We start from the raw sequence: 112371 nt of genomic DNA on the forward strand, positions 1-112371 counted from the left end.
CCTGTTGATCATTCCCGCTGTGACAGCCCGTTTCTGGACCGAACGAAGTGATCATGTGGTGCTGTTGGCGGGTCTGACGGGTGGCATATCCGCCTATCTGGGGGCGGCGATTTCCGCGTCGGCCCCGAACCTGCCAACAGGTCCGATCATCGTGTTGATGAGCTTTGCGCTGTTTGCCTTGTCGATGCTGCTTGCCCCCAATCGCGGTGTTTTGGCCGCGATCTTGCGCTATGTTCGCTTTCAGCGCCGGGTGCACGTTCGTCAAGGCTTGTTGGCGTTGTCCCAAGGGCAGCCAATCTATGAAAAATTGACTCTGAGATTGCTCAACCGTGCCGGATTGGTGCGCCTGGACGGGGTCGCTACGGACACAGGTCGCGCGCGCGCCGCCAAGGCGCTACGCGACGAGAAACGTTGGGAAGTGGTGCGTTCAGACCAGGCGCATGAAGCCGCTGCCGCGCTGTATGACGGGTTGCGTGAAATCGAAACCGTGCTGACCCGTGATCAAATTGATGAAATCGACCGCCGAATCGGCGGGCCAAAAGAGGTGCCGGCATGAGTGGTGAAGAATTTGTCCCCCTGTCGCTGACACCGTTGCTGATCGGCACATTTGCCGCTGTGGCCTGTGCGTTACCTGGCAATTTTCTGTTGTTGCGGCGTCAGGCGCTGATCGGTGATGCGATCAGCCATGTGGTGTTGCCCGGGATCGTGGTGGCCTTTTTGATCACCGGGGCCATTTCGGCCTGGCCGATGATGCTGGGGGCCGCCGGGGCGGCGGTGGTTGCCGTGGTGATGATCGAAGCAATTCGCCGGTTGGGTCGGATCGAACCGGGGGCAGCCATGGGGGTGGTGTTCACCACAATGTTTGCCGGGGGTGTTCTGCTGCTCGAACAGACCGACACTTCGACCGTGCATCTTGATGTGGAACACGCGCTATACGGCAACCTTGAAAGCCTGATCTGGCTGGATGCTGTGGGCTGGGCATCGTTGCTGGATACCCAGGCACTGGCGCATCTGCCGGTCGAACTGCCCCGCATGGCTTTGACTCTCGTCGGAGTACTGGTGTTTACCGCACTCTTCTGGCGCGCGCTCAAGATCTCGACCTTTGACGAAGGATTTGCCCGGACCATGGGGATCCGGGTCAATATGTTGGGCATGGCGCTGGTCATCACTGCTGCGATTGCTGCTGTGGCCGCCTTTGATGCAGTGGGGTCGATTATCGTGATAGCGATGTTTATCTGTCCGCCCGCTGCGGCGCGTATGATGACAAACCGGCTCGAGGGGCAAGTGGGATGGAGTGTTGTCTTTGCCGTGATTTCGGCGGTTCTGGGGTATGTTCTGGCGGGGTATGGCCCGATGTGGATTGGCGGCAGTGACGCGGTTTCGGCAGCAGGTATGATTGCTACTGTTTCGGGCGTCATCCTCGCTCTGGCAGCAAAATTTGGCCCGTGTCGCAACCGCACAGGTGCCCCTGTTTCGGCATGACCCCCGGGTCCAGACACAGGCCCTGGAAGGGTCGAATTATTCTGCTGGATCGCGTGTGTTTTCTGCCTTAACCACCCTGTGACGCATCTGGCAGAATCGCAGGTGCATATGCTAAGTGTTGTTGTATGGCACATGCGAACCCCAATATCAGCGAAAACCGCCCCGTCATCCGTCAACTTGATGACAGCGCAATCAACCGTATTGCGGCGGGCGAAGTCGTCGAACGCCCGGCTTCCGCGGTCAAGGAAATGGTGGAAAACGCCATTGATGCGGGGGCAACCCGGATCACCATCGACATTGCCGATGGCGGCAAGACCCTGATCCGTGTCACCGACGACGGATGTGGTATGCCTCCGGACGAACTGCCTCTGGCCCTGTCGCGTCATGCAACATCCAAGATTGACGGCTCGGACCTGCTCAACATTCACACCTTTGGGTTTCGCGGTGAAGCGCTGCCTTCTCTGGGTGCGGTGGGCCGCCTGACGATCATCAGCCGGGCCGAAGGGTACGACGCCGCTCAGATCCGGGTGTCTGGCGGGCAGATGGATCCGGTCAAACCAGCGGCGCTGCGATCAGGTACAATTGTAGAACTACGTGACCTGTTTTTTGCCACCCCAGCACGATTAAAATTCATGCGATCAGACCGGGCGGAATCCCAGGCAATTGGCGATGTGGTCAAACGTCTGGCCATGGCTGAACCGTCAGTGGGGTTCACGTTGCGTGATGTGTCGGGTGGTGGCGAAGGGCGCGTGACCTTTCGGGCTGATCCGCTGTCTGGCGATCTATTCGACGCCTTGCATGGACGACTGGCGCAGGTTCTCGGGCGTGAATTCGCTGAAAACGCACTGCGCATTGATGCGACCCGCGACGGAATTCGGTTGTATGGTTATGCCGCCTTGCCCACCTATTCGCGGGGGGCTTCGGTGGCGCAGTTCCTGTTCGTGAACACACGTCCGGTCAAGGACAAGACCCTGCAAGGCGCATTGCGCGCTGCCTATTTTGATTTCCTTAGCCGTGACCGCCATCCGGCGGCGGCACTATTCATTGATTGCGATCCAACCCTGGTCGATGTGAACGTGCACCCGGCCAAATCCGAAGTTCGTTTCCGAGATCCCGGGATTGCGCGCGGCCTGATCGTTTCGGCCCTACGTCATGCGCTTGCCGAAGCCGGGCACCGGGCCTCGACCACGGTTGCAGACGCGACGTTGGGTGCCATGCGACCCGAGCAGCCGAGCCAGCCCCGCGTGTATCAGATGGACCGGCCTTCTCTGGGCGCACGGGTTGCCAATTATGCGGCGCAGCGCCCGGCCAATCCCGAACCTTTTGGGTTTGAGGATCTTAAACAGGACTACAGCGGTCGTGTTGTCGAAACCCCGCTGGAGCCAACTCAAAGCGAAGATCCCGCAAGTACCGAGGAACAGCACCCGCTGGGCGCCGCCCGGGGGCAGGTGCATGAAAACTATATCATCGCACAGACGGCTGATGGCATGGTTATCGTCGATCAGCACGCGGCCCATGAACGGCTGGTCTATGAAAAGCTGAAAAATCAAATGGCCGAAAACGGCGTCGCAGCCCAGGCTTTGTTGATTCCTGAAATCGTCGAACTGTCCGACAATGACTGTGCCCGGCTGGTCGACGTTGCCGACGAGTTGTCAAAATTCGGATTGACCATCGAACCTTTCGGCGGAAATGCCGTCGCGGTGCGTGAAACCCCTGCCATCTTGGGAGAGGTCAATGCCACTGCGATGATCAGGGATATTCTGGATGAACTGGACGATCAGGGCACCAGCCAATTGGTTCAGGCCAAGGTCGAAGCGATTCTGTCCCGTGTTGCCTGCCATGGCTCGATCCGCTCGGGCCGTCGCATGCGCGGCGAAGAAATGAACGCCCTGCTGCGCGAGATGGAAGCCACGCCCCATTCGGGCCAGTGCAACCATGGCCGCCCAACCTATGTAGAACTGAAGCTGGCCGATATTGAACGGCTGTTCGGACGCAGTTGATCCCAATCATCAGGCACGCTAGAGATTGGGGAAACAAAACAGGAACGGGCGGGCGATATGACTGAAATTGCGGGATTGGGATTTGCCCTGAATGATCCGCTGGCGATTGCAGCGCTGGCCGGCGTTGCAACATCTCTGTTGATTGTCATTCTGCTGTTCCTGGCGCTGCGCGCGGCCAATCGGTCTGCCCGAATGACCGAACCGCTTGCACAGCAGATGTATCACCTCGGCCAGCATGTTCAGCAATTGGGCCAAGGACAGGAACAGCTGCGCGGCGGGCTGCAGCATGTGTCGGAAACCCAGGCCAACGCTCAGGTACAGATGATCCAGACGGTCGAAGCGCGGCTCGCCGCAGTTCAGCAGAACATGAGCGATCGTCTTGCCGACAACGCCCTGCGCGGCCAGCGTGCAATGGCTGACATGCAAGAGCGGATGAAAGAAAGCCTGCACGGCTCCTCCAAGCAGACCACGGCGTCGCTGACTCAGTTGCAGGAGCGGCTCAAGATGATCGACAAGGCGCAGGACAACATCACCAAGCTCTCTGGTGATGTCCTGAGCTTGCAGGACATTCTGTCCAACAAACAGACACGGGGCGCATTCGGAGAGATTCAGCTGAATGATATAGTGTCCAAGGCCCTGCCAGCCGACAGCTATTCGCTGCAACACACCCTGTCCAACGGAAAACGCGCCGATTGCCTGATCCATCTGCCAAACCCACCCGGCCCCATCGTGATCGACAGCAAATTTCCTCTGGAACCTTATGAAGCCCTGCGCAAGGCCGAGACCCAAGTCCAGCTTCAAGAGGCGGCGCGCATGATGAAAACCGCAATTCGTGCTCATATCAAAGCCATCTCAGAAAAATATATCATTGATGGGGAAACCGCCGAAGGCGCGCTGATGTTCCTGCCCTCCGAAGCGGTATATGCCGAGCTGCACGCCAATTTTCCCGACATCGTGCGTGAAGGTTTCACCGCCAAGGTCTGGATCGTCTCGCCCACAACCTGCATGGCCACATTGAATACCATGCGTGCCATTCTGAAAGATGCCAGGATGCGGGAACAGGCCGGGGCAATTCGAACCGAGCTGGGCCTGTTGCACAAGGATGTAGAGCGGCTGGGAGACCGGGTTGGAAATCTGGACAGACACTTTGGCCAGGCGACCAAGGACCTCTCGGAAATCAAGATCAGCGCGGAAAAGGCAGGGCGTCGTGCCCAGAGACTGGACAATTTTGACTTTGAGGAATTGGCTCAGAAACCGTCCGAGAATGTTGTGCCGCTGAGCAAAAGCGAAGGATGAGCGACGTGAATCCGGATATCGCCCTGTTGCGCGCCGCTGAAATCGAATCCGAACGGTTGGTATCCCTGTTGCGCATCGGGGTTGGATTGGCCCTGCTGGTTTCGTTCTTCCTGATTGTGTCACCGGTGGACCCGCTCGCAAAATTCCTGCTGAAACGTCAGTGGTTTTTTGCCGTTCTGACCATGACGGCCTATTTGCTGCTGGGGGTCGTGTTCTACCTGATGGCCCGTAAGGGACAGTTGCGCCACTGGATGATCTGGCCTGCGGTCGCAGCGGATAGCCTCTTTCTGCTTGGGAATGCGTGGCTGGGGTTGATGAATACCGGGCTTGCCGGGCAACTTGTATTTGTTCTGCCCCCGGCGTGGCTTGTCCCTTTGGTCTTTGCTTTTGGGGTGTTGCGGTTCGATCCGTACAAGCAGGCGTTTGGGGTGGGTGTGGTGGTGCTCGGACTCGCGGTCCTGTTTCTGATACCGGGAGAGGGCAGGGAGGGGCTGGACGTAAACAGGGTCACCATTTTTCTGTCCCTCGCGCCGAATCTGATGCGGTTGGCGATGATTGCTCTGGCTGGTGCGGTTTTGGTGGTGGCCGCGCAACGGATGCGGCGTCTGTTGTTCCGCTCCCTGACGGAGGCCCGACAAAGGGCAAATCTGACTCGATACCTGCCTGCGCAACTGGCAAGCCGTTTGGCGGATGATGGGTTGAACGTGCTGCGACAAGGGGCGCGGCAGACAATGTCCATCATGTTCATCGACATTCGCGGTTTCACCAGTTGGTCGCAGAACCAGGATCCGGGTGATGTCAGCCGATTTATTTCGGAATATCGCAGTCGTGTGTCTGAGGTCGTGCGTGCGCAGGGCGGTATCATCGACAAATTCATGGGGGATGCTGTGATGATCCTGTTTGACGGTAAAGATGACGCTGCCTGTGCATTACGGTGTGCCACAGGTTTGGCCGAGGAAATCGCCCGGTGGTCTGATACACGGGCGGATCCTATCAAGGTTGGGATCGGGATCCACCGCGGAGACGTGTTTTGCGGTGTCGTCGGTGGAGCGGATCGGCTGGAGTATTCGGTGTTTGGGGACGTGGTGAACAGCGCTGCGCGTCTGGAGCAATTGACCAAAGACGTTGGGTTCACGGTCATTGCATCGCATGATGTTCTGGGCGCGGCAGATGCCGATAAGGTGGGGTGGTGCGCCTTGCCGGCTGTTGAATTGCGTGGCCGCACCGGTCGCGTTCAGATCAGTGGCTGGTCGCCGACAACCCAGTAGACGTGCACAAAGCCCGCGCCAAACCGGGCGCGTGTGGCAACGGTTTTCTTGCGCGGGCCTGAAATGTCGGTTGCCTGTGTCACCGGTGGCGGTCTCACGTATTGCGCCAGATCAAGGACGTCGTGCGCAACTGCGCTATCTGATCAGGTAGCAAACGTGAACGGATGGAAGGAAGCGACATGGAAATCTCTGCCCGGAAAGTGGCTCAGGTTGCGTTGATGGCGCGGGAACTGGACCGGGCCGAAGGTGAATTGCGCGCCTTTATCGACCGGTTGAACGAAGACGAACAGGCCGAGCTGGTTGCGGTGATGTGGGTTGGACGCGAGAGCTTTTTCGCCGAAGATCTGGCCGAAGCCATTGCCACTGCAAAATCCGAGGCTTCGACCCCCTGTGCCGATTACCTGTTGGGAACACCGCATTTGTCGGATCACCTGGAAAACGGGCTGGAGGCGTTGGGTATTTCGGTCGAAGATGTGGAAAACGACCTGATGTAGGCGGGGTTACCGCCAGCGGCAGGTGCGAGGGGCCAACCCCTCGCGCTCCCCGGAGTTTTCTGGGCAAGATGAATGAAGGAGCACCGTGTTTCGGGCGCTCCCTTTTTTGTATCAGGCCGTTTGGTCGACCACTTGAAGATGCTGAGCGAGCTTGGCGATTTCTCCCATCCATTTTGCGACCAGGGCTGGATCTGAGGGGGCGGCGCTGACACCGGGGGCGATTTTGCCGTTGATCACAGCCTCGATCGCAAAGGAGACAGGGAACGAAACCAGCCGCGCCATGGCCGTGCCGCGTTCGTCGCCCCAGGCATCCATCACATAGGTTTTGTGCCAGACCGTCGCGCCATCCTTTTCCGCCTTGAGATCGACGCAGAGCACAACGCGGTCGGCTTCGCCTTCGTCATATGCATTTTCGGTCCAGAATTGGTCCGACATTTCCTTGAGCCTTGTGTCACCTTCGGGGCCGCTCAGGGTTTCAACCTCTTTGAAAACGCCATCCCAAGCCTGGGCCCAGCCATTCAGGCGTAGAGTGCCACGCACGAATTGCTTGACCGACCAATCTGTTCCGAACTCGTACTGCTGCATAAAGGGCAATGAGTCCCGATTGGGATAGACCTCGAAGCTCTCTGGTGTGGGCAGTGGCGCTGTATAGGAGCTGATCGCATCCCAAGGGCGTGCGACATCCAGCGGCGCGTGGTCCCGGATTGATTTTGAAGGGGAGCGCAACGCCTTGAGCACGCCCAACGGTGACCAACTGAATTTGTAGCGGAAGGGGTTTGGCGTTTTGGGAATTCCCCCGCAATATGACAGAAAGCTGATGTCGTTGGCTGTGTCACAGGCCACTGATCCCTTGTAGTCGTCCACCAGCGCATGCGCCATCAAATGGTCGATGCCCGGGTCCAGGCCAACTTCGTTCACCAGACAGACACCGGCGTCGCGGGCCTTGTCATTCAGGGCGCGCATTTCGGGGGCAATATAAGACGAGGATACAAAATGGGCACCGCGTTCGATGGCGAGCTCTGCCAGTGGCACATGCCAGTCGCCGGGCAGCATCGACACGATCACATCCTGTGGGCTGAGCATCTGACCCAGGTTGGCGATACTGAAACTGTGAATATTGGTGGTCAGGTCGCCCACTGCTTCGCGGGCCTTGTCAGCTGTTCGATTCCAGACGGCCACATCATGGCCCATTTCCAGCAGCCGACGCAGGCCGGGGATGGCTGATAGCCCTGTTCCGCACCAGTGAATTGTCATTGGGTTTCCTTCCTCATCCGAATTTCAGTTTGGCGGTGACGATGGTGAGTACAGCCATGACCGCACAGGTATTGGCCAGGATCAGCGGCCAGTCTGTGACCATGATCCCATAAACAAGCCACAGCGAGACAGTCGCCAGAAACATCAGGTTTGAAGCCAACGACAGGCTCGACGTATCCCGAGTTGCCCAGACTTTCCATGCCTGTGGGATCCAACAGATGGTGCCCAGGATCGCGGCTACAAATCCAATGTACATCGGGCTCACTGCGGCAGATGCTCCAGAAATGTTGCTTTGGCTCGGCCCCAGACAACGGAGTCGATATCAGTCAGGGTCGTCAGAGACGGCAACAATTGTGCGGCGTAGTCTTGTGAGCTTTCGACCGGCAGCATTGAGGGCAGATTGTCGATTGCCATGACGTCCAGCACCGGATCTGTGGCAACGCGCAGCGCCGGTTTTTCCCAACTGGTGGCACGGTCGTAGACGGGGACCGGGTTATAGTCGCTGTCCGGGTCACAGGCGACATCGCCGATGGCGCTCAATGTGCGATTTGCGTTCAGGGCGGTTTGCGGGACGAATACCGGAGTGCCCGGGCGTGCAAAAATGCAGTTCAGGAACAGGTCGTGATCCAGGATTTCGGGGAATGACCCGCCACTGGCTGTCTCTTCCATATCCCATTTGGTGACCGAAATGCCCATCGCCTCGAATAGGTCCGCCGCGCCGGTGCCGACGCGGCCCAACGCGCCGATGACGATCGCCCGCGGGCGCGGTTTGCCGGTGGCTTCGACTTCGGTCAAAAGTTCTGCAACAAGAGTGTCCTTGCCGGGGTAAACACCAACGGGGCCGCAGATCTTGCCATGCTGTTGGGCCGCCCATGCCTTGAGCGTGACAGCGGCACCGGCATATCCGGCCCAATACCCAAAGGCCGCGACACGGCGACCGGATTCGTCCACCAGATATTCCAGATCATAGAGCGTGCCGCCCCCGGCCTTGAACCGCTCCAACAGGGCCTTGCCGGAATGCTGCCCTTTGAAGGCGTGGCCAAACATGATGTGTTTGTGGGTCAGGGGGGTGCCGGTTTCGGGCAATTCCTTGAGACCAAAGATGATTGCGTCCAACGGGGCCTCGGGCCAGCTGTTTTCGGGCGCGATTTCACATCCGGCATCCACATAACCCTGTAGTGGAATTGCCCGGACCGAGCTTTCTTCGACGGTGACCCGGATACCGGCGTCCATCAGGGATTTGGCACCCTCGGGGGTCAGGCCAACACGTTCTTCATTTGGGCGTTGTTCCGCCCGGACCCAGAGATGTGTCATCTGTCTTCCTTTACAACATGCCTTTGGCGTAAACTGCGCGCACCGACGCACGGTTCTCCATCGCCGTCATGAATTCCCTGATCTTGGGGAAGTTGTCCAGCTTTACTCCGTCGCCTTCTAGCCAGCTGGTAATGACATACAGGTAGCAATCCGCCAGGCTGACCGTGTCGCCCAGCACATATGGGCCACGCAATCCGAATTGCGTGATGTATTGGCAGGAGTCCGTCATGGTCTGGGGGACCTTGGCCTTCATGTCCTTGTAAGAGGAGGGTTGGCTGGCCCAACGGCTGCCGCGCATCTTGTGCGCGTGATTCACATGCATGGTCGAGGCGAGATAGAACATCACCTCGCGCATGCGGGCCGCTTTGATGGGATCACTGGGACGCAGACCGGCGTCGGGATTCAGGTCTGCTATGAATTCCAGCAGTGCGCCGGTTTCGGTCAGGATCCCCCCATCGGCGACCAGGGCAGGGACGCGGCCTTTGGGGTTGATTTGCTGGTAGCCCGAAGTGGTTTGCTCCTTGGCGGCGAAATCCACCTGGATCGGATCATAGGTCACCCCGGCTTCTTCCAGGGCGATGGCAACGGCGACCGAGATCGTGCCTGGTGCATAGTAAAGCTGCATGTTCATTTCTATCCCTCCCAAAGGGTGGTCAAAGATGGGTTTGCGCGTGATGGCGCGCTGGGTGTTCCAGATGCGGAATGGCGTTGAACAGAACCGGGCTCAGGTGGTGATCAATCGGATGCAGGCGGTGCATGGAGGTGTTCATGATTGCAAGCGCTATCCGGGCCATATTCAGTGTGTCCAACCCCAATGCGCGTGCCATTACCATGGAAATCAACGCACCCGACGTGACAACCAATGCCGGACCGTCCCCAGCGGAAATTTCTGTCAGAACCGATCCAACGCGGGTTTCGAAGGCGTCCCAGGTTTCTGGCGGTGACTCGATTTCATTCTGCTGCCAGGCGTGAAACACCCGGGGCAGATGCCGGACGAACCCTTCGCGTTCGGTGGGGATGGCAACCCCTTGTTGCTCTTCGAGCAATTGGGCGAGTGTAAAATATTCTATTTCGTTCAGCCGGGCATCCCGCACGATACCGTCGGCGACATTCATGCTGGATGCTGTTTCGATATGCCGGGTCAGGGTGCCGGAAAACACCCGGGGGTGATAGGCCCGGCTATCGCGCAAATAGGTGCCCAACCACTCCGCTTGCTGGTGACCCAATGCGCTTAGCTTGTCATAGCTGGCTTCATCGCGGGCCTGGGTATTGGCCTGACCATGGCGGACAAGGGTGATATGGGACATGAACCGGATTCCAAAAGACTGACGGGCAAGTTCTAGGGGAGGATGGGAGCCGGGACCAGAGGCGTTTTTGGCCGTCGTTGCGTCGAAAACACCAGTGGTGGTGTGTTTTGAGATTGCGGGAGCCACCGACGGGGATATTTTTGACCACAATACGATTGAATTCATGGCGAGGTGCGGGTGATGCAGGTTGATGAGCAGCGGTTTCTGGCGGATTTGCACAGGTTGCGATCCTTTGGGGCATCAGGTGTCGGCAAGGGTGTGGTTCGGCCTGCGTATAGCGCCGCGGATGTGGCGGCGCGCACATGGTTGGCACAGCGTATTTCGGCAGCCGGGTTGGTGCCGCATTTTGACCCCCTGGGCAATCTGTTTGGATTGGCTGAGGGGCGGTCTTTGCTGGTTGGATCGCATAGCGACAGCCAACCCGAAGGCGGTTGGCTGGATGGGGCGCTGGGCGTAATTGCCGGATTGGAGATCGCCCGCGCCGCGCGTGCGGCTGGCGGACCTGCAGTGTCGGTGGTGAGTTTCCAGGATGAAGAGGGCCGGTTCGGGGTGACCACCGGATCAGAAGTCTGGAGCGGCAAGACCTCTTTGAAGGAGGCGGATCAGTTTATCGACAATACCGGAACGACGATGGCACAGGCGCGCGGCGTTCTGGCCGATGTGGCACAGGACTTTTTGCCCCATGACAGGTTTAGCGGTTTTGTCGAGATGCACATCGAACAAGGCCCTGCGTTAGATCAGAGCGGCGAAAAGATCGGGGTCGTGACCGATATTGTTGGCATTCGCGATATGAGGATCACCTTGGACGGGCAGCAGAACCACGCAGGCACGACTCCGATGGCGGTGCGCCAGGACGCGTTTCAGGCGCTTGCGACCTTTAACATGGAGCTGGCGCGGAGGTTTGCCAACGTCGTGACCCCTGCAACAGTCTGGACCATCGGACATGTGTCGCTGCATCCCAATGCAGCCTCGATCGTGCCCGGGCGGGTGCGGTTTTCCATGCAGTGGCGAGATGGGGATCTGGATCGACTGACCCGGATGGAACAGATCATACTGGAGCTGGCTAAAGAAATTGGCCAGCGCCACAGCGTAACAGTTTCCTTGGGGCCGGTGATGGGGATTGATCCCAAGCCGATGGATGTCAACATTCAGGCGGCCCTGGCGGTGGCAGCAACGGATCTGGCACCGGGTGTTTGGCGTAACATGACGTCAGGTGCCTTGCATGACGCAGCAAATATGGCGTCCGTTATGCCGGTGGGCATGCTGTTTGTTCCATCGATCAACGGGATCAGCCACGCCTTTGACGAGGACACGGACGAAGCGGATCTGGTCCTGGGTCTGCGTGTACTCGCCCGCGCGGTTCAGGCTCTGGCGTAGCCGCGCCGGATCATACGATTGCGATGTTGGTCTGCGGCGACCGAGGCGTCACGCAGGTTTCCATAGATACTGATGACACTTTGCCCGCCCCGTCCGGCAACCCCCCATTCGCGCAGAACCGAAACTTCGGAGAACAGGTTCATCGCCAGTTCGATCCGGTAAAACCGGGGTGCGCGGGTCGGGGTGCGATTGTAAAGCAGACAGGTGGCCATACACAGAATCTATCGCTCCCGATTCGGTGCCGCAAGAGGGTGCGTTCAGATGATGCCCAGAACCCTCAAGCCCAATCCAAGAGCCGAGAGGGATGCCAGCGCAAAGGCCAAGGTGCGCAGAACCGGAATTCCCAGAGCATAAATTACATAATGGGCGATCAGGCCGATGGTAAACGTCATGGCCAATGTTCCGGGATAGCTGTCGTCGGGTCGGGTCAACATCGCGATGATCGCCAATGGGGCAAAGGCGACATAGGCTTCGACAGCGACGATGTGGGCCCGCATGGCGCGTTGTGCCCATGCGGACTGAGGAATGTCGTCCGGGCTGGGATTCGCCAGGCCGCCCATCAGCCCCCGCACCATGATTCGATCCAGGATATAGGGAACCCAGGCGATAGCGACCCAAAGACCGCTGAGGGCTGTGAAATACTGTAACTGCGTCATGACCGTCTCCTTGCGAAAATATTCGCAAGTGTACGGGAAGAGGCGGCGTTCTCAAAATATGGCGTCGATGTCGCGCGTTGTAATGGCGTGGTATCCGGCAAGAACAAAAATGGCCTGCCCGAGGGGCAGGCCGAGATTTTTGCCAGATGGTCTAATGTGACCGGATCAGGCGGCCTTGCGCCCGCCTGCGGGCCGGCGCGACCGACGACGGTTGTTTTGTTGTGGCTTTGGTGCGGCTTTGGTTTGCTCAACAGCCCAGGGACGGCCGCTGGCCACGGGAATATCCTTGCCCATGGTTTTCTGAATCGCCTTGAGTTCGCCCATTTCACCGGGTGCGCAGAATGCGATCGCGGCCCCGTCGCGCCCGGCACGGGCCGTCCGGCCGATGCGGTGCACATAATTGTCAGGCACATTGGGAAGGTCAAAGTTGTAGACGTGGCGTACATCCGGAATATCCAGGCCGCGGGCCGCCACATCAGTGGCGACCAGAACCCGGGTTTCGCCACATTTAAAACTGCGCAGGGCGCGTTCGCGTTGGCCTTGGGATTTGTTGCCATGCACCGACCCGGCGGCAAAACCGGCCTTTTCCAGCGCTTTCATCAGGCGTTCGGCACCGTGTTTGGTGCGCGAAAACACCAGCGCCAGCTCATCGCGGTGCGCATCCAGCAGCTCGATCAGCAGTTTGGTCTTTTCGGCCTGCGCGATAAAATGCACGGCCTGGGTCACCTTGTCGGCGGGTTTGCCCGGAGGTGCAGTTTCCACGCGCACCGGGTTGGTCAGATACGCAGCAGCGATTTCCGACATCTGTTTCGGCATGGTGGCCGAAAACAGCATGGTCTGGCGTTCTTTTGGCAGCAGTGGTGCGATTCGGCGCAGCGCATGGATGAATCCGAGATCCAGCATCTGATCGGCTTCGTCCAGGATCAGAAACTGTGTCTGGTCCAGGCGCACGGCTTTGCGGTCCAACAGGTCAATCAGGCGGCCGGGGGTCGCGACCAGCAGATCCACGCCCTTTTGCAGGCGGTTGATCTGGGGATTGATCGACACGCCACCCACAACCAGGCTGACCCGGGTCGATGTGCCATCGGCATAAGATTTCAGGTTATCCACGATCTGGTTGGCCAGTTCGCGTGTGGGGGCCAGGATCAGCGCCCGCACGGATTTCGGGGCCGGACGCCCCTCCATCCGCTGAACTGCGCTGAGCAACGGCAGACCAAAGGCCAGTGTTTTGCCTGTCCCGGTCTGGGCCAGACCCATCACGTCACGTCCGTTCATGGCGTGGGGGATGGCTTTCTTCTGAATGGGTGTGGGTTCGGTGATCCCGAGACCTTCGAGATTGGCGATCAGGCGGGGGGTGAGCCCCAGCATATTAAATTCCAAGAGCCGTGTCCTTTATCGGCGGGGCGGTTTGCACAAACCGCACAAATGACTAGCAGCGCCCCGGAATGGAGCGCCATCGCGTTGGTGTTGCGCAAAGCTCTGTCGCAGGGCCGAATTGCCCATACCCCGTCTTCGCGCTGACCCCCGCGTGAATTGGGTATCAGTATATATGGTAGGTTTATGCTGCGCTGCCCTGTCTGGGCTATGGTGCCAAATGGCGCGCGGTCCGCTCACGCTGCGGACAAGGCATCCAAGGGCATATGGCGGCTGGCGCAGCGTTTGTCAACCTTGGTGCGTTGAGGTTGATTTATATGTCCTGTGCCATGCAATCGATGCATAGCGGGCAGTCTCAGGGACGTGTTGTCAGCCGGTGTATGGAAACATATCTGACCCTTTGTTCAGAAACAGGAACGAAATCACACACCATCGGGGAATACGCCCCGACCGAAGACAAGGACACGTCTCATGGCTCATACTACTTATATGCCGAACACCGGTTTTGGCCTGATAGCTCGCATGCGCGACGCTGTTGGCACGTTTTTTGCCACTCGGGCCCAGGCCGCCGAGTTCAACCGCACCTATTCAGAGCTGCAGGGGCTCAGTGATCGTGAATTGAATGACATCGGCATTCGTCGTTGCGATATTGCAGACCGCGTTCACAAGCACATCTACTGTAGCTGATCCGGTTGGAACGGGGTGGACACAAATCCCACCCCGGTTCCTGAACGGTCAATATCTAGGTGGGTGACAACCGCACTTTTACCAACAATCGCTCTGGCCCGATCTGACCAATCAACGGGCATCCCAATGTCTCTTGCAAGGCGTCGGTCAGTTCTTCGACTGTTTGGGTTGAAACGAACATCCCTCCGGTCCGGTCGGCCAGACACTTGGCGACGGTGTCTCCGTCGGCAAAAGCTGATTGTTCCGGATTGTCCCAGCCAAAGAAATCCACGACAACCTTGAACCCGATGACATGTACGGTCAGATCCCGCCCGGTTTGTGCCAACGCGTCTCCCAGGGCGCAGGGGCGACCACCGCAGGTTTCGTTGCCATCCGTCACCAACACCACAATGCCGGGACGTCGTTCATAATCCAGTGTCTGGGCGGCGGCGTGAACGGACGCTGCCAGGGGGGTCATCCCGCTGGGGTTCAGTCTCTCGATTTCGTCTATGATCGGCTCGGCAGCCTGATCAACGGGACCAAAGCGCAGATCAATGTTGCTACAGGCATCTTTCGGACCCGGGCCATAGATCAACAGACCCACTCTGCGATAAGGCGCGATCCGGGGCATAGCCTGACGAATGGCGCTGCGTGCGTCCACGATCCGGGTGGCTTCCTGGATGTCGAATCCGATCTCCTGCATTGACGCAGACCCATCAAACACCAGCATGGCGTCGCGGGCGCAATCAGCAAGGGATTGCGCGGGATGGGCCAGTGCCCCACACATCAAAAGCGCGGCGGGAAGGTGAGAGAAAGCCATCTGATAAAGATAGGGCGTGGATTTCAATTTCAACACGCCTCCTTTGGTGCGGGTCTGGGCGCGCGTCCATGACCCTGGCCAGGGCCATGGGTGTCTTACAAAACGCTTGGGCGTGCCAGTTTGAATCGGATGCAGGAAAGCTTGCATCAGCGGGACTGTGGGTCTATACGCCCACGGTGGCCTGTCGGGTCACGAGAATCAACATCAAGAAAAGCCGTGGTTGACCCGTTAACGCTTCGGGGGTCACATCCGGCAAGGAGAAGCGATATGAAACTGAACGAACTGCGCGACAATCCTGGCGCAACCAAAAAACGCATGCGCGTTGGCCGTGGCCCTGGGTCCGGCAAAGGTAAAATGGGTGGCCGTGGTATCAAAGGTCAAAAATCCCGTTCGGGTGTGGCAATCAATGGCTACGAAGGTGGCCAAATGCCTCTGTACCAGCGCCTGCCAAAGCGTGGTTTTAACAAGCCGAACCGCAAAGAATTCGCCGTTATCAACCTGGGCCTGATCCAGAAATTCGTTGATGCTGGCAAACTGGACGGCGCGGCCGCGATCACCGAAGATGCGCTGATCGCATCCGGTCTGGTCCGCCGCAAACTGGACGGCATCCGCGTTCTGGCCAAAGGTGAAGTCACCGCCGCCCTGAACGTCGAAGTAACAGGTGCTTCGAAAGCTGCCGTTGAGGCAGTTGAGAAGGCAGGCGGCTCGCTGAAGGTCACTTCTGCGTCTGCGGCAGAGTAACGGCTTGTGAGCGGCACCTTTGCCGCTTACATAGGTCCCGAGTTTTCCATCAACGCCGCCCGAGCCGGAAAACGGTTCCGGGCGGCGTTTGCATCTAGAGAGACCGATTAATGGTATCAGCAGCAGAACAAATGGCGGCCAACACAAGCTGGGCCGCACTGGGCAAAGCCACCGATCTGCGCAACCGAATCCTGTTCACGCTGGCCTTGCTGATCGTTTACCGGCTGGGGACTTTCATCCCGGTGCCTGGTATCGACGGCAACGCACTGCGCGAATTCATGGAATCGGCGGGGCAGGGCATTGGCGGCATGGTGTCGATGTTCACCGGCGGCGCATTGGGGCGTATGGGTATCTTTGCCCTGGGCATCATGCCGTATATTTCAGCATCGATTATCGTGCAGCTGCTGACAGCCATGGTTCCTCAACTTGAACAGTTGAAGAAAGAAGGCGAGCAGGGCCGTAAAAAGATCAACCAGTACACTCGCTTCGGGACTGTCGCGCTGGCAACGGCGCAGGCATACGGGTTGGCCGTCTCACTGGAATCGGGTGATCTGGCGACGGATCCCGGTATGTATTTCCGCATGGCCTGTATGGTGACACTGGTCGGTGGCACCATGTTCCTGATGTGGTTGGGTGAACAGATCACCGCGCGCGGTATCGGCAATGGCATCTCGTTGATCATCTTTGTCGGCATCATTGCCGAAGTTCCTGCCGCACTGGCGCAGTTCTTTGCTTCGGGTCGGTCTGGCGCGCTGAGCCCGGCGATCATCATCGCTGTGATTGTGATGGTGATTGCGACGATCATGTTCGTGGTTTTCATGGAACGTGCGCTGCGCAAGATCCACATCCAATATCCACGCCGTCAGGTGGGGATGAAGGTCTATGATGGCGGCTCTAGCCACCTGCCGGTCAAAGTGAACCCAGCAGGCGTTATTCCAGCCATTTTTGCCAGCTCTCTGCTGTTGCTACCGGTCACGATCTCGACCTTTTCGTCCGGTGCGGCAACTGGGCCTGTGATGTCCTGGCTGCTGGCCAACTTTGGCCCCGGTCAACCGCTGTACTTGCTGTTCTTTGTTTCGATGATCGTGTTCTTTGCGTATTTCTATACGTTCAACGTATCGTTCAAACCCGATGAGGTTGCCAACAATCTGAAGAACCAGAATGGGTTTGTCCCTGGCATTCGTCCTGGCAAGAAAACAGCTGAATATCTGGAATACGTCGTGAATCGTATTCTTGTGTTGGGTGCTGCTTATCTGGCAGCCGTCTGCCTGCTGCCGGAAATTCTGCGCGGTCAATTCGCCATCCCGTTCTATTTCGGTGGTACGTCGGTGCTGATTGTCGTGTCGGTGACCATGGACACCATCCAGCAAGTTCAAAGCCACCTGTTGGCGCATCAGTATGAGGGGCTCATCGAGAAATCCCAATTGCGCGGCAAAGGTGGCAAGAAACGTGGCAGAAGGAGCCCGGCGCGCAAATGAACATTATTCTGTTGGGCCCGCCGGGAGCGGGCAAGGGAACGCAAGCTCGTCATTTGGTTGAAACCCGGGGCATGATCCAATTGTCTACCGGGGACATGCTGCGCGAAGCCAAGACCTCGGGCACCGAGATGGGCAAGAAAGTGTCCGCGATCATGGACGCGGGCAAGCTGGTCACAGACGAGATCGTGATTGGCCTGATCGAAGAAAAGCTGACCACCGAAGCCGGTGCTGGGTTTATCTTTGACGGCTTTCCGCGCACATTGGCCCAGGCCGACGCACTGGCCGCGCTGCTGGCCAAGCTGGGTCAATCGCTGCACACCGTGATCGAAATGCGGGTGGATGATGACGCGCTCGTCAATCGGATCACCGGTCGGTTCACATGCGGCAATTGCGGCGAAGTCTACCACGACGAAACCAAGCCGACCAAAGTCGATAGCGTTTGTGACGCGTGTGGCGGGACCGATATGGTGCGCCGCGCCGATGACAACGAAGACAGCCTGCGCACCCGCCTGATGGAATACTACAAAAAGACCTCTCCGCTGATCGGCTACTACTATGCCAAAGGCGACTTGCGCCCGGTCAATGGGTTGGCCGACATCAAGGAAGTGACCGCCTCGATCAAGGCTATCCTAGGGTAATATCCGAATTGGGGTTGACGATTTTCTGAAAAGTCAATACCCACCCGCATTCCCTACGGGAATTGATTCCTGTTGGGCAGATTCGTCTGCCTGCAAGACCACCTCGAACAGATGCTGGATCCGCTGGCCACACTGCCAAGATCGAGTGTTGTGAAAAAAGGTTCCGGCGCTACGGAATCGCAACAAAAAAGGAAAGTGACACGTGGCACGTATTGCCGGCGTAAACATCCCGACTGCTAAGCGGGTCCCTATCGCCCTCACCTATATCACCGGAATCGGTAACACTTCGGCTTCAGCGATCTGCGAAGCTGTCGGCATCGACGCGACCCGTCGCGTCAACGAGCTGAGCGACGCCGAAGTTTTGGCCATCCGCGAGCACATCGACGCCAACTATAACGTCGAAGGCGACCTGCGTCGTGAAGTTCAGATGAACATCAAACGCTTGATGGATCTGGGCTGCTACCGTGGCCTGCGTCATCGTCGTAACCTGCCCGTTCGCGGTCAGCGTACCCACACCAATGCTCGTACTCGCAAAGGCCCCGCAAAGGCCATTGCTGGTAAGAAGAAATAAGGGAGGGTTTGATCAATGGCACGCGAAAAGACTCGTACCAAGAAAAAAGAGCGTAAGAACATTGCATCGGGCGTTGCCCATGTGAACTCGACGTTCAACAACACCAAGATCCTGATCTCGGACGTACAGGGCAACGCGATCTCGTGGTCGTCGGCCGGTACCATGGGCTTCAAAGGCTCGCGGAAATCGACCCCCTATGCTGCTCAGATGGCTGCAGAAGATGCAGGCAAAAAAGCACAGGAACACGGTGTGAAGACTCTGGAAGTCGAAGTCCAGGGCCCCGGCTCGGGTCGTGAATCGGCTTTGCGCGCACTGGCTGCTGCCGGCTTCAACATCACGTCGATCCGTGACGTGACGCCGATTGCACACAACGGCTGCCGCCCACCAAAGCGCCGCCGCGTCTAATAGACCAAAAATTGCACTGGGGCCTCGTGTTTTCACATGGGCCCCAGTCCGTCATTTTAAACCTCGGGCGTCTGTACCTTTTGGGACCATGGGGCACAGACAGGAATGGAGGGACCGCATGATCCACAAGAATTGGGCAGAACTTATCAAGCCGACCCAGTTGGAGGTGAAGCCGGGCAATGACCCAGCGCGCCAGGCAACTGTTGTGGCCGAACCGCTCGAGCGCGGCTTTGGTCTGACACTGGGCAACGCCCTGCGTCGCATCCTGATGAGCTCGCTGCAAGGCGCCGCCATCACCAGCGTTCAGATTGATAACGTCCTGCACGAGTTCTCGAGCGTGGCCGGTGTGCGTGAAGACGTCACCGACATCATCCTGAACCTCAAGCAAGTGTCGCTGCGCATGGAAGTCGAAGGCCCCAAGCGCCTGTCGATCAATGCCAAAGGCCCGGCTGTCGTGACCGCAGGTGACATCAGCGAAAGCGCTGGTATCGAGGTTCTGAACCGCGAACACGTCATCTGTCACCTCGACGATGGTGCTGATCTGTTCATGGAACTGACCGTGAACACCGGCAAAGGTTATGTCTCGGCCGACAAGAACAAGCCCGAAGATGCGCCCATCGGTCTGATCCCGATCGACGCGATCTATTCGCCGGTCAAACGCGTCAGCTATGATGTGCAGCCGACCCGCGAAGGTCAGGTTCTGGACTATGACAAACTGACCATGAAAGTGGACACTGACGGGTCGATCACGCCGGATGATGCCGTGGCTTATGCCGCTCGCATTCTGCAGGATCAGCTGTCGATCTTCGTCAACTTCGAAGAGCCCGAGTCGGCCAGCCGTCAGGACGAAGACGACGGTCTGGAGTTCAACCCGCTGCTGCTGAAGAAAGTGGACGAGTTGGAACTGTCGGTGCGTTCGGCGAACTGTCTGAAGAACGACAATATCGTTTATATCGGGGATCTGATTCAGAAAACCGAAGCAGAAATGCTGCGCACGCCGAACTTTGGCCGCAAGTCGCTGAACGAGATCAAGGAAGTTCTGTCTGGCATGGGACTGCACCTTGGCATGGACGTCGAAGATTGGCCGCCTGACAACATCGAAGATCTGGCCAAGAAGTTTGAAGACAGCTTCTAAGTCATTCGGGGAGGGCCACGGCCCTCCTCTTCAATGCCCGGGTTGGCCGGGGAAGACATGGGCAATCCTGCCCCAAGGAGAGGGACTGACACGCATCGGTCTCCAGACAAAGCACAAGCTTGAATAAGGAATATCAAAATGCGCCACGCACGTGGATACCGTCGCCTGAACCGCACACACGAGCACCGCAAGGCTCTGTTTGCAAACATGGCTGGCTCGTTGATCGAGCACGAGCAGATCAAGACGACTCTGCCGAAAGCAAAAGAATTGCGCCCGATCATCGAAAAAATGATCACTCTGGCGAAAAAAGGCGACCTGCACTCGCGTCGTAACGCTGCTTCTCGTCTGAAAGAAGACCAGTATGTTGCGAAATTGTTCGACGTTCTGGGCCCCCGCTACAAGGACCGTCAGGGCGGATACGTTCGCATCCTGAAAGCCGGCTTCCGGTATGGCGACATGGCCCCGATGGCGATCATCGAATTCGTTGACCGTGATCTGGACGCCAAAGGCGCAGCCGACAAGGCACGCGTTGCTTCGGAAGAAGTAGCCGCAGACGAATAAGAACTTTGAGGATCTGATCCTCGGTTCAGGCCCCGCTCGATTTCGAGCGGGGCTTTTTTGTGCGCTGGCCCTTGGCAGACCAAGGCGGTTGTCCCTAGGGTGATCGCATGACCTTGAATGTCCTTCCCGACCGTATCGACCGTCCGTCTGCCTGGATTGGACAGGATATGCATCGACGTCCACAGGAATGGTTGGTTGAACTGTCACCGCGCGATATCGCGGATCTGGAACAGGCGGCGAAACACTATCTGAACATAGGGCGGGACATCGGCGAAATCACCAAAGCCGACTTTCCTTTGGTGCACTTTGGAACCCACCTAGAGGCCCTGCGCGATCAATTGATCAACGGGATTGGGTTTGAAGTCCTACGTGGCCTGCCGGTTCAGCATTATTCGCAACACATGACAGCTGCCATTTTTTGTGGCGTCGGCGCGCATCTCGGATCGGCAAGGTCACAGAACGCGGCTGGCCATATCCTGGGCCATGTGCGCGATATTGGGGCGGATGCGAAGGACCCCAATACCCGAATCTACCAGACTCACGACCGCCAGACCTTTCATACGGACAGCGCCGACGCCGTCGGCCTGATGTGCTTGCAAGATGCGCTCGAAGGTGGAGATTCGCTTTTGGTGAGCGTCGAGGCGATTTTCAATCGGATGCGGGTGGACTGTCCTGATCTGTTGCAACTGTTGTTTGATCCCATCGCGACGGATCGTCGGGGCGAAGTCCCGGAGGGGATGGACCCGTTTATGACCATCCCACCGCTCAGCTGGTGTGAGGGGCGATTGACGGTGTTCTACCAACGCCAATACATCGACAGCGCGCAACGGTTCGCGGACGCGATGCAACTGACACCTGATCACATTCGGGCCTTGGACACATTTGACGCACTGGCCAATGACCCGGTTCTGCATTTGCCTATGCGGTTGCAGCCGGGGGACATGCAATTCGTCTATAATCACTCCCAGCTGCACGATCGGACAGGGTTTACAGACCGACATGACCCGGCACTGCGCCGGCATCTGTTGCGACTATGGCTGTCGTTGCCAGGGGACCGAACATTGCCGCCTAGTTTCGCGCAGCGCTATGGCAATCTCGAAGTCGGAAACCGGGGCGGGATCATAACGGATGGAACCCGTCTGCATGCGCCTCTGGATTGAGCCGAGCGGGAAAACGCCCAACGTCTTGCATTCAGCGGATCTCGACCGCATATCGGGGGGCACGCTGAAAAAGGAAGTCACATGTTCCGAACGATCTTTGCCATATTGGTTATCCTGTGGGCTCCTCTAGCCAGTGCCGAGACCCGAATTCCGAACTCCCAGGCGGAGATCTCGTTGGGATTCGCGCCCCTGGTCAAACAGGCGGCACCAGCCGTGGTGAATATCTATGCCAAGATCGTGACCGAGCAGCGCCAGCGGTCGCCGTTCATGAGCGACCCGTTTTTTGATGAGTTCTTTCAGGGTTTTGCCAAACCCCGGCCGCGGGTCCAAAATTCGTTGGGTTCGGGGGTCATACTGACCGCTGACGGGATTGTGGTGTCGAATTATCATGTCGTTGGCATGGCGACGGAAATCCGCGTGGTGACAACGGATCGACGTGAATACAATGCCCGCGTGGTTCTGGCCGACAAGGCCAGCGATCTGGCCATTCTGCAATTGGATGATGCCGCCGAATTGCCCTTTCTTCCGCTGCGCGACAGCGACAGCGTGGAAGTCGGGGAGTTGGTTCTGGCCGTTGGCAACCCGTTTGGCGTTGGACAGACCGTCAGCAGCGGCATCGTGTCGGGTCTGGCCCGATCCGGGTCAGCTGCGGGGGGCGGCTTGGGCTATTTCATTCAGACCGATGCAGCGATCAATCCAGGTAATTCCGGCGGAGCATTGATTGATGTGAACGGCGATTTGATAGGGGTGAATACCCGCATTGTCAGCCGCTCGGGCGGATCCAATGGTATTGGATTTGCGATTCCCGCCAATCTGGTCCGGGAATTCGTACAACAGTCCCGTAATGGTGCCGAAGAATTCATGCGTCCCTGGGCCGGTATGTCGGGGCAACCGATTGACGCCGATCTTGCTGCCTCATTGGGAATGGACCTTCCCGAAGGCATGCTGATTTCGGATCTTCACCCGGCCAGCCCTTTTGCCAAAGCAGGATTCGCAGTCGGTGATGTCATCACCAAGGTTGACGGAGAGGTGGTCAATTCGCCGCCGGAAATGGTGTTTCGAATGACTGTCGCCGGAATGGGCAGCGAAGCAGAGTTCATCAGGGTGCGTGACGGGACCGAAACACCTATCAAAGTGGCAATGAAACCGGCCCCAGACGACCCGCCCGCGAACCCGATTCAGTTTGATGAACACACAACATTGCCAGGATTGACGGTGGCACGTGTCAACCCGGTGATAATTTCCCGAATGGCGTCCGTACCGCTTCCTGATGATGGTGTGGTGGTTCTGGATCCTGGCCCATATGGCGCGCGGGCCGGGTTGCAGGCCGGAGACGTCATCCGTGCGATCAATGGCGCGAAAGTGAGCGCACCGACTGATGTTTTGAAATTGATGCAAGACTCGGGCCGCAGGGTTGCGATGGATCTGTTCAGACGTGGTCAGATTTTGAAACTTCGGTTCCGACTGTGAACCGGCTGTTATTTCTCCCAGGGCAGAGGGCGGTCCATAAAATCAAGTCCGATCGACCCGACCGATAGATTTCAGGGTGGAATTGAGGACTTGGATTGAAACTGCCGCGTTCGTTGTTTAGGCGATGGTCTGGGCACAACAGTGCTTTGCTCGGCTCTGAAAATGCGAGTGTTGTGATTGCAGGATGATCTGGCCAAGCCCGTCGGGCGTTCCGGGTCAGGCAACGATCATGGGGGGCTGTGGCAGGTGCTCCCAAGTCGAAAGCGAGGTTATCCAGATGTCAGATCTTTTCGATCTCGGAGAAAAACAAGGGACACAACCATTGGCGGCCGCCTTGCGGCCACGGTCGCTGGACGACATCATCGGACAGGATGCTTTGACGGCCCAGGGGTCGATCCTGCAACGTCGGATCGCGGCAGATCAATTGGGCAGCATTGTCCTGTACGGCCCGCCCGGCATTGGAAAGACCTCCATAGCACGCGCTGTCGGCGACATGCTCAGCAAGGATTTTCGTCCCCTTCATGCGACACGCGCTGGTGTCAAAGAGATCCGCCAACTCGCGGACGAATCCCGTATGCGGCCCTTGCTCATCTTCGTTGACGAGGTTCATAGGTTCTCGGCGACTCAGGCTGATGATCTTCTGGCGATCTGTGAAGAAGGGACAGCCGATTTTATCGGTGCAACCACACAGAACCCGTATACCGCACTGCCCAAAGCTCTTATTTCGCGCTCGACCATTCTGAAACTTGAACCAATTTCGATCGAAGACATGGAAAAAGTTGTTGCACGCGGGCTTGATCATTTGGCGAGCACCGGAATCAATGTCTCCCTTTCGCCGGAACACAGGCAGCTCATCGCAGGGCGTTCGGGCGGTGATGCACGCCGCGCTTTGACAACGCTCGAGAGCCTGGCCGTTGGTCACACTTCTGGCGAACCTGTTGTCGTGACCGAAGCCATGATCGAAGAAGCGTATATGGCTGCACCGGTTAACCACGACCGATCAGGGGATCAGCATTACGATGTTATCTCGGCCTTTATCAAATCCATGCGCGGCGGTGGTGCACCGGATGCGGTTCTCTATTGGCTGGCACGGCTCATCCATGGGGGGGAGGATCCGCGTTTTATCGCCCGCCGCATCATGATCCAGGCGTCTGAAGACGTGGGGCTTGCCGATAACGGGGCCCTCCAGACTGCGGTGGCGGCTGCCCAGGCTGTTGAAATGATTGGATACCCCGAAGCAAGAATTATCCTTGCTCATGCTGCGCTTCATGTTGCCCGTGCGCCCAAATCTGGATCTGCCAATCATGGGATTTCGGCGGCGCTCGCGGCCGTCGCGAGCGAGCCACCGCAGCCGGTTCCGCTGCATCTGCGCGATACGCATTATCAAGGCAGTGAAAAATTGGGTCACGGCGGGTATCGAAGCCCGCACAAGGATCCAAGAGGTTGGGTTGACCAGCAATATGCGCCAGGTATCGAACCGGGTCGCTTTTACAAAAGCGAGGCGCGCGATGCGCAGACATTTGAAAAGCGTGCAGATGAATATTGGGGGCGGGTCACGGGACGGCCTGTCCCAAAACTGTTCGAATAGTGGTCTTTTGCTCGGGGCTGGCGGGGATCGCGGTCATCCGATTGGCAAATGGGATGAAACGCCTCTCGGTGGCTGTGCCCAACTGTCCAAGACATGACCCTTGGGATAGGAAAAGCGGGCTCCGAGACGGTGGAAACCGGGTTCTTTACTGGTGAAACTCGGGGAAAACTTGACATCCTGCCCCCCGCGCGCGACAGACCGTTGATGATTTCGAGGGCTGGTTTTCGGCGCTGACAATCACGCAAGGAGTGGGTGCATGAGCCGGGTACAAAAGATCACGATCACCGAAGACGACGCGGGACAGCGGGTTGATCGCTGGCTGCGCCGGATGTTCCCTCATGTCAGCCAGGGCAGCATCGAAAAGATGTGCCGCAAAGGTGATCTGCGGGTGGACGGCGGACGGGTCAAGGCCTCGACCAGGGTCGAGGAAGGTCAGACTGTGCGGGTTCCACCGTTGCCTGATGCAGATCACAAGCCCCCGGAAGCGCGTGAAATCCGAATTTCCGCAGCCGATCAAAAGCTGATCCAAAGCTGTGTGATCTATCGCGATGACGATGTGATCGTGCTGAACAAACCCTCTGGATTGGCCGTCCAGGGCGGCAGCGGTACCACCCGACATGTGGACGGTTTGGCCGAGGCGCTGCGCTTTGGCTATGACGAAAAACCCCGCCTGGTTCATCGGATCGACAAGGACACGTCCGGGGTGCTGGTGCTGGCCCGCACGCGCAAGGCTGCACAGGAATTGACAGCAGCGTTTCGCCACAAGAACACGCGCAAGATTTATTGGGCGCTGGTTGCTGGTGTCCCAACCCCTTACCTGGGCGAGATCAAGACGGGTCTGGTCAAGGCCCCGGGCCACGGCAAAAGCGGCGAAGGTGAAAAGATGATCAATGTGCACCCACGCGACATTGATGAAACGCCGGGTGCCAAGCGGGCACATACGTATTACGCAACGCTATATCGTGTAGCATCGCGGGCGGCCTGGGTTGCGATGGAGCCAATCACCGGACGGACCCATCAGCTGCGGGCACATATGGCGGGGATGGGTCATCCGATCATCGGTGACGGCAAATATGGCGGTTCTGGTCAGGAAAACCTGGGAGATGGCTGGGGTGCCCAAATGGGCGGGATGATTTCCAAAAAGCTGCATCTGCACGCCCGACGCATGGTGTTCGAACATCCGGTGACCCGCAAGGATGTCGTTGTGGTTGCCCCATTGCCCGACCACATGAAGGAAAGCTGGGACACCTTTGGCTGGACCGAAGATCTGGCGGCTGACGACCCGTTCGAGGACCTGCAGTGAGCGCATCGTTGCGATTGATCCTGTTTGATGTGGACGGCACGTTGGTCGACAGCCAGGCCGCGATTGTTGGTGCCATGACCGACGCGTTTGGGAGCATAGGTCTACCGGTACCGACCCGACCCGAGATCCTGTCAATTGTTGGATTGTCGTTGGATCACGCCATGACACGTCTGGCACCGCAGGCAAATGTCGAAACACAGGCCGCATTGGTTGAAGGCTATAAATCTGCCTACCATCAGGCCCGGATACAGGCCGGTGCCGGGCATTCGCCTTTGTATCCCGGGGCGCGTGCCACCCTGGAAGCGCTGAATGCGGTTCCGGAGTATCTTTTGGGGGTTGCGACCGGGAAATCACAACGCGGGATGGACGGGTTGATCGAGGCGCATGACCTGACCTGTTTTGTCACCCGGCAAGTGGCGGATCAGCACCCGTCCAAACCGCACCCGTCCATGATTTTGACGGCAATGGCGGAAACCGGTGTGACGCCGGAGCATACAGTCATGATCGGGGATACGTCCTTTGACATGGATATGGCCCGTGCTGCTGGCGTGCGCAGCATCGGAGTGCCATGGGGGTACCACCCGGTGGATCGCATCGGTGCAGATCATGTGATTTCCAGTTTTGCGGATCTGCTGCCGTTGCTGAATGGACTATGGAAGGCTTAGAGCATGAGCGATTGGAAGCAAAAGCGGTTTTGGAAAGAGGTGGGAATCGCTGAGGCCGAAACAGGATACGCGATCGAATTGGATGGGCGACGGGTCAAGACACCGGCCAAAGCGGCGTTGGTTGTGCCGACTCAGAGCATGGCCAACGCAATTGCCGCCGAATGGGACGCCCAGACTGGTGCAGTGAACCCGCAGACCATGCCATTTACCCGTTCTGCCAATGCGGCGATTGATAAAGTTGCGATTCAACATGCCGAAGTCGCGGACATGCTCGCCGGATACGGAGATTCGGATCTTTTGTGTTATCGCGCCGAAACGCCCGCCAAATTGGCGCGCCGTCAGGCCGAACAATGGGACCCGGCGTTGGACTGGGCGGCGTTGGATTTGGGCGCCCGCCTGGAACCGCGAGTCGGTGTGATCCACGCCCCTCAAGATGTGGTCGAATTGGCAAAACTGACCCGGCGTGTCCACGCATTGAACAACTTCCAACTTGCGGCCTTTCATGACCTTGTCAGCCTGTCCGGGTCGCTGATTTTGGGGTTTGCTGCGGCGTTGGGATGGCGTTCTGCCCAAGACATTTGGGACATCTCCCGCCTGGACGAGATTTGGCAGGAAGAACAATGGGGCGAGGACGAAGAAGCGACTGCAGCCGCATTGGTCAAGCGTGGAGCCTTTCTGCACGCCAAGCAGGTCTTTGATTTTTCCTGACAGGATAATGAGTTGAAGCTAGCTGCATGTTGGTCTCAAAAAGTCAACTTGACCTAACGGAAGTGTGCGGACTTGTCACGGAATTGATGATCGAACCCTTGACGTTTGTTGGCGAATGCGCCCATGCTTGGCCCCGCAAAGGGGTGAATTCCAACTTGCATGCTATATTCCGACATTGCTGGTGTCGGTTTCAATCCGTCAAAAAGGCGGAAAATCAGGAAGAGGTAAACATGAAAAAATCCGTATTTCTGGGCGCAATGACAGTTGCCGGCCTTGCCGCCGGTGCTGCTGCTGCTGGTACCATGGATGACGTAAAAGCACGCGGTAAGCTGAACTGCGGCGTCACGACTGGGCTGGTTGGCTTTGCCGCCCCGGACGCGAATGGGGAGTGGAATGGGTTTGACGTTGCCGTGTGCCGCGCTGTTGCAGCAGCGGTTCTGGGTGATCCGAAAGCTGTAGAGTTTGTACCGACCACCGGTAAAACACGCTTTACGGCCTTGGCGTCGGGCGAAATCGACATGCTCGCACGTAACACAACCTGGACTTTCAGCCGTGACGTTGATCTGAAATTCGAATTCGTTGGCGTGAACTACTACGACGGCCAAGGCTTTATGGTTCCCAAGGAACTGGGTGTGTCGTCCGCCAAGGAACTGGATGGCGCGACTGTCTGCATTCAGACCGGTACAACAACCGAGCTGAACCTGGCGGATTTCTTCCGCAGCAACAACATCAGCTATGAGCCGGTTCCGATCGAAACCAACGCCGAAGCACAGCAGCAGTATCTGGCTGGTGCCTGCGACGTGTACACCACGGACGCCTCGGGTCTGGCTGCGACACGCGCCACATTCGAAGATCCGGCTGCACATGTTCTGCTGCCTGAAATCATCTCGAAAGAGCCGCTGGGCCCGCTGGTCCGTCACGGCGATCACGAATGGGGTGACGTTGTCCGTTGGACCCTGAACGCTCTGGTTTCGGCCGAGGAGCTGGGTGTGACGTCTGCCAATCTGGCTGAAATGGCGACAGGTGCAAACAATCCTGAAATCGCACGTCTGCTGGGGTCCGAAGGCACCCTGGGCGAGATGCTGGGTCTGGACGCCGAATGGGCCAAACGCGCTCTGGCCGCCGGTGGCAACTATGGTGAAGTATTCGCCAAGAACATCGGTGAAGATACTCCAATCGGTCTGGCACGCGGGCTGAACGCACAGTGGACCGAAGGTGGCCTGCTGTACTCGCCACCGTTCCGCTAAGTTTCTGAGTATAGAGGGCGCGGGGAACTCCGCGCCCTCTTCTTTTGCAAAAGAAGCTGCGAGTTATCCCGGAGCAGAGCAAACTCTGCCAAGTCGGATGGACTCTGTCAGCCACGGGGATTCCACAATATGTCAACTTTGACCGACCCGCCGAATACTGGGTTTCGGCTGTCGATGCTGATCAATGATACCCGATATCGTTCTTTGACGTTTCAGGTGATTGCAGCAATCGTACTGGCCCTGAGCATCTGGTATCTGGGCAACAACCTCATCCAGAACCTGCGTGCTGCAGGATTGAACATTTCCTATTCGTTTCTAGGCGATTCTGCTGGATACGATATCAACCAGCGTTTGATCGAATATGATAGCCAATCATCGCACCTGAGTGCTGCGATCGTTGGAATTCTCAATACGCTTCTGGTTGCCTTCCTGGCCTGTATCACAGCGACAATTTTCGGCGTCATTGCCGGTGTTCTTCGTCTGTCGAACAACTGGCTGGTTTCCAAACTGATGGCAGTTTACGTCGAGATCTTTCGGAACATTCCGGTACTGATCTGGATCATCATCATCTTCACCATCATGACAGCGGTGATGCCTGGACCGCGTGCATTCCGTGGTGACAATGCCACGTCCAGCATGTTGTTTGATATGTTCGCGTTTACCAACCGCGGTGTTTATATTCCGATGCCCTGGTTTGAGCACGGCTTGTTCGCATCGCCCTCAATGAATTGGCTTGTTGTGATTGCGGGTCTGGTTGCGTCCTGGTTCGTGACACGCAAAATTGGTGCCTGGGCGACACAAAAGCAGGAAGAAACTGGTATACGTCCTAAAACCTTGATGATGGTTCTCGGGGTTTGGTTGGTTCCGTTCCTTTTGTTGATGCTGGTCATGGGGCTGTCCTGGGACATTCCCGCTTTGAAGGGCTTCAACTTCAAAGGTGGCATCAAGATCGGTGGACCGCTGATTGCGCTGTGGTTTGCGCTGTCGATCTATACAGGCGCTTTTATCGCGGAAAACGTGCGGGCCGGCATTCAGGCAATCTCCAAAGGTCAGTCCGAAGCTGCAGGCGCGTTGGGTCTTCGCCAGGGTCGTATCATGAACCTGGTCATTCTGCCCCAGGCGTTGCGAGTCATCATTCCACCGCTGATTTCCAACTTCCTGAACATCACCAAAAACTCTTCGCTGGCGATCGCCGTGGGCTACGCGGACATTACCGCCACGCTGGGCGGCATCACTTTGAACCAGACTGGCCGTGCGATTGAATGCGTGCTGCTACTGATGCTGTTCTACCTGACGGCCTCGCTGCTGATCTCGATGGTGATGAACGTCTACAACGCATCCGTCAAACTGAAGGAGCGCTGAGCAATGGCTGATCCGAAAACAAACTCCATAGCCTACGTCGCTGAATCCATGCTTCCGGAATTGCCGCCTCCGGCGCGTGAAGCCGGTGTGGTCAAATGGCTTCGTGAAAACCTGTTCTCCTCACCGGGCAATTCGGTTCTGACCATTGTGTCGATCTTGGTGATCTACATGATTGCCAACAACACGCTGCCCTGGATCCTGAACGGTGTTTGGAACGCCAGTTCTCTGGCGGAATGCCGCGAGATTCTGGCCGGTAAGAGCGGCGCCTGTTTTGCGGTTCTGACCGAGCGCTGGCCGCAGCTGATCTACGGCTTTAAATATCCGTCGGACCAATACTGGCGTCCCAACCTGGCCTTTGTGATGATGCTGGTTGCTCTGGCTCCGGTGCTGTTCTTTGATCTGCCACGCAAGATGCTGATCTTTACCGCGCTTTATCCCTTCATTGCCTTTTGGCTGATCTGGGGTGGGTCGATCATGGTGCCGATCGTGGCGCTGGCCGGCTGTGTGGCTGCCGGCGTGACCTTCCAGAAAATGGGGCGCAACAGTTTTGCCGCCGGGTTTTTTGGTGCGATTGCTGTCGCGCTCGTGGTCTGGAAAGTGGGGGGTCTTCTGATCCCGGAGAATGCATCGGAAAACGCACTCTTGAGTGCAGTGCCCAGCCGGGATCTCGGGGGCTATATGCTCAACATGATGCTAGGTGTGACCTGTGTGTCCCTATCGGTGCCTTTGGGCATAGCATTGGCCCTGGGTCGTCAGTCGGACATGCCGCTGATCAAATGGATGAGCGTGATCTTTATCGAGTTCATTCGTGGCGTTCCACTGATCACCCTGCTGTTCGTGGCGTCGGTGATGCTGGCCTACTTCTTCCCGCCTGAAAGCACGGTGGACCTGTTCCTGCGCGTGGTGATCATGATCACCATGTTCTCGTCGGCCTATATCGCCGAGGTGATCCGGGGCGGTCTGGCAGCCTTGCCGACGGGACAGTACGAAGCCGCTGACTCTCTGGGTCTGGATTATTCGCAGGCGATGCGTTTGATCATCTTGCCGCAGGCGCTCAAGATCTCGATTCCGGGTATCGTGAACGTGGCGGTGGGTCTGTTCAAAGATACAACGCTGGTTTCCGTGATTTCGATGTTCGACATCATCGGTATGATCCGTGGTCCGATCCTGGCATCGACCGAATGGAACGGCGTGTACTGGGAGCTGCTCGGCTTTGCATGCGTTGTGTTCTTTGTCGTCTGCTACGGCATTTCTCAATACTCACAGTGGCTCGAGCGTCGTCTCGCCACCGATCACCGTTAAGGAGTTCAACATATGTCTGAACTGGCTACAAACCGCGAAATCGACCGCTCCAAGATGCAGGTGAGCGACGAGGTCGCGATCGAAATCAACAATATGAACAAGTGGTACGGGTCTTTCCACGTGCTGCGTGACATCAACCTGACCGTTCATCAGGGCGAGCGGATTGTGATCGCTGGCCCGTCGGGCTCTGGCAAATCCACTTTGATCCGCTGCCTGAATGCGCTGGAAGAGCACCAGCAGGGCAAGATCGTTGTGGATGGGACCGAATTGTCCAATGACCTTAAAAACATCGACAAAATCAGGTCCGAAGTTGGGATGGTGTTCCAGCACTTTAACCTGTTCCCGCATTTGACCATTCTGGAAAACTGCACACTCGCTCCGATTTGGGTACGAAAGACGCCCAAAAAGGAAGCCGAAGAGCGTGCGATGCACTTTTTGGAAAAGGTCAAGATTCCTGAACAGGCGGACAAATACCCCGGTCAGTTGTCCGGTGGTCAACAGCAACGTGTCGCGATTGCCCGGTCTCTGTGCATGATGCCGCGGATCATGCTGTTCGATGAACCGACATCGGCGTTGGACCCCGAGATGATCAAAGAGGTGCTCGACACCATGATCGAACTGGCCGAAGAAGGGATGACCATGCTGTGTGTGACCCACGAAATGGGCTTTGCCCGTCAGGTGGCGAACCGCGTGATCTTTATGGACGCGGGGCAGATTGTGGAACAGAACGAGCCAGAAGAGTTCTTTAACAACCCCCAATCAGAACGGACCAAACTGTTCCTGAGCCAGATTCTGGGGCACTGATTTCTATTATCAGAAACGAAAAGGCCGGGTTCTCCCGGCCTTTTTTCATTTAGTCTGCTGTCAATTCTCGTGGGACAATGAAATCCCGCACTGTTCCACCTCCCCAGTTCAAATCGGCCCAGGTCGCGATGTCGAAATCGACAACCAACGTGGCTGCGGTTGGGTAGTCGTCGAACCGTTCATGTTTTGGCGGTTCGGAAACCAGGGCATGGGCAAAGGCGGCAATGCCGGGGTTGTGACCCAGCATCAGAACCTTGGGCGCTTGGGCTTCTTTGAGAACCTGGAACATGAGATCCGAACTGGCCAGATACAGCCGTTCAGAAAAGGAAACCGGAGCTTCCAATGACAACAGGTCATGGGTTTCACGGGTGCGCTGCGCCGAGGACGACAGCACCACGTCAGGTATTTGCTGGCTGTCCCGCAACCATTGTCCAATGGCCTTGGCGGATTTGCGGCCACGTTTGTTGAGAGGGCGGGCGTGATCGCTGGGAGCAGGCGCGTCCCAGGCCGATTTCGCATGGCGGATAAGAATCAAAGTGCAAGTCATCAGAACTTACAATAACTCATGTGATGTGACGTTTGTTCGGGATTTCGCCCGGATTTTTGACTGAGCGGACAAGCGCTTCTGGCCAGGCATCCTTTTGTCACGCATTCGCCGGTTTGGGCGATAAAGTCATAGCAATCCTTGACCAGGAAATTCCCTTGGGCATTCATGGCTCCAACCGGACAGGTTGTCGTGCAGGGTTTATCGACGCAACCATGACAGGGAGAGTCGGAGAGGCGAGGGGCGGGAATATCAAATTCCTGATCAAACAAAAGCGCGCCTCGAAATGAGATCATCATGCCCATCGTGTCATGAACCATCACTTTTGTCGGACTGGAAAATACTCTGCCACTGTCCAGCGCCCAGCTGACAAAAGGCGCGTGTGGTGGGCCTCCGAACGGATAATGGGCCTGAGCGCCCATTTGCTTTGCCAAGGTGCCGATGACCCGCTTTGACCAGCGGTCAATGGGGTTCTCCAAACCATCCCTGCCTTCAGGGCTGGATTTGAACAGGGACCAGAACCCCGCGTCCGTTCCCAAAAGGAGCAACGTGCCATGATCCACAGATTTTGTTGGTGTCAGCCGTGGGTGCAGCGCCCCCAGGATTGCCAGACCGTGGTCCCGAGCGGTGCTTTCAATCTCGGTGTACATCTTCAGTGCCTCTTGAAGGGGAGTTTCAGGCTCCACCCCAATTGGGAGGGGCGGTGATCCTGCCATTGCAGCCCGACAACCATGTCGTCATGCCCGTCCGCTGGTTGGGCGATATAGGTCCGAAAAATCCGATCCCAAATGGACAGAGCAAAGCCATAGTTACTGTCATGCTCGTGGCGATGTACCGAATGATGGACCCGATGCATATCGGGTGTCACCAGAACCACGCGTAACATTCGGTCGAACCCCGGTGGCAAGCGTAGGTTGGAATGATTGAACAAGGCCGTTCCATTCAGGATGATTTCGAACAGGACAACCGCTATGGCGGCAGGTCCCAACAGATAGACGAGGCCGATTTTCAGTATCATGGACAGACCGATTTCCACCGGATGGAATCGAACCGCTGTCGTGACATCCATATCCCGGTCGGCGTGGTGAACCCGGTGCAGGCGCCAGAGAACGGGGATCTTGTGGGTGATCAGGTGCTGTGCCCAGATCCCAAAATCCAGAATCAAGATGGCGCATGTGAATTCGACCCAGGCAGGCAGCGCGAGGTGGTTGAACACCCCCCATCCCTGGGCCGAGGCATCCAATGCTGCCCCGACTGCCAGCAACGGCATCCACACTGCAAGGCCTCGCAAGAGTATGCTGTTCAGCACGGTGATCGACAGGTTGGTTGTCCAGCGCCTGCCACGCGGGACACAGCGACTGCGCCGGGGTATCAGCGCTTCGGCCCCTGCGAACAGGCAGAACAAGCCCAGAAAAACACCCAGGCGGATCAGGGTTTCGTGTTCCATACATGCATGAGCACGCATGTATCGCGCAAACGCAAGCCGGAAAGCCACACGTTTTCGTCAAAAGCCGACCTGTCCAAGGGTGGCCATGTAGATTCAGGCGCGGATCAGCGACCCGGCCCCATGTTCGGTGAACAATTCCAGCAGCACAGCATTGGGCGCGCGACCATCCAGAATGACAACGGCCCGTACGCCGCCATCAATCGCGTTCAGCGCGGTTTCCGTTTTGGGGATCATGCCCCCGGCAATCACCCCTTCACGGGTCATCTCACGGATCTTCTCGGCCTTCAGCTCTGTTACAACGTCGCCGTCAGCGTTTTTGACGCCGGAGACGTCGGTCAACAGCAACAGCCGATCCGCCTTTAACGCAGCCGCGATGGCCCCCGCAGCTGTATCGCCATTGACGTTGAATGTCTCGCCATCCCGCCCTGCGCCCAAGGGCGCGATGACCGGGATCATGTCATTCTCAAACAGGTTGTGCAGCAAGGAGGGGTCCATGTCGGCCGGTGTGCCGACAAAGCCCAGATCCGGGTTGGTCTGCTCGCACATCATCAGATTGGCGTCTTTTCCCGACAACCCGACTCCGCGGCCGCCCTGACGATTGATCGCCTGTACGATCCGCTTGTTGACCACACCGGACAACACCATTTCAACCACTTCCACGGTGGCTTGGTCTGTTACCCGCTTGCCGTTCACGAATTCCGATTGAATATCGAGCCGCTCGAGCATCGCATTGATCATCGGGCCACCGCCATGCACGATGACGGGATTCACGCCAACCTGCTGCAATAAAACGATATCGCGGGCAAAGCTGTCCATGGCTTCGTCGCTGCCCATGGCGTGTCCGCCCAGCTTGATAACGACGATGGCCCCGTCATAGCGCTGTAAATACGGCAGCGCCGAAGAGAGAGTTTCAGCTGTGGCGATCCAATTGCGATTCATAGCTCGTGTCTTCATGGTCCCGGTCCCTTTGGGTCCCCGTGTTACGCGGAACTTGGGCCGGTGCCAAGTGCAGCATTGCGGTTATAGCGCCGAGTGATAGGGTCGCGGTGAGTTTGACCGACAGGGATTTTGGATATGACGCGCAGAACGTTGTTGCTGACAGGGGCCAGCCGGGGCATTGGCCATGCCACAGTGCGCCGGTTCAATAGCGAAGGCTGGCGAGTTATCACCTGTTCGCGTCATCCCTTTCCCAAGGAATGCCCCTGGGGTGGTGGTCGCGAAGATCATGTCGAACTGGACCTGAGCGACCCCTCTGAGACAATCAACGCGGTCGGAGCCATACAGGAAAAGCTGGACGGGCGGCTGGATGCCCTGGTCAATAATGCTGGAGTTTCGCCCAAAGGGCCGGATGGCGAACGGCTTAACACTTTGGATACGGACCTGATGACCTGGGGAAAGGTGTTCCACGTGAACTTTTTTGCCTCTGTTGTTCTGGCCCGTGGGCTGCGGGACGAGTTGGCGGCTGCAAAGGGGTCAGTGGTGAATGTGACCTCCATCGCCGGCAGCCGGGTGCACCCTTTTGCCGGTGCGGCCTACTCAACGTCCAAGGCGGCTCTGGCGGCCCTGACGCGGGAAATGGCGCATGATTTTGGGCCGTTGGGGGTTCGGGTCAATGCAATTGCACCTGGGGAGGTGGAAACCGCGATTCTGTCGCCAGGCACTGACAAGATTGTTGCAAAGCTGCCATTAAAGCGGTTGGGCCAGCCCGAGGAAGTTGCGGCCGCGATCTATTTTCTGTGTTCGCAGGACAGTTCGTATATTTCTGGGGCCGAAATCGAAGTGAATGGGGCACAGCACGTATGATGTGCCCCGACAAAACGCTTAGATCGGGTTATTCCAGATTGGCGATGATCGACCGCAGCGTTGGAATCCCATCGCCCTTTTCCGACGATGTCAGGATGATCTCCGGATAGGCTGCGGGATGTTTGGACAAGGCCTGACGAACCTGGGACAGGATGCGGTCCCTGTCCTTTGCCTTGACCTTGTCCGCTTTGGTCATCACGCATTGGAATGTGACGGCGCTGGAATCCAGCAGTGACATGATTTCATCATCCACCGGCTTGACCCCATGGCGGCTGTCAATCAGCACGAATGCCCGACGCAAGGTCTGGCGACCACTCAGGTATTGCTTGAGCAGCTTTTGCCACTTTTCGACGATCTTGAGCGGGGCATTGGCAAACCCATAGCCGGGAAGGTCGACCAGATACAGCTCGGGCCCCTGGGTGAAAAAGTTGATCTCTTGGGTTCGCCCTGGCGTGTTTGATGCCCGGGCAAGTCCCTTTCTTCCAGTTACAGCGTTGATAAGGCTCGATTTTCCGACATTTGATCGCCCGGCGAAACATACCTCGATTCGGTCTGCTTCAGGCAGGCCGGACATCGCAACCACGCCTTTGACGAATTCAGAATCACCAGCAAACAGCTTGCGCCCCTGTTCGGTCATATAGTCGTCCGGCTCTTCGGCCAGAGGGAATTGAAGTTGCATCACAGCACCTTTACCTGATCGCCAATGCGGATTGTACCGCTGCGCAGGACTTCTGCGCGCACTGAAAAATCCTTGTGCCCCCATTGTGACATGAGCGTGCCCAACGTGTCTGCATCGCGTTCACCGGTGGCTGGGTTTGCCGTGGTCGCCAAACAGCGTTCTGTGCGTTCCCTTGGGATCAACACCGCATCGCCAATCTGGATTTCGCGATCTATCCAATCGAATTCCTGCCATTCTGCCATCCCATCAAACCATAGGTTTCCGCGCCAGCGTTGCGTCGCCAGGGGATGGCCAATAGCCCGTTCGACGGCTCGGTGAGAGGCCGCATTGCATAGGGTGACGGACAACAGATCGGTGTCGGTCCATCCCCGCCGAGGGCACCGCATGAGCCGCGCGGACGCGGCTCGATTCTCTGGGATCAGCGATCCGGCCCAATCCAGAAACCGGGCATGATCGGCCTCATCATCGGGGGAAAAGGTCAGATCAGGCAGATCCGGGTGGGTTAGCGTCATGCGACCGGTCGCATCGTCCAGACGGGCATCAATGGCCATCAGTCGGGGGGCTTTGGACCCGCGATTAAAGTTCTGACAGGGCACCCATTCAGAACCGTCAGCCGTCGACAGTTCATGGGCAACCGCCCAAAGACGATCGCCGGGCATGGTTTGCCCGGCGGTCAATGCGATTTGATCCAGAGCTTCCCGACCATGCGATTTGATCGGGTGCCGCCAGATTTGGGTGACAGATCCTGTCATTTTGCGTCCGGTTTCTGACCACGTTTAAAGCTGGACATCATGTTGCCAAACACGTCTGGCTTGTACCCTTGGCTGCGCATGATCAGATACTGTTGTGTAAAGGTGATCGTGTTGTTGGCGATCCAGTATACGACGAGGCCACTGGCAAAGCTGCCCAGCATGAACATAAACACCCATGGCATCCAGGCAAAGATCATGGCCTGTGTTGCATCTGTCGGTGCCGGGTTCAGCTTTTGCTGAATCCACATCGAAATGCCCAAAAGCAAAGGCAGAATACCGATAAAGATTGTCGCCATCAGGGTTCCTGGCTCTGGCCCTGCCCATGGAGCCCAGCCAAAGAAGTTCATGATGGATGTCGGGTCCGGCATGCTGAGGTCCTGAAAGGGACCAAAGAATGACGCCTGGCGTAGTTCAATGGTGACAAAGATCACCTTGTAGAGCGAAAAGAAGATCGGGATCTGCAGCAGGATAGGCAGACACCCGGCGGCCGGGTTTACCTTTTCCTTCTTGTAAAGCTCCATCATGCCCTGCTGGACTTTCTGACGGTCATCACCGGCCTTTTCCTTGAGCGCTTCCATTTGTGGTTGCAGCTCTTTCATCTTGGCCATCGAAACATAGGATTTATAGGCCAGAGGGAACAGGATTGCCTTGATGATCAGCGTCAGGCCAATAATCGACCAGCCCATATTGCCGATCAGCTTGTTGATCTCGTGCAGCAGCCAGAATATCGGCTTGGTCAGGAAAAAGAACCAACCCCAGTCGATGCTGTCAAGGAAACCGGCAATGCCGCTTTTTTCATAGGCACGGATGGTGCCCCATTCCTTTGCGCCTGCGAACAGCTGGGTGGAAACTTCGGCAGTTTCTCCGGCGGCCAGTGTCATGGTCGGCAGGACAACTTCGGTTTGATAGATGTCCCGGCGTTCGTCATATTTGGCGACCGATTTGAAAGGTTGGCCTGATGCGGGAACCAGAGTCGACATCCAATAGTGGTCGGTGAACCCGATCCAACCATCTGTCTCGACTTGTTTGACCTCGGCACGGGCACCTTCGCGGGGGTCAACCGAGAAATCAGGCATGTCACCATAATCGATTTCAGACAGCTCTCCGTCGGCCATGCCAACGACGCCTTCGTGAAGGATAAAGAAGTTCTTAAGGTCCTGCGGTTCCCCATGCCGGGCCAGAATCCCATAGGGGGCCAACGCGGCGGTGCTGGTCCCGGAATTGGTTACGCTCTGCGTGACCGTAAACAGATAGTTATCGTCAACAGAAATCTTGCGGTTAAAGAGCAGCCCATTGCCATTGTCCCAGGACAGGGTGACCGGCGATTCAGACGTCAGTGTTTCGCCAGCAGGCGCTGTCCAAATGGTATTTGCACCAGGAACATCATCCAGGCCAAGCCCAGTGCCTGGAGCCCATCCGTACAAGGCATAATAGGCAGAAGGTTCGCCAACCGGAGACAGCATCCGCACGATGTCGGCACCTTCTTCGATTGTGACCCGATAGTCCTTGAGGGACAGATCGTCGATGCGACCACCTTGCAGCGAGATGCTGCCGGAAATCCTGGCGGTGTCGATGGTGACCCGCGCAGCCTCAGGAGCCTTGGCTTCTGCGCCAGTGACCGCACCCGTGCTGGCCGAGCTCACTGCCGGTGCTGCCGCTGTATCCCCATCTGCCGCAATTTGCGATACGGGGGTGGTTTCTGACGCGACTTCGGGCTCCGGCGGGGGAAACACGACGAACCACACGAGAATCACAATAAAGCTGAGCGCAGTTGCGAGGATTAGATTTTTGTTCTGATCGTCCATCTGGGACTGCCACCTTGTGCATGGAATGACAGAGTGGGTTCAACAGAGTAGGGCTGCAAAGGTCAAGCGGAAACCGGGGTTTTGGAGAAGTCTTCCTGCCTGTGTGCGCCGGTTTACCGCGATTTACCCCAATTGCCGCCCAATTTTGGGTGCATCTTGCAATTTTGCCTGATGTGCAGTGATCCAATCCACAGTCTGGTCGAATGGCATCGGGCGCCCGATCCCGAACCCCTGAACGTGATCGCAACCCAGTTGCGCCAACAATGCGTGTTCGCCGACAGTTTCGACGCCTTCGGCCAAAGTTTCCAGATCCAACCGTTCCGCCATGGTCAGAACGGCACCGATCAGGCGCTGCTGTTCCGGATCCCGGTCGGCCTTGGTCACAAAGGATCGGTCGATCTTGATCCGAGACACCTTGAACCGACGGATCGAGGCAATGGAGGCATGGCCCGTACCAAAGTCGTCCAGGTCAATGCGGCATCCCAGCTTGCTGAGGCCGATGATATTGCGGGTTACCATATCATCCGGATTGTCGGTCATCACGGTTTCCAGAATCTCGATGGCCAAGCGGTCCGGGGACAATTCAAAGCGGTCCAATTCCCATCTAATCTTGTCAACAAGCCCCGGGTTACGCAATTCATCTGTGGCAAAATTCACGCCCACACGGGGGACGTCATATCCCGCGTTATCCCAGGCCTTCAGCGCCGTCATCGCATGATACATCATCACCTGACTTAGGCGTTCCAACAGATGCGCTTCTTCCATAGCAGGCAGGAATACATCCGGTGGGATCAGACCGTGGATCGGATGCGCCCAGCGGGCCAACACTTCGAAGCCGGTGACTTTGCCGGTGTCCGTCGATATCTGTGGTTGGAACCAAGGTTGGATTTGGCCGTTTTCCAGTGCATTGGCGGCCTCTTCCCGAAGATCTCCGCGAGCCTTGGTTTGACGATGAATCTCTGCAGAATAGGCGCGGATACAGGAGGGGCCGTTTTTCTGGGCTTCGATCAAGGCTGCAGAAGCGGCTTCCACCCATTCATTCCAGGCGCGTCCCGGTGTTCGGTTGCGCAGGCAAAATCCAACAGAACAGGACTGATACAGCGACAGCCCATCCAATGAAACCGGTTCTTCGATAACGGACTGCAGCCGTCCTGCCATTTGTATGCACAGCTCAAGATCCAGTTGGTTCACCCCAGACAGGCAAACTGCAAACCGGCTGTCACCCACACGCGCAACGGCATCCGAATCTCTGAGAACAGACAGAATTCGATCGCCGGTGCGCGAAATCACAGTGTCTGAAGCCGCCTGACCATGACGATCGGCGATCTCACGAAATTCGTCGATCTCGAGCATGAAACATGCCGAGCGCAAATTGCCGTCGGCAGTGCGGTCAAACGTCTTTTCAACCGCCTCTTCAAACCCGGGGCGCAACAGCAACCCGGTAATGGCATCATGGGTGCCTGCTTGTGATCGGCGCCAATATTCGAATGCACCGAAAAATGCGAACACCAAAGGCAATCCGAGCGAAGTCAAGATCAACGCAAATTCCCCGCCGAGCCAGAAAGCACCAAGCGTCAACGCTGGCAGGAATGCCAACACCGGAGGGCCCAGCAAAATGGGCAACACATGCTTTTGCAGTCGGGAATGCAGGCCGGAGGGCGGCTGAGGCATGACAGGACCTTTCAAATCGCTTGGCCCGACCGTAATCCCCCGAATCTGTTTTGTGTGTTAACGCAGCTGAGGAATTTCCATCAGATTGTCATCGTTTTTTCGAGGATTCAGCGAGAGTCCTGCAAAATCGAACAATTTGGGGTCCAGAAGATGGGACGGGCGCGCGTTCATCAGGGACCGGAACATCACCTGACGGCGGCCGGGGCTGTTGCGCTCCCATTGGTCGAGAATCTGTTTGACCTGCTGACGTTGCAGCCCGTCCTGGCTGCCGCACAGATCACAGGGGATGATCGGATAGTCCATCGCCTTGGCGAATTTTTCGCAATCGGCTTCGGCCACATGCGCGAGCGGACGATAGACGAACAGATCGCCTTCCTCGTTGACCAGCTTGGGCGGCATGGTGGCCAGACGGCCGCCGTGGAACAGATTCATGAAAAAGGTTTCCAGGATATCATCGCGATGATGCCCCAGAACGACCGCCGAACAACCTTCTTCGCGTGCAATTCTATAAAGATTACCGCGCCTTAGACGCGAGCAAAGGGCGCAGAATGTCCGCCCCTCAGGCACCTTGTCCATGACAATCGAATAGGTGTCCTGATATTCGATGCGGTGCGGCACATCCATTTTTTCCAGAAATTCCGGCAAGACAGTGGCTGGAAATCCGGGCTGTCCCTGGTCCAGATTACAGGCCAACAGATCAACCGGCAGCAACCCGCGCCACTTCAATTCATACAGGATGGCCAGCAGCGTGTAGCTGTCTTTGCCGCCCGACAGACAGACCAGCCAGCGCGCGCCGGGCTGGATCATTCCATATTGTTCGATCGCCTCGCGCGTCTGGCGCACGACGCGTTTGCGCAGCTTCTTGAACTCGGTGCTGGTGGGGGCACCGTGGAACAGCGGATGGATTTCGTCAGTTTTATCGAACATGGACGGGCCTTACTAGAGTTGCCAATTTCGGGCAAGAGGCGGGCGTTGCGTTTACCACATCTGTAAAAACAGGGGGGGGTGATATCCGTGCACCATGCGTGCACCACCCGTGCACCGGCTGACACCCGAATCGCTCAGATGTCGGTATTTTTGCCGCGATCAGGCCGGTCAGGCCGGTCAGGCACCGGATCATACCCATCACTGCCCAACGGATGACAGCGCCCGATCCGCCGCAGCGCCAGCCAACTGCCCCGGATCGGCCCGTGTTTCTCCAGCGCTTCGAGCGCATAGGCGCTGCAGGTTGGCTGATACCGACAGTTGAACCCAACCCAGGGGCTGAACACCAGACGATAGGCCCGCACGGGCAGGGCAACGATATGGGCAAGAGGCGACATCCGGCAAAGATAAGGGCAAACGCCGGGAGAGGGAAGTTGCGTGGCTGCTTTGTCGCGGGGACGCCCTGCGCGCCGTTTTGGATGAGGGTTTTGGCGAAGGTGACGAAGGGGGGGCCCATGGGGCACGGCTGTTGATCAGAGCGCCGGGAACGACGGCTGTAGCCGGCCCACAGCGGACAGGGCTGTGATGTGTGGGGGGCCGCCGCATTGCCGGACACAGCGCCCTTTCACGGTGCCGGTTCACGCGTCCAGTGTTTGGGTAAAATGGCCGACATCGACAACCCGGAGTGTGGGAAATGGGGCTGCCGACCCCGCATGGTGCGGCATTGGCAGCCCCCAACTTTGGCTGGCGTTCTTGAACTCGGCGTATTCGCCGCGCACCTGAATGGTGACAGTGACGTCTGTGCTGTCGCGATTGCGCCAGAACCAGCCCGGTCGCCGTCGAATGAAGCAACGATTTCGCCTGTGTCGCCCGTCGATCCGCGGCCCTTTTGGTAGGTGACAGAATTGCCGCCACCGTGACCGTGCATGTCGAAGTTCACCCGACCGCCGTCAACGAGCATCCGGTATTCCACCGTCTGCCCTTTTTCCATCACCATCTTCCATTCGGCCGAGGCACCCGGTGCCAGCGTAAAGGTGGTCTCGTCACGCCAGATTTCGGCCTGCTGCGCATGCGCAGCGCCAACAAAAAGCCCGAAGATATCGTTCATCAAGGTCGATTCTTCCTGCGCTTCAAGTTCTAGCTGCCTGTCAGCTTCGGCCTCTTTCGCGAGCTGGGTCTTGATTTCTCCCATTTCGGTCAGGCCGATCACGCCACCTATTCCTGTCGGGTCGATGTTGTATTCGGCAGGGAGCACGACAGTCACCAGAATCACGACGGCGCTGGCCGCGGCAATGGCGGTGGACCGGATCAGCTGTGCGGAGCTTGGCAGTTCATCAAGGCTCGGTTTTTTTGCGTTAAACATTTTGATTTTCCAAGTTCTTAGGCGGCTACAAAATAGCCGATGATTTGCAGGCCCGTGAGGATGAACCCCATGGACATCATGACGACGTTGGCGGTGTAGGCCTGTTGGAAGAAATTCGGAGATTTCCGCCAATACCCCATGACGATGAGGATGACGGCAAGCGCCATGATCTGGCCCAGTTCGACGCCCACGTTGAACGCCAGAAGATTGGCCAGAAGCCCGTCCGAGGCGATTTCGTAATCGAGGATCTTGGTGGCCAGGCCCGTGCCATGGAAAAAGCCAAAGATCAGCGTTGCGGCCTTGGTGTTGGGCTGGACACCGAACCAGCGCTGGTAGGCCCCCAGATTGTCGAGCGCCTTGTAAACCACCGAAAGGCCGATGATGGCATCAACGATATAGGCGTTGATGCCCCAGCCGAACCAGACGCCGGCCAGCATCGTGGTCGAGTGACCAAGCGCAAAAATGCTGACATAGATGCCCACGTCCTTCATCCGGTAAAGGAAGAAGACGACGCCGAGCAGGAACAGGATGTGGTCGTAACCCGTCACCATGTGTTTGGCACCGAGATACATGAAGGGGATGATGTTCACCCCCCAGATTTCCTGGATGTAACCCGCGTCACCTTCGGTGACATTATGGGCCAGCGCGTGGCTCGCGCTCAGGAAGAGCGCTGTTAACGCAAGAAAGGACAGGATCACGATCCGGCGTGGGCCGGGGTCGATCCAGCCCCGATGGACTGTCGTCATGGATTGAACTCCGCAGATGTGTTTGATGATCAAAAGATGTGCGCCATTGGGCGCGATCCATCACACACGCGGCGGGCGTTCGATCTGATACGTCCGCAGAGGTTTCACAGTGGCTGAGCCCAGACGCCACGCGGTTCTGTAGATGTCGATCGGTTGCGGAACCATATCGGGGCCAGGCACGATTGCCTGGCTGTGATCATGATCGACACGGTCGTGGCTGTGTCCATGCATGGCCCACAGCAGATCCCCTTCCAACCCGTGGGAATGCCCGTGCTCGGCGATCATCTCAGCGTGCTCTTGAAGCACGTCGAGGACTGCGGGCGCATGCGAGGTTGTGGGCATCACCGACCAGACAACAAATGTCGCGCACAGCAGGGTTGCGAAAGCAGCCTTTGCGATGGTCAGCAGGGGTTTCATCAGGTTTGCCTGTCCGCTCGTCTGTGTCGTGATGCGTGGTCGCACAGTTTTGTTCATCCCCTTAGGGAGGATAGGGTGTTCACAGGGCAAACCACCCTGTTCATGCAAGCCCTCCCGCGTGCGGTGCCGGAATGGCGACAGTCGCTGCGATTCGGGCCAAGGTCTGGTATACGGGACACAGCAGATGTTGGCCCCACAGCGGCCCGTCAGCTCTGAGCAAGAGACCGAATTTCGGAGGAAGAGGCCCGGAACGTTCTGAGTGTTGTCGCCATTTTCAATTGATTTTCAAACATGCGGATTGAACACTGGCCAGATATTTGAGGGGAAAGATACATGAGTTCATTGAATCGCCGAAACCTGTTGAAAGTAACCGTATCCACGATCGCGATGGTGTCGCCAATTGGAGCAGCCCTTGGCCAGACCACGTCTCTTGCTGATATCGGGGCAAAAGTCATTCCGCTGCCAACAGTCACTGTCTACACCGCGCGGGACGTTCTCACGCTTGATCCGGCGAAACCGGTTGTAAATGCCGTGGCCGTGGTGGACGGGCGCATTCTTTTGACCGGTACGCTCGATGACGTGGTGGGGACACTCAAGGGACAGCGTCACACGATCGACGACCGGTTTGCCGACAAGGTGATCGTGCCGGGTTTTATTGCCCAGCATGACCATCCGCTTTTGGCTGCCCTCACGATGTCCTCGGAAATCCTGTCGATCGAGGATTGGGCGTTGCCGTTTGGAACAGTCCCGGCTGTTCGGGACAAAACGGATTTCATTGACCGTCTGACAAAGGCGGTTGAAGCAAGAACAGACCCGGCGGAACCTGTGGTGTCCTGGGGGTATCACCCGGCCTTTTACGGGGCGCTCACGCGCCAAGATCTCGATGCGATCAGCACCACGCAGCCAATATTGGTGTGGGCGCGGTCCTGTCACGAGATGATCCTGAACAGTGTGGCGCTTGAACTCGGTGATGTTACCCAAGAGTTGATCGACGGGTTTTCGTCCACTGAAAAAAAGCAGTCGAGCTTTGCCGAAGGCCGGTTCTGGGAGCAGGGACTGTTTGCGGTTCTGCCCAACATCGCGCCTCTGGCGGCCTCGCCCGAGCGGTTGCAAGCGGGGCTGGAGCTCACCCGGGATTATATGCACGCAAAGGGCGTTACCTTTGGAAACGAACCCGGCGGTATTCTGTCAAAGCCTGTGCAGGATGGTATTAACGCGGTGTTTTCGAGCCCCGACATGCCGTTCCGCTGGTCGTTTATGCCAGATGGGAAGACATTGATTCAGGGGTCTTCGGATGACAACCGGGTGGTTCAAGACACTGAAAACCTGGATAGCTGGTATGGCGGGATGACCAGCCTGGCCCCCAATCAGGTCAAACTTTTTGCTGACGGGGCGATCTACTCTCTGGAAATGAAGGTCCGGGATCCCTTCATGGACGGGCATGACGGTGAGTGGATGATGGACAAGGTTGATTTCGAAAGAGCGTTTCGAATTTATTGGGATGCCGGGTATCAGCTCCATGTGCATGTCAACGGGGATGCCGGTCTGGACCGTGTGCTGGATACACTTGAAATGAACCTGCGCCGGACCCCGCGATATGATCACCGGACCGTTCTGGTACACTTTGCGGTGAGCGCGGAAGATCAGGTGAAGCGGATTGCAGATCTTGGCGCAATCGTCAGCGCCAACCCGTATTACGTCACAGCTCTGGCCGATCAATATTCCCAGGTTGGTCTGGGCCCTGAGCGCGCGGATTCAATGGTCCGAATCGGCGATGTATCACGCGCGGGCATTTCCTGGTCTTTGCATTCGGATATGCCGATGGCGCCGGGTGATCCGTTGTTCCTGATGTGGAGCGCCGTAAACCGGGTCACATCCTCGGGTCGGGTTGCAGGGCCGGAACAAAGGGTCAGCGCCGAAGATGCGTTGCGTGGCGTGACAATCGAAGCTGCATACTCGCTCAAACTCGAAGACGAGATCGGTAGTATCGAACCGGGAAAACGCGCCAATTTTACCGTTCTTGATCGCAATCCGCTCACCGTCGACCCTATGGAAATCAAGGAGGTCAAGGTGTGGGGAACGGTTATGGAAGGCCGGGTTCAGCCGGTTGAAGTGACTGAAAGGAAAGCATCCCTGATCGAACCTATTCCAGCCGGACCAAGCCATGCGTTCGCTGAAGCCTCTTTCCAGCATGCGCTCAAGGTGGTGCATTCTCACCTTTAGCTTGCAGAGACACCCCCACAGGCCAAAACCGGTTGTCCGCTCTGTTGTCGGATCCTGGGGGTGGTCCCAGGAGGTTCGCCTGTCTGCGCTGGGCCATCGAGGTCTGATTGGCAGCGTCGGAAATTCAGACGTTGCGCAGACGTTGCTCAGACGTTGTTCAGACGTTGCACAGGTCGCTTCCGTGCCTGGCCGTATTTCGAACAGCCGCTGCATTCAGCACAGAGGGCTTTGAGCTGGTTTTTGCGCCCAAGGGTGCCGCGTGTTGCGGGGGTGTTGCGAAACCCATGAGCCAGAGTGCGCCACCGCGCCGCGCCGACAGGCGCGGCGCCCGGCCCAACGGGACAGGGCGGATCTGTGATCCGGCCCAGTCCGGGCGGGAGCCCATCGGGTTATTTGTCGGGCGCTGTTTTGGGGGCGTGCAGCTTGCGCAGGGCGTAGCGGAAATCGGACTCGAGCGCGGTGAAATCGCGGGTGCCGGTCTCGTCTCGGCGTCCGATCAGGACATAATCCCATCCCGGCCGGCCCAATTCGGGCAGGACCATCCGGGCGATTTCGCGCAGGCGGCGTTTGGCGCGGTTGCGGGCCACGGCGTTGCCGACTTTCTTCGAACAGGTGAATCCGACCCGAATCGTCGCGTCATCGTCCCGGCGATTGCGCGCCTGGACCATCATCCCCTGGGTGCCCTGACGGCGCGCGCGTGCGGCAGCCAGAAAATCCCGGCGCTTGGCCATTACGGTCAAGCCGGGCAATGGGGATGCGCAAACAGATACCGCCGGGGGCGTCTCCCCGGTGGCGGTGTTGCCATCTGCAGGGGCCTCCGGCGGCATCATGTCTCTTACAGAACCTGTCGGGTGAGCTTTAGGCGCTCAGCGACTTGCGGCCGCGGGCGCGGCGTGCGTTCAGGATCTTGCGGCCAGCTTTTGTGGCCATCCGCGAACGGAAGCCGTGGCGGCGTTTGCGAACCAGGTTCGAAGGCTGAAAGGTGCGTTTCATCGCTCCGGTCTCCAATAATCATCGGGCGTGGCGTGGAATCGCCTCCCGGGGTCTATCTCGAAGCCCGGTGCTTAGAAGGGTTTCCCGGACAAGTCAAACCCCGTGACCCGGGTTTTCGCCCTCTATTGCAACATTTATGTCGCAAACCCTGATCGGGGCCCCGTTTTTCCGCCCGGATTGTTTCAAACGGGGCATCAGGCGGTTTGTTTCTCACAAAAACAGAGGCCGAGTTCAAGGGGACGTGAACATGGGCTGTGATGTCTCGAAGCGGACGCCATTTAGACGTAGCAATGAGCCATGCAAAAGGACAGACCATCAATGACAGACGTTGCCCCACCTTCCAAACGCGGGTTTTCCCGGCATCTGCCGCTGATTCTGGTGGCGGTTGTGGCCATCATTGGCGCGTTGACCCTGCGCGATTATCTGAGCTTTGACACGCTGCGCGACAACCGCGAGGCGTTGTTGGCATACCGCGATCAGAATTTTGCCGGCCTGGTTGCGTTGTTTATGCTCGCCTATGTGGTGATTGTGGCGTTTTCGCTGCCCGGAGCGGCGGTGGCATCGGTCACCGGCGGGTTTCTGTTCGGTTTGGTGGCCGGGACGGTCTTTAATGTGGTCGCCGCGACCATCGGAGCGGCGGCGATCTTTTTGGCGGCGCGCTGGGGGTTGGGGCAATCGCTGACGGCCAAGCTCGAGGCCTCTGAGGGGACGTTGCAGAAGCTGAAGACCGGATTGCGCGACAATGAGATCGAAGTGCTGTTCCTGTTGCGTCTGGTGCCTGCGGTGCCGTTTTTTGTCGCCAACCTGTTGCCCGCGTTGGTCGGGGTGAAATTCGGCAACTTCCTGTGGACCACCGCGTTGGGGATTGTTCCCGGCGGGATCGTGTTTACCTGGATCGGTGTCGGTCTGGGCGAAGTGTTCGATCGTGGCGAATCGCCGGATCTGTCGTTGTTGTGGGAACCCCATGTGATCGGTCCGATTCTGGGATTGTGCGTCCTGGCGGCCTTGCCCATTGTCATCAAGTCCCTGCGTGGCCGGAAAGAGATCTGACAACATGACACGAATCAAATGTGATCTTCTGGTGATCGGAGCCGGATCCGGTGGGTTGTCTGTCGCGGCGGGTGCCAGCCAGATGGGGGCCGATGTCGTGCTGCTGGAAGGGCACGAAATGGGCGGCGATTGCCTGAACTTTGGCTGTGTCCCGTCCAAGGCGTTATTGGCCAGCGCCAAAGTGGCGCACAGCCAGGCACATGCCAGCGCCTTTGGTATCGCGGATCAGGTGCCGCAGGTGGATTACGCGGCGGCCAAGGATCACGTGCGAAACGTCATCGACACCATCGCCCCCATGGACAGCCAAGAACGATTCGAAGGGTTCGGAGTGCGGGTGATCCGCGAATATGGCCAGTTTATTTCCCCGACCGAGGTCCAGGCCGGAGAGAATGTCATCGCCGCGCGCCGGGTGGTGATCGCCACCGGGTCGTCGCCGTTGGTGCCGCCGATTCCGGGGCTGGACGCGGTGCCATTTGACACCAACGAAACCATTTTTGATCTGCGCGACAAACCCGATCACCTGTTGATCATCGGGGGAGGCCCCATCGGCATGGAAATGGCGCAGGCGCATGTCCGGCTGGGCTGCAAGGTCACGGTGATCGAAGCGGCCAGGGCGCTGGGCAAGGACGACCCCGAATTGGCCGAGGTGGTGATCGGGTCGCTGCGCGATGAAGGGGTGCAGATCGTCGAAGGCGCGATGGCGGCGTCGATTGCCGGGTCGGCGGGCGATATCCGCATCGAGACCAGCGATGGGCGGGAATTTGCCGGGTCGCATCTGTTGTTGGCGATCGGGCGCAAGGCCAACACGGACCGATTGAACCTGGCCGCTGCGGGGATTGAACCCACGCGAACCGGCATTCAGGTGGACGCGGGGCTGCGCACCACAAACAAGAAAGTCTATGCCATTGGCGATGTTGCAGGGGGGCTGCAGTTTACCCATGTGGCGGGCTATCAGGCCGGGGTGATCATTCGGTCGATCCTGTTCGGTCTGCCTGCCAAGGCCAGCACCCATCACATCCCCTGGGCCACCTATACCGACCCGGAACTGGCCCATGTCGGCCTGAGCGAAGCCGAGGCGCGCCAAAAACACGGGGCCAGGTTGGAGGTAGTGCGGTTTGATTATCATCACAACGACCGCGCCATTGCCGAGCGCAAAACCAAAGGGTTCATCAAGGTGATGGTGGTCAAGGGGCGGCCTGTGGGCGCGTCGATTGTCGGCCATCAGGCGGGCGAACTGATCAATCTGTGGTCGCTGGTTTTGGCCAACAAGCTGAAAATGGGCCAAGTCGCGGCGATGGTTTCGCCTTACCCCACAATTGGCGAGGTGAACAAACGTGCCGCCGGGGCCTATTTCTCTCCCAGATTGTTTGATAACCCATTGGTCAAACGAGTTGTTGGGCTGGTCCAACGCTGGCTGCCCTGATCGGGAAAGGGGGACACGCTGAATTCGCTTTCCGGACGTTTTCTGATCCTGACCACGGTTTTCGTGATGTTGGCCGAAGTGTTGATCTTTGTCCCGTCGATTGCCCGTTTCCGCGAAGATTTCCTGTTGAGCCGTCTGGAGCGGGCCCAGATTGCATCGCTCGCGTTGCTGGCGGATGACATGTTGGCGACCGAACTGGAAGCCGAGCTGTTGGAAAACGCCGGGGTTTTCAATGTGGTGTTGCGGCGGGACGAAGTGCGCCAGCTGATGTTGTCGTCACCGATCCCGAATCCGATTTCCGAAACCTTTGATCTGCGCACCTCCAGCGCGGTGTCGCTGATCGGTGACGCGATGGTGCGGCTGTGGGATCGGGAAAATCAGGTCATCCGGGTGATGGGCGAACCGGTGCGCGATGCCGGGTTGCTGATCGAAATCACCATGGAAACGGCACCGTTGCGGGCGGCCATGATCGAATACGGGGTGCGCATTCTGGCGTTGTCGGCGGTGATCTCGGTCTTTACGGCGGTGTTGCTGTTCATTGCCGTGCGCATGTTTCTGGTCAAACCGATCAAGGGGGTCGTGGGGTACATGCAGCGTTATGCTGCCGCGCCCGAGGATGCACGGGGTATCATTACCCCGAATGCGGGCGTGACCGAATTGCGCGAAGCCGAAGAGGCGTTGTTGCAATTGCAGACCGAACTGACCCATGCGTTGAAACAGCGGGAACGCCTGGCCCAGTTGGGCGGGGCGGTGGCCAAGGTCAGCCATGATTTGCGCAATATTCTGACGTCGGCGCAATTGTTCACCGACCGCATTGAAACCAGCGAGGATCCATTGGTGCGCCGTCTTGCGCCCAAGTTGGTGAATTCCATCACCCGCGCCGTGTCGCTGTGCGAAGGCACGCTGGCCTTTGGTCGGGCCGAAGAACCGGCCCCGACGCTGGGCATGGTGCATCTGGGGCAGATCGTTGATGACATCGCTGAAAGCGAACTGCTGGCGGCGGGAGAGGCCAAGGTCCGTATTCTCAATACGATACCTGCGCCGGTGGTCGTGCGGGGCGATGGGGAGCAATTGTTCCGGGTGATCATGAATCTCGTGCGCAATGCCCGTCAGGCCATAGAGGCAACCGGAAAGCCGGGGCAGGTGACCATCAGCCTGCGCGAAGAGGATCAGGCCTGGTGGATCGAAATTGCCGATACCGGGCCGGGTTTGCCGCCCAAGGCCAAAGAGAATCTGTTTACGCCGTTCCAGGGCGGCGTTCGCAAGGGCGGCACGGGTTTGGGGTTGGCCATTGCTGCGGAATTGATCCGCGGACATGGCGGCAGTGTGGCGCTGAAACAGACCGGGCCAGAGGGGACAATCTTTGAAATCTGCTTGCCACGTGGCGATGGTGCAATTTAATTTGTTTTAGGGGTTGCGCCGTGTTTGTGCTAAGTCTAAACACCGCCTCACCAACGCGGACCGATAGCTCAGCTGGATAGAGTACCTGACTACGAATCAGGGGGTCGGGGGTTCGAATCCTCCTCGGTCCGCCATTGGTTTTCCCCAACTCATTGAAGATCAACAACTGTTTTGGTGTGCGGATTCGCATCCCTGAGCGGGGAGCCGAACCATCCCGTAACCTTTGCTGTAGCCTGCGCTGTGGTTGCAGTGAGGGCTGATGGATTCTGGGGCTGGGGTGATTGCTGCGCGACCAACCGCTTTTGGACAACGCCACGCTCTCATTCGGTGCAAATTCAGTGGGGGTGGTTGTCGGACACCAAGCGCAAGGCGGCACGGAGCGGAGGGCTCCGCGCCCCGGGTGCGGTTATCCGGCGTGATCCAGATTCTTGAGTTGCAGGACGCTCATCACCGCAAGCAGCGCAAAGAAGGCCGGATCCGACCAGCCGAAGCCGGTGAAGACACCAGTCAGGGCGGCAAAAAGCGTCACGCCAAATCCAAGCGCGTTGGTCGCCGCCAGTCCGGTCAGCAGTTTTTTGGCGGTTGCAACGTCGGTCACATCCCGCAGCAGAAACCCCAGAATGGCAATGCCGCCAAGGAAAATGCTGTTGTGCTGGGACAGGAACCAGGCGTAGCGGTCATTCAGTTCCACGCCGTAGTTGGGCCATAGAAGGCCGGGCAGGAAAAACAGCGCAAAGGCAAAGACTGCATAGATCGTGCTGTGAACGGTCAGGAAGGTTCGGGTGGTCATCTGAGGGATCCTTGTCGGTGTTGCGGGGCCATGAGCGACGTGAGCCAGCGCCCGGCCAGGGTTGCGGTAGGGGCTGGATCACGCTGGGGTCAGGCCGCGTCTCCCAGGGGGGCATTGGTGATTGCGCTGAGGTCTTCCATGATGTCGAACACATGATCCGACGTTACGGTGACGCCGATTGCCGCCAGCCGTTTCACATGCATCGCCTTGTAGGTGTCCAGGGCGGCGCGATCCCTGAACAGATAGGTCGAGCCGAAATCACCGCTGCTGAGATCGATGGTCCAGATCTTCCAGATCACGCCGGGGTCCTGCGCAATGCTGTGTGCCAACTGTTTTGTGCCTTCGGCGAACTCTTGGGTTATGGGGCCATTGTATGTCATGTGCAGGTCCCAGATTTTCATCGTGCTCATTGGGTCTGTCCTTTTGGTTTGTCTTGCGCCGGCATGGTTCATGGCGGCGCGTGTGGTTTCCGTTGCGACACAAGATAGGCTGGGTTATCTGTTTGAATAAGGCGGCCCTTTGGATCAGATTGTTAGGAATATTGAACAATGAAACGCAACGAATTGAACGATGTGTCGATCTTCGTTGCGGTCGCTCGGGAGAACGGTTTTCGCGCGGCTGCCGACAAACTGAAACTGGGGGCGGGATCGGTGAGTGAAGCGGTGCAGCGGTTCGAAGATCGTCTGGGCGTGCGCCTGATCGAGCGGTCAACACGGGCGATTGCCCTGACCAAGGCGGGTGAACTGCTGTATCGCCGCAGTCTGCCAGCGATCAACGACCTGGAAACAGCGTTGAATGATGTGCATGACCTGAACGAAGGCCTGTCGGGTACGCTTCGGCTGACCGCGCCAATCGGCGCGGGCCAGTTGTTTCTGGATGCCCTGATCACGGGTTTTGCCAAAGAACATCCGGCGGTGACGATTGAATTGATCTATGACGAAAAAAAGGTCGATCTCGTGACCAGCGGGGTCGATGCCGCAATTCGGGCTGAAACCCTGCTTGATCCGGACACACATGCCATCGCAGTTGGTCCCGTTCAGGACATGATGATTGTGGCATCGCCTGACTATCTGGCCACATCTCCGCCTCTGGAGGTTCCGGCTGATGTGGCTGGGCATAACGGGGTCTGTTTCGCCTTTGCGGGTGCCGACGATTTGGCCCCGTGGGTGTTTACCGGCAAGGACGGCCCGTTTTCGGTCATGCCGCGCCCCCGGATGGTTGCAAATGACGTGACATCCATCCTGGAAGGAGCCAAGGCGGGCCTGGGGTTAACCTATATCTTTGCAAATTCTGTCGAGAGTTTTTTGCGGGATGGCAGTCTGGTTCAGGTTCTGAACGGACGAACCGAGGCTCTGCCGAGATTTTCGCTGAACTATCTGACCAAGCGCAACATGCCATCCCGCGTCAGGGCGTTCGTCGATTTTGCGAAAGGGCACAAATCATAGATCGGCACCGCCAAATTCGGCATCATCGCCCCCGCTCCGTTTGGACCGTCGGTTTGCGGTGCGATGGGCTGTGGGCTGAAGGATGTGGGCCGAAGGATGTGGGCTGTTGCAGGTCCCCGCAACAGCCGCCCCGATGGGGGGCTGACCCTAATCTCTGAGCAGGGCCTTCAGGATGTCGGAATGGTCCAGTTTTCCAACAATGTCGCGGCCGTTGGACACAAAGTATTCCCCAGAGTCATTCAATTGGGCGCGCATGAGGTCTTTGACCGTAGTGTCAGCGCAATATATCCGCGCGTCGGCAGGTATTTCGCCCTGGATGGGTTGCATGATTTCGGCTGCGTGCAAAACGTTGATCGGATTCATATGCGCCACAAAGTTTTTCACATAGTCCGTGGCCGGTTGCAGCACGATTTCTTGCGGTGTTCCAATTTGCACGATACGCCCGCCTTGCATGATCGCAATCCGGTTCCCCAGTTTGATGGCTTCGTCCAGGTCATGGCTGACAAACAGGATGGTCCTGTTCAGTTCGGATTGCAATTCAAGCAGTTCGTCCTGAAGTTCGTTGCGGATCAGAGGGTCCAGCGCGGAAAACGGTTCGTCCATCAGCAAAAGCGGTGCGTCTGTGGTAAAGGCGCGGGCCAGGCCCACCCGCTGTTGCATACCGCCTGACAATTCTGAAATTGCCATATTCGCCCATTGCGAAAGATGCACTTTTTCCAACTGGTTCATGGCCCTGGGAATGCGCTGTTCCCGAGGCACACCGGCAAGTTCGAGCCCAAAGGCGACGTTGTCCAATACCGTGCGCCAGGGGAGCAGACCGAAGTGTTGGAACACCATGGAAACATCATGGCAGCGGATTTCGCGCAACTCTCGGGAAGACACCGAGGACAGGTCAACAAGCTGTTGGTTCCGTCGCAGATGAACAGTGCCTTCCACCAGTTTGTTCAGGCGGTTTGAGGCCCGAAGCAAGGTGGATTTGCCAGACCCCGAGAGCCCCATGAGGACAACGATTTCACCTTCGCGTACGTCGAGGGAGCAATCGTGCACGCCAAGGATTTGCCCGGTCTCTGCCCGTATCTCTTCGCGGGATTTGCCATCCTGCATCATGGGCAGAGCGGATCGGGGGGAGTCGCCAAAGACGATGCTGGCATTTTGGAATTTGATCACGGTGTCGGTCATGTCAGCTTCTTTCCACTTTCAGCAGCCGATCCAGAATGATGGCGATAATGACAATTGCGATGCCGACCTCGAACCCCTTGGCGACATTGACCTGATTGAGGGCGCGCAGAGTTGGAACGCCCAGTCCGCTGGCACCGACCAGGGCCGCGATGACCACCATCGACAGGGACAGCATGATTGTCTGGGTGAGCCCCGCCAGAATCTGTGGCAGGGCCCAGGGGAGTTTGACCTTCCACAATACCGCCGCTTTGGTGGCACCAAAGGCGTCGGCGGTTTCGACCAGCGCGGGTGGCGTGGAGGAAATGCCCAAATACGTCAGGCGAATGGGTGCCGGAACTGCGAACACCACTGTGGCGATAAGCGCGGGAACGGCCCCCAGGCCAAAAAGCACCAGCGCCGGAATGAGGTAGACGAATGTCGGGATCGTCTGCATGAGGTCCAATATGGGCCGGAGAACGCGATACACCCAAGGTCGCCCCGCGGCCAGAATGCCAATCGGAACGCCGACCAACATCGACATGGTCGTGGCCGCGAGAACCAGCGACAGCGTTTCCGTCGTTTCGATCCAATACCCCTGATTGATGATCAAAATCAGGCCCAGGCCGGTAAAGGCGGTCAAAGCCAGAGACCGATGCAAATACCAGGCCAACGCCGAAACCAACCCGATCAGCACAAAGGGATGGGGGAGTTGCAACACCCAGAGCGTGGCATCCACGATCCCCCCGATGCCACCCGACAACCCGTCGAAAAACCAGGCCATATTGGTGGTGAGCCAATCGACCAGATGTTTAGCCCATTGACCGACAGGGATCTTGTGCAGTTCAAGCCATTCCATGTTGCTCTCCCATCGTTTGAGATCCTTCTGGGTCCGATTGCAACCAGTGGGCGGCCAGGGCACACATGTCGTCGTCCAGTATGTGGCCAACCATGGGCAGCAGTTTGAATTGGGCATTCGGGATGACGGCGGCGGCGCCGCGTCCCCGTTTGGCGGAAATACAAGGATCCCGGCCCCCGTGCAGAACCAGTGTCCGGGCGACGATTGTTTGCAACAGATGTTGCCGGTTCGGTGTCGTCTGAACCGCCAGCGCATGGCGGGCAGATCCCCCGAATGCGTATCCGCGTGTGACAATTTCTTTGATGTCGGCACGAAGATCGGGCGTGTCCTGGAGGCGTCCGGCCCCATAGGCCAATGCGTCGTCCAGCAGATAATCCTGTGTTTTGCCCGGATCATCAGGCACGCAGAACAGCCGCGCCATCCGACGCATGGCCTCCCTGGTTCCGTCGACGTCGGTGGTGCCGTCGTTGCTGCCAAGCTGGACGAATTTGCCCACCCGTGATCCGCCTGCGGCCGCAACCAGTTGGCCGATCATGCCGCCCATCGAAAATCCGACCAGATCGAACCCGTCGATTTTCAGCCTGTCCAGCAGGGCCAGAACATCATCGCGCATATCGAAGAGCGAGTAAGGTGCCATCCTGAGCGCGTTTGGCAGATCGCCCTTTAGCCAGACATCCGCCACAGACGGTTCGCCGTCTGGTCCACAGCGCGGAGATTTGCCTGCGTCACGGGTGTCGATGCAGATGACGCGCCGGGTCTGGACGAGCGAGTTGATAAAGGCGGGGGGCCATTCGATGGCCTGCATACCCAACCCGACAAGCAGAACTGTCGGGCGGGCGGTGGGGTCACCGACCTCGTGGTGATACAGGTCGAGCGGTTGGTGCCAGGGCGACCCGGCAGGCAATGCTTGTCCGGTCATGCCCATCACTCGAGTCCCAGATGCGATCGCACGGCGGGCAATCCGGGAGCACCATCCGCGGTTTTCACGTTGTCCAACCAGCCGACCAGCAGGTCAGGATATTTGGTGATCAGTCGCTGCGCGGCGTCATCAGGGTCTTCGCCGTCATTGATGATGTATCCCATCCCTTCGCTTTCCAGTTGAACGGTGAATTCAAGCTGGCGGAGGAGTTGGCCGACATTTGGACAGTCCTGCATATACCCGGCCCGAACCTGAGTATTCACAGTCGCCGCGCCAAAGTTGGGCCCAAAATAGTCATCCCCACCGGTCAGGTATTCGATGTCGAATTCGACGTTCATCGGGTGCGGTGCCCAGCCAAGAAATACAATCCATTCTTCTCTGGAGATTGCGCGTCGCACCTGTGCCAGCATGCCTTGCTCAGAGCTTTCGACGACTTTCCAATCCCCCAACCCAAAGGCGTTCGTTTCAACGACTTCCAGCATCTGGCCATTTCCGCCGGGTTCGATGCCATAGAATGTGTTGCCGAATTTCTCAGCCTGGGATGCAAGGTCTGAAAAATCTGTAATGCCTGCGTCGTGAACGTATTTCGGGACCGCAAAAGTGAATTTGGCGTCCTGAAGATTTTGATGAACTGTCTCGATCTCTTGGCCCTGGACATAGGGGGCAAAGTAGATGGTCATCGCCGGATCCCAGTACCCCAGAAAGACATCGAGATCTTTGTTGATCATCGATTCATAGATCACCGTGGTCCCGAGAACATTTGTCTCTGGCGTGTACCCCAAACCTTGGAGAAGCACCGACGCCACGCCTGTGGTCAGCGCCAAATCGGTCCAGCCGGGTTCAGCCATTCGGACTGTTTGACAGGACGCATTGGCGAGTCCCGCGGTCAAAACGGAAAACCCTACGACAGTTGCAAGCAGTGTTGATTTCATTGGTTCCTCCCAGAGATATATAGACTCATTGGTCTATAAATAGATTGACTGGTACACATTGACACCCGAGTCAACAAAATATTTACTCCCGCCAACTCGATGGAGGGGGCGATGAAGCGGAAGAAGCTGTGGCGATTGAGAACCGAAGAATACTCCAAGGCTGCCTTTGAAGTTCTTAGCGAGGTTGGACTTTCTGGGACGACAGTGGAAAAGGTCGCCAACCATGCCGGCGTTTCCAAAACGAATGTTCTCCACTATTTCGGGAGCAAGACCCGTTTGTTGGAAATGGCGCTGCGGTTCGGAAATGCGGATCTCGCGCGCGGCGTCAAAGCGTTGCTGATTCGATCAAACACACCCTGGGAACGGATCTATTCCGTGATCGAGGGAAATTTCTCCCGGCAGTATTATAATCCAAAAATCGCGCATGCGTGGTTATGCCTGTTGGCCGAAGTGCCCTATCAGCCGAGCTATCAGAGAATTCAGACGGCTCTGCACAGCCGGATGAAATCGAATCTGACGCATGCGCTTGTGCAGGTGACGGACCGGGAAAACGCAGATGAAACAGCCTTGGCTATCTCGGTGATGATAGACGGGCTGTGGATGCGCTGCGGGCTCCATGATGGTGGGATTGACCGGGAAACGGCCTTGGCCCAGATGGATGCCTTGATCGGGGCTCGCTTTCCTGATTGCCCGGACCGTTTGACGGCCAAAGCCCGCATCAGTGAAATTCAGGACATATTGACGGTTGGATAGCGCCCGTTGGGATGGCTTGCCCAAGGCGGCAAGCTGCCGTTTCGGGGGTGATCAGCCCGCAGGCCGAGGCCCGGACGTTCCGGTTTGGCCTGGCCGCCATTGGGACGCGGTCCGGGGGCGACCCGTGATCGACCCGTGATCGACGGGGGTTTCGGTGGGCGATGCGTCGGCGGGCGGGCGGGTTATCTGGCCAGGGTGGCGACGTCGCGGACAAAGCTGTTGCATGTGTCCGCCATGGTGATGGGCAACATGTGGCCCCGGTCCGGCAGGATTTCCACGGAAAACCCGTAGTTTTCCATGATCGTTCCCTGTGCCTGGTAATTCAGAACGGCGTCCTTGTCGCCAAAGAGCACGGCACCGGGCGGCAGGGCTGCATGGGCATAGGCGGTGCATTGCTCGGGCATGGCGGTTTCTGCGGCAACCAGATCTGCGGAGGCGGAGATATACGCCTGGGGCCGCAGACCCAAGGCCGCCCCGGCGTCGGTGAGAAAATCCGAGGGACATGGATCAGGGTTAAAAACCTGTTCAAGAACCGTTTCCGCAGTGCGTTCGGCCATCGGTACGGCCAGGGTGTGGCCCAGGAAACGGCGCAGCCAGGGGCTGTGGACCCGCAGTCCCTTGAAGCTGTCGGGCGCGTCCGGTGTGGGGTGTGTCAGGGGGGCGATCAATCCCAACGCCTTGATCTGGCCGGGGCGATCCAGCGCCATGGCAAGCGCAACTGCGCCCCCCAACGAGTGGCCAACCACAATCGGGCGCGTCACCACCACAGCGTCCAGGAATTGCCACAGCATCCGCGCCTGAGCAGAGGGATCGGCCAAGTCATCGCTGTCGCGCTGGGAATAGCCACAGCCGGGCCGGTCAGGGACGATGACGCGGAAATCCCGTGCCAGATCCTGTGCCATGGCATAGGTGAAATGCTGCAATTGCCCGGAGAGCCCGTGGATCAGCACCAGCGGCGGGGCGTTTGGATCCCCCAGTTCGACAAAGTGAATGGCCCCTTCGCTGACCGGTATGATCTGCCCGGCCTGGGGCACTGCGATTTCAGCCTGTTTCGCGAGGCGGCGCGTTTTCAGGTGGGTCTTGATCAACAAGAGACACACAAGCGTAAGAAGCAGGAGGATAAAAACATACATGGTTGAAAATACCTGATTTGATCAATGGTCCGGTGGATCTCCCAATGTGTTCAGATTGGGTCTGGGCAGTTGGTCCAGCAAGCCAAACACATGGGTTCGGCAGGATGTCCCCGGCCAGTTGTCCGGGTGGAATTCGGGTGGCAGATCCGGGTGACGCAGGACGACCCGGCGCCATCTGTGCACGATCAGGGTCCGCAGTGTTGCGATCTGTGCCGCGCTCAGGCCTGCGGGCACCTGGGACAGCCCCTGCAACGCCTGTTCCAGGTCGGTGCAGGTTTCGATCAATTCGGGTGCGTAGATCTGATTGCGCAGCCAATTGGGGACGGACATCTTGTCGACAACAAAGGTCAACAGGTCCTCGCAATTGCGTGGAACCGGGCCGGCCCCCAATGCGCTGTGGCGCCCGATGCTGATGTAATTCTGGGTCAGCATGACGTCTTCCAATGTGCTTTGGCCGCTGGTTTCTTGGGCCATGAGCACATGCCAGGAGGTGATGGACTCCGGCGCGTGGCTGTAGATGCGGGGGGTGACCGCGGCGCTTTGGGCGCGTCCCGAGGGGGTCAGGAAATGCACGCTGGTGCGGCCGATGCGGGAACTGTCGATCCAGCCGTCTTTGCGCAGGCGGTGCAAGGCAACGCGGATGGCTTCGGGTTTGATGCCCATCGGACCGATCACCCGCGTCAGGGCGCTGCCGCTGATCCGGTCTTTGGGATCTTGGGCCATATCGCCGAACAAGGAGACGATGATGGACCAGACACGTTGATTTTTCGGATCATTCAACCGGTCTACGGTCGTGCCAAACCAACTGTCAATTTTCTCTGTCATGTGGACAGCTTATGCCGAGTCGAGCAAAGTTTCCAGAGCATCGGCAGAGGTGCGTGCAAGCACACACCCTACGGCGGTCCGCACGGTCACGGGCCAGGCCGCGCACAGGCAAAGCCTGTGCGCGGCCTGGCCCAACGGGTATTGGGGCCCCTATGGGGGCCCGATACCGGGCGGGAGACCCCCGAAGTCGGTTTGGGCCTGACTGTGGAGATCAGAATGCGTTCATGGTCAGGAGTTCGTATTCGGCCACCATGTCGTCATCCTGGTTTGTCAGGGTCACGTGCCAGCGGACTTCGCCATAGTCATCGTTGCGCGGCGTCTTTTTCTTGACCGTCAGGCGGACCTTGATGCTGTCCCCGGCCGAGACCGGCTTCATGAACCGCAACCCGTCCAGGCCGGTATTGGCCAGCACCGGCCCTTCGTTGGGTTCGACGAACAATCCGGCGGCAAAGCTGAGCAGAAGATAGCCATGGGCCACGCGCCCCGGAAAGAACGGGTTCCGGCGGGCGGCGTCTTCGTCCATGTGGGCATAGAAGGTATCGCCGGTGAAATTGGCGAAATGTGCGATGTCGTCCAGGGTCACGATGCGCGGGTCGGTATACAGGGTCTCACCAGTCGCCAGGTCGCCGAATTTGCGCGTGAACGGATGTGCGGGGCCTTGGATCTCGGGGGCACCGGGCACCCATGTGTCACCGATGGCGGACAGGATCGCGGGCGACCCCTGAATGGCGGTGCGTTGCATGTAATGTTTCACGCCGCGCACGCCGCCCAGCTCTTCGCCACCGCCGGCACGGCCGGGGCCGCCGTGCACCATATGGGGCAGGGGCGAGCCATGGCCGGTCGATTCCTTCATCGAGTCGCGGTTGTTGAAATACAGACGCCCGTGATAGGCACCGGACCCGATGGCCACGGTGCGGGCCACCTGAGCGTCATGGGTGATGACCGATGCCACCAGCGAACCCTGACCGCGGTTGGCCAGCGCCACCGCATGGTCCAGATCGCGATACCCCATGACGGTGGATACGGGGCCAAAGGCTTCGGTGTCATGCACGCGCTGGGCGTTGTCCGGGTCGGCGCAGTGGAACAGCATCGGCGGGACAAAGGCCCCCTTGTCCGCATCTGCCCCATCGACGGTGAAATTGTCCGGATCGCCAAACACGCGTTCGGCCTCCTGTGCCAGAATTGCCGCCTTTTCCAACACGTCCTGTTTCTGACCATTGGACACCAGCGCGCCCATGCGGGTGCTTTCCAGGCGGGGATCGCCGATGGTGGTTTTGGCCAGGCGGGCAGACAGGGCCGCAATCACCGCGTCGGTTTGGGACTGGGGCGCGATGATCCGGCGTACGGCGGTACATTTCTGGCCCGCCTTGGTGGTCATTTCGCGGCTGACTTCTTTGATGAACAGGTCGAATTCCGGCGTGCCCGGAACCGCATCAGGGCCCAGGATGGACGCGTTCAAACTGTCCTGTTCAGCGACAAACCGGATCGAGTTTTCCAGAATCACCGGGTTGGAGCGCAGTTTCAGCGCGGTGTGGGCCGAGCCGGTAAAGCTGACCACATCCTGCATGCCAAGATGGTCCAGCATGTCGCCGAGACCACCGGACACCAATTGCAACGCACCTGCGGGCAGCAGGCCGGAATCAAGCATCAGTTTGACGGCCAATTCAGTGACATAGCAGCTGTTGGTGGCGGGTTTCACAATCGCAGGCACGCCGGCCAACAGGGTTGGGGCCAGTTTCTCCAGCATGCCCCAGACCGGGAAGTTGAAGGCGTTGATATGCACGGCCACGCCTTGAAGCGGGGTGCAGATATGTTGGCCCAGAAAGCTGCCAGTGCGGCTGAGCTGTTCGACGTCGCCATCCAGATAGACATGGCCATCGGGCATTTCGCGCCGCCCCTTGGAGGCAAAGACCAGCATGGTGCCGATGCCGCCGTCGATGTCGATCATGTGATCGGATTGCGTGGCACCGGTGTCAAAGCTGAGATCATAGAGCGCCTGACGATGTTCACGCAGGTGCAGCGCCAGAGCTTTGAGCAGGCGGGCGCGGTCGTGGAATGTCATCTTGCGCAGGGCCGGGCCGCCGGTGGTGCGGGCATAGTCCAGCATCGCCTGCACATCCAGAGCATTGTTGCCAGCGGTGGCGATCACGTCGCCGGTGATGGCGCTGGCAATGTTGCGTGCGCCCGCTCCGGGAGCGATCCACTGGCCTGCGGCAAAGCTGGATACCTCGATAATGCTCATGACGAATGCTCCTTTGAAGATGGTCGTGCGGATGTCTGATGTATTGGTCGGGATTATTTATTGACCAACCGTTCGGTTTATGCAAGAAATTTGTCAACGACGGAGGAGGAACCAGCCGCCATGACGGATTCGATCCTGGTGCAGGACAATGGAAATTGGGTAGAGATCACGCTGAACCGCCCGGACCGCCTGAACAGCTTTAATGATGAAATGCATTATGCCCTGCGGGACGCCATCACGGCGGCGCGGGACGGTGGCAAGCGCGCCATTCTGCTGACAGGTGCAGGACGCGGGTTCTGTGCGGGACAGGATCTGGGTGATCGCGATCCGCGCAAGATGGATGGCCCGCCCGATCTGGGCAATACGGTGCGCACGTTCTATGCGCCGCTGGTGCGGTTGATCCGGTCGCTGAATTTCCCCGTGATCTGTGCCGTTAACGGCGTGGCAGCGGGGGCCGGGGCCAATCTGTCGCTGGCCTGTGATGTGGTTCTGGCCGCGGAGAGCGCCAAATTTATCCAGTCCTTTTCCAAGGTCGGGTTGATCCCCGATACCGGTGGCAGCTGGCATTTGCCGCGTCTGTTGGGCGAGGCGCGTGCCAAGGGATTGGCGTTCACCGCCGAACCGCTGCCTGCGCAAAAGGCCGAAGATTGGGGTCTGATCTGGAAGGCGCTGCCGGACGGCGATTTGATGGTCGAGGCCCGCGCCATGGCGGAAAAATTTGCCAATGGTCCGACGTTGGGGTTGGGGCTGACCAAGCAATCAATTCAGGCCGCTGCCGTGGACACGTTGCATGATCATCTGGAATTGGAGGCGGACGCCATGAAACGCTGTGGCGAAAGCGCGGATTACGCCGAAGGGGTGGCGAGTTTTCTGGAAAAACGCGCCCCTGTGTTCAAGGGCGAATGAGCATGACATCCCAAATGACACCCCCAATGACACCCTCAATGACCCCCAAGGAACGTGCGCAAAAAGCATCCGCCGCCATGTGGGCAGGCGACAATGCATCGAAATGGGCCGGGATGAAAATCACCCATGTCGACGAAGGTGTTGCGACGCTGGAAATGACCGTCGAGCCGCATCATTGCAACGGCCACGGCATCTGCCACGGCGGCGTGACTTTCATGTTGGCCGACAGTGCCTTTGCCTTTGCGTGCAACAGCCGAAACCAGTCGACCGTGGCACAGCACAACATGATCAGCTTTACCGCGCCGGGCCGTATTGGCGACCGGTTAACTGCCACCGCGTCAGAGGTATCCCTGACCGGTCGCAGCGGAATTTATGATGTCACAGTCACCAATCAGGATGGCACCCAGATCGCGGAATTCCGGGGCATGTCCCGGGCGATCAAGGGCAATTTGTTTGAAGAATAAGGCGAGGAGAACGTAATGAAGGACCTGAGCCCCCGTAAGGAAGAGTTGGATCCGATCGAGATCGCATCCCTGGATGAAATTCGCGCCCTGCAGCTGGAGCGGCTGAAATGGTCGGTGCGCCACGCCTATGACAACGTGGCCATGTACAAGCAGCGGTTTGACGAGGCCGGGGTGCACCCGGATGATCTGCAACAGCTGTCGGATCTGTCGAAATTCCCGTTCACCTACAAGAACGATCTGCGCGACAATTACCCGTTTGGCCTGTTTGCGGTGCCGCGCGAACAGATCATGCGTCTGCACGCGTCATCGGGCACCACCGGCAAGCCGACCGTTGTGGGCTATACCGGCAATGACATTTCGAACTGGGCCGATCTGGTGGCGCGCAGCCTGCGGGCGTCGGGTTTGCGCCGGGGTGATATGGTGCATAACGCCTATGGATATGGGTTGTTCACCGGTGGTTTGGGCGCGCATTACGGGATTGAACGGCTGGGGGCCACTGTGGTGCCGATGTCGGGCGGTCAGACCGAAAAGCAGGTCGGGCTGATCACCGATTTTCAGCCCACCGGCATCATGGTCACGCCATCCTATATGCTGAACATTCTGGAACAGTATCACAAGGTCGGCCTGGACCCGCGGGAAAGCTCGCTTCAGGTTGGAGTGTTCGGGGCCGAACCCTGGACCGATGCCATGCGCAAGGAAGTCGAAGCGGCGTTTGACATGCATGCGGTCGATATCTACGGGCTGTCTGAAATCATGGGGCCCGGTGTGGCCAGCGAATGCGTCGAGACCAAAGACGGTCCGGTGATTTGGGAGGATCATTTCCTGCCGGAAATCATCGACCCGCAAACCGGCGAAGTGCTGCCGGATGGCGAGCTGGGCGAGCTGGTGTTTACCACGCTGACCAAAGAAGGTCTGCCGATGATCCGGTACCGCACCCGCGATCTGACCCGTCTGTTGCCGGGCACCGCACGCACGATGCGTCGGATGGAGAAGATCACCGGCCGCAGTGACGACATGATCATCCTGCGCGGCGTCAACGTGTTCCCGACCCAGATCGAAGAACAGGTTCTGGCCACCGGCGGTCTGTCCAGCCATTTCCAGATCGAACTGTACAAATCCGGCCGCATGGATGCGATGCGGGTGTTTGTCGAGGCGGATCTGGAGTCCACCGACAATCTGTCCAAAACAGCCGCAGCACGGATGCTGACCAAGCGGATCAAGGACATTGTTGGCGTTTCGACCGAGATTATTGTAGGCAACCCCGGTGACGTTGAACGCTCGCAAGGCAAGGCAAAGCGTGTTGTAGACAACCGCGACAAGGAGTGAGATTTGGCCCGCACAATCGCAAAGGACCACGATCAAAAGCGCACCCAAATTCTGCAATCGGCGGCCAAAGTGTTCGCCGAACAGGGGTTTGACCGCGCATCCATGACACAGCTGGCCCGAGAGTGCGGGATATCCAAGGCCAATATCTATCACTACTACGACAGCAAGGATGCCATCCTGTATGACATCCTGGATACCTATCTGCGTGATTTGCGCGACCGGATTTGTGGGATCGACCTGGTGGGGGCGGACGCGGCAGAACGATTGCGCCGGATCGTGGCCGAAGTGCTGCGGGCCTATCAGGGGGCGGACCACGAACATCAGGTTCAGATCGGTGCCATGTCGGCGTTGCCCGAAGATCAGCAGAAACAGATGCGCGCCTATCAGCGCGATATGGTGCGGTTTCTCAGCGATGCGGTGCGCGACACCGCGCCCGAGGTGTTTGACGGCCAGGAGGACAAGCTGCGATCGGCCACCATGTCGGTCTTTGGCATGTTGAACTGGTATTACATGTGGAACACCGGTGCGGGCACCCAGGCGCGCGAAGATTACGCGGTTCTGGTGACCAATCTGACCCTGAATGGGGTCAAGGCGCTCTGAGCGTTCGACCTTCACGATTTTGGCAAACACCACCCCAGGTCTAGGCAGGGGGTGGTTTTTCGCGTTCACTGGCCCCTGAGAGGGAGCGCGTGTGATGCAAAAACCGGAAGATTTCCAGAAGTTCTATTACACCAAGGTCGGAATGGGCGAGGCCTGTGGCTGCGCCGAGCGGGTCATTGACGTCTATGAGTTCAACCGCAAGGGCGGAGCCGTGGACCGGGTCGACGTGCCATCGCCGCGCAAACGGCGGTCCTGGAAATCTCTGGCCCGCAAATACGGTCTGCTGAGCCGCCCCAAAAGGCCGGAGTGAGATCACGCAGGCCGGGGCACCGGGAACACCAGATCATAGGTCCAGTTATAGACATAGGCATAGATCAGGAAGAACGCCGAAAACCCAAGGTCGAGGATCAGAGCCTCCCAATAGCCGATGGCCAGCCACCAGGCGGTGACAAAGATCCCAACCACCAGCATGACCGCTTCGAACAGGATGGCGTGCACCGCCCGCAGACCGGGGCCGCGCGGGGCCATGTTGCGGTATTTTTGATCCCAGAGATCGAACAGCCAATTGAACGCAAAGTTCCAGGTCATGGCTATGAGGCTGAACATCAGGCTGAGCGCCCCCATGCTGTGGACCGGGTGACCCGTGATCCAGGCGGCACCAAAGGAGACGATGGCCAGGGCGAACAGTTCGAACAGGATGGTGTGGCGGATGCGGTCCTTGAACGTGCGCATGATTTATCTTTCTAGAAAGGTATTTCCTTCCATATAGAATTAAAGTATCTTTCTGGCAAGATAGAAAATGGCGGTGGAACATGACGGGAAAGCTGACGATTTCTGAAATCATGGGGCAGATTCAGCAAAATTGGCCCCGCGCGATGGGGCCGGAAACGCCTGTGATTCTGGGGGTTATTCGGTTGAATGACATCATTGCCGAAGGCACAAACCGCATTGTTGCCGACTATGGGCTGACGCAATCCAGTTTCGAAGTGTTGATGACCCTGCGGGCGCAACCCGTGCCCCGCCAGCTGACGCCCACGGGGCTGTATCAGGCGTTGCTGATCAGTTCGGGCGGCATGACCAAGGTTCTCAAGCAGCTGGAGCAGGACGGGTTGGTGCGCCGTGTGGCCCATGAAACCGATCAGCGCAGCCGCTATGTACAGCTGACCGACGCAGGAGAGACGATGGCCGAACAGGCATTCGACGCGGTGACTGTGTTTGAAAGCGCGGTCCTGTCCAAGGCCCTGTCCCGCGACCAGATCGCCCATCTGGGGGAGACGTTATTGCAGGCGCTGGATCCGCTGGAGCGCGACCGGGGCACATAGAAAAAGGGCGCCCTTTTGTCTGAAAGGACGCCCCTGTTTTTGATCGTGGATCTGCAATTCAGCCTGCGGTGAGGCCCAGATTTTCCAGAATGGCCTTGGTCTCGGCCTCCCAGCGGTTTTTGAGCTCGGCGTTGCCGCTCTTGCGCAGACCGATGGCTTTCAGCGCCTCTGCCTTGGAGGAGGTTTCAGAGCCAAAGCTGGCCGCGACGCGGGGCCACCAATAGGCAACCGATGCCTGCACCGCCGCCTTGTCGCTGCTGTCCAGCAGCTTGGCGACGCCCTCTTCGGCCAGTTCGGCGTGGCGGGCTTCGATCGGGGCGATGGCGCGGAAGGCTTCGGCCAATGGCTGATAGGACACCATCGAAAATTCGGCCATCTGCACGGCCACGGCGCGGCCCATCAGCAGGTTCATCACCACGGCATCGGTCCAGCCATCCAGCGGATAGTTGAACACCGCCAGACGCATGTCGTGTTCGGACCGGGTCTGGCCAATGTCGGCGTCGCGTTCCAGTCTGGCGGTCCACGGGTGGTGGTTGGCGTACCGTCCGGTGTCGGCACCGAATTCCCCCATGATCGACAGCACCTTGTCGGCGTTGTCGGTTTTTTCCAACACGATCTTGGCGGCGGCGATGCGTTCCTTGATCCCCGGGCCCTGGTTGATGATGTCGGCAAAGCCAGCGGCCCCGGCCAGTTCGCTGTCGACGAATGTCGCCATCAGTTTCATCAGCTCGGCGCGATAGCGCGGTGGCACGTTGGTGGGGTTGGTCAGCACACCACCGGCGGCGAGATAGCTCTCGATGCTCATATCTTCGGCCATGATATTTCCTTCCCCTTACTGATCGTAATCGACGACGACATTGTCGGTCACCGGATAGGACTGGCAGGACAGGACATAGCCCTTTTCCACCTCGTAATCCTCGAGCGCGTGGTTGGCGACCATTTCGACTTCGCCCTCCAACACCTTGCAGCGGCAGGTCGAACAGACACCGGCCTTGCAGGCATATGGCGCGTCCATCCGGTTTTCCAGTGCGGCGTCCAGAATGGTGATATCCTTGGGCATCTGGATGGTCTGGGTCGATCCGTCCAGGGTGATGGCCGCGGTGGTCTGGTTGGCGTTGCTGGCCGCGTTCTTGCTGACCACCTTGCGTTTGGCCCGGCCGGGCTGGGCGCTGGCAAACAGTTCGAATTTGATCTGGCTGTCACCCAGGCCTGCGGTGCGCAGCGCGGCGGCAATGCCCAGCATCATCGGTTCGGGACCACAGATGAACGCGGTATCGACGTTCTGGATGTCGATCCAATGTTCAAACAGCTGGGCGCATTTTTCTTCGGTCACCAGGCCGGTGAACAGGTCGATGTCCTGTGCGTCCGATTCCAGGATGTGGATCACGTTCAGGCGACCCATATAGAGGTTCTTGAGATCCTCCAGTTCCTCGCGGAACATGATCGTGTTCACGCCCTTGTTGGCGTAAACCAGCGTAAAGCGCGCATCGGGTTCGGTCGACAGGGTGGTTTTCAGGATCGACAGAACCGGGGTGATGCCCGATCCACCGGCAAAGCCCAGATACTGTTTTTCCGTACCTGCATCGAGCGCGGTGAAAAAGCTGCCCATGGGGGGCATCGCCTGAAGGGTTTCACCGACTTTGAGCTCTTCGTTGGCCCAGGTCGAAAAGGCACCGCCATCGACACGTTTAATGCCGACCTGCAGGATACCTTCGTCTTTGCCCGCGCAGATCGAATAGGACCGGCGCAGTTCCTCGCCGTCAAAATCGCGGCGGAAGGTCAGGTACTGACCTTGGGTGAAATCGAATTCTTCGGCTGCGCCGTTCACCGGCTTCAGCGTGACCACGACAGCGTCGCGGATGGTTTTGTGGATGTCTGTGACTTCCAGATCGTGAAAGCGCGCCATCGGCAGTCTCCTCCTGTGCGGGCTTAGATGCACTTGAAATAATCAAAGGGTTCCAGGCAGTCCCGGCAGCGCCATTGCGCCTTGCACGGGGTCGAGCCGAATTGGCTCAGTTTTTCCAGATGGGTGCCGCCGCAATGGGGGCAGCGGCTGGGTCCGCCTGCGGGTTGCGGGGGGGCGATGCCGTATTCTTCGAGCTTCGCCCGTCCCTTGTCGCTGAGCCAGTCGGTGGTCCAGGGCGGGGAAAGCTGGCGTTTGAGTTCCAGTTTCTCGATCCCGTGGCCGCGCAGGGCAGTTTCGATATCCATGTTGATGATCGATGTGGCGGGACAACCGGAGTAGGTCGGGGTGACGTTCACGATCAACGTGTCGTCGGCCCAGGCCACATCGCGGATGATGCCCAGATCCACAAGAGAGATCACAGGGATTTCGGGGTCAGGAACGGAGTCGAGCCATTCCCAAACCTGGTTCACGCTAGGCTGTGTCATGTCGTTTGCCGTTCCATATGTTGACGGCGGCTTTCGGGCGGGTGCCGGAATTTTTGAAAAATTCCGATCCGATTTCTTTCAAAGAAATCGGTCCGCCCGGAAAGAACCGTTTACCATTTGCACCCGGGATAGGCACGTTGCAGCCATTGCATCTGGGTCAACAGATGCCCCAGGTGTTCGGTGTGCATACGCCCGTCGCGACCACCGGAATGCGCCCATTTGCTGGACGGAATGGTCAGCGTCGCGTCGGTCAGAACCCGACCGACCAGCGCATCGAATTCGTCGCGCAGACCGGATGGATCTGGGGCGATCCCTGCGGCGGCCATTTCGGAATCTGCCGCGTCGCAGGCGAACATTTCACCGACATAGGGCCACAGGTAGTCCAGCGCGTCCTGCATCCGGGCGTGGCTCTCTTCGGTGCCGTCCCCCAGACCAACCACCGTGTCGCCGGAGCGTTCCAGGTGATAGGCGGCTTCCTTGCTGGCCTTGGCCGCAATTTCGGCCACGCGGGCGTCGGATGATTTGATCAGGCGTCCCAGGATGATCGAATGCCAGGCGTCAAACAGGAACTGGCGCATCATGGTGCGGCCGAAATCGCCATTGGGCACTTCGGTCAGCAGCACGTTGCGGAAATCCCAAGCGTCGCGCAGGAACGCCAGATCATCGGCGCTTTTGCCTTCACCCTGAACCTCGCCAGCGAGGCCCAGCCACATCTGGGTCTGACCGATCAGATCCAGCGCAGTGTTGGCCAGCGCGATGTCCTCTTCGAGGATCGGGGAATGCCCGCACCATTCGCTGACGCGGTGGCCGAGGATCAGGGTGTTGTCCCCCATCCGCAGCAGGAATTGCAGGAGTGCGTCTTCCTTGGTGATCGTGGCGGTCATTACATGTGCCCCACTTCTTCGGGGATATCAAAGAACGTCGGGTGACGATAAACCTTTGATTCCGATGGTTCGAACAGCGGGCCCTTGTCGCCCGGTGCGGTGGCGGCGATGTGGCGGGCTTCGACCACCCAGATCGACACGCCCTCATTCCGGCGGGTGTATACGTCACGGGCGTTTTTGATCGCCATTTCCGCGTCAGGTGCGTGCAGGCTGCCGACGTGGCGGTGGCTCATCCCGTGCTGACCACGGATGAAAACTTCCCAGAGAGGCCATTCATTTTTCATTGCTAGGATCCTCCTCGCTAGCGAATTATTCGGCTGCCACTTTGGCAGATGCTTTCTTGCGGGCGTGGGCCAACAGGCCGTCACGGACCCATTCACCGTCGTCCCAGGCCTTTTTGCGGGCGCTGAGGCGGTCGACATTACAGGGGCCGTTGCCGCGGATGACGTCCATGAATTCGTCCCAATCGGGATCACCGAAGTCATAGTGGCCGCGCTCTTCGTTCCATTTGATCGCCGGGTCCGGCAGGTCGAGACCCAGGTATTCGATCTGTGGGATGGTCTGATCGACAAATTGCTGGCGCAGTTCGTCGTTGGATTTGACCTTGATCTTCCACGCCATCGACTGTTCCGAATGGGTGCTGTCGCTGTCGTGGGGGCCGAACATCATCATTGCCGGGAACCACAGACGGTTCAGCGCGTCCTGGGCCATTTTCTTTTGCTCGGGCGAGCCAAAGGCCATCTGCATGATCGCGTGATAGCCCTGACGCGCGTGGAAGCTTTCTTCCTTGCAGATCCGGATCATGGCACGGGAATAGGGACCATAAGAGGTGCGTTGCAGCGCCACCTGATTGACGATGGCGGCGCCATCAACCAGCCAACCCACCGCGCCGATATCGGCCCAGTTCAGGGTCGGATAGTTGAAGATCGACGAATATTTCATCCGCCCTTCGTGCAGCAGCCGGACCAGTTCGTCGCGGGTTTCGCCCAGCGTTTCGGCCGAAGAGTAGAGATACAGCCCGTGGCCTGCTTCGTCCTGAACCTTGGCCAGCAGGATTGCCTTGCGCTCCAGCGTGGGGGCGCGGGTAATCCAGTTGCCTTCGGGCAGCTGACCGACGACTTCGGAGTGGGCATGCTGGCCCATCTGGCGGATCAGCGTGGCGCGATAGTCATCCGGCATCCAGTCGCGGGGTTCGATTTTGATGTCATTGTCGATCTTGTCCTGGAACGCGCGTTCCTGTTCGCTCATCTCTTCGCGGGACTTGATCCCCGAGCGAGCTGTTTTGATCATCTGTGCATACATCTGCGGGCTCCTCCAAACTCTTCTGTCGCGCAACGGGGTCCAAAAACCGGGTCCCCTGTTTTGGGTTGCGCCTTAAACACGTTCCAGGATCAGGGCGGCACCCTGACCAACTCCGACACACATGGTGCACAGCGCATAGCGCCCACCGGTGCGTTTCAACTGATAGGCGGCGGTCAGCACCAACCGTGCCCCCGACATGCCCAGCGGATGACCCAGCGCGATGGCACCGCCGTTGGGGTTCACATGGGCGGCATCATCGGCCACGCCCAATTCGCGCAGCGTTGCCAGCCCTTGCGAGGCAAAGGCTTCGTTCAATTCTATCACATCCATCTGTTCAATGCTCAGACCGGCGCGGGCCAGCACCTTGCGGGTGGCAGGAACCGGGCCGATGCCCATCACGCGTGGCGCAACACCGGCCACCGACATGCCGACAATGCGGGCCATCGGGGTCAGGCCGTTTTTGGCAGCGGCGGATTCGTTGGCCATCAGGATGGCGGCGGCCCCGTCGTTGACGCCGGAGGCGTTGCCTGCGGTCACTGTCTTGTCCGGGCCATTGACGCCCTTGAGACCGGACAGCTTTTCCGCCGATGTGCCCGGGCGCGGGTGTTCATCGGTGTCGACCACGACTGCATCGCCTTTGCGCTGGGGGATGGTCACCGGCGTGATTTCATCGGCAAAGATCCCGGCCTCATGCGCGGCGGCCCAGCGGGCCTGGGAATTGGCAGCAAAGGCATCCTGATCGGCGCGGTTGATGTTATAGTCTTCGGCCACGTTGTCGGCGGTCTGCGGCATTGAATCCGTGCCGTACATGTCGTGCATCTTCTTGTTCACAAAACGCCAGCCAATGGTGGTGTCGTAAACGGCATTGGCGCGGGTAAAGGCGTTGGTGGCCTTGGGCATGACGAACGGGGCGCGGCTCATGCTTTCGACACCGCCTGCGATGGCGATGTCATAATCCCCGGCCTTGATCCCGCGGGACACCATGCCGACCGCGTCCATGCCGGAGGCACACAGGCGGTTCACCGTGGTGCCGGGAACCTCGATTGGCAGACCGGCCAGCAGGGCGGCCATGCGCGCCACATTGCGGTTGCTTTCGCCCGCCTGGTTGGCATCGCCATAGATCACATCATCCAGGCTGGCCCAATCCACCTGGGGGTTGCGGGCCTTGAGCGCAGCAATGGGAAGTGCTGCCAGATCGTCGGTACGGATTGAGGACAGGGCGCCGCCATAGCGTCCGATCGGGGTCCGTGTCGCATCGCAGATGAATGCATCCATGGTGTTCGCGTCTCCTTGGCTTGGTCGGCACATGTCCGACGGCGGCTTTGCCGGTTAATAGCCGACCGCTTAGTCGGTGATAGGGGTGAAAATGATTCGTGGCAAGATAAATGTAACGAGATTTTTGAATTTCACATAAATCAGTAACGCTTTGTGACTCGGGTCATTTGACTTAACGTCGTTTCAGGTCTGGCCGTTTTAATGGTTGCCCAAGGGGGGTGGCTTGGGTCAGATCGAAAACAGAACGTTTGGTCTGTATCTTTGTGGGCGCGGACATCCGCGGACCGCATATCGGGTGAGATACGGGGTAAAAGACCGGCGACATATGGGGCGAGGACAGGATTAATGTTAGAGTTTCAAAGTCGAATTGACCCTGTCGGCGACCATTTCTCCCAAAATCGTGCGGATATGTTGGCGATGGTTGATCAGATGCGCGCGCTAGAGGCGCGGGCCCTGGCGAAATCCGAAGAACGCCGCCCGGTGTTTGACAAGCGGGGACAGTTGAGCCCACGCGAGAGGCTGTCTGCGCTGCTGGATCCGGGGATGCCGTTTCTCGAACTGTATAATATGGCGTCCTATCTGGTGGATGATCCGAACCCTGAAACTTCGATCCCCGGTGCCTCGATCATCCTGGGAATAGGGTTCGTCTCTGGTGTGCGGGCTTTGGTCTTTGTCGATGATTCCGGGATCAATGCGGGGGCGATGACCGGAAAGTCGGTGGACAAGGCGCTGGGCGCGATCAAAATCGCCGAAGAGCAGAAGCTGCCCTTTATCCACCTGGTGGAAAGCGCAGGTGCCGATCTGATGCGGTACGAGGTGGGGCTGTGGGCCCATGGCGGGGGCATGTTTGCAGGCCTTGCGCGCCTGTCGGCCGCCGGAATTCCGGTGATCACGGTTCTGCATGGCGCGTCCACCGCCGGGGGGGCCTATCAGCCGGGGTTGTCCGATTATGTGATCGGGGTCAAAGGCAACGGCATGGCGATGCTGGCCGGGGCAGCGTTGGTTTTTGCGGCCACCGGAGAGGAGGCATTGGACGCCGATCTGGGGGGGGCCGAGATGCATGCAGAGGTGACCGGGCTGGTGGAATATCTGGCCGAGGATGACGCCCATGGCATCCAGATCGCTCGCGATGTCGTCGCGGGGCTGGGGTGGGGTTCTCCTCTGCCGCCGGAACCCTGTTTTGACGCCCCGGTGCTGAGCCCGGATGAGATCGCCGGGGTGGTGCCGGTGGACTATCGCAAACCTTATGACATGCGCGAAGTCGCTGCGCGTCTGGTGGACGGATCCCGCCTGCGCGATTTCAAACCGGATTACGGCCCGGCAACCGTGTGTTTGCAGGCCGAGATCTTTGGCCGCCCGGTGGGGATCATCGGCAACAACGGGCCGCTGGACCCGGATGGGGCCACCAAGGCGACGCATTTTTTTCAACTGCTGGACCAGGCGGGCACGCCGATCGTGTTTCTCAACAACACGACGGGATTCATGGTCGGCACGGCCTATGAGCGGGCCGGTATGATCAAACATGGGGCCAAGATGATCCAGGCCGTGACCAATATGCGGGTGCCCAAGATTTCGCTGTATACGGGGGCCAGTTTTGGAGCCGGAAATTATGGCATGTGCGGCTATGCCTTTGGGGCCGATTTTCTGCTGACCTGGCCCAATGCGATGACCGGGGTCATGGGGGGCGAACAGGCCGCGGTGACGATGGAACACGTGGCGCGGCGTGGTGCTGCCCGCAAGGGCATGGATGTTGATGAGGACCGTCTGGCCAAACAGCGCGCCCGGATCACGGCGCATTTTGATGGCCAGTCGGATGCGTTTTATACCTCGGGTCATATGCTGGATCAGGGGATGATCGACCCGCGCGACACCCGCCGGGTTCTGGGGTTCTGCCTGCGCACCTGTGCCGAGGCCCGCGCCCGACAGCCAAGACCCAACAGCTTTGGTGTGGCGCGGCCATGACACCGATGCAGGCGAAGGACCAGAACATGACCCCATTCACTTCCCTTCTCGTGGCCAACCGGGGCGAAATTGCCTGTCGCATCATGCGCAGCGCGCGTCAGATGGGGCTGCGATGTATTGCAGTGCACACCGATGCAGATGCAGACAGCCCCCATGTCGCGATGGCGGATCAGGTGGTTTGCATTGGCGAAGGTCCGGTGGGTGACAGTTATTTGTCGATTGAGCGTTTGATCGCGGCGGCGCGCGGGGCTGGGGCGCAAGCGATCCACCCGGGCTATGGGTTTCTGTCTGAAAACGCCGGTTTTGCGCGTGCCTGCGCGGACGCAGGGTTGATCTTTGTTGGTCCCGGGGCCGATGCCATCGCGGTGATGGGCAACAAGGCGGCCGCAAAACGCAAGATGATCGCCGCTGGGGTGCCCTGTGTGCCGGGATATGAGGGCACGGATCAATCCGACGCCGTGTTGCAGCAGGAGGCCGACCGGATCGGATTTCCGGTGATGATCAAGGCCGCCGCCGGGGGCGGTGGGCGCGGTATGCGGTTGGTCGATGTGCCCGCTGAGTTCCTGTCGGCGCTGCATTTGGCCCGGTCCGAAGCGTTGTCGGCCTTTGGCTCGGACGAAATGATCCTGGAAAAGGCGGTGCAAACCCCCCGTCATGTCGAAGTGCAGGTCTTTGCGGACCGACAGGGGAAAACCATTCATCTGGGCGAACGGGATTGTTCGGTGCAGCGGCGCCATCAGAAAGTGGTCGAAGAAGCACCGTCGCCGGCAGTGTCGCCGGATTTGCGCGCCCGCATGGGGGCCGCCGCCGTCAGTGCGGCGCAGGCGGTGGATTATGTCGGGGCCGGGACGGTCGAGTTTCTGTTGGATGCGGATGGCGCGTTCTATTTTCTGGAAATGAACACCCGGTTGCAGGTGGAACATCCGGTAACGGAAATGGTGACCGGGTTGGATCTGGTCGAGATGCAGTTGACTGTTGCGATGGGGCGGCCTGTGGGTTTGGCGCAAGACGACGTGCAGATGCAAGGGCACGCCATCGAAGTCCGGCTGTATGCGGAAGATCCGGCCCAGGATTTCATGCCGCAATCCGGGCAGATATCTGTATGGGTGCCCCCGGTCGGGACCGGGCTTAGGGTGGATGATGGCATCTGCCAGGGGCAACAGGTTTCACCCTATTATGATCCCATGCTGGCCAAGATCATTTCCCACGCTCCGTCGCGGGAGGAGGCACGGATGCGGTTGATCCGTGGTTTGCAGGACATGGCGCTGTTTGGCGTTACCTGCAACCGGGACTTTTTGATCCGGGTTCTGGACCATCCCGGCTTTGCCGATGGAACAGCCACGACGGGGTTTTTGTCCGAGGTGCCCGACGTCGCAGCCACGCCTGAGTTCGACGCAACCGAAGTGGCGGCGGCAGCGGCCGTGATGTACCAGCAGCGCTGTGACGACGCCGTGCACCGGGCCGGACGCCAGCCGCGTGAATTGTTCGGCTGGTCCAGCACCGGAGCTCTGACGCATCACAGCCGAATGGTCATCGGAGCCGAAACCTATCCGGTGACGGCGATTCAGACCCCTGAGGCGCTGACGGTCCAGGTCTCGGGGCAGGCCCATGATGTCACGGGCGCAAACATCGGGTTGAATGTCGATGGGCAAACCGCCGGGATCCGGTTTGTTTTCCCCGAAAGAAACATGTGGCATGTCGCGACAACTTCGCGGCTGTTCACACTCCGTGCCGAACAGGCAGGTGTGAGGGATCAGGAAACGGGCCAGGATGGACAGATCCTGGCACCGATGCATGGCAATCTGCAATCTGTCACCGTCACGGCCGGACAAATGGTGCAGCCGGGCACGCAGTTGGCAATTCTGGAAGCGATGAAGATGCAGCATGAAATCGTGAGCCCGATCGCCGGGGTCGTGTCCGACGTGCCGGTGCAGGCGGGAGACCAGGTCAAATCGGGAACGCTTTTGATCGCCATCACCCCGACAGGGTGACAGCGCGCGCTCAGTCGGAGTCGAAGTCGAAGGGTTCTGAAAATCGGCCCTGCGCCGCGCGTTCCCTGGCCCCGTGTTCTTCGGCGATGTTGCCTGTGTCAAGGTCGTCGATGCGCAACCCAACGTGTCGAAACACCGGGTGCCCCGCAGCCGTCAGCCCGCGCAGCCGCGCGGCGACCTGATGTTTCTTGCGGACCTGATGGGGTTGGAAATCATCCATGTCCCGTGGGGTCAGGGTCTGATCCTGTTTCAGGGCCCCATCGGCAAGAGCCGCATCCAGCAAGCGCTGTCCCTGGTCCGTGCGGGTGATGACCCCGTTGAAACCGGCATCCTCTCCGGTTGGCGACCCACCGGGCCAGATGTCGGCCGCCGCCAGATCCGCGGCCTCTCCGATGGCATCCGGACAGATCTTGCAGCGGCTTTGAATGCGCCATCCCGTTTCGTCCGCCCACATGTCGAGATAGGTCTTTTCGACCGCGCGCCCGTCGCGGGTCTCGATCCGGGTGGGGCCGGGATTGCCGAAACCGCGATAGCGAAACAGGGTCAGATCCTGTTCGTCGATGTCAAATTCGTTCAGAACGGCGCGGCTTTTGCCCAGGTCTGACGCGCCGCCGCACACCATGACCAGCACCGCGACGATCAATGTGTCGATGCGCGGATCCGATTGCGCCAGCGCCCGGATTGCCCCCGCATCACAGGGTTTGGCGATGACGGCAAAGGGTTCGTTGCGGGCCAGGGCAATTTCCAGACCCGCCAATGTGTTCGATGGGCCATAGCGCGAGCCGGATGCCTTGAATACCTGATCCGGGGTCGTGCTGATGGTCCAGGGGCTTTGCATCGGGTGGTCCGGATCAGCGGTACAATGCAGGACGAATTTGGCCTGGCCACTGGTCAACAGATACATGCCCAGAGCGGTCAGAACGCCGCCGGTGGCACCGCGAAAACGCACGTCCGGATCCCCGGCCCAGGCCCGTGTCACGGTGTGGAAATTGCCCCAAACAGAGTCTGTTTCAGGGGTTTTGTCAGGGTTGGCCATCGCAACAGCCCCTGGACAGGCGGCCAGAATGTCGGTGTCGTCCCCCTGGGAAATCGGAGCAGGGCGCAATCGACCCTGAGGCGTATAGCGCATCTGCCAACGATCCGGGGCCATCGCCTGACACAGGCCACAGCCGATGCACAGGCCGTGTTCCACGACCTGTGCAATGGTTTCGGGTGCGCGCGCTGTCACGGTTTCAACCGATGCGCATAGAGGTGGTCGTAATGCGGTTTCATCCGGCGGTGCACCTGTTTGACGCGTTCGGGTGCGTCGGAGATGTCGATGTGGCGGCGCACCTGTGGCGTTAGCCCGGTGGATTTGGCCAGATTGCCGTGAAACGATCCGCCGTCCCACCAGCTGTGTGCCGATGGATCACCGCCGGGTTCCCAGGTCAGGGCGTCTTCGACAAAGGGGATGCCGACCGAGTCGCAGAATTTTTGGGTCATACCATGAGGGTCTTCGAGCAGATCGTCGCTGTCAATCACGGGGGGTGTTTCGCCGCCATTCAGGGCTGTCAGCAGGTCAAACAGGGCGCGCTGTTCGGGGAAGCCAACCTCGCCTTCGGCAAAATCGGGCCATTGTTTGTACATTGACGTGATGGTTTTTGCGGGATCGCGGATCAGAAAGGCGTGGGTGAAGTTGGACAGAAAGTCAGGGGTCCACATGTGGTTGATGTAATGGGGAAAATCCTTGAGGAATACCGGCCCCTGGGACGCATGGGATTGAATGTCGTCCCACACGCTGTTCAGGGTCAGCCCCGGTGTGGTCACTTCGCCCTCTTTGAACCGGTGCCACATGGGATTTTCGCCTTGATACCAGGCCTCGCCAAAGGGTTCGTGCAGGCATTCCAGGTCGCCACGCTGGCGCATCATCCATTCAAAAGCGGTCGAGGTGGATCGGGGAATAGCCCAGAGGGCCACGATTTTGTGCATATGGTTTTGCCTTCCTGTTGCGGTGTAGATGGCCCTTTTGTCCGGGCTCTGGGTGGGGAGATCAGCTGTGCAGGCTTTCCAGCAGCTGGCCTTGGGGCGTTTGCGGGGCAAGTCCGAGGGATTTGAAGATCCGCCAATAGAGCGCGATGTCATGGCCTATGACCGGCTTGCCCAGCACGGTTTCCAGTTCGGCGGCCAGATGCAGCGGGCGTTGCGGCAACCCGTCGGGGCCGGTGCGAAAATTGCACATGCCGTTGATCAGATACACATCGGCGTTGGGGGCCTGTTCGGCGACATATTCGAAACTCTTGCGGGCCAGATCGCCCTCGAATACCCAGCGCCAGGAATTCACTTCTTCCTGGCTGTTGAACCATCCCTGATCGTGGAAATTTCCGGCCCAGAGCACGTCAAACCCGGCCTCCTTCAGGAACCCCACGGTGCCCTGCCACCAGGCCGGCCAATGGTAGGCGGCGTTCAGGGCGACCTTTTCCACATTCATCGCCCGCAACGCTTCGACCATGGCATAGCCGGCCATGTGGAACCGGGTGCCGTATTTGTCCGACAGATCCTCGCAATGTTGGCGGATGCCTTCGACGCCCAACCCCGAAGCATGGACCCAGTTCGATCCGACCTGACCACAGACATCGACGCCGTTGCGGGACATGCAATGGACAAAATCATCCATCATGCCAAAGTTCTGTTTGCGCTGGTCCAGACCGTGGGCGTAGTCGGGCACATGCAGCATCCAGCCATGGACCCCGACGCTGGCCGGTGACATCCGCAGAAAGTCGGACGGGGCGGCATCATAGTCAAACGGTGGGCATGTGAACCCGACCTGATGGGGAAAGAGTTTGTGCTCGGGGCGCCACGTTTCAGGCATCAGCATGTGTCAGAATCCTATTGGTCAGAGGGTGGTGTGTCGAAACCGTCGTGACGGGGCAGGGCGTCTATCCCGTCCAGCCATGGGGCGCGTTCGCGCAGCACCACCTGGCAATCCGGTTGGTACAGGGTCGCATCGTCCAGGGTGGCGGCGTGGATGTGCAATTCGCCCGGCCAGCGGTCCGAGCGAAAGTAGAGCCGGGTGCCGCAGGTCGGGCAAAAGCCGCGAAAGGTTCCTGGTGAGCTTTGATAATGGTTCGGGGTGCCGCTCCAGCTGACCTGCTTTGGATCGACTTCGACAAAGGCGGCATAGGCAGATGACGCGGCCCGCTGGCAGCTTGTGCAATGGCAGATCAGGTTGCGCCCCCGTGGGCCGTCGTAGCACCATGTAACGGCACCACACAGGCAACGCCCGGACAATTTGGTCATCGTTGGTCTCCGCGTTGGGGGGATAGACAAAGGCGGCTAACAGGGACGAGTCGCATTTGAGGCGTGGCGTTGGCTTGGATGGAATCGGATCTCCAAGTGCCAGGCAGGCAGCGGGTCCTTGGGCGTTTTGGCAGCTGAGTCGTTGTGTTGGGTTGCATCTGGGGTGCGCTGATTGGCGGCGCAAAGCATTGAAACAAATGATGTAAACCTGCCGGGTTCTCAGGTGATCCGCACGATCCGGTTGTCGCGGCCCAGACGAAGGACCGCGGGAGGGTGTTCAAGTTTGATACATTTGTTCCACTCATTGATGAAATTGGTATGGTTGATTGAAGGGCTTGTCCATTCTATTTGCGACCAGGTCGGAATCGAGACATCCCGGACGGCACCGGGCCGCTATCTTTGTCACAAGGGTAGAGCAAAGGAGAGGCCCGTGAGCCGAGTTCTGTTTGACGCCGCATTGGATGCGGTGCGAGATTTTCACGCCAATATGCCCGCCGTGGCGGGGTTTCAGGCGTGGCCGAATGATATCACCTGGGCAGATCGGGATGGTCATGCGCTCCCCGTCGTGCAGCTGGTTCAGTCGGATCCGGGGCGACCTGCCGCTGACGACGCAGAGGCCGGGCAGACCCGCAGGTTGCAGCAGGCGATCATGGCGCTGGCTCCGTATGTCGAATGGCGACTGACCTATACCGAAGAAGAAGTCGGTGCCGATTTCCTGCAGCGGTTTGGGTGGTTTGAATTGGTCGGGCCCGATGGTCATTTCCATTCCACCCAAACGCGGATGACGGTCGGATACTGGGGGCGCGGGCTGTATTACCCGTGGCATGAACACGAACCCGAAGAGCTGTATTGTGTGGTGTCCGGAGAGGGTGTGTTCGAAGTGGACGGCGAACCAACACAGAAGTTGGGAGCCGGCCAAACCCGGTTGCACAAGACCTTTCAGCGACACGCGCTGACGACCGAGGAGCAGCCGATCCTGTGTTTCGTGGTGTGGCGCGGGGACGGATTGGCGGATGATCCGCGTATGTCCAGCTAACAGGGGCCGGACCCGGGGCTTGCCCCGGGCCAGGCCCAACGGGGATGGCTGCATCTGTGATGCAGTCAGACCGGGCGGGAGAGCCGCGAGGTGGTGTTCCGGTTTCCGGTCGGGCAGTCTATGGTTGCGGCAAAAGACAAGAAGGCATCCAGATGGCGGGACAGACGGAACAGGTTCTCAACGCGATTTTGCAGGACATCGAATCGGGGCGGTTGCGTCCGGGATCGGCGCTGGACGAGGCCGATCTGGTCACGCGCCATGGTGTGTCACGTACCCCGGTGCGCGAGGCGTTCATCCAGCTGGAAGCCATCGGGTTGATCCGCCGGTTGCCGCGCAAGGGGGCGGTCCTGTTCAAGCCGACCCTGGAAGAGTTCCTGGCCATCCTCGAAGTGCATGCGCGGCTCGAAGGGCAGGCGGCGGGGTTGGCTGCCCGCAGGTTGTCACCCGAGCAGGCGGCTGATTTGGAAGCCGTTGTTGTCGCCTGCGAGGTTCACGCCCGTGACCTGGGCGACGGGGCACCGGACGCCTATTATCAGCTGAACCTGCGGTTTCATGCGACGGTTGCGATGGGGTCCGGCAACCCGTTTCTGGTCGAGATGATCAAAACCAATGCCCGCAAGCTGATGGCCTATTATCGGGCACGGTACCGATATCCGGGGTCTATTGCCCAATCTGCGCGGGAACACCGCGAGATTGCAGAGCTGATTTTTGCGCATGACCGTGACGCGGCCGAAACGGCCATGATTGCGCATGTCCAGTTCGATCAGGTGACGGTGATGGACCTGTTGGCGGCGCTGGGGTAACCGCGACGGGGCGCTCCCGCCCGCGTGTTGCCGCATCTGCGATGCGTCACCCGCCGTTGGGCCAGGCAGCGCGCCCCAGGCGCGCTGTGTCAGCGCCTCTGGATTAGGACGCGTGTTCGAAAAACCGTGCGACGCTTTCGGCAAAGGCCTGTTGATCCGCCATTTCGGACAGGGAGGCGCGCGCACGATCATGGACCTCTGGTCCCAGGGTGTCGCGCAATTCATCGGTCAAGGCGGCGATAAACCCGGAATCCATTTCCGGGTGATGCTGTGTCGTGTAGATATGCTGCCCCCGGGCAAACCCGGTGATCGTCTCGCCGGAGGTCGCAATGGTTTGAACATCCGGCGGCAAGGTGCTGACCTGTTCGACATGCGAGCCATAGAGGCGCAATTCGTCCGGCAAATCGCGTGCCCATGGCGGGCGGGCGCAGACCCGGTTGCGGGTCAGCCCGTGCACCCAACCCTGTGGGTTATGGTCCAACGTCCCGCCCAGGGCGACTGCGATTGCCTGATGTCCGAAACAGGCACCAAACATGGGCAATTTTTGTGCGTCTATCTCGCGGATCAGGCCCAGAAGCTGGTCCACCCAGGGCTCCCCGGACCGGACCGATGCCGGGCTGCCGGTGATCATGACCCCGTCGAATTTCATGACATCATCCGGGAAAATGCCATCTTTAACCGCAAACACCGCACAGGTCCAATCGGGGCGTACCAATTGCACCAGATTGGTGAATTTTTCCCCGTCCTTGGGGTGGCGTTGGGCAAAATCGCTTTCATCTGTGTTGGTCATCAGAATTGCCAAGTGCATGATTTTGTTTCAGCCTTTTTAGTTTACATATTTATGTGCCCCTTTAATATACACAAGGCAAGCATCTACGGGAAGCCCTTCAATGACCATCTGGACACCAAATGACGACGGATTTGCCGACCTGAGCAGCCACGACAGCTTTGCCAATGGAGCACCGCACAACACGTTCGCCCGGTTGCGGCGCGAGGATCCGCTGCATTGGACGGACTATCCGGACGGCGAGAATTTCTGGTCTGTGACCCGGTATGACGACATCACTGTGATGAATAAGAACACCGAAGTTTTTTCGTCGGCTCGCGGCATTCGGATGGAGGATCAGACCTATGAGGAGTATCTGGCCCGGCGGACCTTTCAGGAGACCGACCCGCCCGATCACACCAAGGTTCGGATGAAGCTGCTCAAGGCGTTTTCAAACACGGTGATGCAGCAATACGAAGACGAAATCCGCATGCTGTGCGGTGAAATCCTGGACCAGGCGTTGGAAAAGGAAACCTTTGACGCGACCAAGGAAATCGCCCGCCAATTGCCGATGCGGATGTTGGGGCGGATTGTCGGTTTGCCGGATGAGGATCTGCCGTGGTTGGTGGAAAAAGGTGATGCGCTGATCGCCAATACCGACCCGGATTTCACCAGCCATGTGATGGACAAGCTGAAAACCGACGAATTCCGGATGATGCCGTTCAACTCTCCCGCGGGGGCCGAATTGTTTGTCTATGCCAAAGAGCTGATGGCGAAAAAGGAAAGAACCGGAGATACGTCCGGTGTTCTGCACATGATCCTGCAACCGGCCAAGGATGGATCGGTCATCACGGAAACCGAATTCCGCAACTTCTTTTGCCTGGTCGTGGCGGCCGGAAATGACACCACGCGATATGCGATTGCCGCCGGGATTCAGGCCATGTGCCATCAGCCCGAGTTGCTGAAGCAGATGCAGGAAGGTGGCGATATCTGGGACACGATGGCCGATGAGGTGATCCGATGGGCGACGCCAGCGCTGTATTTCCGCCGCACGGCCACGCAGGATTACGAGATGCACGGCAAAACCATCCGCGCCGGGGATAAGGTGCTGTATTGGTTCGTGTCGGCCAACCGGGATGACACCAAATTTGACGATCCTTTTCGGGTGGACCTGCGCCGGTCGCCAAACCGTCATCTGTCATTCGGTCAATTCGGTCCGCATGTCTGTCTGGGAATGTGGTTGGCCCGCCTTGAGGTGCGTGTCTTGTTTCAGGAGCTGTCCAAACGCATCCGCCATATCGAAGCGGCCGGACCCCACAAGTTCCTGCGGTCGAACTTTGTCGGTGGTATCAAGGAATTGCCGGTCCATGTGCGGCGCGTATAAAATCGTCGCCACAATATAATGAATATGTTAAGTTAAGAGATCCGCCAAGAGGTCTTGGACTTTGCCCAAGAGGAAGAGGACATCATACCATGAAAACCCGGCTGCGCGCGCTGTTCTGCGACCATCTCAGCATCATGCGGGGCAAATACCTGCCCAACTCAAAAATCGGAGACGGCAGCACCCGGTTCTGCCGGTCCACGTTTGGCGTGCATTATGACCGCGACCTGTTGGATGCGCCCGGCGCAATGATGAAACAGGGCTTGCCGGACATGGAGCTGATCTGGCGTCATGATGACATCCGGGACAGTTGGCATGAGGCGACCCAGATTGTGTTGGGTGATCTTTATGACGACGCCGGGGAACCGCTGTCGCTGTGCCCAAGGGGGGCGTTGAAACGGGCGGTTGCAGGCTGGGAAGCCAAAGGGTTGACGCCCAAGGTTGGAATCGAGCTCGAGGCCTTTGCCCTGCAGGCCGACGACAATGGCCGGTTGGTCCCCTATGATGCGCCGGGTGGTGGCGTTTACGGGACCGGCCCGTTTGCCGACCCGCTGCGGTTCAATGACCGGATCTGGGCGATGGCCGATCAGATGGGGTTTTCGCTGGAAATGATCACAGCGGAATTTGACAGCCCGCAGTTCGAATATGTTCTGACCTTTGGCGATGCGGTCAAGGCGGTGGACGACATCGTGCTGTTCCGGCTGATGGCACGGGAAATCGCGCTGGAATACGGCATTGTTCTGACATTCATGCCCAAACCCATTGCCGAGGCAGGCGGGTCGGGGATGCACATCAACCTGTCCTTTGCCGATGAATCCGGTGGCAATGCCCTGTCATCAGGCGCGCGGGGTGGGCCCGAGCATATGAATGATCTTGCCCGTGGGTGTCTGGCCGGGCTGATCCACCATCACCAGGGGCTCGCAGGGTTGATCGCCCCGACGGCCAATTCCTATATGCGTCTCCAGCCCGGATCGCTGTCCGGATACTGGCAGAACTGGGGCGGTGACCATCGCAATGTCACCACGCGGATCAGCTCCGAAGGTGGGGCCAAGGCGCGGCTCGAGCATCGTATGGCGGATGCGTCGTCGAACCCCTATACCTCTGTTGCAGCCGTGTTGCATGCAGCGCGATTGGGGATCGAAAATGGCCATAAATTGCCGCCGATGGAAACCGGGGACGGCTTTGATCGCACAGACGCCAAGACCGGAACAGCGATTGATCTGAGAGGGGCGGTGGCCGATCTGGAACGCGACAGCGCGTTGACCGAGGCCGTCGGGGCGGACCTGTGTGCCAATCATGTTTTCATGAAGCAAAAGGAAGTCCGCAAGACCCGGGATCTCGAAGGAGATGCGTTGCGTGATTTTTATGTCTACTTCATCTGAGCGCGCGTTGCGGGTGTGATGAAAGCCTGTGGTGGCCTGTGGTGGCCTGTGGTGGTCAGTGGTGGCCTGTGCGAAGGCCGCCACAGTCGAGATGATTTTTGACCAGTCCATTTCTAATTCTTGCATTCAAACCGCCAGCGCTCAGAGTGTCTTGACAGCAAATCCCCCGGCATAAGGTGGGAAGAGAAGCAGTGAAAGGGACCTGAGCATGTCCAGCCAATCAGTGGAAATACCTGCGAGCGATGAAATCGCGGCCGAATGCCTGGGCGTCAAAGTGCCCATGTCTCAATATCTGCATGAAAATCGGATCGAACGCATAAATTCGGCCGAATACGAAGGTCAGGAAATTCGCGGATCCCTGCATGTGGTGGGCGAAGAGGATGTGGTTCTGGAAATCGGCGCTGGCATTGGGTTGGTCGGTGCAGTGGTGGCAACCAATTGCCTGCCCAAGGCGGTCCACAGCTTTGAAGCCAACCCCGAACTGATCCCGGAGATCGAGCGTTTGTATCGGGTCAACGGGTTGGAGGGGGTGATCTCTGTGCGCAACACCGTTCTGCTCAGCGCAGCCGATCGTCCCGACAGTATCCAGTTTCACCTGCGCAACAGTTATCTGGGGTCGTCCCTGGTCGAAGCCGCTGGTCGTATCCGTAAAACCGTTGATGTCCCCACGGCCAGCTTTGCCGAGGTATGTGCGGATCTGAAGCCGACCGTGTTGGTGATGGACATTGAGGGCGGCGAACAGGAACTGCTGCGCCATGCGGACCTGTCCGGGTTTCGGGCGGTCGTGTTAGAGTTCCATCCCAAGGCCTATGGCATTGAGGGCATGCGCGAGTGCAAGAAGATCCTGACGGATGCCGGGTTTGAGCGGGTCAACGAAAAATCCACTCGTACTGTCTGGACTTGCGTCCGTCCCGCGTAGCTGTTGCCAGATGGCGCGCCTGCGGCGCAAGACGGTATCTCGTCGTTGCCCTTTGGGCGCCTCCTCGGGTTGGCACGGCGTGTCGACGGTGCGGGAGAATCCGAATCCGGTTCTTCTCCTGGCCACAAATATCCCGGGGTGAATTGGTCTGTGGGCCAAGAGGAGCCAAGGGGGGCCAAGAGGGGCGGTGCCCTTCCTGGCCTATGATCATGGGTGCAATCACCTGCGAGACTGTGCAGGCAGTCGGCTGTGTCAGCCTGTGATCGCGGCAAGCCCGGCGTCCAGCGCATCCAGGATCACCAAGGCGTCTTCCCGGGTCAGGACCAGAGGCGGGGACAGGATGATATTGGGACCCGACACCCGAACCATTGCGCCATTGTGATAGGCGACCTCCTGCACGGTTGCGATTGTTTTTTTGTCGATCGGGGATTTGGTTTCGCGATCGGACACCAGTTCCATGGCGCACATCAGCCCGTGGCCACCGCGTACATCTCCGATGGCGTCGTGTTTGGCCTGAAGCGCCAGAAGTCCCTGGTGCAGCTGTTCGCCACGGGCGGTCGCATTTTCCGGCACGTTGAGGCGTTGGGTTTCGGCCAGACAGGCCAGGGCTGCTGCCGCGCCGACGGGGTGGCCGGAGTAGGTATAGCCATGTCCAATGGCTGCTTTGCCGCTGGCATCCTGTTCAAAGGTTTCGGCCACCTGTTCGGCGATCATCACGGCACCGAACGGGAAATACCCATTGGTGATTGCCTTGGCGGTGCACATGAAGTCAGGCTGAACGCCCCAATGACGGGATCCGCTCCAGCTGCCGGTGCGGCCAAAGGCGGTAATGACCTCATCCGCGATCAGCAGGATGCCGTTCCTTGTGCAGATGTCGCGCACACCGGGCATGAAGCTTGGATGGGGGGGGATGACGCCACCCGCCCCCAGGATCGGCTCCATGATCATCGCGGCAATGGTGCCTGCCCCCTGAAACGCGATCTCGTCCTCGAGCGCCTGCAGGCAGAGCTGTGCCAGACGCTGAGGGTCGGTTTCGTTGAATGGGTTGCGATACGTGTAAGGAGCCGGAATGTGGTAACACCCCGGAAGAAGCGGTTCGTATTGGGTCCGGAAATTTGCATTTCCGTTGACTGAAGCACCGCCCATGTGGGTGCCGTGATACCCTTTTTTCAGGCTCAGGAATTTGACGCGCCCGGTATCGCCGCGGATCTTGTGGTACTGGCGTGCCAGGCGCAGGGCGGTTTCCACGGAATCCGATCCACCCGACGTATAGAACGCGCGGGTCAACCCGTCGGGTTCAAAGAATGTGCGCAACTCTTCGGACAGCTGGATGACCTTGTCATTGGTCGTGCCGCGAAAGATCGAGTAATAGGGCAGCGCGTCCAGCTGTGCGGCGATGGCATCCTTGATCGGTTGGCAGGAAAACCCGAGGTTCACGTTCCACAAACCGCCAACGCCATCGACGACTTCGTGGCCATCCACGTCCTTGATCCGGACACCTGATGCCCCGGTGACGATGGTGGGTGGGTTGGCGTGACTGTCGGCGGGGTGGGCCATGGGGTGCCAGACGGATCGGGCATTCATCTCTTTGAGGAAATTGGAGTCTTTCATGTGTCTTGCTCCTGTCGGCGACCCGGTTATGGACCGCGTGGGGGTGAGGGCTAGGCAGGGGCCATATGCGGAAAGGCGGCGGGGGCAATCCCGCCGATTCGATCGGTCAGTTCAGTGCCGAGCCTGAACAGCTCGGCCCGGATGGTGTCCTTCTGTGCGCCGGTGACACGGGCCTCGGGGGCCGCCACCGCGAGCGCACCTATGGGCGCGCGATTGGGGCCAAAAACTGGAACAGCATGCGAATGGACTTCGATTTCAAAACCGCCAACGGATTCGGCAATTCCGCGGCGTCGGACCTTGTCCAGCTCGGCCCGGATCTGTTGGGGATCGACAATGGTTCTGGGGGTGCGCGCCAGGAGGGGTCTGGACAGCACATCGTCGACGGTGGCCGGATCGGCAAAGGCCAATACGGCGAGCCCGGAGCTGGTCGCGTGATAGGAGAGAACCTCGGCGTCCTCCATTGTCACCTTTGTGGCGTGTTGGCGCGAATAGGCATGCGACAGAGAAATCAGATGCTCCCCCTGGAGCAGAGAAATATGGGTTGTTTCACCCGTGGCTTCGGACAATTCCCGCAGGATCCGGCGAGAGACAGAGAGAATCGGGACCGACGCTTCGCGCAGCGCGGCGAGTCTCAGAACTTGCGGTCCCAGCCTGTAGGACCGGTCAGTGTCGGCCTGTTCGACGAATCCCGAATCCTGCAATTCGCTCATCAGTCGGTAAACCGTTGCCTTGTTCATGCCTGACAGGCGGGTGAGGTCGCTCAGCCCGATTTCGGTACAGCTGTGGTTGAAATAATTCAACAAAGACAGCGCTTTGGACACGGTTCCCATGGGTGAGTTCAGGCTCCCTTTCGTATCGTTTCCGGGGCGAACCGGGGAAATCGAAATACTTGCGTTGTTATTTTGTTGACAGATTGGTGGGGGGTCTGTCAATCTAAATTCAAACCAGTGGTTCGAATAATGAACCGATGAGAATTAGCCAGGGAGAGATACAATGATGATCAAGACATTGCTCAAAGGTGCGTTGGCCGGGGCCGCGTTGACCATTTCCGCCGGGGCCGCGATGGCAGAGTACCCGGAAAAACCGGTGAACTTTATCGTGCCGTGGCCGCCCGGTGACCTCGAAGATGTGCTGACCCGGATGATTGCCGATGATTTCCAGGCGGAATATGGCGTGGCAGCGGCGGTCGTGAACAAACCCGGCGGTGGCGGCGGCCCCTTTCCTGGTGCCATCGAAGTCGCCAATGCACCGGCGGACGGCTACACGATCGGGTCGTTCGTGATCGGGGTGCCGGTTCTGGGCCACCAGATCGACATTCCACCGTTGGCCCCGGCCAAATTCGACCCGCTGGGGATTTTCCTGACCTATCCGTTCGTCATCGCGGCATCGGCGGATGCGCCGTATGGTACGATGGCTGAACTGGCCGAACACGCCAAATCCAACGACGTCGCGCTGGGCCACTTTGGCGATGTGTTGACACCGACCCAGGTGACCAAAGCCTTTGCCGTGAATGCCGGGTTCAGCTGGGGATCGGACGCGGCGTTCGACGCGCTGGATTGCAATACGCTGGCCTCGGGTGATGCGGATGTGATCAACACCACGCTGCAGCTGATTTTGCCCTGCCTGGACAAGGTCAAGGTTCTGGTGTCGATCACGGACGAACGGATCCCGCTGATTCCGGACGCACCAACCATCGGAGAACTGGACAGTTCCCTGAACATCGCACTGTGGAACGGTCTGTTCGTGACCAAGGACACGCCTCAGGACGTCCGTGACAAGATCATTGCCGTGGCACAGAAAACCATGATGAGCGACCGCGCCCAGAAGGTCGCTACCGAAACCGGAGCCCTGGTCTATTGGCAGAATGCCGATGACTCGGCGGCCCGGGTGGCCGCGGACATCGAAACCGTCGCCCGGATCGGCGAACTGCTTCAGTAAAACGGTCTTGCACGGGCCGGGCCTTGGCCCGGCCTGCGCCTTGTCTGGAAAGTCGCGAACATGCCTTCCGAAAAAGAAAACCGCTTTGTCGGGCCGCGGCGCGGTCAGTTGGTCTTTGCCCTGTTTTTTGTTGTGGTTTCGATCGTTCTGCTGGGGCTGATCACCGAACAGACCCGCTGGGTCGAGAAGTCCAAACTGTTTGCCCAGCCGCGGTTCTGGCCGGCTGTTGGATTGGGGCTGATGGTGCTGTTTGGCGGGGTCCATCTGTATCGTCTGCCGTGGCGGCATGTGTCGCGTTATGATTGGTGGGAAGTGCGCAAATGGGCGCTGGTTCTGGAATTTGCGGTCTGGTTCATGGTCTACGTCGTGACCGTGCCGATCCTGGGCTATCTGCCGGTGACGCTGATATTCGTTCCTGCGCTGAGCTGGCGCATGGGGTATCGCAGCCGGTTCATGATGTGGGTTAGCGTCGGTTTTGCCGTCTTTGTGGTTCTGCTGTTCAAGACGTTCCTGTCGGTCAAGATTCCGGGGGGGATGATCTATGAATATCTCCCCGGTGGCCTGCGCTCCTTCTTTATTCTGTATTTCTAGAGGGCTGACCCATCATGGATCTTCTGCTGTCCGCCGTTGAAATTCTGATGCGCTGGGATGTGGCGCTTGCCCTGCTGGCCGGGTCTGTTGGCGGTGTTCTGATCGGGGCCATCCCGGGGGTTGGTCCGGCCGTTGCCATCGCCATCCTGTTGCCGGCCACGTTTTCTATGGATCCCATTGTTGGCCTGACCGTGTTGCTGGGCATTTACGGGTCATCCATGTATGGCGGCGCGATTCCGGCCATTTTGATCAATACGCCAGGCACCGCCGTCAACGCGCTGACCACTTATGATGGCTATCCGATGACCGCGCGCGGAGAACCACGCCGCGCCTTGTCTCTGGCCTATTCCGCATCGTTCTTTGGCGGTATCTTTTCGGTCATCTGCCTGATCCTGTTCGCGCCTGTGCTGGCCAAAGTTGCGCCCATGTTCGGCTCGCGCGAAATCTTCTTGGCGGCGTTGTTGGGGTTGATCCTGGTGGTTGTCGCGCATCGGGGGCAGGCGTTGATTGCCGGGGCCTTGGCGGCCTTTGGCATCTTTATGCAGACCATCGGGTTGGAGCCGGTCAAATATTCGCAACGCTATACATTCGGGTCTGATTTTCTGGGCGGTGGTATCAACCTGATCGTCGTTGTTCTGGGGCTGTTTGCCCTGAGCCAGGCGTTTGTCCTGCTGACAGATGAAGACGAAAAGATCCACCTGACCAAACTGCGTGGTGGCATGTTTCAGGGCCTGCGGGAATTGGTGCGTCATCCCCGAGTTGCCAGCGTATCGGCGGCCTTTGGCGTGGTCATGGGGATGATCCCGGGGGTTGGTGAATTCACCGCGCAATTCATGTCCTACACCTATGCGCAACGCTCATCCAAACGCCCGCAGGATTTTGGCAATGGATCGTCCGAGGGGCTGATCGCCGCCGAAACCGCCAACAACGCGGTGCCAGCCGCCGCCATGGTGCCGCTGCTGGCGCTGGGCATTCCGGGCGAGGCGCTGACCGCGATGATGTTGTCGGTGTTTTATGTGCACAACGTGGTGCCTGGGCCTGGGCTGTTCCAGAATCAGATGGATTTTGTCGTCGCGCTGTATATCGCGCTGTTGATCCTGAACGTGCTGGTCCTGGTCTTTCTGCTGTTTGCCACCAAATCGCTGATTCAGGTGGTGCGTATTCCCAACCGTTTTCTTGGGGTTTGCATCCTGACATTGTCCTTTGTTGGGGTTTACAGCTTGCGCAATTCGGCCGCCGACTGTGTGATGGCAGCGCTGTTTGGGGTGCTGGGGTATATCCTGAAACGCCTGTCGATGCCATCGGTGCCCATTGTGTTGGGCATGGTTCTGGGCGGTATCATGGAGGTCAAGCTGCGCGCCGGGATGGCGCGGGTCAAGGAGCCCTTGGATTTCATTGATCGCCCTGTCGCGTTCATCCTGTTTCTCATCATCGTTATCGTTCTTGCGAACCACTTCCGCCGGGTGCTGAAGGACCGCAAGGAACTCAAGGAGGCCGAATGGCAGACCAGGAACTCATCAATGCGCTTCGGCAAACTGATGTCGCGCCGCAAGAACTCTTTCTTGAAGGATCGTGGCAAGGTGGTACGGGCACGCCACTCGAAGTTACTTCGCCGATTGACGGATCTTATCTGACCACGCTGTCCGGCGCGTCCGTGGGCGATGTGGATCGCGCGGTGGCGTCGGCGCGGGCGACGTTTGACGATGGGCGTTGGTCCCGGATGGCCCCGGCGGGGCGCAAGAAGATCCTGCACAAGATCGCCGACCGGATCGAGGCCGAAGCCGTTGCGCTGGCCGTGTTGGGGGTGCGTGACAACGGCACCGAATTCAATATGGCGCTCAAGGCGGAACCGGGGTCTGCGGCAGGCACATTCCGCTATTATGCCGAGGCACTGGACAAGGTCGGTGGAGAGATTGCACCCACCGCGCCTGATGTGCTGGGTCTGGTCCACAAGGCACCGGTGGGTGTTGTCGGCGCGATTGTGCCGTGGAATTTCCCGTTGATGATCGGCGCATGGAAGCTGGCCCCGGCGTTGGCGATGGGCAATTCCGTGGTGCTGAAGCCCGCCGAAACCGCGTCGCTGTCATTGCTGCGGCTGGCGCAGATCTGTGCGGACTGTGGCCTGCCGGATGGCGTGCTGAACGTGGTCACGGGATCGGGCGCGGAAACCGGCGCGGCGCTGTCGATGCATATGGATGTGGACGTGCTGACCTTTACCGGGTCGGGCGGCACCGGGCGGCGGTTGCTGGAGGCGTCGGCGCGGTCGAATTTGAAGCGGTGCTATCTGGAGCTGGGCGGGAAATCCCCCAACATCGTCTTTGCCGATGCGCCGGATCTGGCCAAGGCGGCAAAAGTGTCTGCGGCGGGGATCTTTCGCAACTCAGGCCAGGTCTGTGTGGCCGGGTCGCGGTTGCTCGTGCAATCGGACATTCACGATGAATTCGTCGCCATGTTACAGGCCGAAGCCCAAGCGCTGAGAGTTGGGGATCCGCTGGATCTGAACACCCAGATCGGCGCGGTGAATTCCGAGGATCAACTGGCCCGCAACCTGTCCTTTATGGACACGGTCGGTCCCGAAGGCGGCCGTATTGTCACCGGCGGCACCCGCATTTTGGCGGGCACTGGCGGCACCTACATGGCGCCGACCATCGTGGCGGATGTGACCCGTGATGCGACCCTGTTCCAGCAGGAGGTGTTTGGTCCTGTTCTGTCGGTGACCAAATTCGACACCGAAGAAGAGGCGTTGAGCCTGGCCAATGCCACCGACTTTGGTCTGGCGGCCGGGGTCTGGACCGCGAACCTGGGTCGGGCCCATCGTATGGTCGCGGGTATTCGGACCGGCGTCGTGCATGTGAACACCTATGGCGGAGCCGACAATACGGTGCCCTTGGGCGGGGTTGGGCAATCCGGCAATGGTCACGACAAATCACTGCATGCGCTCGACAAATATGTTGATCTGAAAACCGCCTGGATTCAGTTGTGAGGCCAGAAATGAGCGAAGACATGACCAAAAAAACCATTCTCGTCGCCGGCACCTATGACACCAAAGACGATGAGCTGACCTATTTGTCGGATGTGATCCGGGCACAGGGTGGCAATGTCCTGTCGATGGATGTCAGCGTTCTGGGCGATCCGTCCAAACCCACCGATGTCAGCAAACATGACGTGGCCGAGGCGGGTGGGAGTAGCATTCAGCAGGCCATAGAGTCCGGCGACGAAAACACCGCGATGCAGATCATGGCGCGTGGATCGGCGGCCAAGGCGCTGGCATTGTATCGTGCCGGGCAGATCGACGGGGTAATCGTCCTGGGCGGGACCATGGGTACCGATCTGGCGCTGGACCTGTGTGCGGCGCTGCCGGTGGGTGTGCCGAAATATGTGGTTTCTACGGTATCATTCTCGCCGCTGATCCCGCCCGAACGACTGCCATCGGATGTTCAGATGATCCTGTGGGCCGGAGGGCTTTTTGGGTTGAACTCCATCTGCAAGGCCTCTCTGTCCCAGGCGGCAGGTGCAGTGTTGGGTGCGGCCCGGGCGGTTGAAGCGCCGAAACGGGATCGGCCGCTGATCGGCATGACGTCGTTTGGCAAGACGGTGCTGCGGTACATGGTGACGCTGAAACCGGCGCTGGAGGCGCGCGGGTTCGAAGTGGCCGTCTTTCATGCCACCGGAATGGGTGGGCGGGCCTTTGAAAGCCTCGCTGGCGAAGGGGCCTTTGCAGCGGTGTTTGACTTTGCTCCTCAGGAAGTGAGCAATCACATTTTTGGTGGGCTCAGCGCCGGGGCGGATCGGATGACCAATGCCGGGAAATCCGGCACGCCTCAGTTGATTGCGCCGGGATGTTACGATCTGGTGGATTTTGTGGGATGGCAGGATCCGCCGCAGCAGTTGGTGGGGCGTGAAACCCATGCGCACAACCGGCTTCTGACGTCGGCCATGTTGGACGCGGTTGAACGCCGCACCGTCGCACGCGCAATTTGTGACAAGCTGTCCGGGGCGACGGCACCTGTTGCGCTTTTGTTGCCCCAGGGCGGGTGCAATGAATGGGACCGGCCCGGTGGTGAATTGCATGATGCTGGCGGTCTGATCGCCTTCTGTGACGAGATCAAATCCGCCTGCCCGGAAAACGTCATGCTGCACGCGATGCCAGACCACATAAATGATGCCGCATTCTGTGATCGTGCGCTGGCGATTTTTGATGAATGGATCGCATCCGGTGTTGTGACCGGCAAATAGCACCGTTGTCTGTGACGGAACGTCGTGGCGGTCCCCGTGGTGGGGGTCGCCTTTTTTGTCTTGATCGGGCCCACGGGCTCTGAATAGGCTGCGATCAAATTTGCGAAACAATGTTCCGCTTTGCGGATCCTGTGCCCTTAGTTCGGTGAAAAACAGGGGTGTAGACCATCTGTCGTTTGATTTGTGCCAGGAGGTACGTTACGTCTGGCAATACAGCGACCGAACGGTCGGTTATTTATATTTGATGCGACCCCGGACACGGGATGTCGGACAAGGAGAGGAAGACCACCATGAGCGAAGCCATCAGATACGAACGCGTTGGTGATATCGCAGTGCTGGCAGCAGACAATCCGCCGGTCAATGCGCTGGGGCTGGCGGTTCGTCAGGGATTGCAGGCTGGGATCGAGCGGGCTGAATCCGAAGGAGCCAAGGCGGTTCTGATCTATGGAACGGGCCGCACCTATTTTGCCGGTGCCGACATTCGCGAATTCGGCAAGCCGCCACAGGAACCCGGCCTTCCAGATCTGTGCAATCGCATCGAATCTTCGCCGTTGATCGTGGTGTCGGCGCTGCATGGGACGGCGTTGGGTGGCGGGCTCGAAGTGGCGCTGTCGTCGCATTATCGCATCGCGGTTCCATCGGCCAAGGTGGGCCTGCCCGAAGTGCATCTGGGCATTTTGCCCGGCGCAGGTGGAACGCAGCGGTTGCCGCGTGTCGCAGGTGTCGAGGCGGCATTGGACATGATCACCACCGGACGGCATGTGGGGGCTGGCGAGGCGTTGAAACTGGGGGTGCTTGACCGGGTGGTTGATGGGGACCCGCGGGATATCGGTCTGGCCTATGTACAGGAATTGCTCGACAGCGGCGCACCCCGTCGCGCAGTAGGTGAATTGCCCGCGCCTGCGCCGGTTGATTTTGATTCGGTGTATGATGCGGTGCTGAAAAAAGGCCGGGGTCAGCAATCCCCGGCGACCGCAGTGCGTTCTGTTCAGGCCGCCTGCGAAGCTGCCACGTTTCAGGATGGGATCATCCGGGAACGTGAACTGTTCATGGATCTGATGAATTCCGATCAGCGGCTGGGTCTGATTCACGCGTTCTTTAGCGAACGGGCGGTGTCGAAATTGCCGGAACTCAAAGGGGTCGAACCGCGGCCGCTGGCCTCCATTTCGGTTATTGGTGGCGGAACCATGGGGGCAGGAATCGCGACGGCCGCGCTGTTGGCTGGTTTGAATGTGACTCTGTTGGAAATGAACGACGCCGCTGCCGCTGCAGCCAAGGGTCGGATCGAGGGCAATCTGCAGGGTGCCCTGAAACGGGGCAAGATCAGCCAGGCGCAATTCGACACCCTGACGAACCAGTCGCTGACCATGGCCACGGACTATGCCGCGCTGAGCGACGTGGATCTGGTGGTCGAAGCCGTGTTTGAAGACATGGGCGTCAAAAAACAGGTCTTTACCAAGCTGGATGAGGTCTGCAAGCCTGGTGCAATCCTGGCGTCGAACACTTCGTATCTGGATGTCGATGAAATCGCGGCCTGTACATCGCGCCCACAGGATGTCATTGGCCTGCACTTCTTTTCACCCGCGCATGTTATGAAGCTGCTCGAAGTGGTCGTTGCAGAAAAGACCGCTCTGGACGTGGTTGCGACCGGATTTGCTTTGGGCAAGTTGCTGAAAAAGATCTCGGTGCGTGCCGGTGTCTGTGATGGTTTCATCGGCAATCGAATTTTGGCCACCTATCGCACGGCAGCTGATCATATGGTTCTGGACGGGGCTTCGCCCTTTCAGATTGACAAAGCGCTGACCGGTTTTGGTTTTGCGATGGGTCCCTATGCAGTGTCTGATCTGGCCGGGTTGGACATCGGGTGGGCGGTGCGCAAGCGCAAACGCGCCGAAGGGATGGATCCACGTGCCCGTGACAGTTCTTATGCGGACAAGCTGTGCGAAGGGGGAAATTTCGGCCAGAAAACCGGCAAGGGTTATTATGTGTACGAGGCCGGTAAACGTGGTGGCACACCCAATCCCGAGGTCATGCAATTGATCGAAGCGGAGCGCGCAGCCAAGGGGATCACACCGCGTGACTTCAGCGACGAGGAGATCGTGCGCAAATACATGGCGGCGATGGTGAATGAAGCGGCCAAGGTCGTGGGCGAAGGCATTGCGCGGCGCCCGCTGGACGTCGATATGACCCTGCTGTTCGGCTACGGTTTCCCCCGCTATCGCGGTGGACCGCTGAAATGGGCCGATATCGTCGGTCTGTCGGATCTGCTGGACGATATCAAAACCTATGCACAGGATGACGCCTATTTCTGGCAACCCGCGCCGCTGTTGGAACAGCTGGTGGCCGATGGCCGCAGCTTTGATGATCTGAACAAGGAAACCGCATGATGAAACAAGCCGTTATCGTATCTGCTGCCCGCACCGGGCTGGCCAAATCCTTTCGTGGATCGTTCAACGTCACCCATGGGGCGACCATGGGGGGGCATGCAGTACAGGCCGCTGTTGCCCGCGCAGGCATGGATGGCTCCGAGATCGAAGACTGCATCATTGGCTGTGGCTTTCCCGAAGGCGAAACCGGCGGCAACATCGGCCGCCAGATCGCCATTCGTGCGGGTCTGCCGGTGACTGCATCGGGCATGACGGTGAACCGTTTCTGTTCCTCGGGTTTGCAGACCGTGGCCCTGGCCGCACAGGCAATCACCGAAGGTGGATCCGGGGCCATGGTGGCCGGCGGGGTGGAAAGCATCTCGATGGTGCAACCCAAAACACGCCCATCGCCCGAAGCCTGGATCGCCGAGCATAAACCCGCGATCTATATGCAGATGATCGAAACGGCGGATATCGTGGCCGAACGCTATGGCATCAGCCGCGAGGATCAGGATGCCTATGGGCTGCGGTCGCAACAACGGATTGCAGCAGCCCAGGCGGCTGGCACGTTTGATGATGAAATTGCTCCGATGCAGGCGACCATGGCTGTCAAGGACAAGGAAACCGGCGAGATCTCGATGCGTGAGGTGACTGTGGATCGGGATGAATGCAATCGCCCGACCACCACGCTCGACGGTCTTGCGGGGCTGGAACCGGTGCGCGGGGCGGGCAAATTCATCACCGCCGGAAATGCGTCACAGCTGAGCGATGGGGCGGCCGCAGTTGTCCTGATGGAAGCGACTGAGGCGGAAAAGCGCGGCCTGGACCCGATGGGCGCATTCAAGGGCTTCTGTGTTGCAGGGTGTGAACCTGACGAAATGGGCATCGGCCCTGTCTTTGCGGTGCCGCGCCTGTTGGAGCGCCATGGCCTGACGGTTGATGACATCGACATCTGGGAATTGAACGAGGCCTTTGCCAGCCAGGCGCTTTACTGTCGCAACCGTTTGGGAATCGACGATGCCAAATGCAATATCAACGGCGGGTCCATTGCCATTGGCCACCCCTTTGGCATGACCGGAGCCCGGATGGTCGGCCACATCATGCGTGAAGGCAAACGCCAGAACGCCAAGCTGGGCGTTGTGACCATGTGCATCGGTGGTGGCATGGGGGCGGCTGGCCTGTTTGAAATCTACTGACCGGGCAGGGGGCGCTGCCCCCTCGGCCCCTTTGGGGCCTCACCCCCGGAGTTTCTTGGGCAAGATGAAAGAAAGAGCTCCTCTATTCATCTTGCCCAAGAAACTCCGGAGCGCGAGGCAGAGCCTCGCATGAAACACGCACTCTGGGAGGAACCGCATGGATCTGAGCTATACCGCCGAGGAACTGGCTTTTCGCGACGAGGTGAGAGACTTTCTGGAGAAGAACCTGCCCCAAGAGATGTCCGATGCTGTTCGCGATGGGCGCAGTTTGGGCAAGGCGGGTCATGACCGTTGGCATGCAATCCTGAATGAGCGCGGTTGGCTGGCCCCCAATTGGCCGCGCGAGTTTGGTGGCTGTGAATGGAGCGCCGTGCAGCGGTTTCTCTTCGAGGAAGAATGCTGTCGCGCCCATGCCCCCCGCATCGTGCCTTTTGGTCTGACCATGCTGGGTCCGGTTTTGCAGCGATTTGGTTCACAGGATCAAAAAGACCGGTTTCTGCCCCGAATTCTGTCCGGCGAAGATTGGTGGTGTCAGGGGTATTCCGAACCGGGTGCGGGATCGGATCTGGCGTCGCTCAAGACCAAGGCTGTTCGAGACGGAGACCATTACGTGGTCAATGGTCAAAAGACATGGACCACGTTGGGGCAATACGCCAATTGGATCTTCTGTCTGGTGCGCACTGACAGCACCGTGAAACAGCAGGAAGGGATTTCCTTTCTGTTGATCGACATGAACACTCCCGGGATCGAGGTGCGCCCGATCATTCTGTTGGATGGGACGCATGAGGTGAACGAAGTCTGGTTCACCGATGTCCGTGTCCCGGTAGAGAACCTGGTGGGCGAGGAAAACAAGGGCTGGACCTATGCCAAATATCTGCTGACCCACGAACGTACCAATATTGCCGGGGTCGGGTTTTCCCAGGCCGGTCTGGATGCGGTCAAACGCATGGCGCGGGTCGAAATGTCGGGTGGGCGCCCCTTGATCGAGACCCCGCATTTCGCAGCACGGTTGGCGAGGGTTGAGATAGATCTGATGGCCATGGCAACCACCAATCTGCGGATTATTTCGCGGGCCGCGGCGGGTCAGGCACCTGGCGTTGAAAGCTCGATGCTCAAGGTCAAGGGGACGATCATCCGGCAGGAGATCAACGATTTGGCCCGTCGCGCCGCTGGCATCTATGCGATGCCCTTTGCGTCCGAAGAAGTGGAGGGCGGCAATGAACCCCCTATCGGTCCTGACGGCAGCGGGCCGGTTTCGGCCCAGTATTTCAACAATCGCAAGCTGTCGATCTTTGGTGGGTCGAACGAAGTTCAGCGCAATATCATTGCCAAGGTAAAGCTGGGGGGTGGCGCATGAATTTTGACCTGACCGAAGAACGCCAGATGTTGCAGGACACACTGCGCCGGTTTTTGTCCGACCGTTATACCACTGACGTGCGCAACCGGATTATTGACAGCGACACGGGGTTTTCAACCGAACTTTGGGCGCAACTGGCCGAATTGGGAATTGTCGGTGCCCTGTTTTCCGAAGCGCAGGGTGGATTTGGTGGAGCCGGGTTCGACATCACCACGGTGTTTGAAGAACTGGGCCGTGCTGGCGTGGTTGAACCGTTCCTGGATACAGCCATTTTGGGTGGTGGTCTGGTGGCGTCCCTGGGGAACGCGGATCAACAGGTGCTGGTTGAACGGGTTATCGCAGGGGACCTGCATCTGGCGCTGGCTCACAGTGAACCGACGGCGCGGTATGATCTGAACCGGGTTATGGTATCGGCCACTGTGTCCGGAGACGCTGTGCGGCTGAAAGGGCGCAAATCTGTGGTGGTCAATGCCGAAGCAGCCGAATTCCTGATTGTGTCCGCACGCGAAGGCGGCGCAGTGGATGACTGCGATGGTATTTCCTTGTTTCTGGTCCCGCGCGAGACAGCGGGTGTGATCGTGCGCGGGTATCCTTTGTTGGCGGGTGGACGGGCCGCCGAAGTTGAGTTTGAAGATGTCGTGGTGCCGGAAAGCGCGCGTTTGGGCACGGCTGGCACCGCATATACTGCGCTGGCCGAACGGGCGGCGGCGGCGTCGGTTGCGCTGGCGGCTGAAACCTTGGGTGCGATGGAAACCGCGACCGAACTGACCCGCCGTTATTTGCAGACGCGCCAGCAATTTGGGCGTCCGATTGGCAGCTTTCAGGCGCTGCAACACCGAATGGCGGATCTGTGGATCGAAATGGAGCAGGCCCGATCGGCTACGATCAACGCAGCGGGACATCTGGCGGATCAGCCCCACATGCGGGATCTGCACGTCGCGGCAGCGCGCAATCTCATAGGTCGGGCAGGTCGATTGGTGGCCGAAGACACCATCCAGCTGCACGGCGGTATCGCCATGACCCGGGAGTATGAGCTGGCCCATATCGCCAAACGGATCGTTATGGCCGATCATCGGTTCGGAGACACCGATTACCAATTGGAGCAGTTCATTGCCCTCAGCGCCTGATGCCGACGATATCCGTTTTATAGAAGACCCCGGCTGCCAACAGATGGTTGGCTATCGGACCCGGTTGGACCGTCACGCTGGCACCTGCATCGTGACGTTGGAGTTGGAGGACAAGCACCTGAACCGGCATGGCATTTTGCATGGCGGGATGGTCGCAACCCTGTTGGATGTGGTCTGTGGCAACACTGCTTCGCACTATTTTGATCCGATTGACCATGCACCTTTGGTCACTGTGTCGCTGAATCTGAACTATGTTGCAGCGGCCCGTGCCGGAACGGTGACGGCCACGGCGCGCCCCGCCGGCGGCGGCAAATCCATCGCCTATATCAATGGTGAATTGCGCGACGCCGAAGGACAAATACTGGCCACTGCCTCGGGTATTTTCAAAAGGATCCGCACATGACCAAACTGGCCCGCGTGGAGGATCAGGACGATCGTGCCGTTGTGGTCAATATGAACCCGACGCGGCGCGGGGCATTGTCGCAGGATTTGTACGATGCAATCAACGCCGCGCTGGAATTGGCGCACCAAACACGGATTCGCGCGGTTTTGCTGACCTCGGAAGGCGGCTTCTTTTGCGCGGGCGGGGACCTCAATGTTCTGATTGACCGGCGTGGGCTGACTGAAGCTGAACGCCGGGACAAGGTCGATGACCTGCATGATGTGATCCGTGGTATACGCGCCTGCCCGGTGCCCGTTATCGCGGCGGTGGACGGGGGCGCTGCGGGGGCCGGGGCGTCTTTGGCATTGGCATGTGATTTGATTGTGGCAGAAGCTGGGGCCAATTTCACCGCCGCTTATGTCAAAGCGGGGTTGGTGCCTGACGGTGGGCTGACGGCGTCGCTGGCCCGGATGGTGCCTCGCCCGTTGGCGATGGAGATGTGCCTGCTGGGCCGTCCGGTCAGTGCCGAGCAGCTGCAGGCATTGGGAGCTATTACGTCTGTTGCCGCGGCCGGAGAGGTTTTGGACCGGGCGCAGGAGCTGGCGGACGCGCTGGCACAGGGGCCGCGTGATGCACAACGGGTGATCCGGGGACTGGTCGCTGGGGCTTATGACCGTTTCGAGATTGCACAGCTGGACGCGGAGCGTGATGCGATGGCACGGGCCGCGGGAGGCACCGAAGCCGCAGAAGGGATCGCCGCGTTTCTGGAGAAGCGGCCACCGCGATTTCAGACATAAAGACTGGGCACCGGGTGCCTGTTTTGCCTTGGGAGGGGAGTGGAATGGACAGAGTGGAAGATCTGCTGCGGCACCAGTTGGAGGTGCGCCCCTCGGCCTTGGCCTTTTATGACAGCAGCGGTGCCCGCTGGACTTATGCTGATCTGGATCGTGCCTGTGATGATCTGGCGGTGCATCTGGCCCAATCGGGAGTACAGCGTGGAGACCGGGTTTTGATCCTGTCGGAAAATTGCTGTGCCAAGGTCGCGGCCCTGTTTGCCTGTTATCGCTTGGGGGCGGTTGCCGTGCCGGTGAATGCCCGTCAGACACAGGCCGAAATTGAACGCATTCAAGGTCACGCCACCCCGGTTGCGGCGGTGTTGACCACATCTGTTTCTCCTGATGCCCAGGCACATGCCGCCTGGATGAATGCCCGGGAAATCACGGGACGCTTTGGGGCGGTGCATCTGGCCCGAACAGGCCAAAGCAACCCGGATGCGCCGGATGATCTGGCCGTTCTGTTGTATACGACCGGCACGACCGGCGATCCCAAGGGCGTGATGCTGAGCCATGCCAACCTGTTGTTTGGCGGGCGCACCTCTGCCGAGCTGCGCAACATGACCATTGATGACGTGATTTATGGGGTGTTGCCGACGACCCATGTTTTTGGGTTGGCCTCTGTGGTGACGGCGGCGATTCACATCGGTGCGCCGGTCCAGTTGGAAGCGCGATTTTCCGCAGCACGCCTGTATCAGGCGTTGCGCGAAGGTGTGACGTTATTGTCTGCGGTGCCGCAGATGCATGCCCTGTTGATGCAATACACCAAGGAACAAGGATTTGACCGGTTGGAGGGCAGCGCGCTGCGCTATGTGTCGTCCGGGGCTGCGCCGTTGGATCCGGATTGGAAACGTCGAGCCGAGGCCTTTTACGGGGTGGCGGTTCAAAATGGCTATGGCATGACAGAAACCACGGCGGGCATCTGTGCGACCAGCAACCGGATTGGTGTGCCGGATGTGTCGGTCGGCCCTCCCTTGCCAGAAGTGAACGTGAGGCTGGACGAAACCGTGAGCGGCGGAGGCGGCGGGTTGGGCGAAGTTCTGGTTCAGGGCCCCAATGTCATGCTGGGGTATTACCGGAACCCGGCAGAAACCATGCGGGCGCTTGATCGGGACGGCTGGATGCGCACGGGAGATCTGGGGCGGTTCGATGCGGCTGGATTGCTGCATATCGATGGGCGTGCCAAGGAGTTGATCATTCATGGTGGGTTCAATGTGTTCCCGCCCGAAGTCGAAGCGGCGTTGAACGCCCATCCCCAAGTGGTGCAATCCGCAGTCGTGGGGCGACGGGCCGACGGAGACGAGGAAGTGGTGGCCTTTGTTCAGGTCGCGTCCGGGGACATGCCTGACACCGAGGAATTGCGCGCTTTTGTGGCGAGTCAATTGGCCGGTTACAAACGCCCAAGTCAGATCATCCTGGCCCCATCATTGCCGGCGGCCCCGACCGGCAAGATCCTCAAGCACAAGCTGCTTGGGCATTTTGCCGATCAGTTGGCCTGATCTGTCAGTTATCAAAAAGTGTGGCTGTGCCACGCTGGATCATTTTCTGATTTAGGGGCGCTGCCCCTCTTGGCTTGCAGCCAATTCACCCCGGAGTTTTATGGCGAGATGAAGAAGGGGAGCAGATATTTGACCGGCCATTTTTATCTCCTGCCAGCAGGTTGGGGCAGGAGAATTTGGCGGCAACTTCAACCATTGGCCGTCAGACCCAGACCCCTTCGGCCGCTGCGCGGATTTGGCGAATATTTTCACCATAGGGGGCAGGGTTGGACACCGAACCGCCGCGGAAAGCCGCAGACCCGGCGACCAGAACGTCTGCGCCAGCCTGGGCCACCAGAGGCGCGGTTTTGGGATCAACCCCACCGTCGATTTCGATGTGGATCGGACGGTCGCCGATCATGTCGCGCAGGCGGCGGATCTTGGATGTCATGTCGATGAACTTTTGCCCGCCAAACCCGGGGTTCACCGTCATCACACAGACCAGATCGGTCAGATCCAGCAGGTGTTCGATGGCATCTGCAGGTGTGCCCGGGTTCAGAGCGACACCGGCCTTGGCCCCGCTGCCGCGAATCGCCTGAAGCGTGCGGTGGGTATGCGGGGTGGCTTCGATATGGGCGGTAATGAAATCAGCACCTGCCTGAGCGAAAGCCTCGATGTAGGGATCCACTGGCGAGATCATCAGGTGCACATCCATCACGGTTTTGATGTGGGGGCGGATCGCAGCACAGGTCGCCGGACCAAAGGAGATGTTGGGCACAAAATGGCCGTCCATGACATCGACATGGACCCAATCTGCGCCTTGCGCTTCGATGGCTTGGCATTCTGCGCCAAAATTGGCGAAATCGGCAGCCAGGATAGAGGGGGCGATCTTGATGTTGCGATCAAAGGACATCGGGCAGCTTCCTTGTGCACGAAAAGGAGGGGTCTGGGCCATATAGCCTGTCTTTTGGAGTTCGAACAGGGGTGGGCGCAACAACTTGGTCCTGCGCATGAATGCCCCGGTGTTCACGTTACTGTCACGTCAGTATCGTTTTATGGGGCGACGGATGTTCGGTCGATCGGGAGAGTAAGCGTGTTCAGTATTGTTGATCCGGAAAAATGCGTGGTTGGACAGTCGATAGCAGAGCGGGTCGCGACACCATGTGTTGTCGGGCTTATCGGTCGATCCGGGGTCGACGTGCCGGACATATTGAATGCGCTGGGCCTGATGAACAGGCCCAAGGCAGGTCATGTTGCCTGCGGTGGACCGGCGGAGGATCATGCGCCGTCGGGATGGCAGTCTGATTGTGCAATGATCCGCTCAGGATCTGATCTGGATCCGCACAAGGACGTCATTTCAACTGTTTTGTACGGTGGAGACGGTGGGCAATTTGCCTTGGCCAAAGTGTTCAAGCTGCACGCCTTGGACCGGGTTGATCGGGCGTTGGCGCTTTTGGATGATCTGGGAATTGGTGTTTTGGCATTGCGCAGGGTCGAACAGCTGTCTGATGGGCAACGCCAGCAAGTTGCCATTGCTTCGGCATTCATGGATGCGCCTAAGGTCGTATTTGCCGTGGAGCCAAGCGCGGGGTTGGACCCGCTGAATGCCCGGGCCGTGATGCAGAACCTGCGCCGCCTGCAGGAGGATCGGGGCTGTAGCGTGGTTCTGGATCTGCAATCATCAGATATGGCGCAGCGATATTGCGATTGTGTCGTCAGGTTGGATGACGGGTGTGTCGCCGCTGATGGGGTGTCCAGGGATCTGAGTGGCACCGCCTTGAAGATTTTGCCCGGCGGTTCGGCTCCAACCGGTGCCGACAGGACGCAGTCCGGTCGGCGGTCCGAGTGGCACTGCGCCAATCCGGAACAGACGAGCGCACCAGCGCCTGTATCCTGAACCGGTTCTGTTCCTTGCGCAGAAATGCGCAGTCTTGCGCAATGCTGTCCAATGACTGAAACGATCCGGGATAGCGGCTTTGGCCTCAGGAAACCTGGTCAGGCCTGGCCTGTCAGTTTGAATTGTTCGATCAGGTGAAACCGGCCGTCTGCCGCTTCGCCAACCAGGGCAATCTGCGACAAGATGTAGGGCACAGGGAGCAATGGGGCCAAGCGGTCCTTCAGTAGGGTTTCGACCTGCAACAGGCGTGGTTTAGGTAGTTTTCCGGTCAAAGTGATGTGAAATCGAAAGTTATCCAGCACATGGGGGTACCCCCATTGTGCCAGGTTGGCCAGATGTGCCTGAGACATGTTGGGACGCACCCGGCGCGCCTGTTCTTCTTTGGACGGGGCGGCGCGATACTGGTCCAGCTCGGTTACACAGGCCGCAGCCAATCGGTTCAGGTCAGAGGTATCTCCAATCGCCCCGAGTGCCAGGAACCGCCCTATGCGCGTGAGCTGTAATCCGTCCAAGGTGACCGGTGCCCGGGATTTGGCGAGCGTTTCGCAGGCTGCGCGCAGGGCATCGGCGGAGTGGTTCGGTGCCAGACGCATCGGAGGCTTCAGCGTTGCATGCAGCCCGTATTTCCTGGGCGTTTCGGTCAGGGGACTGATGTCCAGATCCGCGATATCCGGATGTGGAACAGGCTGCCCAAGCGCCATGTCCCAGCCCAGCCACTGAGTCGCAAATCGGCTCCATCGCGCATCAGCGCCGGGGACGTAATAGATGGCGTATCGGGTGAATGTCATTGGAACCCCATGTGTGTGGCTGTTTGCGATCTGGGGTATTTCGGCTCAGGCACGGTAGAACAGGTAACGGCCCGGCGGGATGCCGACGGGGCCGTCGAGTTCGGTGAATCCAACCAGCGGTTGGCCCGAGACAATGATCCCACCCGGCACCATGACCGACGCGATGGTCGGGGAGAGCCGGGCCGCCTCGGCAACGTCCTTTTCCTTGATCCCAAAGCCGAAGTCATAATGGGCCAGGGCAACCTGGTGATCATTTTGGGCCAGCCTGTTCAGCATTGGCTCGGCCTCACCCTGTAGGAAATCGGCCTCGGGGGGCACACAGGAGGGATGGCATTGTAAAACGCGGTCGATCACCCAGATCCTGCGGTCTGTCAGGATCTCGCGCAGGTGGTCATAGGTCCGCCCATTACCCAATCCCATATCCAACACATCCCCCGATATGTCGGTGACCTGATCGGCGGCCCAATTCAGGCCGTCCCTTTGGGCGGTCAGTCGGCGCAGCATACTGTCCAGTCGGCTCATGTTGTTGTCCTTGATTGATAGATCCATGTGGTTGCCGGGCCTGCCAGCAGGCGGGTGATCAGCGCATCTGTAAATGCCCAGATCGCGTCATCATGAATCAGATGGTGGGTGAGAATTCCATAGGGTTCGGCATTGTCCGTATGCCCGGCGCGCCGGTGTGCCATATCACGCGCAATCTGATCCACCAGCTGTTGGGCGGGGACCAGGGATCGGCTGGCTTTCCAGTGGATGGGATCAAGGTGGGTATTGATCTGCACCAACCCCGGTGCTGCCAGCCGGGATGTGCGCGGCGTATAGGTCGAAAGCGCGGCATAGCCCAAATCGGGCAAGCCCGCGACGATTTCGGGTGCGATCCGATTCCACGGTGGCACAAACATTGGAACCAGAGCGCCAGCAAACAATTGCTGCAGCGTTGCCAGGCCCCGAAGGGCATCGTCCAGCATGTCCTGCGCGGGTCGATGGGCTCCAAATTCCGCTTTTTTTTCTGTCAACGGCGCGTGGGAGGTGTGCGTCCACCCATGGACCACAGGACGCAGGTGAGTTTGCGCAATCCGATGCGCCAATGCCTGAGACGCCATCGAGGGGATAACGGCCAGATGCACAGGCAGGCATAGTCGCTCAGACAGTGCAATCAGGCGTTCCAAGTGCCGGGTTGGCGCGATTGCATCATCATCACGCCACCACAAAGGCAAGGTCAACCCAAGGTCCTGCCATCTGGCCATTTCCTGATCCAAGGGACTCCAATCGGGGGTCATGGGCGCTCCTGTGCCATTTTACAGGCAATGTCGACGGTGTTGTCTGCGCCGTCAAATGCGATGGTGTCGCTTTTGCGCGCCAAAGCAGCCCGGACCCGGTTCACTGCTGCGCCCAAGGTTTGAGGGGTCAGGTTGGCGCTGGGGATCACTTCGATGCCGCGCATCCTGGCGAGGCTGGTTGACCGCAGGGTCTGTTCGACTTCGCTGCCGGCATCAAATGGAATCAGCACGGATGGAATCCCAGTCTGAAGCAGATCCATTGTGGTGTTGTACCCGCACATGCCGACCAGAGCCGAGGCATGGCACAACATCTGGCGAAAATCCGGGCGGGCCGTGTCCAAGACAGCAGGCGATTCAATGGTTCGAAATCTGTCTATCCGGGTCTTGGCTTCGGGTCCGCCCACAAGCAGGCGCCAGGTGGTTTCCGTGTCTGTCCGGGCGGCGATCATTGCCGTTTCATACAGCGCGTCACCCACGCTGCCGCCTCCGGCGGAAACCAGAACTTCGCCTTTGCCGACCTGCTGCGGATGTGGAGACGGCGGCGGAGGCGCGACAAATCCCGTATATCGCAGTTTGGTGGCCAACAGAGGGGAAACGGGCCAACTGACATCCAGTGTGGTTGTGGTCGGGTCGGAATGGACCAGGACGGCATCATACCAATTGGCGATCACCTCATCGGCTGCCACTGCCTTTTTTGGTTTTGAAGGCGGGGCAAGAATATCCCGGATCGAGCTGAGGATCACCGGGCGTATTGGCAATTGGTGGGCGGCTTGCAAAAGCGACAGGAACTCTGCCGCCAGCACGCGGCGGCCAAATGGGTAAAGCTCGGTGATCAAAATGTCGGGCTGTAGGGTGACGAGCTTCTGACGCAATGCGTCTGCGCGGCTACCAAGATAGGTTGTGTCTGCGCACGATCCGGCGGGGGTCAACAAGCGGGTGAAATTCACGCCGTCTGAACGCAGGGCAGGAAGCTGCACGAACTCTATGCCATCGGTTTTCAACTGAGAAACCGGAAACCCGCCCGAGGCGAGCACCACGTGATGCCCCTGTTGGGCAAACGCCCGACCCAGGGTCAGGGCCCGGCTGAGATGCCCGGTTCCCAACAGATGGGTGACGGCGATCATGACTTTCACGGTGTGATATCCCGAACGGCCAGTCGAACAGGGTCTGGTTGGGGGCGCAGGGTGTCGCCGTCCAATTCGATCACGAACAATCGGTTGCGTTTGATCCGGAATGGGGCCGGCCCTTCAAAGTTCCAGCCATGCGCCTGCGCCAGCAGTACCCGCATGATGCCGATATGGCAGACCGCCACCGTATCGCGCCGCAGCCCGGCCACCCAGGGTTGCAGGCGGTCGCGGATCTGTGCCGGCGATTCGCCGTCTGGTGGGCAGAAGTTCCAGCCCCAGTGTTCGATGTGGCGATAGCCGCTGTCGGGGGTGGCGATCAGCTCCTTGCCGTGCTGCCCTTCCCATTTCCCCCAGTTCATTTCGATCAGCGCGGGGTCGGTGCGGGGTGCGCGGCCGGACACCAGTTTTGCAGTTTCAACCGCCCGTTTGAGCGGAGACGCCCAGATATCGGCCTGGTCCCAAGGGGGCGGCAGCATTTGCGTGGCCAATTCGGTCCGTGCGGAGGCATCCAGCGGAATGTCGCTGCGCCCCTGAATGCGGCCAGCGCGATTCCAGTCGGTGTGACCGTGACGAAGCAGGGCAAGGCGGATCATGACGGGGCCTCCAACAGGGGGGTGACAGCTGACCAAAAGCGGAGCGACGCAGAACCGATCAGGTGGTTGGCCTTGATATAGTCGCGGGCCGTGCGCCCACGATACTGGCGCAGTTTCGGATCTGCCAGCAGGCGCGAGATTTCGCCAGCCAGAGCAGATTCGCCCTGTTTGAGCGCCGGGTAAGATCCGGGGGCCAACACATCGCGGACCCCAGGCCGATTTTGGGCCACAACAGGGAGACCATGGGCCTGCGCTTCGAGGTAGACCATGCCAAAGGCTTCATTCACACCGGGCCACAGAAACAGCCCTGCCCGCCGGTAGGCGTGAGACAAAGTGTCCTGATCCAACCGGCCCAGATATGTCACGCGATGCCCATAGGGGGCCATCAAGGCCCTGACCTGGGGTTCGGCGGGGCCATCTCCGGCGATTTCGAGCCGCCAGTCGCCGGGTGTTTGGCCCAGAGTTTCTGCTATGATTTTATACGAGGCGAGCTTGTCACCTTCGCGCATCATGCCAACGCTGAGGATTGGCCCGTCGAGGTCCGAGGCTGGGGGTAAGGTGTCGGTGGGCAAGAACGGCGGCAGCGGTGCCAGGAGCTGTGTCGCAGGTTTGTCACGATTGAGGGCAAAATGGTCCTGCCCAGTCAGATGAAACACCAATTGAGCGGCGTCACAGGCGTCATGCGCGGCCTGTGCAAAACCGGCCCATGGTCCGGTCAGGCGTTTCTTGGCGCGGGTGGATTCGATCTGGACATAGGGAATTTGTCGTGCCGCACACACCGCAGGGCCAATCAGATCGGGCGCTTTGTAATAGTTGTGGTAGCTGACCCACAGGTCCGTTTCGGGCAGGTCACGGATCAGCCTGTGTGCTTCGGCAGCGGCCTGTTTGCGGATTTCGATCTGTGCCAGTGGATCACCGGCTTTTTCATGCAACCGCAGTTCGGACACCAAGTTCACCGTGGCATCGTTTTGTCCGATCATTGCAATCAGATTGCGGGCCATTTCTCGGTCCCCGGATGGCGTGGGGTGGGTTGGGGCCTTCATGGGCGCATAAAAAGCGACCTGGGTCATGGATCCTGACACATGGTTTTCAGGCGTTTTGACAGCTGGGCAATACCGGGATCCATGCCAAATTCCGATTTCAGCCGAGCCAACGCAGCTTCGGCCATCTTGGCTGCATCATGTGGGTGGGCCGCGATTTTGGTGATGGCTGTCGCCAAAGTATCGGGCAGATCCTGGGCCAGGGTGCCGTGGGTGCCGTTATCAATGAATTCCGGAATCGCAGAGATTGGTGTGGACAAGATTGGCAACCGCTGCGAAGCGGCCTCCATCAACACATTGGGCAGCCCGTCGCGATCGCCATCATCGGCAATTCGGCTGGGAAGCACAAAGAGGTCGCATTCGCGCATGGCGGCGACCACCTCGGGTTGGTCACAGGCCCCTTTCCAGGTGATACGATCGGCAATACCCGCATCCGCGGCCATATCCTGAAGCAGATCCCGCAGGCCGCCGCCGCCAATATGGGTCCAATGCCAATCCAGGTCGTCAGGCAACAGGGCAAGCGCCGCGATAAGCCGGTCAAACCCCTTCTTTTCGACCAGGCGTCCCACGGACAACATGTGCAGCGGTTCGTGGGCTTGGCGCCAGAGCCGATCGGGGGCATCGGGGAACCGGGTCAGGTCCAGCCCGTGATAAACCAGATCGATGCGGTCCGGGTCTGGGGATGCATTGCGCAAGTGACGGGCACCAAAAGCGGTGCAGGTCGCCCCGAAATCGGCCCCATAATGAGCAGGGTCCAGTTTCTCGGAGATTTCCCAGTCCTGCGAGGTCCAGATGTCCTTGGCATGGGCGGAAAACCCCCAAGGCAGACCCCGGATGATGGCGGCATAGCGTGTGACCGATGCAGGGGTGTGCAGGAAATGGGCGTAGAGCCCAGTTATCCCTTCGGGCAATTCATGGGCCAGAACACAGGCCTGCCCAAACCGGCGAATGCGGTTGGTGGTGGGGTCGCGGCGCAGATCGGCGCGCCAGATGCGATAGGCGGCGGCGTATCCGGGCAAAGCCCGCACCGCATCCCGGGCGCGCCAGGTGCGTTCCGGTTCCTGATACAGATATTCGGGAAGGTATCGCACAGGGGCTTGAAGCTGGTCATGCAATGGATGACGTTTCGTGTCGGTCGGATGACGCAGGGACCAAATGGCAAAGCTGTGCCCCGCCTTTTCGAGGGCGACGAGTTCCTGGGCGATAAAGGTTTCGGACAGGCGCGGCCAGCCCTTGACCACAACAGCAAGCGTCTCGGGCGAAGATGTCATTCGGCAGCCTTTGCAGCGGATTTTTTCAGCAGATGCGCAACCCGGGTTGTCACATAGTCGAGCCCATCAAGCAGCCCGGTGGAAATCGCCATGGATGGGCGGGGCTGCATTGGCAGCCCGCGGATTGCGGCAATCATCGTCTCTACGGTCATCCCGTCCCGTTTTTCGTCCAACATGCGGACCAGCCCCAATTGTTCGGCCCGCGATGCGCGGATCCATTGTTCCAAACGGGGCACGGTTCGCGGGACAATAACAGCCGGTTTGTCAAAGGACAGGACTTCGCAGAAGGTGTTGTACCCTCCCATGCAGACAACACCCAAGGCACCGGAGAACAGGGTTTCGATCTTGGAATCGAACCCAGTTGCTGTCACCCGGCCATTTAATGCGGCAACGCGGTCTTCAAAGTCGTCACGGGTGTCGCCGGACAGGAATGGCCCATACACCAACAGCGCGCGTGGGGACAAATCAGGGTCGCCCTCATAAGCTTGCAGGACCAGATCTACCATGGCCTTGCCATCGCCGCCCCCGCCGGGTGTA

General features: G+C 58.9%; 114 protein-coding genes, 1 tRNA gene and 1 pseudogene (2 of these 116 only partly in view). 59 read left to right on the forward strand and 57 right to left on the reverse strand.

Annotated features, from left to right (window positions below; genetic code table 11):
* From QEZ52_RS02070 to QEZ52_RS02095, 6 genes are all read left to right on the forward strand, one after another.
* Positions 1 to 556, forward strand: partial view of a metal ABC transporter permease gene (locus QEZ52_RS02070; protein ID WP_406647573.1) — the final stretch only. The gene continues 650 nt to the left of window position 1, outside the view; 556 of the gene's 1206 nt are visible here — the last part of the coding sequence; the start codon falls outside the window, past its left edge; the stop codon is at positions 554 to 556.
* Positions 553 to 1482, forward strand: a complete 930-nt coding sequence (locus QEZ52_RS02075; protein WP_406647575.1) for a metal ABC transporter permease — start codon at positions 553 to 555, stop codon at positions 1480 to 1482. The genes QEZ52_RS02070 and QEZ52_RS02075 overlap by 4 nt, the downstream gene beginning before the upstream one ends.
* A gap of 125 nt (positions 1483 to 1607) precedes the next feature.
* Positions 1608 to 3482: a DNA mismatch repair endonuclease MutL gene (gene mutL / locus QEZ52_RS02080; protein ID WP_406647578.1), complete on the forward strand. Its 1875-nt coding sequence runs from the start codon at positions 1608 to 1610 to the stop codon at positions 3480 to 3482.
* 57 nt (positions 3483 to 3539) lie between these two features.
* The gene (locus tag QEZ52_RS02085; protein WP_406647580.1) at positions 3540 to 4778 is read left to right on the forward strand and encodes a DNA recombination protein RmuC; all 1239 of its coding nucleotides are present in this window, start codon (positions 3540 to 3542) and stop codon (positions 4776 to 4778) included.
* Positions 4775 to 6046, forward strand: a complete 1272-nt coding sequence (locus QEZ52_RS02090; RefSeq protein ID WP_406647582.1) for an adenylate/guanylate cyclase domain-containing protein — start codon at positions 4775 to 4777, stop codon at positions 6044 to 6046. Before QEZ52_RS02085 ends, QEZ52_RS02090 begins: the two co-directional genes overlap by 4 nt.
* Before the next feature lie 179 nt (positions 6047 to 6225).
* Positions 6226 to 6540: a DUF3775 domain-containing protein gene (locus tag QEZ52_RS02095; protein WP_406647584.1), complete on the forward strand. Its 315-nt coding sequence runs from the start codon at positions 6226 to 6228 to the stop codon at positions 6538 to 6540.
* 111 nt (positions 6541 to 6651) lie between these two features.
* Here QEZ52_RS02095 and QEZ52_RS02100 read toward each other — a convergent pair whose 3' ends face one another.
* From QEZ52_RS02100 to QEZ52_RS02120, 5 genes are read right to left on the reverse strand one after another with little or no spacing between them, the layout of a single operon-like run.
* The gene (locus QEZ52_RS02100) at positions 6652 to 7794 is read right to left on the reverse strand and encodes a saccharopine dehydrogenase family protein (protein ID WP_406647586.1); all 1143 of its coding nucleotides are present in this window, start codon (positions 7792 to 7794) and stop codon (positions 6652 to 6654) included.
* 13 nt (positions 7795 to 7807) lie between these two features.
* The gene (locus QEZ52_RS02105; RefSeq protein WP_406650259.1) at positions 7808 to 8050 is read right to left on the reverse strand and encodes a SemiSWEET family sugar transporter; all 243 of its coding nucleotides are present in this window, start codon (positions 8048 to 8050) and stop codon (positions 7808 to 7810) included.
* Positions 8051 to 8055: 5 nt separating this feature from the next.
* Positions 8056 to 9108, reverse strand: coding sequence for a saccharopine dehydrogenase (locus QEZ52_RS02110; RefSeq protein WP_406647588.1), 1053 nt, complete (start codon positions 9106 to 9108; stop codon positions 8056 to 8058).
* 10 nt (positions 9109 to 9118) lie between these two features.
* Positions 9119 to 9733 carry a glutathione S-transferase family protein gene (locus QEZ52_RS02115; protein WP_406650261.1) on the reverse strand — a complete coding sequence of 205 codons (615 nt, stop codon included), beginning with the start codon at positions 9731 to 9733 and terminating at the stop codon, positions 9119 to 9121.
* 28 nt (positions 9734 to 9761) lie between these two features.
* A complete protein-coding gene (locus tag QEZ52_RS02120; protein WP_406647590.1) occupies positions 9762 to 10415 on the reverse strand; it encodes a histidine phosphatase family protein in 654 nt (217 codons plus the stop codon).
* Positions 10416 to 10595: 180 nt separating this feature from the next.
* Here QEZ52_RS02120 and QEZ52_RS02125 point away from each other — a divergent pair, with 180 nt between their 5' ends.
* The gene (locus QEZ52_RS02125) at positions 10596 to 11792 is read left to right on the forward strand and encodes a hydantoinase/carbamoylase family amidase (RefSeq protein WP_406647592.1); all 1197 of its coding nucleotides are present in this window, start codon (positions 10596 to 10598) and stop codon (positions 11790 to 11792) included.
* Here QEZ52_RS02125 and QEZ52_RS02130 read toward each other — a convergent pair.
* The 3 genes from QEZ52_RS02130 to QEZ52_RS02140 form a co-directional block, all read right to left on the reverse strand.
* Positions 11777 to 12004 (reverse strand): WGR domain-containing protein, encoded by a 228-nt coding sequence (locus tag QEZ52_RS02130; protein ID WP_406647594.1) that lies wholly within the window; start codon positions 12002 to 12004, stop codon positions 11777 to 11779. The genes QEZ52_RS02125 and QEZ52_RS02130 overlap by 16 nt on opposite strands.
* A 45-nt stretch (positions 12005 to 12049) precedes the next feature.
* A complete protein-coding gene (locus QEZ52_RS02135) occupies positions 12050 to 12448 on the reverse strand; it encodes an MAPEG family protein (RefSeq protein WP_406647596.1) in 399 nt (132 codons plus the stop codon).
* A 165-nt stretch (positions 12449 to 12613) separates the two neighbouring features.
* A complete protein-coding gene (locus QEZ52_RS02140; RefSeq protein ID WP_406650264.1) occupies positions 12614 to 13816 on the reverse strand; it encodes a DEAD/DEAH box helicase in 1203 nt (400 codons plus the stop codon).
* 477 nt (positions 13817 to 14293) lie between these two features.
* Between QEZ52_RS02140 and QEZ52_RS02145 the strand changes: the two genes are divergently transcribed.
* Positions 14294 to 14509, forward strand: coding sequence for a DUF1127 domain-containing protein (locus QEZ52_RS02145; RefSeq protein ID WP_406647597.1), 216 nt, complete (start codon positions 14294 to 14296; stop codon positions 14507 to 14509).
* A 55-nt stretch (positions 14510 to 14564) separates the two neighbouring features.
* Here the strand turns inward: QEZ52_RS02145 and QEZ52_RS02150 are convergent, their stop codons facing one another.
* On the reverse strand, positions 14565 to 15341 hold the full coding sequence (locus tag QEZ52_RS02150) for a vWA domain-containing protein (RefSeq protein WP_406647599.1): 777 nt from the start codon (positions 15339 to 15341) through the stop codon (positions 14565 to 14567).
* Between the two features lie 234 nt (positions 15342 to 15575).
* On the opposite strand from QEZ52_RS02150, the gene rplO reads away from it, so the two are divergent.
* The 17 genes from rplO (at position 15576) to QEZ52_RS02235 (ending at position 32446) form a co-directional block, all read left to right on the forward strand.
* A complete protein-coding gene (gene rplO / locus QEZ52_RS02155) occupies positions 15576 to 16049 on the forward strand; it encodes a 50S ribosomal protein L15 (RefSeq protein ID WP_406647601.1) in 474 nt (157 codons plus the stop codon).
* A gap of 110 nt (positions 16050 to 16159) precedes the next feature.
* Positions 16160 to 17527: a preprotein translocase subunit SecY gene (gene secY / locus QEZ52_RS02160; RefSeq protein WP_406647603.1), complete on the forward strand. Its 1368-nt coding sequence runs from the start codon at positions 16160 to 16162 to the stop codon at positions 17525 to 17527.
* On the forward strand, positions 17524 to 18165 hold the full coding sequence (locus QEZ52_RS02165) for an adenylate kinase (protein WP_406647605.1): 642 nt from the start codon (positions 17524 to 17526) through the stop codon (positions 18163 to 18165). The genes secY and QEZ52_RS02165 overlap by 4 nt, the downstream gene beginning before the upstream one ends.
* A 202-nt stretch (positions 18166 to 18367) precedes the next feature.
* On the forward strand, positions 18368 to 18736 hold the full coding sequence (gene rpsM, locus QEZ52_RS02170) for a 30S ribosomal protein S13 (RefSeq protein WP_406647607.1): 369 nt from the start codon (positions 18368 to 18370) through the stop codon (positions 18734 to 18736).
* A 15-nt stretch (positions 18737 to 18751) separates the two neighbouring features.
* Positions 18752 to 19141: a 30S ribosomal protein S11 gene (rpsK, locus tag QEZ52_RS02175; protein ID WP_406647609.1), complete on the forward strand. Its 390-nt coding sequence runs from the start codon at positions 18752 to 18754 to the stop codon at positions 19139 to 19141.
* A gap of 118 nt (positions 19142 to 19259) precedes the next feature.
* Entirely contained in the window at positions 19260 to 20276 is a 1017-nt protein-coding gene (locus QEZ52_RS02180; RefSeq protein WP_406647611.1) for a DNA-directed RNA polymerase subunit alpha, read from the forward strand.
* A 138-nt stretch (positions 20277 to 20414) separates the two neighbouring features.
* On the forward strand, positions 20415 to 20837 hold the full coding sequence (rplQ, locus tag QEZ52_RS02185; RefSeq protein ID WP_406647613.1) for a 50S ribosomal protein L17: 423 nt from the start codon (positions 20415 to 20417) through the stop codon (positions 20835 to 20837).
* 107 nt (positions 20838 to 20944) lie between these two features.
* A complete protein-coding gene (locus QEZ52_RS02190) occupies positions 20945 to 21997 on the forward strand; it encodes a TauD/TfdA family dioxygenase (protein WP_406647615.1) in 1053 nt (350 codons plus the stop codon).
* Positions 21998 to 22078: 81 nt separating this feature from the next.
* Positions 22079 to 23467, forward strand: coding sequence for a trypsin-like peptidase domain-containing protein (locus QEZ52_RS02195; RefSeq protein ID WP_406647617.1), 1389 nt, complete (start codon positions 22079 to 22081; stop codon positions 23465 to 23467).
* 277 nt (positions 23468 to 23744) lie between these two features.
* Entirely contained in the window at positions 23745 to 25055 is a 1311-nt protein-coding gene (locus tag QEZ52_RS02200) for a replication-associated recombination protein A (RefSeq protein ID WP_406647619.1), read from the forward strand.
* A gap of 256 nt (positions 25056 to 25311) precedes the next feature.
* The gene (locus tag QEZ52_RS02205) at positions 25312 to 26358 is read left to right on the forward strand and encodes an RluA family pseudouridine synthase (protein WP_406647621.1); all 1047 of its coding nucleotides are present in this window, start codon (positions 25312 to 25314) and stop codon (positions 26356 to 26358) included.
* Positions 26355 to 27023, forward strand: a complete 669-nt coding sequence (locus tag QEZ52_RS02210; RefSeq protein ID WP_406647623.1) for an HAD-IA family hydrolase — start codon at positions 26355 to 26357, stop codon at positions 27021 to 27023. Before QEZ52_RS02205 ends, QEZ52_RS02210 begins: the two co-directional genes overlap by 4 nt.
* A 3-nt stretch (positions 27024 to 27026) precedes the next feature.
* Entirely contained in the window at positions 27027 to 27731 is a 705-nt protein-coding gene (locus tag QEZ52_RS02215; protein ID WP_406647625.1) for an ATP12 family chaperone protein, read from the forward strand.
* Between the two features lie 230 nt (positions 27732 to 27961).
* Positions 27962 to 28978 (forward strand): amino acid ABC transporter substrate-binding protein, encoded by a 1017-nt coding sequence (locus tag QEZ52_RS02220; protein WP_406647628.1) that lies wholly within the window; start codon positions 27962 to 27964, stop codon positions 28976 to 28978.
* 129 nt (positions 28979 to 29107) lie between these two features.
* Positions 29108 to 30340 (forward strand): amino acid ABC transporter permease, encoded by a 1233-nt coding sequence (locus tag QEZ52_RS02225; protein WP_406647630.1) that lies wholly within the window; start codon positions 29108 to 29110, stop codon positions 30338 to 30340.
* Positions 30341 to 30343: 3 nt separating this feature from the next.
* A complete protein-coding gene (locus tag QEZ52_RS02230; RefSeq protein WP_406647632.1) occupies positions 30344 to 31642 on the forward strand; it encodes an amino acid ABC transporter permease in 1299 nt (432 codons plus the stop codon).
* Between the two features lie 12 nt (positions 31643 to 31654).
* Positions 31655 to 32446, forward strand: a complete 792-nt coding sequence (locus QEZ52_RS02235; RefSeq protein WP_406647635.1) for an amino acid ABC transporter ATP-binding protein — start codon at positions 31655 to 31657, stop codon at positions 32444 to 32446.
* Positions 32447 to 32495: 49 nt separating this feature from the next.
* Here the strand turns inward: QEZ52_RS02235 and QEZ52_RS02240 are convergent, their stop codons facing one another.
* From QEZ52_RS02240 to argB, 4 genes are all read right to left on the reverse strand, one after another.
* Positions 32496 to 32993: a SixA phosphatase family protein gene (locus QEZ52_RS02240; protein ID WP_406647637.1), complete on the reverse strand. Its 498-nt coding sequence runs from the start codon at positions 32991 to 32993 to the stop codon at positions 32496 to 32498.
* Positions 32993 to 33469, reverse strand: coding sequence for a ferredoxin (locus QEZ52_RS02245; RefSeq protein WP_406647639.1), 477 nt, complete (start codon positions 33467 to 33469; stop codon positions 32993 to 32995). Before QEZ52_RS02245 ends, QEZ52_RS02240 begins: the two co-directional genes overlap by 1 nt.
* A 173-nt stretch (positions 33470 to 33642) precedes the next feature.
* Positions 33643 to 34437 (reverse strand): sterol desaturase family protein, encoded by a 795-nt coding sequence (locus QEZ52_RS02250; protein WP_406650266.1) that lies wholly within the window; start codon positions 34435 to 34437, stop codon positions 33643 to 33645.
* Positions 34438 to 34530: 93 nt separating this feature from the next.
* Entirely contained in the window at positions 34531 to 35391 is an 861-nt protein-coding gene (gene argB / locus QEZ52_RS02255) for an acetylglutamate kinase (protein ID WP_406647641.1), read from the reverse strand.
* Between the two features lie 120 nt (positions 35392 to 35511).
* Here argB and QEZ52_RS02260 point away from each other — a divergent pair, with 120 nt between their 5' ends.
* Positions 35512 to 36240: an SDR family NAD(P)-dependent oxidoreductase gene (locus tag QEZ52_RS02260; protein ID WP_406647644.1), complete on the forward strand. Its 729-nt coding sequence runs from the start codon at positions 35512 to 35514 to the stop codon at positions 36238 to 36240.
* Positions 36241 to 36268: 28 nt separating this feature from the next.
* Here QEZ52_RS02260 and yihA read toward each other — a convergent pair whose 3' ends face one another.
* The 9 genes and pseudogenes from yihA to QEZ52_RS02305 form a co-directional block, all read right to left on the reverse strand.
* Positions 36269 to 36919: a GTP-binding protein gene (yihA, locus tag QEZ52_RS02265; RefSeq protein ID WP_406647647.1), complete on the reverse strand. Its 651-nt coding sequence runs from the start codon at positions 36917 to 36919 to the stop codon at positions 36269 to 36271.
* Complete coding sequence (locus QEZ52_RS02270; RefSeq protein WP_406647648.1) at positions 36919 to 37671, reverse strand: MOSC domain-containing protein; 753 nt, start codon at positions 37669 to 37671, stop codon at positions 36919 to 36921. The genes yihA and QEZ52_RS02270 overlap by 1 nt, the downstream gene beginning before the upstream one ends.
* Complete coding sequence (gene yidC, locus QEZ52_RS02275; protein WP_406647650.1) at positions 37668 to 39476, reverse strand: membrane protein insertase YidC; 1809 nt, start codon at positions 39474 to 39476, stop codon at positions 37668 to 37670. The genes QEZ52_RS02270 and yidC overlap by 4 nt, the downstream gene beginning before the upstream one ends.
* A 123-nt stretch (positions 39477 to 39599) precedes the next feature.
* Positions 39600 to 41147, reverse strand: a complete 1548-nt coding sequence (locus QEZ52_RS02280) for a putative bifunctional diguanylate cyclase/phosphodiesterase (protein ID WP_406647652.1) — start codon at positions 41145 to 41147, stop codon at positions 39600 to 39602.
* A 57-nt stretch (positions 41148 to 41204) separates the two neighbouring features.
* Complete coding sequence (ttcA, locus tag QEZ52_RS02285) at positions 41205 to 42074, reverse strand: tRNA 2-thiocytidine biosynthesis protein TtcA (protein ID WP_406647654.1); 870 nt, start codon at positions 42072 to 42074, stop codon at positions 41205 to 41207.
* Positions 42075 to 42208: 134 nt separating this feature from the next.
* On the reverse strand, positions 42209 to 42469 hold the full coding sequence (yidD, locus tag QEZ52_RS02290) for a membrane protein insertion efficiency factor YidD (RefSeq protein ID WP_406647656.1): 261 nt from the start codon (positions 42467 to 42469) through the stop codon (positions 42209 to 42211).
* Positions 42470 to 42814: 345 nt separating this feature from the next.
* Positions 42815 to 43434 (reverse strand): annotated as a pseudogene (locus QEZ52_RS02295) (transmembrane anchor protein); the annotation flags it as partial.
* Between the two features lie 17 nt (positions 43435 to 43451).
* Positions 43452 to 44180: a HupE/UreJ family protein gene (locus tag QEZ52_RS02300; RefSeq protein ID WP_406647658.1), complete on the reverse strand. Its 729-nt coding sequence runs from the start codon at positions 44178 to 44180 to the stop codon at positions 43452 to 43454.
* 60 nt (positions 44181 to 44240) lie between these two features.
* Positions 44241 to 44597, reverse strand: coding sequence for a hypothetical protein (locus tag QEZ52_RS02305; protein ID WP_406647660.1), 357 nt, complete (start codon positions 44595 to 44597; stop codon positions 44241 to 44243).
* 333 nt (positions 44598 to 44930) lie between these two features.
* Between QEZ52_RS02305 and QEZ52_RS02310 the strand changes: the two genes are divergently transcribed.
* Positions 44931 to 46820, forward strand: a complete 1890-nt coding sequence (locus QEZ52_RS02310; protein WP_406647663.1) for an amidohydrolase — start codon at positions 44931 to 44933, stop codon at positions 46818 to 46820.
* A 389-nt stretch (positions 46821 to 47209) separates the two neighbouring features.
* Here the strand turns inward: QEZ52_RS02310 and rnpA are convergent, their stop codons facing one another.
* On the reverse strand, positions 47210 to 47650 hold the full coding sequence (rnpA, locus tag QEZ52_RS02315; protein ID WP_406647665.1) for a ribonuclease P protein component: 441 nt from the start codon (positions 47648 to 47650) through the stop codon (positions 47210 to 47212).
* 28 nt (positions 47651 to 47678) lie between these two features.
* Positions 47679 to 47813: a 50S ribosomal protein L34 gene (gene rpmH / locus QEZ52_RS02320; protein WP_072775959.1), complete on the reverse strand. Its 135-nt coding sequence runs from the start codon at positions 47811 to 47813 to the stop codon at positions 47679 to 47681.
* Between the two features lie 318 nt (positions 47814 to 48131).
* Here rpmH and QEZ52_RS02325 point away from each other — a divergent pair, with 318 nt between their 5' ends.
* The 4 genes from QEZ52_RS02325 (at position 48132) to QEZ52_RS02340 (ending at position 51821) form a co-directional block, all read left to right on the forward strand.
* Complete coding sequence (locus QEZ52_RS02325; protein WP_406647669.1) at positions 48132 to 48863, forward strand: TVP38/TMEM64 family protein; 732 nt, start codon at positions 48132 to 48134, stop codon at positions 48861 to 48863.
* Positions 48864 to 48867: 4 nt separating this feature from the next.
* Positions 48868 to 50286 carry a dihydrolipoyl dehydrogenase family protein gene (locus tag QEZ52_RS02330; RefSeq protein ID WP_406647671.1) on the forward strand — a complete coding sequence of 473 codons (1419 nt, stop codon included), beginning with the start codon at positions 48868 to 48870 and terminating at the stop codon, positions 50284 to 50286.
* A gap of 66 nt (positions 50287 to 50352) precedes the next feature.
* The gene (locus QEZ52_RS02335) at positions 50353 to 51687 is read left to right on the forward strand and encodes a HAMP domain-containing sensor histidine kinase (protein ID WP_406647673.1); all 1335 of its coding nucleotides are present in this window, start codon (positions 50353 to 50355) and stop codon (positions 51685 to 51687) included.
* Positions 51688 to 51744: 57 nt separating this feature from the next.
* Positions 51745 to 51821, forward strand: a tRNA-Arg gene (locus tag QEZ52_RS02340).
* Positions 51822 to 52093: 272 nt separating this feature from the next.
* Here the strand turns inward: QEZ52_RS02340 and QEZ52_RS02345 are convergent.
* Both QEZ52_RS02345 and QEZ52_RS02350 read right to left on the reverse strand, forming a co-directional pair.
* The gene (locus QEZ52_RS02345) at positions 52094 to 52477 is read right to left on the reverse strand and encodes a hypothetical protein (protein ID WP_406647675.1); all 384 of its coding nucleotides are present in this window, start codon (positions 52475 to 52477) and stop codon (positions 52094 to 52096) included.
* 89 nt (positions 52478 to 52566) lie between these two features.
* Positions 52567 to 52887 carry a monooxygenase gene (locus QEZ52_RS02350; RefSeq protein WP_406647676.1) on the reverse strand — a complete coding sequence of 107 codons (321 nt, stop codon included), beginning with the start codon at positions 52885 to 52887 and terminating at the stop codon, positions 52567 to 52569.
* Between the two features lie 138 nt (positions 52888 to 53025).
* On the opposite strand from QEZ52_RS02350, the gene QEZ52_RS02355 reads away from it, so the two are divergent.
* Positions 53026 to 53922 carry a LysR substrate-binding domain-containing protein gene (locus tag QEZ52_RS02355; protein ID WP_406647678.1) on the forward strand — a complete coding sequence of 299 codons (897 nt, stop codon included), beginning with the start codon at positions 53026 to 53028 and terminating at the stop codon, positions 53920 to 53922.
* Between the two features lie 147 nt (positions 53923 to 54069).
* Here the strand turns inward: QEZ52_RS02355 and choV are convergent, their stop codons facing one another.
* From choV to choX, 4 genes are read right to left on the reverse strand one after another with little or no spacing between them, the layout of a single operon-like run.
* The gene (gene choV / locus QEZ52_RS02360) at positions 54070 to 55101 is read right to left on the reverse strand and encodes a choline ABC transporter ATP-binding protein (RefSeq protein WP_406647680.1); all 1032 of its coding nucleotides are present in this window, start codon (positions 55099 to 55101) and stop codon (positions 54070 to 54072) included.
* A gap of 1 nt (position 55102) precedes the next feature.
* On the reverse strand, positions 55103 to 55936 hold the full coding sequence (choW, locus tag QEZ52_RS02365) for a choline ABC transporter permease subunit (protein ID WP_406647682.1): 834 nt from the start codon (positions 55934 to 55936) through the stop codon (positions 55103 to 55105).
* The gene (locus QEZ52_RS02370) at positions 55923 to 56855 is read right to left on the reverse strand and encodes an alpha/beta fold hydrolase (protein WP_406647684.1); all 933 of its coding nucleotides are present in this window, start codon (positions 56853 to 56855) and stop codon (positions 55923 to 55925) included. Before QEZ52_RS02370 ends, choW begins: the two co-directional genes overlap by 14 nt.
* Positions 56856 to 56860: 5 nt before the next feature.
* Entirely contained in the window at positions 56861 to 57787 is a 927-nt protein-coding gene (gene choX / locus QEZ52_RS02375; RefSeq protein ID WP_406647686.1) for a choline ABC transporter substrate-binding protein, read from the reverse strand.
* Between the two features lie 111 nt (positions 57788 to 57898).
* On the opposite strand from choX, the gene betI reads away from it, so the two are divergent.
* Positions 57899 to 58540, forward strand: coding sequence for a transcriptional regulator BetI (gene betI, locus QEZ52_RS02380; protein ID WP_406647688.1), 642 nt, complete (start codon positions 57899 to 57901; stop codon positions 58538 to 58540).
* A 182-nt stretch (positions 58541 to 58722) separates the two neighbouring features.
* Here the strand turns inward: betI and QEZ52_RS02385 are convergent, their stop codons facing one another.
* From QEZ52_RS02385 to paaZ, 3 genes are all read right to left on the reverse strand, one after another.
* Positions 58723 to 59673: an alpha/beta fold hydrolase gene (locus QEZ52_RS02385; protein ID WP_406647691.1), complete on the reverse strand. Its 951-nt coding sequence runs from the start codon at positions 59671 to 59673 to the stop codon at positions 58723 to 58725.
* Positions 59674 to 59694: 21 nt separating this feature from the next.
* Positions 59695 to 60498: a PaaX family transcriptional regulator C-terminal domain-containing protein gene (locus QEZ52_RS02390; protein WP_406647693.1), complete on the reverse strand. Its 804-nt coding sequence runs from the start codon at positions 60496 to 60498 to the stop codon at positions 59695 to 59697.
* A gap of 211 nt (positions 60499 to 60709) precedes the next feature.
* Positions 60710 to 62740, reverse strand: a complete 2031-nt coding sequence (gene paaZ / locus QEZ52_RS02395; protein WP_406647696.1) for a phenylacetic acid degradation bifunctional protein PaaZ — start codon at positions 62738 to 62740, stop codon at positions 60710 to 60712.
* Positions 62741 to 62860: 120 nt separating this feature from the next.
* Between paaZ and paaG the strand changes: the two genes are divergently transcribed.
* The 5 genes from paaG to QEZ52_RS02420 all read left to right on the forward strand — a co-directional run bounded on the left by paaG (position 62861) and on the right by QEZ52_RS02420 (position 66346).
* Positions 62861 to 63646, forward strand: coding sequence for a 2-(1,2-epoxy-1,2-dihydrophenyl)acetyl-CoA isomerase PaaG (gene paaG, locus QEZ52_RS02400; protein ID WP_406647697.1), 786 nt, complete (start codon positions 62861 to 62863; stop codon positions 63644 to 63646).
* Between the two features lie 38 nt (positions 63647 to 63684).
* Entirely contained in the window at positions 63685 to 64110 is a 426-nt protein-coding gene (paaI, locus tag QEZ52_RS02405) for a hydroxyphenylacetyl-CoA thioesterase PaaI (protein WP_406650269.1), read from the forward strand.
* 15 nt (positions 64111 to 64125) lie between these two features.
* Positions 64126 to 65436 (forward strand): phenylacetate--CoA ligase PaaK, encoded by a 1311-nt coding sequence (gene paaK / locus QEZ52_RS02410; RefSeq protein WP_406647700.1) that lies wholly within the window; start codon positions 64126 to 64128, stop codon positions 65434 to 65436.
* A gap of 3 nt (positions 65437 to 65439) precedes the next feature.
* The gene (locus tag QEZ52_RS02415) at positions 65440 to 66036 is read left to right on the forward strand and encodes a TetR/AcrR family transcriptional regulator (protein ID WP_406647702.1); all 597 of its coding nucleotides are present in this window, start codon (positions 65440 to 65442) and stop codon (positions 66034 to 66036) included.
* A 94-nt stretch (positions 66037 to 66130) separates the two neighbouring features.
* Positions 66131 to 66346 carry a hypothetical protein gene (locus tag QEZ52_RS02420; protein ID WP_406647704.1) on the forward strand — a complete coding sequence of 72 codons (216 nt, stop codon included), beginning with the start codon at positions 66131 to 66133 and terminating at the stop codon, positions 66344 to 66346.
* 2 nt (positions 66347 to 66348) lie between these two features.
* Here QEZ52_RS02420 and QEZ52_RS02425 read toward each other — a convergent pair whose 3' ends face one another.
* Complete coding sequence (locus QEZ52_RS02425; protein WP_406647706.1) at positions 66349 to 66768, reverse strand: PACE efflux transporter; 420 nt, start codon at positions 66766 to 66768, stop codon at positions 66349 to 66351.
* 80 nt (positions 66769 to 66848) lie between these two features.
* Between QEZ52_RS02425 and QEZ52_RS02430 the strand changes: the two genes are divergently transcribed.
* A complete protein-coding gene (locus tag QEZ52_RS02430) occupies positions 66849 to 67358 on the forward strand; it encodes a MarR family winged helix-turn-helix transcriptional regulator (RefSeq protein WP_406647708.1) in 510 nt (169 codons plus the stop codon).
* A gap of 58 nt (positions 67359 to 67416) precedes the next feature.
* Here QEZ52_RS02430 and QEZ52_RS02435 read toward each other — a convergent pair whose 3' ends face one another.
* The 7 genes from QEZ52_RS02435 to pcaF form a co-directional block, all read right to left on the reverse strand.
* Positions 67417 to 68175: a Phenylacetic acid catabolic protein gene (locus QEZ52_RS02435; RefSeq protein ID WP_406647710.1), complete on the reverse strand. Its 759-nt coding sequence runs from the start codon at positions 68173 to 68175 to the stop codon at positions 67417 to 67419.
* Positions 68176 to 68190: 15 nt separating this feature from the next.
* Positions 68191 to 69264, reverse strand: a complete 1074-nt coding sequence (locus QEZ52_RS02440; protein WP_406647712.1) for a 2Fe-2S iron-sulfur cluster-binding protein — start codon at positions 69262 to 69264, stop codon at positions 68191 to 68193.
* A gap of 23 nt (positions 69265 to 69287) precedes the next feature.
* Positions 69288 to 69749, reverse strand: a complete 462-nt coding sequence (gene paaD, locus QEZ52_RS02445) for a 1,2-phenylacetyl-CoA epoxidase subunit PaaD (RefSeq protein ID WP_406647714.1) — start codon at positions 69747 to 69749, stop codon at positions 69288 to 69290.
* 110 nt (positions 69750 to 69859) lie between these two features.
* Entirely contained in the window at positions 69860 to 70633 is a 774-nt protein-coding gene (gene paaC / locus QEZ52_RS02450; RefSeq protein WP_406647717.1) for a 1,2-phenylacetyl-CoA epoxidase subunit PaaC, read from the reverse strand.
* Positions 70633 to 70917 carry a 1,2-phenylacetyl-CoA epoxidase subunit PaaB gene (gene paaB / locus QEZ52_RS02455; protein WP_406647720.1) on the reverse strand — a complete coding sequence of 95 codons (285 nt, stop codon included), beginning with the start codon at positions 70915 to 70917 and terminating at the stop codon, positions 70633 to 70635. The genes paaC and paaB overlap by 1 nt, the downstream gene beginning before the upstream one ends.
* Before the next feature lie 25 nt (positions 70918 to 70942).
* Entirely contained in the window at positions 70943 to 71935 is a 993-nt protein-coding gene (paaA, locus tag QEZ52_RS02460) for a phenylacetate-CoA oxygenase subunit PaaA (protein ID WP_406647723.1), read from the reverse strand.
* A 72-nt stretch (positions 71936 to 72007) separates the two neighbouring features.
* The gene (pcaF, locus tag QEZ52_RS02465) at positions 72008 to 73210 is read right to left on the reverse strand and encodes a 3-oxoadipyl-CoA thiolase (RefSeq protein WP_406647725.1); all 1203 of its coding nucleotides are present in this window, start codon (positions 73208 to 73210) and stop codon (positions 72008 to 72010) included.
* A 417-nt stretch (positions 73211 to 73627) separates the two neighbouring features.
* Here pcaF and QEZ52_RS02470 point away from each other — a divergent pair, with 417 nt between their 5' ends.
* Together QEZ52_RS02470 and QEZ52_RS02475 are read left to right on the forward strand one after the other, a co-directional pair.
* Positions 73628 to 75172, forward strand: coding sequence for an acyl-CoA carboxylase subunit beta (locus QEZ52_RS02470; protein ID WP_406647727.1), 1545 nt, complete (start codon positions 73628 to 73630; stop codon positions 75170 to 75172).
* 26 nt (positions 75173 to 75198) lie between these two features.
* Complete coding sequence (locus QEZ52_RS02475; protein WP_406647729.1) at positions 75199 to 77163, forward strand: acetyl-CoA carboxylase biotin carboxylase subunit; 1965 nt, start codon at positions 75199 to 75201, stop codon at positions 77161 to 77163.
* Between the two features lie 10 nt (positions 77164 to 77173).
* Here the strand turns inward: QEZ52_RS02475 and QEZ52_RS02480 are convergent, their stop codons facing one another.
* The 4 genes from QEZ52_RS02480 to QEZ52_RS02495 form a co-directional block, all read right to left on the reverse strand.
* Positions 77174 to 78391, reverse strand: a complete 1218-nt coding sequence (locus QEZ52_RS02480) for a Coenzyme F420 hydrogenase/dehydrogenase, beta subunit C-terminal domain (RefSeq protein ID WP_406647731.1) — start codon at positions 78389 to 78391, stop codon at positions 77174 to 77176.
* Positions 78388 to 79131 (reverse strand): sulfotransferase family protein, encoded by a 744-nt coding sequence (locus tag QEZ52_RS02485; protein WP_406647733.1) that lies wholly within the window; start codon positions 79129 to 79131, stop codon positions 78388 to 78390. Before QEZ52_RS02485 ends, QEZ52_RS02480 begins: the two co-directional genes overlap by 4 nt.
* Positions 79132 to 79192: 61 nt before the next feature.
* Positions 79193 to 80017: a hypothetical protein gene (locus QEZ52_RS02490; protein WP_406647735.1), complete on the reverse strand. Its 825-nt coding sequence runs from the start codon at positions 80015 to 80017 to the stop codon at positions 79193 to 79195.
* Between the two features lie 11 nt (positions 80018 to 80028).
* The gene (locus QEZ52_RS02495) at positions 80029 to 80439 is read right to left on the reverse strand and encodes a GFA family protein (RefSeq protein ID WP_406647737.1); all 411 of its coding nucleotides are present in this window, start codon (positions 80437 to 80439) and stop codon (positions 80029 to 80031) included.
* Between the two features lie 430 nt (positions 80440 to 80869).
* Between QEZ52_RS02495 and QEZ52_RS02500 the strand changes: the two genes are divergently transcribed.
* Both QEZ52_RS02500 and QEZ52_RS02505 read left to right on the forward strand, forming a co-directional pair.
* Entirely contained in the window at positions 80870 to 81475 is a 606-nt protein-coding gene (locus QEZ52_RS02500; protein WP_406647739.1) for a dimethylsulfonioproprionate lyase family protein, read from the forward strand.
* A gap of 152 nt (positions 81476 to 81627) precedes the next feature.
* The gene (locus QEZ52_RS02505) at positions 81628 to 82278 is read left to right on the forward strand and encodes a GntR family transcriptional regulator (protein WP_406647741.1); all 651 of its coding nucleotides are present in this window, start codon (positions 81628 to 81630) and stop codon (positions 82276 to 82278) included.
* 103 nt (positions 82279 to 82381) lie between these two features.
* On the opposite strand, the gene QEZ52_RS02510 is transcribed toward QEZ52_RS02505, so the two are convergent.
* On the reverse strand, positions 82382 to 83068 hold the full coding sequence (locus tag QEZ52_RS02510) for a type 1 glutamine amidotransferase (RefSeq protein WP_406647743.1): 687 nt from the start codon (positions 83066 to 83068) through the stop codon (positions 82382 to 82384).
* 100 nt (positions 83069 to 83168) lie between these two features.
* Between QEZ52_RS02510 and QEZ52_RS02515 the strand changes: the two genes are divergently transcribed.
* From QEZ52_RS02515 to QEZ52_RS02525, 3 genes are all read left to right on the forward strand, one after another.
* Positions 83169 to 84428, forward strand: a complete 1260-nt coding sequence (locus QEZ52_RS02515) for a cytochrome P450 (protein WP_406647746.1) — start codon at positions 83169 to 83171, stop codon at positions 84426 to 84428.
* 89 nt (positions 84429 to 84517) lie between these two features.
* The gene (locus QEZ52_RS02520) at positions 84518 to 85807 is read left to right on the forward strand and encodes a glutamine synthetase (RefSeq protein ID WP_406647748.1); all 1290 of its coding nucleotides are present in this window, start codon (positions 84518 to 84520) and stop codon (positions 85805 to 85807) included.
* 208 nt (positions 85808 to 86015) lie between these two features.
* Positions 86016 to 86726 carry an FkbM family methyltransferase gene (locus QEZ52_RS02525; protein ID WP_406647750.1) on the forward strand — a complete coding sequence of 237 codons (711 nt, stop codon included), beginning with the start codon at positions 86016 to 86018 and terminating at the stop codon, positions 86724 to 86726.
* Between the two features lie 252 nt (positions 86727 to 86978).
* Here the strand turns inward: QEZ52_RS02525 and QEZ52_RS02530 are convergent, their stop codons facing one another.
* Together QEZ52_RS02530 and QEZ52_RS02535 are read right to left on the reverse strand one after the other, a co-directional pair.
* The gene (locus QEZ52_RS02530) at positions 86979 to 88337 is read right to left on the reverse strand and encodes an aspartate aminotransferase family protein (RefSeq protein ID WP_406647752.1); all 1359 of its coding nucleotides are present in this window, start codon (positions 88335 to 88337) and stop codon (positions 86979 to 86981) included.
* Positions 88338 to 88387: 50 nt separating this feature from the next.
* On the reverse strand, positions 88388 to 89167 hold the full coding sequence (locus QEZ52_RS02535) for an IclR family transcriptional regulator (RefSeq protein WP_406647754.1): 780 nt from the start codon (positions 89165 to 89167) through the stop codon (positions 88388 to 88390).
* A gap of 163 nt (positions 89168 to 89330) precedes the next feature.
* On the opposite strand from QEZ52_RS02535, the gene QEZ52_RS02540 reads away from it, so the two are divergent.
* From QEZ52_RS02540 to QEZ52_RS02595, 12 genes are all read left to right on the forward strand, one after another.
* The gene (locus QEZ52_RS02540) at positions 89331 to 90275 is read left to right on the forward strand and encodes a tripartite tricarboxylate transporter substrate-binding protein (protein ID WP_406647757.1); all 945 of its coding nucleotides are present in this window, start codon (positions 89331 to 89333) and stop codon (positions 90273 to 90275) included.
* 60 nt (positions 90276 to 90335) lie between these two features.
* Positions 90336 to 90866, forward strand: coding sequence for a tripartite tricarboxylate transporter TctB family protein (locus tag QEZ52_RS02545; RefSeq protein WP_406647759.1), 531 nt, complete (start codon positions 90336 to 90338; stop codon positions 90864 to 90866).
* 14 nt (positions 90867 to 90880) lie between these two features.
* Complete coding sequence (locus tag QEZ52_RS02550) at positions 90881 to 92500, forward strand: tripartite tricarboxylate transporter permease (protein WP_406647761.1); 1620 nt, start codon at positions 90881 to 90883, stop codon at positions 92498 to 92500.
* Positions 92482 to 93849: an aldehyde dehydrogenase family protein gene (locus tag QEZ52_RS02555; RefSeq protein WP_406650271.1), complete on the forward strand. Its 1368-nt coding sequence runs from the start codon at positions 92482 to 92484 to the stop codon at positions 93847 to 93849. Before QEZ52_RS02550 ends, QEZ52_RS02555 begins: the two co-directional genes overlap by 19 nt.
* 20 nt (positions 93850 to 93869) lie before the next feature.
* Positions 93870 to 95102, forward strand: a complete 1233-nt coding sequence (locus QEZ52_RS02560) for a Tm-1-like ATP-binding domain-containing protein (RefSeq protein ID WP_406647763.1) — start codon at positions 93870 to 93872, stop codon at positions 95100 to 95102.
* Between the two features lie 290 nt (positions 95103 to 95392).
* Positions 95393 to 97489, forward strand: a complete 2097-nt coding sequence (locus tag QEZ52_RS02565) for an FAD-dependent oxidoreductase (RefSeq protein ID WP_406647765.1) — start codon at positions 95393 to 95395, stop codon at positions 97487 to 97489.
* Positions 97489 to 98664: an acetyl-CoA C-acyltransferase gene (locus QEZ52_RS02570; RefSeq protein WP_406650273.1), complete on the forward strand. Its 1176-nt coding sequence runs from the start codon at positions 97489 to 97491 to the stop codon at positions 98662 to 98664. The genes QEZ52_RS02565 and QEZ52_RS02570 overlap by 1 nt, the downstream gene beginning before the upstream one ends.
* 157 nt (positions 98665 to 98821) lie before the next feature.
* Positions 98822 to 100021: an acyl-CoA dehydrogenase family protein gene (locus tag QEZ52_RS02575; protein WP_406647767.1), complete on the forward strand. Its 1200-nt coding sequence runs from the start codon at positions 98822 to 98824 to the stop codon at positions 100019 to 100021.
* Positions 100018 to 101148 (forward strand): acyl-CoA dehydrogenase family protein, encoded by a 1131-nt coding sequence (locus tag QEZ52_RS02580; RefSeq protein WP_406647769.1) that lies wholly within the window; start codon positions 100018 to 100020, stop codon positions 101146 to 101148. The genes QEZ52_RS02575 and QEZ52_RS02580 overlap by 4 nt, the downstream gene beginning before the upstream one ends.
* The gene (locus QEZ52_RS02585) at positions 101132 to 101551 is read left to right on the forward strand and encodes a PaaI family thioesterase (RefSeq protein WP_406647772.1); all 420 of its coding nucleotides are present in this window, start codon (positions 101132 to 101134) and stop codon (positions 101549 to 101551) included. The genes QEZ52_RS02580 and QEZ52_RS02585 overlap by 17 nt, the downstream gene beginning before the upstream one ends.
* The gene (locus QEZ52_RS02590; protein WP_406647774.1) at positions 101548 to 102327 is read left to right on the forward strand and encodes an oxepin-CoA hydrolase, alternative type; all 780 of its coding nucleotides are present in this window, start codon (positions 101548 to 101550) and stop codon (positions 102325 to 102327) included. The genes QEZ52_RS02585 and QEZ52_RS02590 overlap by 4 nt, the downstream gene beginning before the upstream one ends.
* A gap of 44 nt (positions 102328 to 102371) precedes the next feature.
* Positions 102372 to 103862 carry a class I adenylate-forming enzyme family protein gene (locus tag QEZ52_RS02595; protein WP_406647776.1) on the forward strand — a complete coding sequence of 497 codons (1491 nt, stop codon included), beginning with the start codon at positions 102372 to 102374 and terminating at the stop codon, positions 103860 to 103862.
* Between the two features lie 202 nt (positions 103863 to 104064).
* On the opposite strand, the gene rpe is transcribed toward QEZ52_RS02595, so the two are convergent.
* On the reverse strand, positions 104065 to 104754 hold the full coding sequence (rpe, locus tag QEZ52_RS02600) for a ribulose-phosphate 3-epimerase (RefSeq protein ID WP_406647778.1): 690 nt from the start codon (positions 104752 to 104754) through the stop codon (positions 104065 to 104067).
* 180 nt (positions 104755 to 104934) lie between these two features.
* Here rpe and QEZ52_RS02605 point away from each other — a divergent pair, with 180 nt between their 5' ends.
* The gene (locus tag QEZ52_RS02605; protein ID WP_406647781.1) at positions 104935 to 105738 is read left to right on the forward strand and encodes an ATP-binding cassette domain-containing protein; all 804 of its coding nucleotides are present in this window, start codon (positions 104935 to 104937) and stop codon (positions 105736 to 105738) included.
* 98 nt (positions 105739 to 105836) lie between these two features.
* On the opposite strand, the gene QEZ52_RS02610 is transcribed toward QEZ52_RS02605, so the two are convergent.
* The 8 genes in view from QEZ52_RS02610 to QEZ52_RS02645 are tightly spaced (at most 45 nt apart) and all read right to left on the reverse strand, a layout consistent with a single transcriptional unit that may run on beyond the window.
* Positions 105837 to 106526, reverse strand: a complete 690-nt coding sequence (locus QEZ52_RS02610) for a DUF1045 domain-containing protein (protein ID WP_406647782.1) — start codon at positions 106524 to 106526, stop codon at positions 105837 to 105839.
* A 45-nt stretch (positions 106527 to 106571) separates the two neighbouring features.
* On the reverse strand, positions 106572 to 107048 hold the full coding sequence (locus tag QEZ52_RS02615; protein WP_406647783.1) for a class I SAM-dependent methyltransferase: 477 nt from the start codon (positions 107046 to 107048) through the stop codon (positions 106572 to 106574).
* A complete protein-coding gene (locus QEZ52_RS02620) occupies positions 107045 to 107803 on the reverse strand; it encodes a polysaccharide deacetylase family protein (protein WP_406647784.1) in 759 nt (252 codons plus the stop codon). The genes QEZ52_RS02615 and QEZ52_RS02620 overlap by 4 nt, the downstream gene beginning before the upstream one ends.
* Positions 107800 to 108936: a glycosyltransferase family protein gene (locus QEZ52_RS02625; RefSeq protein ID WP_406647785.1), complete on the reverse strand. Its 1137-nt coding sequence runs from the start codon at positions 108934 to 108936 to the stop codon at positions 107800 to 107802. The genes QEZ52_RS02620 and QEZ52_RS02625 overlap by 4 nt, the downstream gene beginning before the upstream one ends.
* Complete coding sequence (locus QEZ52_RS02630; RefSeq protein WP_406647786.1) at positions 108933 to 109523, reverse strand: histidine phosphatase family protein; 591 nt, start codon at positions 109521 to 109523, stop codon at positions 108933 to 108935. The genes QEZ52_RS02625 and QEZ52_RS02630 overlap by 4 nt, the downstream gene beginning before the upstream one ends.
* On the reverse strand, positions 109520 to 110593 hold the full coding sequence (locus QEZ52_RS02635) for a glycosyltransferase family 4 protein (RefSeq protein ID WP_406647787.1): 1074 nt from the start codon (positions 110591 to 110593) through the stop codon (positions 109520 to 109522). The genes QEZ52_RS02630 and QEZ52_RS02635 overlap by 4 nt, the downstream gene beginning before the upstream one ends.
* Positions 110590 to 111834 (reverse strand): glycosyltransferase, encoded by a 1245-nt coding sequence (locus QEZ52_RS02640; RefSeq protein ID WP_406647788.1) that lies wholly within the window; start codon positions 111832 to 111834, stop codon positions 110590 to 110592. The genes QEZ52_RS02635 and QEZ52_RS02640 overlap by 4 nt, the downstream gene beginning before the upstream one ends.
* Positions 111831 to 112371, reverse strand: the final stretch of a protein-coding gene (locus QEZ52_RS02645) for a glycosyltransferase family protein (protein ID WP_406650276.1). It continues 680 nt past the right edge of the window; only the last 541 of its 1221 coding nucleotides appear in the window; its start codon lies beyond the right edge, outside the window; it ends in the stop codon at positions 111831 to 111833. The genes QEZ52_RS02640 and QEZ52_RS02645 overlap by 4 nt, the downstream gene beginning before the upstream one ends.

Origin of the sequence: Aliisedimentitalea scapharcae, from assembly GCF_045277565.1 — a bacterium.
GTDB classification, from domain to species: domain Bacteria; phylum Pseudomonadota; class Alphaproteobacteria; order Rhodobacterales; family Rhodobacteraceae; genus Aliisedimentitalea; species Aliisedimentitalea scapharcae.

Coding starts and splice junctions, on each gene's coding strand:
- QEZ52_RS02075 (WP_406647575.1), top strand. CDS start 553: ATGAGTGGTGAAGAATTTGTCCCCCTGTCGCTGACACCGTTGCTGATC.
- mutL (WP_406647578.1), top strand. CDS start 1,608: ATGGCACATGCGAACCCCAATATCAGCGAAAACCGCCCCGTCATCCGT.
- QEZ52_RS02085 (WP_406647580.1), top strand. CDS start 3,540: ATGACTGAAATTGCGGGATTGGGATTTGCCCTGAATGATCCGCTGGCG.
- QEZ52_RS02090 (WP_406647582.1), top strand. CDS start 4,775: ATGAGCGACGTGAATCCGGATATCGCCCTGTTGCGCGCCGCTGAAATC.
- QEZ52_RS02095 (WP_406647584.1), top strand. CDS start 6,226: ATGGAAATCTCTGCCCGGAAAGTGGCTCAGGTTGCGTTGATGGCGCGG.
- QEZ52_RS02100 (WP_406647586.1), bottom strand. CDS start 7,794: ATGACAATTCACTGGTGCGGAACAGGGCTATCAGCCATCCCCGGCCTG.
- QEZ52_RS02105 (WP_406650259.1), bottom strand. CDS start 8,050: ATGTACATTGGATTTGTAGCCGCGATCCTGGGCACCATCTGTTGGATC.
- QEZ52_RS02110 (WP_406647588.1), bottom strand. CDS start 9,108: ATGACACATCTCTGGGTCCGGGCGGAACAACGCCCAAATGAAGAACGT.
- QEZ52_RS02115 (WP_406650261.1), bottom strand. CDS start 9,733: ATGCAGCTTTACTATGCACCAGGCACGATCTCGGTCGCCGTTGCCATC.
- QEZ52_RS02120 (WP_406647590.1), bottom strand. CDS start 10,415: ATGTCCCATATCACCCTTGTCCGCCATGGTCAGGCCAATACCCAGGCC.
- QEZ52_RS02125 (WP_406647592.1), top strand. CDS start 10,596: ATGCAGGTTGATGAGCAGCGGTTTCTGGCGGATTTGCACAGGTTGCGA.
- QEZ52_RS02130 (WP_406647594.1), bottom strand. CDS start 12,004: ATGGCCACCTGTCTGCTTTACAATCGCACCCCGACCCGCGCACCCCGG.
- QEZ52_RS02135 (WP_406647596.1), bottom strand. CDS start 12,448: ATGACGCAGTTACAGTATTTCACAGCCCTCAGCGGTCTTTGGGTCGCT.
- QEZ52_RS02140 (WP_406650264.1), bottom strand. CDS start 13,816: ATGCTGGGGCTCACCCCCCGCCTGATCGCCAATCTCGAAGGTCTCGGG.
- QEZ52_RS02145 (WP_406647597.1), top strand. CDS start 14,294: ATGGCTCATACTACTTATATGCCGAACACCGGTTTTGGCCTGATAGCT.
- rplO (WP_406647601.1), top strand. CDS start 15,576: ATGAAACTGAACGAACTGCGCGACAATCCTGGCGCAACCAAAAAACGC.
- secY (WP_406647603.1), top strand. CDS start 16,160: ATGGTATCAGCAGCAGAACAAATGGCGGCCAACACAAGCTGGGCCGCA.
- QEZ52_RS02165 (WP_406647605.1), top strand. CDS start 17,524: ATGAACATTATTCTGTTGGGCCCGCCGGGAGCGGGCAAGGGAACGCAA.
- rpsK (WP_406647609.1), top strand. CDS start 18,752: ATGGCACGCGAAAAGACTCGTACCAAGAAAAAAGAGCGTAAGAACATT.
- QEZ52_RS02180 (WP_406647611.1), top strand. CDS start 19,260: ATGATCCACAAGAATTGGGCAGAACTTATCAAGCCGACCCAGTTGGAG.
- rplQ (WP_406647613.1), top strand. CDS start 20,415: ATGCGCCACGCACGTGGATACCGTCGCCTGAACCGCACACACGAGCAC.
- QEZ52_RS02190 (WP_406647615.1), top strand. CDS start 20,945: ATGACCTTGAATGTCCTTCCCGACCGTATCGACCGTCCGTCTGCCTGG.
- QEZ52_RS02195 (WP_406647617.1), top strand. CDS start 22,079: ATGTTCCGAACGATCTTTGCCATATTGGTTATCCTGTGGGCTCCTCTA.
- QEZ52_RS02200 (WP_406647619.1), top strand. CDS start 23,745: ATGTCAGATCTTTTCGATCTCGGAGAAAAACAAGGGACACAACCATTG.
- QEZ52_RS02205 (WP_406647621.1), top strand. CDS start 25,312: ATGAGCCGGGTACAAAAGATCACGATCACCGAAGACGACGCGGGACAG.
- QEZ52_RS02215 (WP_406647625.1), top strand. CDS start 27,027: ATGAGCGATTGGAAGCAAAAGCGGTTTTGGAAAGAGGTGGGAATCGCT.
- QEZ52_RS02220 (WP_406647628.1), top strand. CDS start 27,962: ATGAAAAAATCCGTATTTCTGGGCGCAATGACAGTTGCCGGCCTTGCC.
- QEZ52_RS02225 (WP_406647630.1), top strand. CDS start 29,108: ATGTCAACTTTGACCGACCCGCCGAATACTGGGTTTCGGCTGTCGATG.
- QEZ52_RS02230 (WP_406647632.1), top strand. CDS start 30,344: ATGGCTGATCCGAAAACAAACTCCATAGCCTACGTCGCTGAATCCATG.
- QEZ52_RS02235 (WP_406647635.1), top strand. CDS start 31,655: ATGTCTGAACTGGCTACAAACCGCGAAATCGACCGCTCCAAGATGCAG.
- QEZ52_RS02240 (WP_406647637.1), bottom strand. CDS start 32,993: ATGACTTGCACTTTGATTCTTATCCGCCATGCGAAATCGGCCTGGGAC.
- QEZ52_RS02250 (WP_406650266.1), bottom strand. CDS start 34,437: ATGGAACACGAAACCCTGATCCGCCTGGGTGTTTTTCTGGGCTTGTTC.
- argB (WP_406647641.1), bottom strand. CDS start 35,391: ATGAAGACACGAGCTATGAATCGCAATTGGATCGCCACAGCTGAAACT.
- QEZ52_RS02260 (WP_406647644.1), top strand. CDS start 35,512: ATGACGCGCAGAACGTTGTTGCTGACAGGGGCCAGCCGGGGCATTGGC.
- yihA (WP_406647647.1), bottom strand. CDS start 36,919: ATGCAACTTCAATTCCCTCTGGCCGAAGAGCCGGACGACTATATGACC.
- QEZ52_RS02270 (WP_406647648.1), bottom strand. CDS start 37,671: ATGACAGGATCTGTCACCCAAATCTGGCGGCACCCGATCAAATCGCAT.
- yidC (WP_406647650.1), bottom strand. CDS start 39,476: ATGGACGATCAGAACAAAAATCTAATCCTCGCAACTGCGCTCAGCTTT.
- QEZ52_RS02280 (WP_406647652.1), bottom strand. CDS start 41,147: ATGCCTCAGCCGCCCTCCGGCCTGCATTCCCGACTGCAAAAGCATGTG.
- ttcA (WP_406647654.1), bottom strand. CDS start 42,074: ATGTTCGATAAAACTGACGAAATCCATCCGCTGTTCCACGGTGCCCCC.
- yidD (WP_406647656.1), bottom strand. CDS start 42,469: ATGTCGCCTCTTGCCCATATCGTTGCCCTGCCCGTGCGGGCCTATCGT.
- QEZ52_RS02300 (WP_406647658.1), bottom strand. CDS start 44,180: ATGACGACAGTCCATCGGGGCTGGATCGACCCCGGCCCACGCCGGATC.
- QEZ52_RS02305 (WP_406647660.1), bottom strand. CDS start 44,597: ATGAAACCCCTGCTGACCATCGCAAAGGCTGCTTTCGCAACCCTGCTG.
- QEZ52_RS02310 (WP_406647663.1), top strand. CDS start 44,931: ATGAGTTCATTGAATCGCCGAAACCTGTTGAAAGTAACCGTATCCACG.
- rnpA (WP_406647665.1), bottom strand. CDS start 47,650: ATGATGCCGCCGGAGGCCCCTGCAGATGGCAACACCGCCACCGGGGAG.
- rpmH (WP_072775959.1), bottom strand. CDS start 47,813: ATGAAACGCACCTTTCAGCCTTCGAACCTGGTTCGCAAACGCCGCCAC.
- QEZ52_RS02325 (WP_406647669.1), top strand. CDS start 48,132: ATGACAGACGTTGCCCCACCTTCCAAACGCGGGTTTTCCCGGCATCTG.
- QEZ52_RS02330 (WP_406647671.1), top strand. CDS start 48,868: ATGACACGAATCAAATGTGATCTTCTGGTGATCGGAGCCGGATCCGGT.
- QEZ52_RS02335 (WP_406647673.1), top strand. CDS start 50,353: ATGTTGGCCGAAGTGTTGATCTTTGTCCCGTCGATTGCCCGTTTCCGC.
- QEZ52_RS02345 (WP_406647675.1), bottom strand. CDS start 52,477: ATGACCACCCGAACCTTCCTGACCGTTCACAGCACGATCTATGCAGTC.
- QEZ52_RS02350 (WP_406647676.1), bottom strand. CDS start 52,887: ATGAGCACGATGAAAATCTGGGACCTGCACATGACATACAATGGCCCC.
- QEZ52_RS02355 (WP_406647678.1), top strand. CDS start 53,026: ATGAAACGCAACGAATTGAACGATGTGTCGATCTTCGTTGCGGTCGCT.
- choV (WP_406647680.1), bottom strand. CDS start 55,101: ATGACCGACACCGTGATCAAATTCCAAAATGCCAGCATCGTCTTTGGC.
- choW (WP_406647682.1), bottom strand. CDS start 55,936: ATGGAATGGCTTGAACTGCACAAGATCCCTGTCGGTCAATGGGCTAAA.
- QEZ52_RS02370 (WP_406647684.1), bottom strand. CDS start 56,855: ATGACCGGACAAGCATTGCCTGCCGGGTCGCCCTGGCACCAACCGCTC.
- choX (WP_406647686.1), bottom strand. CDS start 57,787: ATGAAATCAACACTGCTTGCAACTGTCGTAGGGTTTTCCGTTTTGACC.
- betI (WP_406647688.1), top strand. CDS start 57,899: ATGAAGCGGAAGAAGCTGTGGCGATTGAGAACCGAAGAATACTCCAAG.
- QEZ52_RS02385 (WP_406647691.1), bottom strand. CDS start 59,673: ATGTATGTTTTTATCCTCCTGCTTCTTACGCTTGTGTGTCTCTTGTTG.
- QEZ52_RS02390 (WP_406647693.1), bottom strand. CDS start 60,498: ATGACAGAGAAAATTGACAGTTGGTTTGGCACGACCGTAGACCGGTTG.
- paaZ (WP_406647696.1), bottom strand. CDS start 62,740: ATGAGCATTATCGAGGTATCCAGCTTTGCCGCAGGCCAGTGGATCGCT.
- paaG (WP_406647697.1), top strand. CDS start 62,861: ATGACGGATTCGATCCTGGTGCAGGACAATGGAAATTGGGTAGAGATC.
- paaI (WP_406650269.1), top strand. CDS start 63,685: ATGACCCCCAAGGAACGTGCGCAAAAAGCATCCGCCGCCATGTGGGCA.
- paaK (WP_406647700.1), top strand. CDS start 64,126: ATGAAGGACCTGAGCCCCCGTAAGGAAGAGTTGGATCCGATCGAGATC.
- QEZ52_RS02420 (WP_406647704.1), top strand. CDS start 66,131: ATGCAAAAACCGGAAGATTTCCAGAAGTTCTATTACACCAAGGTCGGA.
- QEZ52_RS02425 (WP_406647706.1), bottom strand. CDS start 66,768: ATGCGCACGTTCAAGGACCGCATCCGCCACACCATCCTGTTCGAACTG.
- QEZ52_RS02430 (WP_406647708.1), top strand. CDS start 66,849: ATGACGGGAAAGCTGACGATTTCTGAAATCATGGGGCAGATTCAGCAA.
- QEZ52_RS02435 (WP_406647710.1), bottom strand. CDS start 68,175: ATGGCCGAAGATATGAGCATCGAGAGCTATCTCGCCGCCGGTGGTGTG.
- QEZ52_RS02440 (WP_406647712.1), bottom strand. CDS start 69,264: ATGGCGCGCTTTCACGATCTGGAAGTCACAGACATCCACAAAACCATC.
- paaD (WP_406647714.1), bottom strand. CDS start 69,749: ATGACACAGCCTAGCGTGAACCAGGTTTGGGAATGGCTCGACTCCGTT.
- paaC (WP_406647717.1), bottom strand. CDS start 70,633: ATGACCGCCACGATCACCAAGGAAGACGCACTCCTGCAATTCCTGCTG.
- paaB (WP_406647720.1), bottom strand. CDS start 70,917: ATGAAAAATGAATGGCCTCTCTGGGAAGTTTTCATCCGTGGTCAGCAC.
- paaA (WP_406647723.1), bottom strand. CDS start 71,935: ATGTATGCACAGATGATCAAAACAGCTCGCTCGGGGATCAAGTCCCGC.
- pcaF (WP_406647725.1), bottom strand. CDS start 73,210: ATGGATGCATTCATCTGCGATGCGACACGGACCCCGATCGGACGCTAT.
- QEZ52_RS02470 (WP_406647727.1), top strand. CDS start 73,628: ATGGTTGATCAGATGCGCGCGCTAGAGGCGCGGGCCCTGGCGAAATCC.
- QEZ52_RS02475 (WP_406647729.1), top strand. CDS start 75,199: ATGACCCCATTCACTTCCCTTCTCGTGGCCAACCGGGGCGAAATTGCC.
- QEZ52_RS02485 (WP_406647733.1), bottom strand. CDS start 79,131: ATGCACAAAATCGTGGCCCTCTGGGCTATTCCCCGATCCACCTCGACC.
- QEZ52_RS02490 (WP_406647735.1), bottom strand. CDS start 80,017: ATGCTGATGCCTGAAACGTGGCGCCCCGAGCACAAACTCTTTCCCCAT.
- QEZ52_RS02495 (WP_406647737.1), bottom strand. CDS start 80,439: ATGACCAAATTGTCCGGGCGTTGCCTGTGTGGTGCCGTTACATGGTGC.
- QEZ52_RS02505 (WP_406647741.1), top strand. CDS start 81,628: ATGGCGGGACAGACGGAACAGGTTCTCAACGCGATTTTGCAGGACATC.
- QEZ52_RS02510 (WP_406647743.1), bottom strand. CDS start 83,068: ATGACCAACACAGATGAAAGCGATTTTGCCCAACGCCACCCCAAGGAC.
- QEZ52_RS02515 (WP_406647746.1), top strand. CDS start 83,169: ATGACCATCTGGACACCAAATGACGACGGATTTGCCGACCTGAGCAGC.
- QEZ52_RS02520 (WP_406647748.1), top strand. CDS start 84,518: ATGAAAACCCGGCTGCGCGCGCTGTTCTGCGACCATCTCAGCATCATG.
- QEZ52_RS02525 (WP_406647750.1), top strand. CDS start 86,016: ATGTCCAGCCAATCAGTGGAAATACCTGCGAGCGATGAAATCGCGGCC.
- QEZ52_RS02530 (WP_406647752.1), bottom strand. CDS start 88,337: ATGAAAGACTCCAATTTCCTCAAAGAGATGAATGCCCGATCCGTCTGG.
- QEZ52_RS02535 (WP_406647754.1), bottom strand. CDS start 89,167: ATGGGAACCGTGTCCAAAGCGCTGTCTTTGTTGAATTATTTCAACCAC.
- QEZ52_RS02540 (WP_406647757.1), top strand. CDS start 89,331: ATGATGATCAAGACATTGCTCAAAGGTGCGTTGGCCGGGGCCGCGTTG.
- QEZ52_RS02545 (WP_406647759.1), top strand. CDS start 90,336: ATGCCTTCCGAAAAAGAAAACCGCTTTGTCGGGCCGCGGCGCGGTCAG.
- QEZ52_RS02550 (WP_406647761.1), top strand. CDS start 90,881: ATGGATCTTCTGCTGTCCGCCGTTGAAATTCTGATGCGCTGGGATGTG.
- QEZ52_RS02560 (WP_406647763.1), top strand. CDS start 93,870: ATGACCAAAAAAACCATTCTCGTCGCCGGCACCTATGACACCAAAGAC.
- QEZ52_RS02565 (WP_406647765.1), top strand. CDS start 95,393: ATGAGCGAAGCCATCAGATACGAACGCGTTGGTGATATCGCAGTGCTG.
- QEZ52_RS02570 (WP_406650273.1), top strand. CDS start 97,489: ATGAAACAAGCCGTTATCGTATCTGCTGCCCGCACCGGGCTGGCCAAA.
- QEZ52_RS02575 (WP_406647767.1), top strand. CDS start 98,822: ATGGATCTGAGCTATACCGCCGAGGAACTGGCTTTTCGCGACGAGGTG.
- QEZ52_RS02580 (WP_406647769.1), top strand. CDS start 100,018: ATGAATTTTGACCTGACCGAAGAACGCCAGATGTTGCAGGACACACTG.
- QEZ52_RS02590 (WP_406647774.1), top strand. CDS start 101,548: ATGACCAAACTGGCCCGCGTGGAGGATCAGGACGATCGTGCCGTTGTG.
- QEZ52_RS02595 (WP_406647776.1), top strand. CDS start 102,372: ATGGACAGAGTGGAAGATCTGCTGCGGCACCAGTTGGAGGTGCGCCCC.
- rpe (WP_406647778.1), bottom strand. CDS start 104,754: ATGTCCTTTGATCGCAACATCAAGATCGCCCCCTCTATCCTGGCTGCC.
- QEZ52_RS02610 (WP_406647782.1), bottom strand. CDS start 106,526: ATGACATTCACCCGATACGCCATCTATTACGTCCCCGGCGCTGATGCG.
- QEZ52_RS02615 (WP_406647783.1), bottom strand. CDS start 107,048: ATGAGCCGACTGGACAGTATGCTGCGCCGACTGACCGCCCAAAGGGAC.
- QEZ52_RS02620 (WP_406647784.1), bottom strand. CDS start 107,803: ATGACCCCCGATTGGAGTCCCTTGGATCAGGAAATGGCCAGATGGCAG.
- QEZ52_RS02630 (WP_406647786.1), bottom strand. CDS start 109,523: ATGATCCGCCTTGCCCTGCTTCGTCACGGTCACACCGACTGGAATCGC.
- QEZ52_RS02635 (WP_406647787.1), bottom strand. CDS start 110,593: ATGACCCAGGTCGCTTTTTATGCGCCCATGAAGGCCCCAACCCACCCC.
- QEZ52_RS02640 (WP_406647788.1), bottom strand. CDS start 111,834: ATGACATCTTCGCCCGAGACGCTTGCTGTTGTGGTCAAGGGCTGGCCG.